Raw genomic sequence first — 112,561 nt, 5'->3', positions numbered from 1 at the left:
CGGGTCGAGGCAATCTGGGCCGCGATCGACCGCGACGACGACTGGTCGGTGCTTGAAACCGAGATCGAGCGGATCCGCGCGCATGGAGCGGCGCTCGGAACGATCTCGCCTGCAGGTCGTCCGCTGGCGTAGACTCCGACACATTTTGCGTTAAGCCGCGCGCTCTACTATGGCGCGCGACACCCAGGGGAATTGAGGACCGGATGAGCTCCGAAATCGTATCGTTCGAGCCCGCGACGGGCGAGGAATTGTGGCGCGGCCAGACCGGCGACGTCGAGGAGGCGGTCGCGACCGCGCGGCGCGCTTGGGCCGACTGGGCTTCCAAGCCGCTCGCCAACCGCATCGAGCTGATGCGCCGTTTCGCCAACGAGATGCGCAAGGCGGCCGACGATTTCGCCGAACTGATCGCGCGCGAGACCGGCAAGCCGCTGTGGGAAGCGCGCACCGAAGTCGATGCGGTGATCAACAAGGTCGAGATCTCGGTCCGCGCCTACGCCGAGCGCACCCCGCAGCGCACGCTCGACAACGCGTTGCAGGGCAAGGCCTCGGTCCGCCACAAGCCGCACGGCGTGATGGCGGTGCTCGGCCCGTACAATTTCCCCGCGCACCTTCCCAACGGCCACATCGTGCCCGCGCTGATCGCGGGCAATTGCGTGATCTTCAAGCCGAGCGAAAAGACCCCTGCGGTCGGCCAGGCGCTGGTCGCCGCGTTCCACGAGGCAGGCGTGCCCGCGGGCGTCGTCCAGCTGCTGATCGGCGCGCGCGACGAGGGCGAGGCGCTGGTCAAGCATCCGGGCGTCGACGGGGTGCTGTTCACCGGCAGCGCGCAGGCGGGGATCGCGATCAACCGCAAGCTCGCCGCCAATCCGGGCAAGATCGTCGCGCTCGAGATGGGCGGCAACAACCCGATCGTGCTGTGGGACACCCCGCTGCTCGACGATGCCGCCGCGCTGATCGCGCAGAGCGCCTACACCACCGCCGGCCAGCGCTGCACCGCCGCGCGCCGCCTCATCGTGCGCGACACGCAATACGATGCGATTCTAGACAAGCTGAAGACGCTGACCGGGCGGCTGATCGTCGACGAGCCCTTCGCCGATCCCGCCCCGTTCATGGGCCCGGTGATCGACAACCAGACCGCCGACGGGCTGATGGAGAGCTTCGTCTACCTCATCACCCACGGCGGCAAGGCGATCCGGCACCTGACCAAGAAGGTCGAGGGCAAGCCCTTCCTGACCCCCGCGATCGTCGACGTGACGGACATGGAACAGCGCCCCGACGTCGAACTGTTCGGCCCGATCCTGCAGGTGGTGAAGGTGTCGACCCTCGACGAGGCGATCGCCGAGGCCAACCGCACGCGGTTCGGCCTCTCGGCCTCGCTGATCGGCGGCAGCCCGGCGGACTACAACCGCTTCTGGGCCAATATCCGCGCCGGGATCGTCAACTGGAACCGGCCGACGAACGGCGCGAGTTCGAGCCAGCCCTTCGGCGGGATCGGCCTGTCGGGCAACCATCGCCCGGCCGCATTCTATGCCGCCGATTACTGCGCCTATCCGGTCGCCTCGACCGAAATGGACCAACCGCGCGCCAATATCGGCGTCGGGCTCGAGGAATAAACCCCCCGCCCGCGCGGCCGGGTCAGGACCCGGCGCGGGCCAGCAATTCGACCTTGGTGCGGCCGTCGGCCTGCCGCCCGACCGCGATGTAATAGGCCGCGTCGCCCTTGCGTCCGCCGATCACGGTCTCGCCGTCCTTCTCCATCAGGTCCGCCGAGAAGCCCGCATTGCGCGCGCGGGTGTGATAGAAGTTGACGACTTCCTGCTGCGGTACCGCGGTGGTGAAGGTCGTGACGCGCAGCGCGCAGCCTTCGTCGTCGTTCCCCGCCGCCTCGAGCACCGCGCCGCGCGGATAGACGGTGAAGGGTTCAGGCATGCGATCGGCCCAGGCGGCGGAATAGTCGGCGCCCTGCGAACAATCGACGCCGCTGTTCCCGCGCTGGATCGCCTGCGCCGCCGCGATCATCGTGCGGGTCAGCGCATCGCCCGGCGCGGGTGCCTGGTTGATCCGCCCGCCGACCAGCTGGCGCGCTTCCTCGCGTGCGCGGTTGACCTGTTCGCGGGTCTCGTCGTCCATCGGCACCGCCGAGGAGGCCGGGTCGCCGCCCGCCAGCGCGCCGTCGGCCCCCGACTGGTCGAGCCGGTCGGGATCGACCATGATGTCCTCGCCCAGCGCGCCGGCGGTGGCCGGATCCATCTCGGCGTTTTCATCGGTCGCGTCCTCGCCCCCGCTGCAGGCGGCGAGCGTCAGCAGGGGAGCGGCGAAAAGAAAGCGGGCGCGCATGGCATGATCCTCATCCAATGTTCTTTATGCCTCCACATACAGCGGCCATGCGCTGAGGCGAAGACCCGCCCGGCGCTTGTCCCGAAACGGGAAACGGCGCCCCCGGGAGGACCGGAGACGCCGTTTCTCATACGCCGGATCGTGGATCAGCGGCAGCGCACCGCGCGCTTCTCGATCTCGCGCCCGAGCAGCGCCCCGCCGACCGCGCCGAGGATCGTGCCCAGCGTGCGGTCGCCGTTCTTGGTCAGCTCGCGACCGAGCAACGCCCCCGCCGCGCCGCCGATCAGCAGGCCGGTGGTGCCGTCGCTGCGGCGGCAGTAATAGCGCCCGTCCTCGCCCTGCCACGCGCGGGTTTCATAGGTGGCGCGCTCTCCGTAGCCGCTGCGCGGAGTGTATTCGGGATAGCGATAGGCGGTGCGGTGCGGGTTGCCGCGCCCCTGGAAATGCCCGCGCGGGCGATGGCCGCGCTTGTGGTGTGCCAGCGTCATCGCGCCGTCCGCCTGGACGGTCGCATAGGCCGAGGCGCTTGCGCCGATGGTCGGCAGTTCGGCCGCCGAGACGGGGGTAGCAAGCGATGCCGCTGCCAGCAGCGCGCTCGCCGAAAGCGTGATCTTCTTCAACATAGATTCAGTCTCCATTCCTGTCGTTCCGCGAGTTCGGGGCGCGAAACCGCGGTTCAGGAATTAGCCGAAATCGATGAACGACGCGCAACGCGCCGCGATTATCGACGAGCCGAATACGTGCGTGCGATGGACCGTTGCGAACGGCGCCGTCAGCTCGCCTTGGCGTGCGGGGCGTCCTCGCCCAGATCCTCGTACCAAGCCTCGACCGGACCGTTGAGCTTGATCGTCAGCGGCTTGCCCTTGCGATCGAGGGTCTTGCCCGCCTGCACGCGCACCCAGCCTTCGGAAATGCAATATTCCTCGACATTGGTGCGGCGCGAGCCCTTGAAGGAAATCGCGACCCCGCGCTGGAGCTTCTCGACGTCGAAATATTCGCTGCCGGCCTCGACCGAGAGACGATCGGGGGGCACGTCCTGCGCGCCGGGGGTTTCGCTGCTGTCGGGGGCGGTGTCGGGAGTATCGGTCATGGCGCGCGCTGTTGGCGGCGGGCCCGCCGCTTGTCAATCGCCCGCAGCAATCACATGCTTGTCAATCGCGCCGCGCGGCGCTAGTGGGCCGCCTCTGTCGAGAGACGGGCGCGTAGCTCAGTGGTAGAGCACACCCTTCACACGGGTGGGGTCGCAAGTTCAATCCTTGCCGCGCCCACCATCTTTTCAATAGCTTAGAAGAGATGGTCTGCATTTCCATGAAAAAAACATGAAAAACGCGGTGTGGGAACGGCGCGAATTGCGCGTTGATTCCATCCTTCCTTTGTTGCGTTCGGTTGGATCAATCTGTGCAGGTGGAGCCGAGGCGCTATTCTGCACCATCGCCTTCCTCGACAACGCCCATCCCAGCCAAAAGCCCTCCTGCGTCGTTCTGCTTCCCCGGCTCCACCCGTTCTTCGGGTTTGGGTTCGGGAAGTTCGCTCGCACGGAAACAATCGCCTTTCTCGATCTCGTCGAGCACAGCTTTCAGGTCCGGCTCCATCTCAAGCGTAGCCTCGATGACCCAGAGTAGCTCAAGCAGCCCGTCGCTCATGGCAGGGGTCCACTTCTCAGGTCGGATGTCGTCAAGTGGACTAGATTTCTTGCCAGCCCGCTTCTTCATCCGATAGCCGAGCCATGACGAGACTATTTGCAGACCCGACACTTCGAAGTCCCAAACTTCCTGCGTCACTGGCCCGAAGACCCCATCGCCTACTCTCAGTTCGCGTTTCTCGGGGTCGTATTCATATTCGCTTGGGTAATCTTCAGGCTTGGACGAAATGCCCTTGAGGTTCGTTGCTTTCCCTTTCGGGACCTCATCGCCGCGGCCCTCGTCACAAAAGCGCTCTGCGTAAGTGTGGAGCCAGATGAGTTTCCGCCCAAGCTTGGCAGCTCTGGCGAACACCTCGCCATCCTTCGTCAGGGGAACGCGAGTTCCGGGGGTTTCGAGTTCGTTCCAGAAGCGGGAGGTGTAGGATTGCCCACCAAGCACTGCGTAGACATATGCTGCGAGGTCCTCGGGGGATGGTTTTTTTCCAAGAGCAAACTCGAGTAAGTCGAGAAGCCCTTCAGTGATATTCGCCTGCGAACACTCCGCATCGAGGTATAATGGGATAACGTCCTTCCCGCCAAACGATCCACGAAAATGATGCAGGTCGGGAACGGCGGAGGTGGCGATAATCCCCTGGCCTTCTGCAAGCGACTCAGTGGCGAGCGAAATCAAATACAATTGATGCTCGCCCTGGAGCCTCCAGAGCACTTCTCCCATCCTGTCGTTGAACCGAATATCCTCCATCGCGAACTGACGGTCGAAAGAGCGGAAGGCATATCGAGAGATTTTCGGGCAGTCTGAACCAACCTTCATGCTTGCGATGGTCGGTAGCTTATTCCGAGTCACATGGTCGCGGTATTGGCGCTCAATCTTACGATACTGATTGTTCTTGAAGAGTTTTTGCCGCTCTTTGCCGGTCTTCGCGAGTAGCGTCATCCAACGCTGTTCGATTAGCTCACGCGTTTCGGCAATGGGCCAAGACCGTCCGAACTTTGAGCCACTCCGTTGATAGGGGAAGATGTCGATAAGCTTGGGCCACTCGAAATAATCACCTTTTCCAACCGGCAGAAACGGCTTGTGCCAATCAACCGGGCAGTCGCTCCACGAGAGGGACTTAATGCCCTTCAGGCCGTCGAGAATTGTCAGTTTTCCTGACTGGCTCTCGCTCGTCACTTTGGCGTAGTGCACTTTCGCAGGCGTGCCGCGGTCAGGCTTTCCGTGAGTAACGCCTATGGCGATTGCAACGGGCGTCTGAATGTTGAAAACATTAGGTGTTTTTCGTGTCCCCAGATTGTCGCCGCCAAGGTCAACTATCCATAGCTCATCGAACGTCCGCCGCATCACTTCCCGAACGCCTACGAAGCCGGGGCCTGCGAGGTAGCTCGACGCAGTGATGAAGGTGACAATACCGCCGCCTTCCTGTTGCTCGAACAAGCGCCACAACGCCCATCGCCAGAAGTAGATGTAATCGTTGTAGATGTTCTTGAGGTGAAGTCCCTGACCTGCCTCGGTTGCCGGATCTACAAAGGCTTTCAGGATAGGGGGATCTTCGCCCTGTTCTTCCTGATCGGCTCCAACCACGTTGCCGAACCGGACCCAGCCTCCCTTGCGCTGGGTTATAGTATCGCCCTCCTCAATGGTCTGTCGGTCGTATGGAGGGTTTCCAAGGCAGACGAGGATGTCCCCCTTCTGCTTCACCTCGCGGGCTGCTTCGTGTTCCTGTGTCAGAACTCTGTGCGTCAGATCCAGCCCCCCGGGCGGGGCCTTGTCGGGGCTTGAGAGAGCGTCAGCGAGGTAAATTTTAAGGCGGGCGGCGAGCTTCTCGTCTTCCTCTTCTTCACCCTTAGCGCTGTTGATCGCGCCTTCTAGCGCCTGCGTCAGTCGCAGGTGTGCGACGGCGTAAGGCCCGACCAGTATCTCGAAGCCATACATATTCTCGGCCATCTGCCTTGCACGTGCAGCGACGGCTCCGGGTCCTGCTCGCTTCTCGACCTTCTCGATGCCACTTTTGATCGCTGCGACAGGATAGGTCCCGGTCCCCACGGCCGGATCGAGAAAAACGACACCATCATCCGCAAAGCCGAGCTTTTTGCCAAAGCGCTTTTCAAGCAGTTCGCTCGCCAGCCGCACCTGAAGCTCAACCACTTCTCGTGGAGTGTAGTAGACCCCATAGTCCTTTCGCAGCTTCGGGTCATAGGCAGCGAGGAAATCCTCGTAGAAGTAGAGCCAGAGGTCGGGCTTGGACTTGAGGAAGTCGTGCGGATCGAGTGCCTCAAGCGAGCGCTGGAGCATCTCGAAGCCGACCGATAGCTCCTTCCGAGCCTCCGCTTGACCAAGCAGCTTGAGAGACTGGGCCAGCAGACCGTTGTTCTTGTCGAGCGTCTTCGCCGCCTCCGCGGGGTCGAGAGTGCCCGCGCCGGAAAGCCGGGCCAAGAGCATCGCATACGTGACCGTCTGGGCGTAAGCGTCCGCGAACTTGTCGTTGTCGGCATCCGGGAAGAAGAACTGCCGCCATTCGTTCGCCAGGAGTGTCACTGCCGACCCATCGTCCTCCAAGGCGCTTTCGACTTCCGAGCGCAGGAACCGCGTGATTGGCGCGAGATAGGATGCCAGACCTGACGGGGTGTGAGGGACATTCGGCTTCCAACCGAAGAAGTCCCGAAGGAGACGTCCCAGCGCGGCAGCATCGTCAGCCTCGACAGCCGACTTCCCCGCTGTGGTGGGATCATCATGCAGACGGACTATCGGCTGGCCCTCGGGGCGCTCCCCCGAGCGATACAGCGCCCATTCGCGTCCATCGGTATAGAGGACATTGGGCAGACCCTTCAGCTTTGCCCATTGCTCCTTGTTATGCTTGCCCTTGAGCTTGGGAGCATCTGCCCCAAGGCCCGGGGCCTTCAACTCGATGTAGCCGCAAATCAGCTTGCCGACATAAACCGCGATGTCCGGGCGAACCTTATGCTCGGACAGGTGGGTTTCGGTCTTCGTCTCGACCTCCAGCCCATAGGCAGCGCCCGCCTTTGCCAGCAGCTCCGGGACGCCCGGCTTGAGCTGGTCTTCATCGGAGCTTGAGCCGGGGAGGGCGAATTTCTCGGTAAGTTTTTCCGCATAGTCTTGTAAATCTGCTAACTTCACGTGCCCGCTCCAGCTCTGAGAAGGGCACCTAACAATAAAACGCGCCCCGCTGAAAGCTTCTAGAAGCTTCCCCCACGATTGCGCAAAAACTCCCCAAACAGGGCTGCCATGCGTTCCGCATCATCGCCGCCGTCCCTCTCCTCTCCCAGCCCCCGGATCAATTCCGCCTGCCGTGCGGCTGGCACGGTGCCGTAGCTGGTGAATGTGGTGAGCACGCTCTCGTGCCCTATATTCTGCGACCAGGCCTTGAATTGCTCCGGCGTAGTGCAGATCCGCTCACCGAGCTGAACCAGAGTGTCGCGAAAGCAGTGCGGATTGAAGTAGGGTAAGCCCGCCGCCGAAAAAGCAGCCTTGTAGATCGCGCGGATCGGCCCAGTGCTGCTCCAATGGCCGCGCTCCAGTCCAACCGCCTCAAAACCGCCCTCCTTGCCCAGACCGATCGCCGTTTTCGGAAACAGCGGATCGTCTTCGCTCCACATCAGGACAGTGCGAAGGTGCTCGCACCAGTCAGTGACGATCGAACGCGCATCCCCGCCAACGGGGCAGAACCAAGTAGTGAAGGTCTTGCTGTTCTTGGTGTTCACGTCCCGCGCATCTTGAAAGATGCTACCTTGCTCAAGATCGAGATGCTTCAGCTTCAGGCTGGCCAGCGCCCCCGCCCGCGCCCCGGTCAGCACAGCCAACGCGATCAACGCGCGGTTGCGCTTTTCGATGTCCGTTTCGGCTGGCATCGAATTAATGACATGGTGGACCTGCTCCAGCGTCGGCACCGGCTTTTCGCGCTTGGCATTAGCCACCCGCACGTCCTTTTCGCTCAGGTTGAAATAATCCGCATCGGCATAGGCGATGCGGCTCTTGTAGCCAGGCTGGCCCGCCAGCCAGATGAAGAACGCGCGCAGGGCCGAAAGTGTTGAGTGGACCGTGGCACGCGCCAACGGCTTGCCGGTGCGGGTATTGGTTTCCTTATCCAGCCGATGCTTGAAGGCCTTTGCTTGCTCACGATGGAATTTCTTGAAATCCTTGTATCCCGTCGCCGCTTCGAAGCGCGATAGGGCCTTGGCGACCTGATCGATTGATGCTTCGTCCCGTCGCATCGCTTCCTTCAGGTAGTCGAAATATTCGCGCTTGATTCGCGTGTTTGCGGCGTTGTGCTTTGCCATGCCTTAGGCTCCTTAAGGATCGTCACAGTTTGAGGAGGGATGCGCCCGCGCAACTATGCGTGGAGGAGCCAGCGTGGCTTGAACCTCCAATCCGGGCATTTTGGTGGCAATGTCCGCCAGCCGTGTGCGCCGGTGCATCATCGTACCGCAGGTCTCGCAGAGCGCCTTGAGATTGCCGGTGGCCGCATTGATGGCGACGTAATCGACCATCCCCATCGCTGGTGCTTTCGGATCCCGGCACTTGAAGCAGTACATCTGCCCAGGCTGGCACGGGCGCTTTGCAGTTTTGCGCTGCCTCGCCCACCATTCCTGAAAATCGCTGCCTAGGATCAGTGTCGGCTTGGCCCCATCGATCGAGGGCAGCCCCTTCTTCAGCCAGCCGCGCACCGTGTGCTTGTGCACACCGAGCAAGTTGGCCAATTCGGTCACACTGAAAGACCGATGGAGCTTGGCGCGGCGGGGATCGATCCGCTTCATTGCGCTGGCCTATTGCTCTTCGGTGGCCAGCCGCTTGATGGAAGCGACCGTAACCAGCCGCCGCCGTCCCATTTTGCGGGTGTTCAGTTCGCCTGCGCGGATCAGCTCATAGACGGAAGTGCGACCGAGGCCGAGCGCCTTGGCGGCATCGGTAATCGAAACGAAGAGAGGTTCCATGTCGTGTTTCCCTGCAAAGTGCCAGCAAGCGCCAGCGGATGCAGGAGAACATCACGATCAAGAATTCGCTCGAATAGGAGTTCTCAAAACTTGGCGAATTGAATCGGCGTTACGATTTGCGTTTTGCCCCGGCGCTGTCGCGCCCATGCTGGCGTGCGAGGTCTGGCCAAACTCGTAGATTGAATCCGCGTACCGATAATCGACCAGAAAATTCCTTAAGTGCAGCATCTCTGAAGCTCTTCTTTGAGCGACGCATTTCAGGATCGGACGCAAATTCCTTCGCTAGCCAAGTTCGACATTCTTGTTCACCATTTGCGGTAGATTGCGTCGAGTTCTGGCCAGTTGGTTCGTCCCGACTGACTGGAGGCCATCGCTCCAAAATATCTCGACGCAGAAAGCGTATATCGTCAGCGCCATCTGGCCAGGTCATAGAAATCCAGCCCTCGTGCAGATTGAACACCAGTTCTGGAGTTGCAGGGGACAGCCCTCCGTTGAGATGGACCAGTTCCTCCCAAGCCACTGAGATGCATGTGCAGTGTTTGAATGAGGACAGGCCGAACTCTTTCACGGCACCGCATTCGCAGTACGCATACGATATTGTGGAGTGGAGCCAGCCTAGCGACTTTGTAGCAAAGCGCCATACACCATCCTCGGCGACAGGCTCCTCGTGCCCATTAGGTCTAGTAAAAAGAGGCATTCTCGCCATCGCGAGATAATCCCTAGTTGCTATCCAAGCCATAGCCCTCGGAAACGTCCAAATCGGGTCTTGTTTGGTTTCAGGTAGTGAAAGCTCGCTCACCGACCAATGAAGACTAAGGGCATTGTCGAGGACATCTAAACCCCGAAGCCGAAGTGAATCATACACTGCCGCCCAATCGTGTAGCTCACTCGCAAGCTCCTCCCATCCCTCAATCGCCTTCGCCCCTCTTTGAGATAAAAGGCTGTGCATTGCTCGAAACCAGATCGGTGTACCTACCGGGAAGTCATCAAGAAGCTCATGACTCGGAGGAAGGTTCTCGATGATGTAATTTAGGCCTTTGTCATCTCGATCGAATTGATCTGAAATGATCTGACAAATGCGCGCCATTGCGGGAGCGTATTCATACGGTTCGCATTGAAGGCGCAGCAATTCGAAAGCATCACCACCACTCATCCATTCCGGCTCAGGAAACCAATCGCGGCTGGGAACTGAAATGTCCTTTGGACGGATTGGTACAGGCCATGAATGGTCAGACTCGCTGGCGCTGTGGTCACGGAGTTCTTTGAGAATCCCCGTCACGTTGCTCAAGGCGGTCTTCTCCTCAGCAACTTCAAACGGGTTTGCACGCTTTTCGTCTTCGTTCAATCTGCCACCCTCGCAGCCACAAGAAACGATAATTGAAACACTAAGTGGGATCGATATACGATTGAGTTATGTGCAATCTGTAAGGAACTCGCAAATCTCTCAAATAGACCCGCGGTTCGGCAGACCTGTCAGATGTGCAACCTCTATAAAATGAGCCGTAACACGACAGAGATCGCCAATCTGCGATCTATGGCATCATGCGGCTAGTGTTTCGTTTAATCGGATAGCGGAAAGGATGCGCTTTCGGCCGAAGCCCTATTTATCCGCCCGTGCAATCTGTATGCGAAGAGGCGAATGCTGAACCATGCTTGCGAGCAGCGATGAAGCTAAACGTGAGCCCGCGTTCGTGCTTTCTCATCCTGTTCCAACCTCGTCTCTCATTGAACGGCTATCTCACAGCGTTTCAATCCTGATGACAGGTTTTAGGCCCTGGAGATTCGTCGCTCGCTAACCGAGAATGGGTGGGAAACGGACAATCAATCTGGGCATTGAGGTCCCCGCCCTCCACGTCGGCAAAATGGCGGAGTTGGGTCCAAAGACACAGTCTCAAGCTCTGCAAGAGGAACGACCTGTCCCGTAGCACTTATTAGTCCCAGCGATCTCTCCACATCAGCATAAGAATCTACGTCCGGTGAAGTAATGCGAAGCCAGCGTGAGTAATCTGCATTATCTTCGGTGGAGTAATAACAGGTCCAGCCTTCATCTCGGCTTTCGCACCAACGATGATAGGAGACGCAGCTGTTTCCAACGCACGCACGGCTCATACGCTGCGCATCGTATTCAGCGCGAAAGTTGTCGCCCGAAAGCTGGACCACGACTTCCGAGCCTTGAACACGAGCAGTTGCCCATCGTGACGTCGAGCTTGGGCTACTGACTTCTACGCTTTGCACGTCTGCAAGGCACAAAGTGGCAATGATTAGGAGGCAATCCATGCCACTAGCTTGCATGACAACTCAGTGTCCGCAAGCGGGTCGATGGCTGCCTGTTTGCTCTTGGCACATCGCTTGCTCAGCAAAACGGTCACGAACTGGGTGGATAGCTGCCATCGCCGTGGTATCTCCTCGCGATGTTCGACATTTCATCAGTCATCGTCGAAATCCTGCGACGGTATGCCGTGGATTGGGAGGGCCAAGCACCCACAGAGGCCGATATGCTCGCTTGGGCTGGTGGTTCAGGCCGGGCACAAGCTCTTCTTTACGATCAGATCGCGACACAGCTTGCGGTTGGTTATCATGAGAAGCGTTACTCATTCGAATTCTGCGATGAGATAGTGAATCACCTATATGGCATTATGATTGGGCAGCAGGCCGAAGCCTCACCACCACCGTGGCCGAAGCTATTTTTTCGGGTCTTCGAAGCATTTGATGCAGGGGAGCTTGCAAGCCCGCATTTGCCACCTCATGACCCAGTAAAAACCTACACCGACCCCGAGATTGCCGAAATCGTGCGCGAGCTTTAATAACTGTTTTCGGGTCGTTCACCGACGGTCAGTTCCCGGCAGATCGATCACTTGATGAAAGTGGCTGAGGATGAGTGGGAACGGAGCTAAAGCAAGCTTTCTATGGCGTAGGCTATTTCTCCTCGCCTCTGGTGAGAGGACGTATCACGAGTGGCGGCCCTTCGCCGAAGGCAATCTTTACGATCTTCCCTTCTTCCACCCAAAATGACGCGGTTCGCTCCTCCAATTTCAATTTCCCGTCGCTCTTAATAAAGCGCCCGCAATTCCATTTGACACCAACCGGTAGGCGACGTTCGCTTGTAGAAATTACGGAAATTTCATCTATCGAGCATTCGCGAATATAGGCAAACAAATGCGGCGCACTATTTTCCGATGACGCAATACGATTGACGATCTCCACCTGAGCCAAGTTCACCTCTGATTTCTCAGCCTCCCCTAGGAACGCCGCTACAACCGCAACTTCGTTGATGTGGTCATATCCCGGGTCCACAGCATGAGGTGCAGCACTCAGGGCCAGCAAATATAGAAGCATACTCTCTCCATATAGATGCGGCCCAATTACTGGTTTTTCCGAAGTCAGCAATCGGGTCGTTAGCCGACGGTCGGCTCCTGGCACATCTCTAGCTCGACAAAAGTGTCGCCAGATTGGGTGGTTAGCTGACACAAACGCATCCAGTCCGCCATCATGGGGAGCCAAATCCATAGCTCCAACTTAAGTGTGTGATCTTTGATTCTGAACTGACAACGCACAAAGTGCCCCGCCTCCAACTATCGTCGAACCACACCTCAATGTTTTGTGTTTTTGAATACTCGAAACCGTGACAAGATTGAGGTTTTGTCGATTCAACTCTATAGAAACCCGCCTTCGAAAAGGTCTTTTGGGCGGTCCATTGGACATCGCCGATGGTTACGCCGAATTTCGCGCCTGAATCAATCCGCCCGGTTGTGCTGATGATTCCAGCACGATTAAACGATGCGTGGGGTGACCATGCGAAAGCATATGCCGTCCCCAGCAACGCACTGACGAGAAGGAACGACAAAGCCATTCTGAACATCACCGCAAACTGGCAGCCTCGTCATATTCTGACAATGTCCGCAATCGGGTCGTTTCCGGCCCGTCCGCTCCTGGCACATCGCTAGCTCGGTAAAAGCGTCGCCAGATGGGGTGGAAAGCGGCCATTTCGTCAGCTACGCTAAGAGCGTGAAACAGGATCCTAGCTACCTGAAAAATCGAAGCCGTGCATTGCACAAGTCTTATCGCCGCAATCGACGCTTCCTAAACGTTTTCCTGGTTGTTTGGTCAGCGGTTTTCGCAGCACTGGCGTTGGCAGCGACTATTGATTGGATGGCTGCACTTGGTTGGGGCTTTTCACCCCGCGATGTTTGGGCGTTCTTAGGCTTCGCGGTCTTCGGCAGCGTGGTTTGGGTTTTCGCCACGCTAATCGCCAAGATGAACCTACGCTATATAAAACTCACCTATGGCCCTGATCCAAGCGAGAGCTCTGACAAAACCTAAGTAGCCAAAGTTCGCAATCGGGTCGTTAGCTGCCGGTCGGCTCATGGCACATTGCTAGCTTGGCATATCAGTCACGAACTGAGTGGAAAGCGGACGTCCCGATTTTGACTTGCCGGGCTTCAACTTCAAGCTCATGCTCATCGGATGAAGCATGCGATAGTGGGGACAGCGGCAACACTGTTATTGGGGTGCTCCGCGCCTGCGCGAGATCGCATTTACTTCTGCGACGAGACCGGAGCGGAGTTGGAGAACGTCTTTTTCAATACAGAAACCGGCGGGATGGTTTTTGACGATGTCGTCGGACAGCCGCTCCAATGTGATGGCTCCGATCTTTGCTTCGACGAGGGCAAGAAGACCTTTGTCCTTAGCTCTTCCGCTCAACCATCGGTTTCAAGGTCGACTGAATACGCATGGGGAACTGATACTTGGGTTCTCAACCGCCGGACATCCAAACTGAGCTATAAAACCGAGAATAGTGTCGTAACGAGCTGCTCGAAAGTGCCAGTAACCGGCACAAATTAGGCTGGTTCACCCCAACGCCCGCAATCGGGCCGTGAGCTGAAGGTCCGTTCCTGACTCGCGGCTAGGTCGGGGAGTTGTCGCGAACTGGGTGGGATGCGGACATTAGTGCTCGTCCAAACGCGGGTCCGGACCATAGCTGTTAGCTCCATCCGACCCCGGTAAGAGAAATAGGACTAAGACAGCGAGGGCGCAGAGAGACGCCGCGACACCCAGCGGACCAGTTTGCTGTGCAATGATTTCAGCAAAGTCGCCACGCATCTCCGTCAGCATGCGAGGGATATGCAGCAACACTAACAGCGGTAGGAGCAGTCCCCACCAGCCTGACTTGCCTTGGTCATGGAGTCGCCTGACGAAGAGGGCAAACATCGGGACCGTCAGCAGAAATTGAAAAACGTTTCCGAACAGCCAAGACGTCTCGAATGTCACGAACGTGCTGAGGGCGAAGTGGAGAACGACGCCGAAGAGGGCGCTGGCAATCCAGTAATAAACCAGTTCCGTTCGGCGCGAGCGGCCTGAGAAGTCGGTCACTCCGGTGACTGTCTTTCTAAGCAGTTGCGGGCTGTCCCCGATTGAATTGCTGTAAGCCATAGCGCCCCCGAAACCCACTCTGCCGACTCTCCCTAATGTCCGCAAGCGGGTCGTTATCGGCCCGTCCACTCCTGGCACATAGCCAGCTCGGTGAGAACTGCTTCAGATGGGTGGAAAGCGGCCATTCGGGTCTTTATCAGATCGTGCCATGCTGGACGCTCGACAATACAATATCCGTGATAAGGATGGTCGATACCTCTGCCCGTCCTGTGGCTTTCCCGGCTATTTCGAAGGCCAATCCTACGACGAACGCGGCGGAGTCATCGGAACTGGAATTTGCCCGTGCTGTGGGTGGGAACCGGGTTTCGATGACGATCCCGCCGCTAGCGGCGCGCGGCCCACGATCTTGGAGTCGCTTCGCCATTACCGCCGATGCCAGCCATCGCTAAATTCAAAGTGGCCGGGTAGGCCAGAAGATGTTCCGGCAGGCTGGGATGGCAGCGCGCAGATCGAACATCTTTTCGAGGTGGCTCCTCACGTCCGCTAGCGGGTCGTTAGCCGACGGTCAGGTCCTGGCAGCTACCTAGCTCGGTGAAGCTGTCACTAACTGGGTGGAATGCGGACCTTGACGCGGGTTCTTGCTCGGCCATTGTGGTGTGATGCTAAACTGGCTCAAACAATGCCGGTCTCGCCAGAAGACGCGCCGCGCAATTAGAACGGCGAGGGCTATGGCTGAAGACGGACAGCCGGTTGAGAGCATAATCCTTTATCTCAAGAATGAAGGCTTTTCGCAGGGTCTCACAAGCGTAACGCTCCAGACAATTGGTGTTGCCAACCCAAGTGACTGCAAACGAACGGTTATCGAAAGCGAACATTGGCGAGCATGCCGCAATGCTAATCGGTCTATCCAAAGCTCGCTGGAGAAATCCTTCGACTGATTGCGTCCGTCATCGGGTCGCTTATCGAGGTCGGCTTTTGGCAAGAGGTGCGATGAATAGATGCGACTTCAGTTGGGTGGAAAGCGGACAACGCGTTGATTGCTATCGACAGTTGCGTCGCGTCCCTGCGAGGCTCTACAGTCTCACAATGGCCAAACCTTGGATCATCGCACTTTGGATTGCGGTATTCGCAGCAGCCGGATGGCTCTGGATAAGTGGGCTACGATGGGAAGCAGTCGGCCTAGTGGCTTGCGGAGCTTTCTGGGAGGCAGTTCATTTTTTCGACCCCAGCAGAAAGGCCGATTGACTTGTTCCGGGTCGTTACCCGCCCGTCTGTTCTTGGCACCAGCCAAGCTCTGTAAAAACGTCGCCAGATGGGTGGAGAGGGGACACTGGGCTGTTTGCAACGCGACACCGCCGCCCGTCGAAGTCGCTTCAAGCTCTTACGAATGCGACAAGAGACATCACCGCCCAAAACCCGGAGATAATCATAACCCATGTTGCAACCGACTTTTTTTGAGAATCAGCTTCCGCTTTGCTTCGAACATACATCGCTGAAGCGACTAATCCCGACTGCGTGAAAGCAGTTAATGCGAGGGTGGTCGTCATACTGGCGCCAAATGACGATAGGACCGCGATAGTTAGGAGGAAGGTGAAAACGAATATACCGATGGCCTTCACAAAACCATTCATAGGGTTCGAAGCTTTCTTTTCCTGCAGCATGTTGCCGCACTAAATTACCCCCCGAACGTCCGCAACCGGGTCGTTAGCGGTCGGTCCGCTCGTGGCTCATTGCCACCTCGGCAGATCGGTCACGAACTGGGTGGGAAGCTGACGCCAGGATTGCATTCGAACAGATCACCCGATTAGGTTACGGGCAAGGGGATTGAAAGCCGTCCATATATTCCTCGAATGGCTCCAACCCCATCGATTGACGGAATTCTGGCATCCTAACCTTGTCTTCCAATTCCGATGCTACGCGCTCGCCCTCCTTACATTCGGTTTGGGTCGCGAAACGCTGTTTGCCCACTAGTTTCAACATCACCCGATCATAGAGGTAAGCATAATTGCGTTGCGACACCTCTCCCTTCTCGACCAGAGGCTCCATTAGGCGCAATACCTCAAGCTGCAGGACCGGGTCGTGATCCGCATGCTGCGCAAGGAGCCATGCCTGTTGTGACGCGCGCTCACCGACCATGGAGATTGTCGGCCACCCATGCTCCGCAATCACTTGCTTCAGCCATTCCGTGTTTTCTCGGTCGGTCCTGATTACCTCTCCTGCCAAAAGAGCAGAGAAGATCGGCTTCTGTTTGTCGTTCAGAACCGGTGTGCCCTTCTTGTAGTCTTGTTGCCAAACCCAGCTATACGCATGGCGATAGATCTGCTCGGCGGTCGTCCGATGGTTCAATTTATCTGCAAGCGACCTCGTCGTCGGACCCGCAATCTTCGTCGCTAGCTCTGTGGTGAACACCAGCGCATCGAAGACGGGCCTGGTAGTCGCAAGCATCTCGGCAAACTCATCGTAGCTCTCGTATGCATCGACGTCGGGCATAGCCGCCACTTCATCGCAAAGCGGGCGGGCGATGGGCAGATCGTCGAGACTTGGCTTGGGAACACCAAGCTCCTCGAGGCGGGCGAAGACTTCAAGCTTGGCATCCGTTGAACAAGCTTCAAGCCACCTCTGCACCGTTTGATAGTCGCGCTTCTGCCTTTCGCTGGCCCCCGGAAACGCGCCCTTCATCCAACCAAAATCGTCAGGCTCGAAATGTCCATCTTCGATATATGGAAGCAACGCGTCTGGTGCTTCCGGGGGTGCTGCTGCGAAAAGTGCAGCTGGCAAGGTAGCAAGCGCGATTGTCTTTATCATATTTCCTCTCATCGACCCGTTTGATTTAGTGGCCGGGCCAGCAAGCAGACGACTGCTGCATCAAGCTTTCGATGCCAATCCCTTTATCCATGACGTCGATGAACGTCGGCTATCGGCATAACGATCGCCGCATGAAAGCGACACGATGTGGGTGGAATGCGGTCATTCAAGAGGCAGGAGTATTCTTAGCCTTTTGGGGAATTCTTTGCCCAAGCGATATGGACTAGTCGTGCTCGATCCGGCGCATCATGACACCCGGCTTCAATCGTCTCTATTCGAAGTCCATCGTTCCCGCGAACGCGATAGAGAGACACGTCATCGCCAATAAATATCGCTCCGTTTGATGGAACTTCTTTCTCGTAGAATGCCTTCACCGCAGACGTGCTTTGACCGGTCGCGAAGGTAACTTGCATTCCTTCGCGATCTTCCTCCGCCAAGGCATCAAGAAATCCGTCGATTTAAGAAATGTCATACGTGAAAATAGGTGAGAAGGTCCCGCCACTGAAACCATGAGGGGGATTACCAAGGTTTTCGAACCGTTCGATGCATCGCCCTGCCGTCTCAGGCTCAACGTTGCCACAACCTGAGAGCGTAAGCCCCAGTAAGCCAATCAGCATTGGCCCCGAATTGCTAAACGACATTCACTCACCCTCCGATTTCTTAAGCCATTACAAACAGCTCGTTACAATGACTTATCGGTTTAACGGAACGCCAGCAACAAGGGCGTCACCTTGCGGTCTGCTATTGGCCCATCGGTAGCTCGAAGCGTTGTCAGCTGGGTCGATAATCGATACGCTCGATCTCTTCGGTGCCACATTGATGCGGGAAGTAGGAATACGTGAAGCAATGCCCGAAATGTGAAGAACGTCTACCGGTGAAGCTGATAACTCACCTTTTCGTTAGCGACACGCTCAAGTGCCCGAATTGCGGTTCGGAGCTACGCTTGGCAGGCTTCTTCAGCTTCATGATGTGGATCGGGTTGGCTCTCGTAAGTCTCATCGCCTATGGAGCGATCGAGAATCCGCTAGTTCAGATACTCGCTCTGCTCGCTTTGGGAGTGTTGGTTGCGGCCATTGAATTCCGCTATTCGAAATTGGAGGTTCTTCCCTGAGCTCTAGCGTCTAGTGGCAATGGGAGGATGTTCGCCAACGGGTCGTTAGCCGACGGTCGGCTCCTGGCACATCGCTGGCTCGGCAAAAGTGTCGCCAGATGGGTGGGAAGCGGACATCAGTCCGATGCTGACCGACGCCAGATAGTCTCGTAACCAGCGGGGGCGTATTCGTCTGGGCTGAGGCGATTGATGCAGGCGAAGCGGCGCTTCAGGTAGTTGATGACCGCCGTCTCAAGGCTCGGCGCGCTGACTTTAATCGCGCGACTGCTGTCAGCGAAAGGACCATAGATCGCCACCTTATCGACCTCATCGAGATACGCACGCGCCCACAGGTAGCCGTCATCGTTCTCAAACTCATAGACGACGTAATTGTAGCGCTCGACGAGCCTATCTCCCTCTCTGATTTCATCGACGTGATGCGAGATATTGACGGGCTGAATGTTATCGGCGTTATCGGCGTGAAGTTCGACGTCGACCACCGTTGAACCCTCCTGCAAAATCGTTCCAATGGTAAGAATTAGCGATAGCCGCACCCTCTTCGCGTCACGCTGCCCCGAACCGTTAATTTCCGCAATCGGGTCGCTTGCCGGCCGTCTGCCCTTGGCACCTTCCGGGCTCGTCGAGAGCATCGCAAAATGGGTGGTTAGCGGACACAAACGCACCGAGTCCGCCATCATGGGGAGCCAAATCCATAGCTCCAACTTAAGTGTGTGATCTTTGATTCTGAACTGACAACGCACAAAGTGCCACGCCTCCAGCTATCGTCGAACCACACCTCAATGTTTTGTGTTTTTGAATACTCGAAACCGTGACAAGATTGGGGCTTCGTCGATTCAACTCTATAGAATCCCGCCTTCCAAAAGGTCTTTTGGGCGGTCCATTGGACATCGCCGATGGTTACGCCGAATTTCGCGCCTGAATCGATCCGCCCGGTTGTGCCGATGATTCCAGCGCGATTATACGATGCGTGGGGTGACCATGCGAAAACATATGCCGTCCCAAGCAACGCACTGAGGAGAAGGAACGACAAAGCCTTTCTGAACATCACCGCAAACTGGCAGCCTCGTCGTATTCTGACAATGTCCGCAATCGGGTCGTTAGCGGCTGGTCTGCTTTCATCAGATTTTCCGGCAGAGCAGACATCCCACAGCCGATGGTCGGACAAGGACATTAGATTGCAAGCGTCGCTAGCGCCTCTTCAGCATCATCCCGCACTAGATGGCCATAGTGCCTCTCGATCATCGCAACACTCGTCCCTGATAGCTGCGCCACCGTCAGGATCGGCAAGCGAGCGCGTATCAGGTCCGTAATCACACTATGGCGCAGAGTGTAGGCTGATACGGCACCAGGCAGGCCCGTCGCCTTTACGGCCTCCTTGATCGGATACTTCCACGCATCCTTGTTCCACGGCTCGCCACCGGCGCGAGCAAAGATCGGCGCGGCTGGCAGCTTGGACTTCGTTTGCGCGTCGAAAAAGTCGGCAATCGCCTGCGGCATCGTCATCTGGCGCGGGTTACCATTCTTGTCCTTGCCGATGGTGAGCGTGCGGGTGCGCTTGTCAAAGTCACGCGCAGTAAGTGCGGCAAGTGCACCCGGACGGAGAGGCAAGTAGCTAAGCCCCTTCACAAAGGGTCGCACCTCGTCGCTAGTTGCATCAATCAACTTCCGCCGTTCATCCCGGTCTAGATACAAATCTCGCCGCTTGTCGGCACCCTTGAACGGTTTCAGCGCTTCTTGCCATGCAGCGTCGGTATTCGGAGCACCCGGTTTGAGCACCTGCGCAAGTGCGGCGCGTAACGGCACCATGTCGCGATTGACGGTCGATTTGGCTCGCTCTTTCCAGCGCCGCTCACCCTTTTTGCTTCGCGTAATCAAGGCCGGTGCCTGTTCCAGCCGCTTGCGCCACGCGCGCAGATGGTGTCGCCGTAATTTGTCGAGCTTCGCCTTAGCGATCGGGTCATTATAAACATGTCGCCGGAACACGCCTGCGGCAATCGAGCCCGGCTTTTGCTGTAAATAAGCTTCACAGGCGTCCTGAACAGTCACCATGTCGCGCGCACGCTCTCCGCCGCTCTCGACCAGTTCGGCCCAGCCTTCGGCTTCGACCTTCGCTTGCGTGAATACGTCATGGCCGGACAGCGCGCCAAAATCGCCTAAAGACTTGCGCCGATAGCCAGTCCCTTCGGGAACATATGCACGTGCGAACCACGTGCCACGATTGCCTTTCTTGGAAGGCCGGAAACCAACATAGCAGCCTTGACGCAATCGTTGCCAATGCGGCTCGTCACCCGCCTTCGGCTTCAGCTTCTCGCGTTCCTTGATGCGGCTCAGATCGGGCATTTATCGCAGCGCTCCAAAATCCATGAAAAAACCATGAAATACATAGGCGAACATCCCTAAACGCCTGCGATTGTTTTTACTGGATTTTAAGGTGCGTGTATAGCCGCGAATGTTCGTTTTCCCACCCTTCACACGGGTGGGGTCGCAAGTTCAATCCTTGCCGCGCCCACCATTCCCCGAACCAGATCGACCGCAACCTAAGACACGATTCGCGCGTGGCGCCGATCGCGCGCACGAAAAAGGCGGGCGCGACATGTCGCCGCACCCGCCTCTTCGCTATGGAACCGTGGTCAGGCCGAAACGGGTTCGCCCGTCTTGGCCTTGGTCGTGGAGACCGACTTGTCCTCGAGAGCCTTGGGCTTCGCGTCATCGGCCTGCTGCCGGTCGAAATACTTCTTCGCGAAATAGCCGCCCGCGCCCAATGCGATCATCGTGGGAAGGCTAATCCGGCGCAGCGCGCTGGCCGCAACCACGCCCAGCACGGCCCCGGTGGGCCCGCCGACTCCGCGTGCGTGTTCGGCAACCCTGCCGCCGACGAGTGCTCCGATCATCTTGCCAATCATAAATCAATTCTCCTTTGCCGCTCCAACGGTTGGAGGGTCGCCAGCGTTCCCCAATTCGTCGCGCCCTCGCACCCGCTTGAGGTGCGGCGCGAAAGGCTCCATAGCGCTGGCCATGCACGATATTCGCCTGATCCGGGACGATCCCGAAGGTTTCGACGCGGCGCTCGCACGGCGCGGACTCGAACCGGCCTCCGCCAAGATTCTCGCCCTCGATACCGAGGGCCGCGCGCTGACCACGCGCATCCAGGAAGCGCAGAGCCGCCGCAACGAGGCGTCGAAGGCGATCGGCCAGGCGATGGGCCAGGGCGACACCGACAAGGCCGAACAGCTCAAGGCCGAAGTCGCCGAATTGAAGCAGACCATGCCGCAGATGGAGGAGGACGGCCGCACGGTCGCCGCCAAGCTGACCGCCATGCTCGAAACGATCCCCAACCTCCCCGCCGACGACGTGCCGCAGGGCGAAGGCGAAGAGGACAATGTCGAGGTGTCGAACTGGGGCGAAAAGCGCGAGTTCGAGTTCGAGCCAAGGGAGCACGCCGATCTCGGGCCCGCGCTGGGCATGGATTTCGAGACCGGCGCGAAGATTTCCGGCGCGCGCTTCACCTTCCTGCGCGGCGGGATGGCGCGTCTCCACCGCGCGATCGCGCAATTCATGCTCGACCGGCAGATTAACCAGAACGGTTACACGGAATGTGCTCCGCCGGTGCTGGTCAACGACGCCGCCATGTACGGCACCGACAAGCTCCCGAAGTTCGCCGAAGACAGTTTCAAGACCACCGACGGTCGCTGGCTGATCCCTACCTCCGAGGTCAGCCTAACCAGTTCGGTTATGGGCGAGATCATCGACGACCTCGCCGAGCCGATCCGGCTGACCGCGCTCACCCCGTGCTTCCGCTCCGAAGCGGGTGCGGCGGGCAAGGACACGCGCGGCTTCATCCGCCAGCACCAGTTCGAGAAGGTCGAGCTGGTCTCGATCTGCCGCCCCGAGGATTCCGAGGCCGAGCACGAGCGGATGACCGAATGCGCCGAGGGCGTGCTGCAGGCGCTCGGCCTGCCCTATCGCAAGATGCTGCTGTGCACCGGCGACATGGGCTTCGGGGCGCGCAAGACCTACGACCTCGAGGTCTGGCTGCCCGGCCAGGGCGCCTATCGCGAGATCAGCTCGTGTTCGAACACCGGCGCCTTCCAGGCGCGCCGCATGAACGCGCGCTATCGTCCCGAAGACGGCGGCAAGAAGACCGATTTCGTCCACACGCTCAACGGTTCGGGCCTCGCGGTCGGGCGCACGCTGGTCGCGGTGCTCGAGAACTACCAGAACGAAGACGGCAGCGTGACCGTGCCCGAGGCGCTCAAGCCCTATATGGGCGGGATCGACAAGCTGGAGGCCGCGGCCTGATGCGCATCCTCGTGACCAATGACGACGGCATCAACGCGCCCGGCATCGCGGTGCTCGAAGAGATCGCGCGCGAATTCTCCGACGACGTGTGGGTGGTCGCCCCGGCCGAGGAGGCCTCGGGCGCGGGCCATTCGCTCACGCTCACCAGCCCGGTGCGGCTGCGCAAGCATGGCGAGCGGCGCTTCTCAGTCACCGGCACGCCGACCGACGCGGTCACGATGGGACTGAAGAAAGTGCTCCCGAGCCCGCCCGACGTGGTGTTGTCCGGGGTCAATCGCGGCGCGAACCTGGGCGACGACATCACCTATTCGGGCACCGTCTCGGCGGCGATGGAAGGAGCGCTCGCGGGGATTCGCTCGATCGCGCTGAGCCAGGTCTACTCGAAGGAGGGCATGGGGGACGACGTGCCGTTCGGGGCGGCGCGCGAATGGGGGCCGAAAGTGCTCGAGCCGCTGTTCGCCCTCCCGCGCCGCGAGCGCGGGCTGATCAATATCAACTTCCCCGCGATTCCCGCCAGCGAGGTCAAGGGCATCCGCGCGGTGCGCCAGGGTTTCCACGATTATGCCCGCGGCTCGGTGGTCGAGGGCCGCGACCCGCGCGGTTTCCGCTATTACTGGTTCGGCCTCCACGGGATCGAACACACGCCCGGTCACGCAACGGACTTGGAAGCGATCGAGGATGGCTTTATCGCGGTCACCCCGCTCCAGCTCGACCTGACCTGCGAGGCGGAATTGAGCGCGCTCGAGGAGACCTTCCCGCGGTGATCAATCGGTGAGCAGATCGTCGGCCAACAAGAAGGCGAGGCGCGAGCGCTTCCAGCCATTGAAGCGCGCGGTAAAGGTGCCGGTGTGGGCCGATATCGGCATCCGCACCTCTGCCGCGCTGTTCCTCGTCTTCATCGTCATCATGGTCCACTGGTGGGATCGCGGCGGCCTGGTCGACGCGGTCGACGGCGAGGTCAGCTTCCTCGACGTGATCTATTTCACCATGATCTCGATCACCACCACCGGGTTCGGCGACATCGCCCCGGTCAGCGACCGCGCGCGGCTGGTCGAGGCGCTGATCGTGACCCCGATCCGCGTGCTCGTGTTCGTCATTTTCGTCGGCACAGCCTACAACTTCGTCATCAAGCGCTCTTGGGAGAAATTCCGCATGCAACGTATCCAGGAACAGCTCGACGATCACATCGTCGTCCTCGGTTACGGGATCTCCGGCTCCGAGGCGGTCGGCGAGTTGATCGAACGCGGGATCGATCCGCATTGCATCGTCGTGGTCGACGGCAGCGAAGCTAGGCTCGAAGAGGCCGAGCGGCTCGGCTGCAACGTGCTGGTCGGCGATGCCACCCGCGACGAGACCCTGAAGGCAGTCCGGATCCAGCGCGCGCAGGCGGTGCTCGTCTCGGCCGGGCGCGACGATACCTCGATCCTGATCGTGCTGACCGTGCGCCACCTCGCGCCCAAGCTGCACATCTCGGTCGTCGTGCGCGCCGACGACAACGAACTGCTCGCGCGGCAGGCGGGCGCGAACAACGTCATCAACCCGGTGCGTTTCACCGGGCTGCTGCTCGCGGGATCGGCCAAAGGCGCGCATATCGCCGAGTACCTCGCCGACCTCGCCTCGGTCTCGGGCCGGGTCCAGCTGGTCGAGCGCGAAATCACCGCCGACGAATGCGGCAAGGCGATCTACGAGCTGACCACCGGCGGGCGCGGCCTGCGCGTCTATCGCGACGGCAAGGCGCTGGGCTTCTGGGAAGACGAGTGCCAGTCGCTGCGAAAGGGCGACGTGGTGGTCGAGATCATCCCGACCACCGACGGCGAGGAGCTGGGCGATGCGCCGGGTGTGGAGATCAACCCGCCCATGCCATCGGAGATCGAGGACTAGGCCCGCTCAGCCCAAGTAGGCGTGGACGAGCCCCATCGCGATATAGAACAGCAGCCAGTAGCCGGCATCGATGAAGAACAGCGCCTTGCTCTTCTGGCTGAACAGGTAGTTGGTCCCGATCGCGGGGACGATGAAGCCGAGCGCGACCCCGAAGGCCGTCAGCACCTTGACCGATATCGACAGGTCGGTCGCATAGGTCGCGAAAGTGTGCGCCAGCGTCCAGCTCGCCACCAGCGAGAAGGCGAAGGCGCCGCCGTAGATCAGGCCCATATTGCCGGACCTGACCTGCTCCTCGGTCAGCCCGACCGCGCCCATCCATTTCTTCCCCATCACGGGCCCGTACCAGATCCCGCCCACGACAAATCCCGCGAGCGCGGCCAGCACCACCGCCAGCCAATTCACGTCGAAGATGTTCATCCCGTTTTCTCCCCTCGGGCGACCCCAATCACCGTCTAGCGCAACCCGCGCGAAACGTGTAGTGGCGCGGCCCATCATGGCAACACGGATCGAAGACGCCCCGAAGGTGGGCATGGTCAGCCTTGGCTGTCCCAAAGCGCTGGTGGATTCCGAGCGCATCCTCACGCGGCTGCGCGCCGACGGCTACGCGATGAGCCCCGACTATGCCGGCGCCGACGTGGTGCTCGTCAACACCTGCGGCTTCCTCGATAGCGCCAAGGAGGAAAGCCTCCAGGCGATCGGCGAGGCGATCGCGGAGAACGGGCGCGTGATCGTGACCGGCTGCATGGGCGAGGATGCCGAGGCGATCCGCGCCGCGCACCCGCAAGTGCTCGCGGTGACCGGCGCACACCAGTACGAACAGGTGGTCGAGGCCGTGCACGAGGCCGCGCCGCCCGCGCGCGGACCTTTCGTTGACCTGATCCCGCAGCCCGACATCAAGCTCACCCCGCGCCACTACGGCTATCTCAAGATCTCCGAGGGCTGCAACCATAGCTGCGCCTTCTGCATCATCCCGCAATTGCGCGGGAAGCTCGCCAGCCGCCGCGTCGACGCGGTGCTGCGCGAGGCGGAGAAGCTGGTTGCGGCGGGGACCAAGGAATTGCTCGTCATCAGCCAGGATACCTCGGCCTACGGCGTCGATATCCGCCACGAGAGCCGCGACTGGAAGGGCAGCGATGTGCGCGCGCACATGACCGACCTCGCGCGCGAGCTCGGCGGCCTGCGGACGGCGGACGGCGTGCCGCCGTGGATCCGGCTGCACTACGTCTACCCCTACCCCCATGTCGACGCGGTGATCCCGCTGATGGCCGAAGGGCTGGTGACGCCCTATCTCGACATCCCGTTCCAGCACGCCGCGCGCTCCGTCCTGAAAGCGATGAAGCGCCCGGCGAACGAGGCCAAGGTGCTCGAAAGGTTGAAGGGCTGGCGCGAGATCTGCCCCGACCTCACCGTGCGTTCCAGCTTCGTGGTCGGCTTTCCCGGCGAGACCGAGGACGATTTCAAGTATCTGCTCGACTGGCTCGAGGAAGCGCAGCTCGACCGCGTCGGCGGCTTCCGCTTCGAACCGGTCGAGGGCGCGCAGGCGAACGACCTCCCCGATCCGGTGCCCGAAGCGGTCAAGGAAGAGCGCTATGCGCGGCTGATGGAAGTGACCGAGCGGATTTCCGCCGCCAAGCTGCAGGCGAAGGTCGGCAAGACGTTACCGGTGATCGTCGACGAGGTCGGCGAGCCCGACGAGGACGGCGATATCGGCGCGACCGCGCGCAGCCAGGCCGACGCCCCCGAGATCGACGGCGCGGTGTACCTGCGCAATGTCGCCGAGACGCTCGCGGCGGGCGATATCATCGAAGTCACCGTCGAGGACGCCGACGCGCACGACCTTTATGGCGTGCCGACCGCCTGAAGCATTACGCGCTCAGGCGCATTTGCGTTCGGGCACGGCGGACTCGCCGGCTTCCGGCGCCCGATCCTCGTCGAGGAAGAAATCGCGGATCCGCGCTGCGCCTTCGTCGCTCAGCCGGATGAAGTGGAAGCGGCTGCACCATTCGACCAGGCCGTCCGAGATCAGCTCCTTGGCAAGGTCCTCGACCACGCGCACGGTGGTTTCGATTTCCATCGCGACGTTGTGGGGAAGCGAACGCCGCCCCTGCACCCGGTTGCGATAGAGGATCATCAGCATGTCCCATCCGGCCTCGTTGAACATGCGGTTCGGGAACAGCTTGCGCCGCCGGGCGCGCTCGTCGAGCAGCCGTCCGGCCATCGCCGCGAGCAGCTGTTCGTGCTCATAGGCCAGCGCCGACGCGGTCGAGGGATCGGCGAGGTCGTTCTGGGCAACTTCCTCGCGGGCAAGGCTGTCGGCCATCCGCAGCAGCGACCAGGCATGCCGCGACATCTGTCGCGCCTGGTGCCGCAATTCGGCCACGTGCTGTGCTTTGCCCAATTTCCGTAACATGTATCACCAATGCGTAAAACGGCCGCGGAGACGACCAAGGGGCGGGATTTCAAGACCAGTCGAGTTCGAGGCGCGGCGTATCGTTATGCCGGCAATACGATTCGGGCTATGGCCCGGCGATGCCATTGAAAAGTCCCGCGATTTGGGGACAAGCGAGAGAAACGATTGAAAAAGAAACGATTTTTCTTTTCCAGCGTTCAATCCAACTCGTATTGCAAGAATTAAAGGGGCCAGATTGAAGATTCACTGAACGACGCCTTCAGAATTGGCCCATTGAGGACGAGTAATGATGCAGGACACCATCGCCGCCATCGCCCGATTGGATGATATCGCGCTGGTTTGCGACTACGTGTTGCGCGCGTGCCGAAAATTCGGCCCGCGGGCTGCGTCCTACCACCTCACGCCCCGCTTCGCGCGCCAGACCGCGCCCAATATACAATTGTGCAGCGAAGGCGCGCCCGAAGCCTGGAAACTGCTCTATCGCGATCCCGCATTCCGGTCGATGGACCCGATCCCCGATTACATCGTCGAGACGGGCCGCACGATGACACTCCGATCGGCGATCGCGGGGATACGCGAAAGCGGCGAGGCGACCGAGGAAAACGAGCGTTACTTCGCAGCGATGGCCGAACACGGGTTCGACCACGGCGTGGGAATCCCGCTTTACGGCCCGCATAATCGAAAGGGGTTTGCCGCATTCGCCTTCGACGAAGCGGTCGGGGTGAAGGACGACAGGGTCAGCGCGGTCGAGGCCTTGGCGAAAGCGGCCCATCATCGCATCTGCGAATTGCTCGAAACGTCCGAGCAGCACGCCGTCGGCCTCTCGAAGCGCGAACAGGAAGTGCTCGAACAGATCGCCGCGGGCTGCAGCAATATCGAGATCGCCGCGCGGCTCGGGATCTCGCCCGAGACGGTGGGGACCTACGTCAAGCGCCTGTTCGACAAGCTCGACACGCGCGACCGGATCGGGGCGACGGTCAAGGGGCTCAAGCTCGGCCTCATCTACGCCTGACGAAGAAAGAAGGCGCCCCGCGGGGGAAGAGACCGCGGGGCGCCAGGGCCCGCCCGCAATGGCGCCCCGCTTGGAGGGGGGTACGCGGGGCGCCGGAGGGGTAGGGTTGCCGAAACGGATCAGGGGGTTTCGGAACCCTCGGGGGCGGGACGGTCGGCGGGTTGCGAACGGGCCGTCGCTTCGCCCTGACCTTCGCCCGCGACCAATGCGTTGCCCGAGACGCTGAGCGCGTCGGAGCCGATCACCTGCGAGGTCTCGCCATTGCTGACGACCAGCTGGCGGACCTGGCCGCGACGGTCGGCGACCACTTCGCGCACCTCGCCGAGCGGAGCACCCGAGGGGGCGAAGACCGGCATGCCGGGGGCGACCGCGAAGGCGCCTTCGCCCGCCGCCGCACCGCTGCCGGCCGCGGCGAGCATCTGCTGGCCGAGGCCCAATGTGCCCGAACCGGCGCCCGAGCCGCTGCCGGTGGCGCTAGCCGACCCGGACGCCGCCCCGCCAGCGGCGCCCCGCGCCGCCTGTGCGGTACCCAGTGCCTGTGACGTTACACCCTGCGCCGCGCCGCGCGCGGTCGCGGTGGTCCGGCCGACCAGCGAACGCGCGCCGTCGGTGCCGATGAGCTGCGCGCTCGCGCTGCCTTCGCCCGAGGCGTTGCCGCTGCCCGAGGCCTCGCCGCCGACCGGACCGATCGGGGCGTTGAGCACGCCGGCAACCGCACCGGTCGCGCCGCCATTGGCACCGCCATCGGCATCGACCCGGCCGCTGCGACGATCGACGCGGGCATTGCTGCGCGCATCGCCGCGCGCCGAACCGCGACCGGTGAGCACGCTATCGACCGGGCCGAGCGGGCCGTTCGACAGCGTGCCGGTCACCGTGCCGGTCGCGCCGCCGAGGATACCGCCGCTGCCGCCGAGGACCTGCGCAGCTGCCGGGGTTGCGGGGACGAGGGCCACCGCTGCGATCGAGATGAGTAGCTTGTTCATGTCGTTTCCTTCCTGTGTTTCGCGCGGCGTCGCGGCCGCTACAGTGAGGAAACGGATGCCCGGCGCGGCTTAATCCACGCCGCTGCAAAATTTTTCGAAAATTACTTGCGACCGCCGCAGGAGCCGCACAGCAGGCCGCGCCCATAGGCGTCGTCGGGCCCCTTCTTGCCGAGGTCGCGCGCCTCGCGATCGAGCGCCGGACGGACCTTGCGCCCCGCGGCGATGGCGGCGGCGGCGCGCACCGCGACCAGCGGCGTGGCGAAGGATGTGCCGCGCATACGGCGACGCTTGCCCCGCGCATCCCAGGCATCCACTTCGCCCGGAGCCGCATAGTCGAGATGCAGTGCGCGTCCGGCTTCGATCAGCGCCCGGTCGCGCCGATCGACCCCGGTGACCGCGATCACGCCGTGATAGGACGCGGGGAAGGCGGGCGGCGCGGCCGGACCGTCATTGCCGACCGCCGCGACCAGGGTCACGCCCTTGCGCCGGGCCGAAGCGATCGCGCGGCCGAGCACGGCGTTGTTCGGGCCGACGAGGCTGATCGACACCACCTGTGCACCTTCCTCGACCAGCCAGCCGAGCGCGCGCGCCATGGCGAGCGCATTGCCGCCCGCCTTGTCGCTGCCATAGACGTCGGCGACGCTGATGCGGCGCGCGCCCTCGCCCACCAGCAAGCCCGCCACCGCGCTGCCATGGTCGCTTGCACGCGGGGCGCCGCTGGCGAAACCGCGGATATTGCCGATCCCGAGCCGCTTCGCCGGGGCACCGTCGATGACCCCGATATGGGTCGCGATCGTCGGCGGGGCCGGGGCGGGAGCCGCAGGAGCCGGCGCGCTTTCGTAACCGGCGGTGAAATAGAGATGGTCGGGCGAGATCTCGGCTCCCGGCGCGAGCCGCTGCACCAGCGCCTGCGCCTCGGCGAGACTCATCGTCCGGGGGACCCGGATGCTCACCAGCGACAGTTCGATCCCCGCGATATCCTCGCGCGCGCCGATCGCGAAGCCGCCGGTCGACAGCGCATCGAGCGTGGCGGCACTAGGATCGAGCAGCAGCAGCACGCCGCGCCGCGCGGGCGCGCCCTCGCGGTCGCGTTCGATCGCGTCGCGATTGCGGCGCACCAGCCGGTCGATCGAGCGCAGCCTTTCGCGCGCCAGGTCCTCGGCGGTCTCGAGCAGCGGGTCGGCGGTCTCGCGGACCGTCTCCGCCAGCCCGCCGACCACGCCGTCGACCGGCGGCAGGCGCGGCACCGCGACCTGCGCGGCGACGGCCTGCGCCGCCAGCGCGAACGCCACCGCAAGGATTATCGACAGTCGCTGCATGGGGACACCTTTGCCTTTTTCACATTTACCATGGATTAAACGGCCCGCGCGCTTCGTTTAATCCCTGAAAGGCGGAAAACTGGCCGACACGTTCGAACAGTCCATGCTCGAGATCCTGCCCCGGTTGCGACGGTTCGCGACCGGTCTTGCGGGGCATCCGAGCGACGGCGACGACTTGTGCCAGATGACCGTGGAACGCGCGCTCGCCAACCGTGCCAAGTGGCAGGAGGGCACGCGCCTCGACAGCTGGATGTACAGGATCATGCGCAATATCTGGATCGACGAAACCCGTTCCCGCGCCCGTCGCGGCCAGACCTTCGTCGATCCCGACGCGGGTGAACGCGTGGGCGGCGAAGGCGGCCAGGAAGCACGGGTCGAGCTGAACAATATCGACCGCGCGATGCAGAAACTGCCCGACGACCAGCGCGAAGCCGTGCTGCTCGTGATGGTCGAAGGCTATGCCTACAAGGAAGCGGCCGAGATCGTCGGCTGCCCGGTCGGCACGCTCAATTCGCGGCTGGTGCGCGGGCGCGACGCGCTGATGCAGATGATCGGAGACGCGGCATGACCCCGACCCCCGAACAGATCGCCGCCTTCGCCGACGACCAGCTCGACGGCGAAGAGCGCGACGCGGTCGCCACCGCGATCGCCGCCGATCCCGCGCTGCAACGCCAGGTCGAGGCACATCGTGCACTGTCGGCGAAGCTCTCGGCGCATTTTGCCCCGCTGATGGACCGCGAACTGCCCGAGACGCTCACCGCGCCGCTCGAGCCGGGCGAGGCCGAAGTGGTCGATTTCGCCGCCGCGCGCGAGCGCAAGGAAACGAGGCGCACGATCCCGCGCTGGGGCTGGATCGCCGGTCCCGCCCTCGCCGCATCGCTCGCGCTGGCGGTGGTGTTGCCGCGCGGCGGATCGGACGATGCTCCGGGCGCGCTTTCTGGCGAGCTCGCCAGCGCGCTCGACAGCCAGCTAAGCGCGACCCAGCACGCCGATGCCGACACGCGCATCCTGCTGAGTTTCGCCAATGCCGAAGGCGATTACTGCCGCGCCTTCACCGCGCCCGAGGTTTCGGGCATCGCCTGCCGCGAGGCCGATGGCTGGCAGCTCGAGCGGCTCGCCACGGGCAGCGAGGCCGGCGCGAGCGAGTATCGCCAGGCCGGCAGCGACGTGTCCGATATCCTCGCCGCGGCGCAGGAGATGGCAAGGGGCGGCGCGCTCGATGCCGAGGCAGAGGCGGCGGCCAGGGCCAAAGGCTGGCGCGACTAGTCCCCTTTCCGTTCGAAGCCGGACACAAAAAAGGCGGCCGTTGCGGGCCGCCTTTTTCATTGGGTCGCCCTGCCTCAGTAGGCGAGGCGGAAGCCCTGCTTGGCCATCGCCTCGATATAGGCGATCCGGCGCTTCTGCAGTTCGTTGGCATAGCGCTCCCACGAGCGGCGCTCGTCCTTGATGCTGTCGGCTTCGCGCAGCTTTTCGTTGAGCTTCTTCTGGGCCTTGATCACGTCGAGCCGGTAGTCGAACCACAGCTCGTTCTCGATTCCGGCGATCGGCACGTTGATGATCGCGCGTTCCTCAACGCGGGCATATTCTTCTTCGTAGGTCATCGGCGCCTCGGTCCCGGCGGCCACCGGGGTGGCGAGCGAAGCGAAGGCGGCGAAGGCGAGAATGGCGGTCTTTTTCATCGGTCTGTTTCCCTGGTTGCGGCCCGCCTGGCGGGGCCTTGCATGCCGGGACAACGGATCACGCAGCGGCGATAATCCATCGCGGGATAAATTTTTTGCCTCGCCGCCGAAGCTAGCTTACACCAGTGTCAGCAAGGAGAGACGCATGACCGATACCACCGTTCCCGATTTCGACGTCCTGATCGTCGGCGCAGGCATTTCGGGCATCGGCATGGCCGCGCATCTCGAGATGATGTGTCCCGACCGCACCTACGGGCTGCTCGAACGGCGCGAGAAGCTCGGCGGGACGTGGGACCTGTTCCGCTATCCCGGCATCCGCTCGGACAGCGACATGCACACGCTGGGCTTCGCGTTCGAGCCGTGGACGCACGAGAAATCGATCGCCGACGGGCCCGCGATCCTCGAATACCTCCATCGCATCGCCGACGAGCGCGGGATCCGCGACCATATCCGCTTCAACAGCAAGGTCGTATCGGCCGATTTCGACGTCGACAGTGCGCGCTGGACGGTGACGCTCGAAGGCGGCGACATCGTCACCGCGAACTGGCTCTATCTCGGTTCGGGCTATTACGATTACGACGAGCCGCACGATGCCGGGTTCGACACCAGCGGCTTCGGCGGCCAAGTGATCCACCCGCAATTCTGGCCCGAGGATCTCGACTATGCGGGCAAGAAGGTGGTGGTGATCGGATCGGGCGCGACCGCGGTGACGATCGTTCCCTCGATGGCGGACAAGGCCGCGCACGTCACCATGCTCCAGCGCACGCCGACCTATTACTTCTCGCGCCCGGCGAAGGACGGGCTCGCCAACTGGCTGCGCAAGGTGCTGCCGGCCGAGACCGCCTACAAGATCACGCGCTGGAAGAACGTCACGATGCAGGACATCGGCTTCAAGCGCGCGCGCAGCAAGCCGGAGAAGGTCAAGGACTTCCTGTTCAAGAAGATCCGCGCCGAGCTCGGCGACAAATTCGACGAACAGGCCTTCACCCCGCCCTACGATCCGTGGGACCAGCGGCTGTGCCTGGTGCCCGACGCCGACCTGTTCCGTGCGATGCGCGAGGGCCGCGCGAGCATCGCCACCGGCCATATCGAAAAGTTCGAGGAGCGCGGTATTCGCCTTAAATCGGGCGAGTTGGTCGAGGCCGACATCATCATCACCGCGACCGGGTTGAAGCTCGCCATGGCGGGCAAGATCGACGTTTCGATCGAGGGCGAGCCGGTGAAATTCGAGGAGCGCTTCTACTACAAGGGAGCGATGTTCTCGAACCTGCCCAACCTGTCGGCGGTGTTCGGCTATCTCAATGCCAGCTGGACGCTGCGCGCCGATCTCGTCTCCGAATATACCTGCCGCGTGCTCAACCGGATGGCCGAGAAAAGCGCCGATCTCGCCACCCCCGTGCTGCCCGACGACCATGGCCTGGAAGAGGACGACATCTTCGATTTCTCCTCGGGCTACATCCAGCGCTCGAAGCACATCATGCCCAAGAACGCGACCGCGATGCCGTGGCGGCTCAACCAGGAATATGTCCGCGACCGCAAGGACATGAAGACCGGCGCGGTCGAGGACGGGATCCTCGCCTTCGGCAAGGCGAAGGTTGCTCCCGACGCGAAAAGCGAAACGCTCGAGCCCGCCGAATAGCCCAAAGAGTAGCCAGCGCCGCATCGGCTCCCTAAATCCGCGCCATGTCCGATTCCCGCATCTACACCGCCGCGCTGATCGTGATCGGCGACGAGATCCTGTCCGGCCGCACCCACGACAAGAACATCGCCCAGATCGCCAGCTGGACGCAGGTGCAGGGCATCCGCCTGTCGGAGGTGCGCGTGGTACCCGACGTGCTCGAACGGATCGTCGAGGCGGTCAACGCGCTGCGCGAGGGCTACGACTATCTCTTCACCACCGGCGGGATCGGGCCGACGCATGACGATATCACCGTCGATGCGGTCGCCGCGGCGCTGGGCGTCGACGTGATCGTCCATCCCGAGGCGCGCGCGATCCTCGAGCAGTACTACGCCGACAAGCCCGGCGGGCTGACCGAGGCGCGGCTGAGGATGGCGCGCGTGCCAGAGGGCGGTGAGCTGATTCCCAACCGCATGTCGGGCGCGCCGGGCATCAAGCTGGGCAATATCCACCTGATGGCGGGCGTGCCGCACATCACCGCGGGGATGCTCGACGCGCTCACCGGCACCCTCGAAGGCGGCACCCCGCTGGTCGACGAGACGATCGGCTGCTGGACCGCCGAAAGCGAGGTCGCCGATATCCTCCGCCAGGTCGAAAAGGCGCACGAGAAATGCCAGATCGGCTCCTATCCCTTCTTCCGCGAGGGCAAGGTCGGCGCCAATTTCGTGATCCGCTCGACCGATCGCGACGAGCTCGGCAGTGCGGTCGATACGCTGTGCGATGCGCTCGCCACGGCCGGCTTCGATTTCACGCCCGGCGGTATCTGAGCACTCTACGGGAACTTTGCCGCCAGACTGACCCGTATTGGGACAATTCGGCGTTAATCTCGAGTTACCGCCAAATTCAACGGCTTAATTCCTTGCAACCGCTCGGTTAATCTCTACCACGCACCATGCTGCCGCGAACTTCTTCGGGGTAGCAGCCGCGGGTGTTCTTTTTTGGACCGAAGCGACGGGCGCGGAGGGGGCAGCAATGGTCCCCGGGCAAACGTTGCTTTGCGGACGGGAAACAGGGGACGCAAACGGCTTTCTGGTCCGTAATCAGGAAGAGGTTTACCAATATGAATTCGATGTACACGAAGCAGCTCGCAGCTGCGCTGCTGGCCGGCTGTGCCGGCTCGGCCATGCTTATCGCCACGCCTGCCGCCGCGCAGGAAGCGTGTCTTACCGACACCAACAACAACGGAATTCTCGATGCCGGTGACGGCGTCAACGGCGCAACAGCGGTCGGCGACGACGCGCTGGCTTGCGGTGAGAATTCGACTGCCAATGGCGAAGACAGCACGGCCGTCGGTTCGGAATCGTCCGCCAGCGGCGCGAGCGCGACTGCCGTCGGCACCGAGGCCAACGCTTCGGCGCTCCAGGCTACCGCGATCGGTCGCGGCACCAACGCGACGGGCCTCGGCGCGACCGCAGTCGGCGCCTTCGCCACCGCGCTCCAAGAAGGTGGCGTTGCCATCGGCTACACCGCGCGCGCTGTGAACAATGACGACGTGGCCGTCGGCCGCGATGCCGTCGCCAATGGCCGTCAGGCTGTCGCCATGGGTCGCAACGCCACCGCCACCGGCATCGGTGCGACGGCCATGGGCGGCTTCTCCTTCGCCACCGCCGATTTCGCCTATGCCAGCGGCTACAACGCCTTCGCTTCGGCCGAGCGTGCGATCGCGATCGGCTATCGTTCGCGTTCGTCGGCCGACGATGCGATCGCCCAGGGTACCGACGCCAACGCTTCGGGTCGCCAGGCCATCGCGCTCGGTCGCAACGCGACCGCTTCGGGCATCGGTTCGATCGCGCAGGGTGGCTTCACCTTCGCGACCGGCGATTTCTCCTATGCCAGCGGCTACAACGCGGTCGCCTCGGGCGAGCGTTCGGTCGCGATCGGTAACGAAGCGACCGCCGAAGGCACCGATGCGATCGCCATCGGCAGCGGCGACGGCACCGGCAATGGTCGCCTGACCCGTGCCAGCGGCCCGTCGACCACCGTCGTCGGCGGCCAGGCCTTCGCCATCGGCGCCGGCGCGACCGCCTATGGCTGGCGTTCGGAAGCCACCGCGCAGCGCGCGACGGCGATCGGCCACCTCGCGATCGCCAGCGGCGAGTTCTCGACCTCGCTCGGCGAAGCCGCCAACGCCTCGAACACCTACGCCACCGGCCTCGGCTACCTCGCCAACGCCACCGGCCGTTCGGGCACCGCCGTCGGCGCCTCGGCGCAGGCGCGCGGCGACTTCTCGACCGGTCTCGGCAATGCCGCCTTCGCCACCGGCACGCGCTCGACCGCGGTCGGCGTGCTCGCCAACGCTTCGGGCGCGAGCTCGTTCGCCGCGGGTGACTCGGCCAACGCCTCGGGCAGCGCCTCGGTCGCCATTGGCAACCTCGCGCGTGCAACCGGTGCAAACTCGGTCGCGATCGGTAACGGCGCGACCGCGACCAATGCCGGCCAGGTGGTGATCGCCGGCCTCGGCACGAGCACGTCGAGCCAGACCGGCACGATCTTCGCCGTGACGACCGACACCAATGGCACGCTGGGCCGCACCGCGCTGGCCACCTCGGCCTCCGTGGCGAGCAACACCGCCGCGATCGCGTCGAACACCGCGCTGATCGGGACCAACACTGCCGCGATCAGCGCGCTCGGTGCCCGGACCACGACGCTCGAAGCGCTGACCGCGCAGAACAGCATCGACATCAGCCGCGCCAACGAAGGCGTCGCGATGGGTCTCGCGATGGAAAGCCCGGCCCTGCCGGCAGGCACCAATTTCGGCCTGTCGGGCGGCGTCGGCTACTTCGCCGACCGTGGTGCCGGTACGGTGGCGCTGAGCGCCCGGGTCGGTGACAACGCCTCGATCTCGGCCGGTCTCGGTGTCGGCTTCGACAGCGGTGAAGTCGGCGCCCGCGGCGGCTTCCAGATCGCCTGGTAACTCAACCTGCGGACCAGGATGAGTGGGGCCGGGGTGCGCAAGCACCCCGGCCCTTCTCTTTTGCGCAATCCAAATGCTGGCCGCTGCAGCGCGCCGGCCGGCAGCGCGAACGTAACTGGCACCGTACGGCGCGTCAGCGCTCGCCGCGGTCGTATTCGTCCTGATCGAGTTCCTCGCGCAGTTCGCGCGCGCCGCGTTCGGCCTTGCGCACCGTGCTGTCGGGGGCCTGCTTGTTCCTGACATAGGCCCAGATGATGAATCCGATCAGCAGGATCGGACCGAGGATCGTGGCGAGGCTCCAGAGAGAGGACATGGTCTTTCCTTTCGGGCAATTGCTTGCAGCTTCACCCGATCAACGCCTGCCCATCTCCTTTTATCCAAAACAAAGGGCCGGAGGATTGCTCCCCCGGCCCCTGTAATCGGCATATCCGATGATATGGTGGCTTACGCGCCCTCGACTTCGGAGAGGTCGAGCTTGAGGCCCGGGCCCATCGACGAGGTCAGCGAGACCTTGCGGACGTACTTGCCCTTGGCGCCCGACGGCTTGGCCTTGACCACCGCTTCGGTCAGCGCCTTGAAGTTGGCCTTCAGCGCGGCATCGTCGAAGCTCATCTTGCCGATGCCCGAGTGGATGATGCCCATCTTCTCGACGCGGTATTCGACCTGGCCGCCCTTGGCGTCCTTGACGGCCTGCGCGACGTTGGGGGTCACGGTGCCGAGCTTCGGGTTCGGCATCAGGCCCTTGGGACCGAGCACCTTACCGAGACGGCCGACGACGCCCATCATGTCGGGCGAAGCGATCACGCGGTCGTAATCGAGGTTGCCGTTCTGCATGTCTTCCATGAGATCTTCGGCGCCCACGACGTCCGCACCGGCTTCCTTCGCCGCGTCGGCATTGTCACCGCGCGCGAACACCGCGACCTTGACGTCCTTGCCGGTGCCCGAGGGCAGCGACACGACACCGCGGACCATCTGGTCTGCGTGGCGCGGATCGACGCCGAGGTTCATCGCGACTTCGACGGTCTCGTCGAACTTCGTCATCTTCTCGAATTCGCGCAGCACTTCGAGCGCTTCGTCGAACGAGTAGAGCTTTTCGCTGTCGACCTTCTCGGCGACGAGCTTCTGCTTCTTGGTCATCGTGCCCATGATCAGCCCTCCACCACGTCGAGGCCCATCGAGCGCGCGGAGCCCTCGATGATCTTCATCGCCTGCATGATATCGTTGGCGTTCAGATCCTTCATCTTCGCTTCCGCGATTTCCTTGATCTGGCTCGCCTTGATCGTGCCGACCTTGGTCTTGTTCGGCTCGCCCGAACCCTTCTTCACCTTGGCGGCCTTCTTCAGCATGTAGCTGGCGGGCGGCGACTTGGTTTCGAAGGTGAAGCTGCGATCGGCATAGACCGTGATCTTGGTCGGGATCGGGGCGTTCTTTTCAAGGTCCTGCGTGGCGGCGTTGAAGGCCTTGCAGAATTCCATGATGTTGACGCCGCGCTGACCGAGCGCAGGGCCGATCGGCGGGGAGGGATTGGCGGTGCCGGCGGGCACCTGAAGGTTGATGTAACCTTCGATTTTCTTGGCCATGATGGCCTCCTTTTCGCACTGTCGCCCGGCGCGAAACCGGGCTCATGTTAAGCGGTCCAGACGGCGCCGTCGCCGGCGCCTCCCGCGTGGATTTCCCGATGCTGGTAGCTGGGAAGCCGCGCAGATAGCGATTTCGCCGGATTTTGCAAGCGATTCGCCCTGCGCGGCTCCCCTAGACGCGGTCAGAAACCGAAGGCGACGCCGACCTGCCCGCCGACCTTGTCGTCGCCGGTATTGCCCGCGACCCCGGCCGAGACATAGACGCTGTCCGAAACGCGCCCGGTCAGCATGCCCGAAAAGCCTTGCTCGCCGCCATAGGTCGCGGCGTTGAGCGAGACCGAGAGGTTCTTGTCGGGCACCACCATCGCACTGCCCAGCGCCATCGAGGCGGCGATCCCGCCCGAGAGGCCTTCGTCCATCCGGTCGAGCCGGAATTCGACCCCGTCGATGCGCCCGCCGAGCGCGAGCACATCGTTGCTGAGCGCGTTGAACTGGGCGTCCGAAACCGCGGCGAGATAGCCGACATTGGCGCGCACGGCGTCGACCGAGGCGGCGGTTGCCGCTTGCTGGCGCCCGAGCACCCCGTTGGCGTCGACCGTCACGACATCGACCGGCCCCTCCTGCGCGGCGGTCGAAGCGTCGAGATCGCCGATCTTCACCGAACTACCCGCGCCGCCGAGCACGACCTGGTCGTTGGCGGTGGTCACTGCGGCATAGCCGATCGCCGTGGCCCGCGCGTAGTCGGACGTCGCGTTATGGCCGATCGCGGTGGCGCTGGCGTTGCGGGCCATCGCGGTGCGGCCGAGCGCAGTCGCGTTCTCGTCGGTCGCCTGCGCGCCGTTGCCGACCGCGGTTGCCTGCAGCGCCGGGGCGAAGGAGGCGTAGCCGAGCGCCATTGCGTAATTGCCGCGTGCGGTGGCGAAGGACCCGAAGGCGAGCGTCCCGATCCCGTCGGCAGACGAGCCGGTGCCCGCAGCCGTGGTCTGAAGCCCGCTCGCATTGGCACCGTAGCCGAAGGCGGTGGTGCGCAAGCCCGAAGAGACCGCATCGGCCCCCACGGCGAGCGATTCATTGCCCGAGGCGATCGCCTCGCGACCGACCGACACCGCGCTGGCGCCCGAGGCCGAGGCCCCCAGAGAGTCCTCGTCGGTCCCGTCGCCGCCGATCGCGACCGAATATTCGCCGGTCGCCTGCGCGCGGGTGCCGCCGGCGAAGCTGCGCGTCCCCGAGGCGTTGGCCTGCAGCCCGACCGCGGCAGCATACTGCCCCGCCGCCGCCGAATAGGAGCCGATCGCCGAGGCGCCGGCCCCGGTCGCGTTCGCCTGGTGGCCCATCGCCGACGACCATTGGGCGTCGGCCGTGCTCTGCGAACCGAGCGCCGTCGCCTGGGACGAATTGGCTGCGCTGTTCGCGCCAACGACCGTACTATTTGCAGAAGAGGTGGTGGAATAGCTGCCGATGACGATCGAATCATACCCTCCGGCCGAAGCGATCGTTCCGATTGCGATCGACTGGCTCCCCGATGAAGAGGCGATCACGCCGAGCGCGATCCCGTTGACCGCGCTGCTGGTGCTGTCGGCACCCAGCGCAATCGCCGAATTCGCCGATGACGTCGCATTCGTGCCCACCGCGACGCCCGCAGACGATGCACCTGCGCCGAGGGCTACGCCGAAGCTGGCCGAGCTGCGCGAACCGATGGCGATCGTCTCGGATCCGGTGGAAGAGGAATTGGCGCCGAAGGCGATGGCAGCCACGCCCGTCGAGGACGAGTCCTGGCCGATAGCGATAGAATCCCTGAAGCTGGAAGCATTCGCCTTTGCACCGAGGGCAAGGGCACCGGTCCCGCTGGCATAACTGTCATACCCGATTGCAGCGGAATTTTGCCCGACGGCGTTTGCCCCAATGTCGCTAGGGTCGTCGCTGTCGCCGCCAATGGCGATTGAGTTCATAGCCGCATTCGAACGGGCACCGATCGCCACGCCTTCACTCGTGCTGCTCCTACCGATCGACACAGCATCAGCACCGTTGGCGGTGGCTAGGTGTCCGACGGCGACCGAACTAAGACCGTATGCGCGAGAAGCATAGCCGTAGGCGGAGGCGAAACCGTTGGTCGCGCTTGCCGAAGTACCTATGGCCACTGCCTGAGAGGTGTTCGCCATTGCGGCCTGACCGATGGCGATCGTGCTCGCTGAAGTTGCGGCAGCGCTCGAACCGATTGCAATCGCGTCGGTGCTGGGAGTGGAGCCGGAGGCAACCGTAGTCGCCGAACCCCCGATTGCGATCGAACTGTCATCCCCGGTCGCGCTCAAGGAGCCGAGCGCGATCGATTCGCTACCGCCGGAAGTGGAAGAATATCCAAGGGCGGTCGAATTCAATCCGGTCGCCGAGGCGTTGTAACCCATCGCTGTGGAGCGTGCTTGCGCAGCACTGGCACCGCTACCCACCGCCGTTGCATTCTCTTGCGCCGCGCTCGAGTTCACACCCACGGCCGTCGCACCATCACCCGCCGCCGTGGAATTATTGCCCACTGCGGTTGCATCCGCGCCCGAGGCGGTGGCATCGACCCCGCACTCGAGCCCGTCATCGGCGGTGCTCGCGGTGGCATCCGGCCCGTCATTGAGGTTGCATTCGGGCGTGTCGTCGGCGCGCGTCGAGGTGGTGAGCGCGACGAGCGAGGTGGCGGCGAGCAGCAGGCTCGCCGTCAGGCGACAGGTATTCATGGTTTGACCCTCCATCCGGGCGAAAACCGAATCGCCCTTCTTCCGGGTAGCAAGGTGTCGCCCCAGCCGGCCAAACGCAACCCGTGAGTACCATTGGGAAAACCGGTGCCAGATTTCGGTGCGGCCTGGCTTGCGCCGCACCGGCGCGCCCCTATGCGGCGCGGTTGCGCACTTCCAGGTCGCGGGCGCGAACCGCGTCGAGCAGCTGGCGCATCCGCAGCACGGTGTTGTGCGCGTTGACCCCGGCTAGCAGGCGGATGTCCTCGAGGTCGTCGCGCAGCGCGATGGTGAGGCTTTCGCTGTCGCCGACATGCCCCATCGACCAGTCGCCGAAGATCCGCTCGTCTGCGGGTTCGATCTCGAGCAGGGCGAGATTGCGGTGGCGCAGGTCGCAGCAGATCCGCTCGAAGGTCTCGGCGATCGCCTTGGGCGCGCCCTCGATGACCTGCAGGTAGGTCGCGTCGACCCGCAGCAGCACGCCGGTGATCCCGGCCTCGCGATTCCGCTTCTCGCAAGCCAGCGCCAGTTCGCGCGCGCCCAGCCGGGCGATCGCGCTGCTGGTGTAGAACAGACGCAGGAGCGGTGCGCCCGGTTGGTCGGTCAGGTCGAAGCGTTCGGTCATGCCGCGCGCTCCCGTCCCGCTGCTCTGCACAGATCGGAAAATTCGGCTTCAGACAATGGTCGGCTGATCAGGAAGCCCTGGAGGTTCTGGCACCCGTGGCTGGTGATGAATTCGCGCTGGGCGGCGGTTTCGATGCCCTCGGCGGTAATCTGCAGATCCATGCTCTTCCCCAGTTCGGCGATGGCGCGCACGATCGAGGCGCTGTTCGCATCGACCGGCGCCTGGTTGACGAAGCTCCCGTCGATCTTGATCCGGCTGATCGGGAAGCGGTGGAGGTAGCTGAGCGAGGAATAGCCGGTCCCGAAATCGTCGAGCGAGACATTGACCCCGAGCGCGACCAGCCGGTTGAGCGTACGCAGCGCGAGCTCGTCGTCGCCGAGCAGCGCGGTCTCGGTGATTTCGAGCTCGAGCCGCTGCGGCGGCAGGCCCGTCTCGTGGAGCACCGCGGCGACCCCCGAGACCAGGCGCGGATCGAGGATCTGGACCGGCGACAGGTTGACCGAGAGCTTGATCGAATCGGGCCAGCTCATCGCCTCGCGGCAGGCCTTGCGCAGCACCGTCATACCGATCCGCCCGATCAGCCCGAGCTCTTCGGCCATGGGGATGAACTCGGCGGGCGGAACGGCTCCGTGGGTGGCCGGGCTCCACCGCGCCAGGGCCTCCGCACCGACCAGCTCGTCGGTCGAAGAATCGACGATCGGCTGGTAGACGACGTCGAAGTCCTCGCGCACCGCGGCGCGGCGCAGCGCGGCTTCGAGCACCCGGCGGCGCTCGATCGCTTCGAGCAGCGTATCGTCGAAAACCTGCCAGCGGCCCTTGCCCCTGCGCTTCGAGGAATAGAGCGCATGGTCGGCGTGATTGACCAGGCGAGACGGATTGGTCGCGTGATGCGGCGCGAGGCTGATCCCGACGCAGGCCCCGATCTCGGCGATCTGCTCTCCGATCAGGAACGGGCGCCCGAGGATCTCGATCACGCGATCGGCCACGCTCCCCGCGGCGCTGGAATCGCGCACCCCGTCGAGGAGGATCGCGAATTCGTCACCGCCGACGCGGGCGACGAAATCTCCGGGCCGAGCGGCGCATTCGAGCCGGTGCGCGACACGCTTGAGCACCTCGTCGCCGGTGGCATGGCCCATGCCGTCATTGACCGGCTTGAAATTGTCGAGATCGACGACGAGCAGCGCGAAGGCGGCACCGGTGGCCTCGGCGGCGGCGCTGCGCTTGGCGAGCGCGCGACCGAAAGCCCTGCGATTGGGCAGGCCGGTCAGCGCATCGTGCATCGCCTGGTGCTGGAGCCGCAGGCGCGAGCGCAATTGCTGGCGGCGATCGGTCTGCGAGGTGGTCAGGCCCAGCCCCACGATCATAAGGCTGATGGTAGCGATCGCGCCGGCCAGCGCGTTCCCGCCGACCCCCGAATAGGTCGCGTCCGTCACCACCGTACCAGCCAGCGGTGCGATCGTCATCGATGCCATCCCGGTGAAATGAAGGGCTACGATCGCCGCCACCCACAGCGCGACCGACCCGATATCCACCTTGGTACCGTCGGACCCGGAGAGCCGGAAATTGGCCGCCGCGGCCAGCGCGGTGCCGAGCGCGATCGAGACGACGACGAGCCCGTAATCCCAGCGCACCTCGGCTCCCGCGAACACATAGCCGGACATGCCCGTATAGTGCATCGCCGCGATGGTCAGGCCGAACAGGAGCCCCGAAGTTGCCGAGGCCCAGAGCCGGCGCGACAAGGTGGCGACAGCCACCGCGGCGCAGCTCCCGACCACCGCGATATGCGCCGACAGCAGGGTCAGTACCCCGTCGAGCGACACCGGTACCGGGGAGCGATAGCCGAACATGGCGATGAAATGGGTCGCCCAGATCGTGCAGCCGGCGACGATCCCGGTGAGGAAGCACCAGTGCCAGCGCGCGGTCCCGCGTTCGCTCGCCGCGCGCTGCGACAGGCCGACGCCGACATAGCAGCCCGCCGCGCAGATCGCCGCAGCCAGCAGGATCAGCGCCAGATCGTGGTCGTGCAGGAGATGGTTGAAGAAATGCATTTATGTTCCTGGATCCGGTCCTGCGGGCGTCCCCGCGTTAACGGTCCCTAGGGGGCGGAAGTTAAGCGAAACCCAAGATTGTCCTGCCGAATTTCCCGTGCCTCGTTCACCATGCTTGCAATGCTCGCATCGGGGGGTTCGCACGACCCGCCAAACCCGTTATTGCGACGCTTTACCAAGAAGGATCACTCCATGCGCAAACTCGTCTTCGTGGCCGCCCTGAGCGGCTCTGCCCTCGCCCTGTCCGCCTGTGCCGATGCGGGCGAAGATCCCGACGAAGCGGCCGCCGCGGAAATGGCCGAAGCCGAAGCCGATGCCGACACGACCACCGCGGACACCGAGACTGCGGGCGTGCTCGATGCGAACACCGCGACCGCCGAGCAGCTTGCCGCCGCGGGCGCATCGGAAGAACTCGCCGCCTCGATCGTCGCCGGCCAGCCCTATGCCTCGACCACCGCCTTCAACGCGGTGCTGTTGGAAACGCTGGGCGAGGAAGATGCCGCCGCGATGCGCGCGAACGTGTTCGTCCCGGTCAACCTCAACACCGCCACCCGCGAGGACATCGCGCTGATCCCGGGCATGACCGAGCGCATGATCGGCGAATTCCTCGAATATCGTCCTTACGAGAATATCGAGGAATTCAACCGCGAGATCGGCAAGTATGTCGACGAGGCCGAAGTCGCGCGCTTCCGGCAGTACGTCACGCTGTAAGCCCTCCGCCTAGCGGCGCTGGAGCCACACCCGCACCGATTCGATCGCGGCCAGGATCCCGATATGGATGTAGGCCGTGGTCGGATCGAAGGCCGCCAGCGCCCAGTGCGCGAAGGTCAGCACCGCCGCCGGATAAACCAGCCGGTGGAGCCGCTTCCATGCCCGCTTGAGCGCGCGCACCGCGATATCGTTCGAGGTCGCGGCGAGCGGCACGAACAGCGCCAGCGCGAGCCAGCCGGTCAGCATGTCGGGCGATCCCGCCTCGGCGAGCACCGGGCCGAGCGCCGCCTTGTTAACGAGGTAGATCACGGTGTGCCCGGCGGCATATGCGAAGCTGGCCACCCCGAGATCGCGCCGATGCCGCATCAGCCAGATCGCCACCCGCGCCTTGCGGAACGCCAGACGGACCGGGGTCACCGCGAGCGTCACCAGCAGCAGCCATGCGGCCCAGTCGCCGCTGTCGCCGATCGCATGGCCATAGCCATATTCTTCTGGTGTCGCCGCCCAGCGATAAAGGATCCACGCGCCCGGCAGCGCGAGCACGAGCCACAGGAACGGGCGCGAGGCGGCGAGCGTCTTCACCAACCCACCGATGCCTGTTTCAGCCGCGAAGTCAAAGGCCGAACTGTTCATCGCCTCGAAAGAGGCCTATCGGCTTACCCGGATTGCGCGGCAATCCGGGGGTCGGAGAATTTAGAATGCGCCACATAATCGAATATGGCGACTACATGCCGCACGGCATGTGCCTGTTATGGCAACCGTGGCTGGTGATCCTGTGGGCCGGGTCGGACCTGCTCATCTTCCTGTCTTACATGGCGATCCCGCTCGCGCTGATAACGGTCCTGCGGCAGCGCAAGGACGTCCCGCATCCTGGGCTGGTCATGCTGTTCGCCAGCTTCATCCTGCTGTGCGGTTTCACTCACCTTGCCGGGATCGTCACGCTGTGGTGGCCGATCTATCCGTGGATCGGCGCGCTCAAGCTTGCCACCGGCATCGTTTCCGCAATCACCGCGGTGGTGCTTTTCCGGCTCGTCCCGACGCTCGTCGCACTACCTTCGCCCGGCCAGATGGGCGAAGCGAACAAGCAGCTGCAGGACGAAATCGCCGCGCACGAGGCGACGCTCGCCACGCTCGAGGACCAGGTCGAGAAACGGACCGAGGAACTGCAGAGCCTCAATGCCAACCTCGCGGTCCAGGCGCGCGAAGCGGTGCATCGTTCGGGCAACCTGCTGTCGGTGGTCAGCTCGCTCGCCAGCCAGAGCGCCAAGGATTCCGGCACCAAGGAGGAATTCGTCGCGACCCTGCTCGGCCGCCTGCGCGCGCTGGCCAAGGCCACGACCACGATCAAGCGGGCGGAGAACAATGCTTCAGAGCAGCTCGAAACGGTGGTGCGCGATCAGCTCGCACCGCTGATCCAGGTCTTCCCCGACCGCGTGGCGATCGAGGGACCTGCGATCGCCGTCGGATCAGAAGCGGCGCAGCAGATCGCGCTGGCATTGCACGAGCTGGCCACCAACGCGCAGAAATACAATCTTTCCGAAACCGAGGACACGCGGGTCTCGCTCTCCTGGAAGATCGTCACCTACGACGCGGACGAGGATCGCTTCGAGCTCGAGTGGCACGAGAGCCTGTCCGAAGATTCATCGGAACGGTTCGGCAGCGGTGAGCACGAAGGGTTCGGCACCAAGCTGCTGACCCGGATCGTCCCAGTCATGCTGCGCGGCAATGCGGTGCGCGAGTTCCGGGCGCGCGAGTTCTGCTATCGCCTCGACGCGCCGCTGACATCGGTCATCGCCAACATTGATCGCGGCCTCGAGGAAGCGCACGCGGCACGCCTGGTCGACGAGAGTTTCGGACTCGAAAGCTGACGCCTCGCGCCGGCGGCCTTACTTGACCAGTTCGACTTCCTCGAAGTCGAGCTCGACCGGGGTCGCGCGGCCGAAGATCGAGACCGAAACCTTGACCTTCTGCTTGTCGAAATCGAGCTCCTCGACGACGCCGTTGAAGCTCGCGAAGGGTCCGCCAAGCACCTTGACCTGGTCGCCGATCTCGTAATCGACGTTGATCTCGCGCTTGGGCGCGCTCTTGGCGTCTTCGACACCGCCGAAATAGCGCGCGGCCTCGCGTTCGGAAATCGCCTGCGGCTTGTTGTTGTTGCCGAGGAAGCCGGTCACCTTGGGGGTGTTCTTGACCAGGTGGTAGACATCGTCGGTCATGGTCAGCTTGGCGAGCACGTAACCCGGCATGAACTTGCGTTCGGTCTGGACCTTCTTGCCGCGCTTGATCTCGGTGATCGTCTCGGTCGGGACTTGCACTTCCTCGACCGCGTCGGACAAGCCGAGCCGTTCGGCTTCCGAAATGATCGTGTCGCGCACCTTGTTCTCGAAACCGGAATAGGCGTGGATGATGTACCAGCGGGCCATGTGTGTCAGTCGTCCGTTGCTTGTTTAGGGATCAGGCGAGCCGCAGCAGCCAGCCGACGATGGAAGAGAAGAGGCTGTCGATCCCGAAGAAGAACAGCGCGAGGATCAGCACCATGATGCCGACCATGATCGCGGTCTGGATCGTTTCCGCCTTGGTCGGCCAGACAACCTTGGACGCTTCGGCCCGCACCTGGCGGATGAATTCTCCGGGGGTGGTCTTCGCCATCGTTCAAAATCCCAAAAGTGAAACTCGTCTCTTCCGGGATGGGGTCCGCGCCGCCCCGGTTCAAGTCCGGGAGGGGCTGCTTTTCCATCGATGTCGGAATTGCCCCCGCCTCTAACCCCGGCGGCGCGCTTGTGCAAGTGTGCGATGACCGATCGCGACTGTTGGCAGGACGAAACACCGCGTTAGAGTGCCTGCGATGTCGCGAATCCTCTTCCCGCTCATGGCTTTGCTCGCCGTGCTGGTCCCGGCCGCCGTCGGGGCGCAGGAGGGAGACACGACCGCGTTGCCGTGGCCGATCGACGAGGCCCGGCTGAAGGGCGAATATCCGGAAGCCGTCGCCTATCTCGCCGAAGAGGAGCAGCGCTGCGAGAGCGAACGGCCGGGCTCGGGCGACTGCCTCCACCCGCTCTACCTCCAGCTCTATCTCGCCTGGGCGTGGGACAAGCCGCGCGATGCCGTCGCCGCGGCCGAGAAATGGCTCGAGCTTGCCGAACAACGCGACGAGCTGGGCGGCCACAACGAGCCCACGATCCGTTATTTCTACGCCAGCGCGATCAAGGGGCTGGTGAGCGACGGAATCGTCTGGGGCGGGGTGGGGTACCCCGCTGCAATCGAGCAGCTGACCCTCGCGCTCGAACGCTCGCGCGCGCTCGATCGCGATCCGAGCGAAGCCGCGATGCTGCTGTCCGCGCGCGGTGACATGCTCGCCCGGCGCGCCGCGGAGGAATGGTCCAACGAGGAACGGCGCCTCGCACTGTGGTCGCTCGCCGAGGCCGATTCCCGCGGCGCGATCGCAGCGGTGGAACGAAGCGAAAGCGCGGAGATCCGGACCGACACCGCCGACTACTTCGCCGACCTCGCCCGCGCGCTTTACGAACAGGGTCGCGACGAGGAAGCGGTGCTCGCGGCGGAAAGCGCGCTCGCGGGCTTCCGCACCCGGCTCGAGGATCCCGAGCGCGCGGCATCGGTGGTGCGCGCGCTGCGGCGGCTGGCGGTGCAGGCGCAGGAGGCCGGGTATCCGAAGGTCGCGCTGCGCTATTGGGACACGATGCTCGATCCGCTCGCCGACGGACTCGTCGAAACGCAGGTCAACGACCTGCTCATGCTCGGCAAGGCGCTCGCCGCGACGGGACGCGGCGAAGATGCAATCGCGGTGTTCGAGGAGGCGCTGGCCGACCCGGTGCTCGAAGCCAACCCGATGGCCGAAAGCTTCCTGCGCGGCGCGTTGATGGAAGCGCTCGCGAGCACCGGGGACCATGCGCGCACGATCGCGCTCGCGGCGGAGAACCTCGCTTTCGCCGACGCGCAGCTCGCGGCGGGGGCCTATGCCCCGCCATTCGAGGCGATGCGGATGAAGGCGCTGCTCGCCCGCGGCGAGGCGCTGCTCGAGACCCGGCGCTGGGACGAGGCCGAGCGCGACCTGTCCGAAGCGCGGAAGCTCCGGGAAACCCGTGCCTTCTACGATCCGTACGAAGATGCCAATATCGGCGCCGACCTCCGCCTCGCCAAGGCGGTGTCGCGGGGAAGTCGCGACTTTGCGCTCGCCCGGACGCTGCTCCAGCGCGGGATCGAGGGCGCGCTGGCGCATGTCGCGAGCGGCACCGGCTTCGACGCGGAAAATGCCGGCAAGCTGCGCTCCTACGCGCCACTGTTCCGCGAGCAGGTCCGCATCGCCTTCGCGCTGGCCAAGCCTGACCGCCCCTAGCCCCGTTCGCGGGCGTCCAGCGCCGCTCCGCTGTGTGCCTTCTCGCCACAAAGGCTGGCATTCGCGCGGTTCTGCCGTTAGCACCCCCGCCACAAAGGGAGTTCAAAGGGGAAATACCTGACATGGCCACTACCGAGCCTGCTTCGCTTGGCGACCGCATGATCCAGCCGGTCACCAACATATCCGACCTCATCTGGGGCGGCACATGGGAGGGGGTGGAAGTCATTCCCTTCCCGCCGCTGGCGCTGATCCTGCTGGGGGTCGGCCTGTATGTGATGGTTGGCCTGCGCTTCTATCCGATCACCAAGTTCTTCTCGGCGCTGAAGGGCCTGTTCTCGAGCCGCAAGGGTGCGGGCGCGGGCGAGATTTCGCCCTTCGCCGCGCTCTCGACCGCGCTTTCCGGCCAGGTCGGCACCGGCAACCTCGCCGGCGTCGCCACCGCGATCGCATTGGGCGGTCCGGGCGCGATCTTCTGGATGTGGATCACCGCCCTGTTCGGCATGGCGCTGGCCTTCGCCGAGGGCTCGCTGGCGATCCGTTATCGCGAAACGACCTCCGACGGGGTCAAGCGCGGCGGTCCGATGACCTACATCATGATGGGTCTCGGTCCGAAATGGACCTGGCTCGCGATCCTGTTCTGCATCGGCACGCTGTTCAGCGCGCTCGTCACCGGCAACTCGATCCAGGCCAATGCCGTGGCCGACGGCCTCAACGAGCTGTTCGGAATCGAGGAATGGCTCGGCGGGCTGATCGTCGCGGTGCTCGTCTTCATCGTCATCATCGGCGGGATCAAGTCGATCGGCCGCGTCGCGGAAAGCGTCGTGCCGTTCATGGCCGCCGCCTACATCGTGATGGCCGCGATCGCGCTGATCCTGAACTTCGGCGACCTCGGCGAGACCTTCGCGCTGATCTTCCACGGTGCCTTCAACCCGCAGAGTGCGGTCGGCGGCTTTACCGGTGCGGCGATCATCATGGCGATCCGCGCGGGTGTCGCCCGCGGCCTGTTCTCGAACGAGGCGGGCCAGGGTTCGACCCCGATCGCGCACGCCGTGGCGCAGACCGACGATCCCGAGCAGCAGGGCCGCATGGCGATGCTCGGCACCTTCATCGACACGATCGTGATCTGCACGATGACCGCGCTGGTGATCCTGACCGTGCGCGGCGAGTTCTCGAACGCCGGTGAGATCGTGCCGCATGTCTGGCAGTCGGACCGCGTCGGCTTCGAGATGACCTCGGGTGCCTTCGCCGCCGCCTTCCCGGCCGAGATCGCCGCGATCCCGATCGGGACGCTGGTCGCCTCGATCGCGCTGCTGCTGTTCGTGTTCACCACCCTGCTCACCTGGAGCTATTACGGCGAACGCGCGATCACCTTCATCTACGACCGGGTGAAGGGTTCGACCCGCAGCGGCGAGCGCAAGCTGCACATGGCTTGGCGCGTGCTGTGGTGCGTGGTGATCTTCATCGGCGCGGCGCAGCCCAGCGAGCTGGTCTGGCGCCTCGGCGACATTTCCAACGCCACGATGCTGCTGCCCAACATCCTCGCGATCGCGCTGCTTTCGGGCGTCGTCTTCGCGCTGTCGCGCGGCGATCGGACCGCGGGCAAGGACTACCACGAGGAAACGCCCGAAGAGCCCGAGGAATACTGATCCCCGGGGGCTTCCGGCTCCAATGAATAAGGGCGCGGTACCGGATCGGCACCGCGCCCTTTTCGTTTCGTCTACCTAGTCCGGAGCACCCGAGGCGCGCCGGTCGCACCGTCCTAGTGCGTGCCCAGGAGGCGAGCCCAGAATCCCGGCTGTTCCATCGGACGGATCGCACCGTGCTTCATGAAACGCGCCGAAGGATCGGAATGCGGACGCGGCGAAATCCATGAGTCCGGGCGCGAGCTGCGAAAGCTGACGCTAGCCATGTTGTTCTCCTCAATCTTCATTCCCGTCTTGGGGGGATAAACCTCCGGTCGCGGAAATCGGTTCCCGCCGCGACAGCGCGACCGCCGTCCGGCCCCGGCGTGACCGATTCGCCACAGTGGCCGGCGCGCTGTGGAAGGGCGGCGGCAAAGAGGTTGTCTTTCAGACCCCTGCTCAACACCATGCACGGCGGAAGGGGCGATGCATTTTCGCCCGAATGGAGGGTCAAACCATGAATACCTGTCGCCTGACGGCGAGCCTGCTGCTCGCCGCCACCTCGCTCGTCGCGCTCACCACCTCGGCCCGCGCCGACGACACGCCCGAATGCAATACGAATGACGGGCCCGACGCCACCGCGAGCACCGCCGATGACGGGCTCGAATGCGGGGCCGGTGCCACCGCCTCGGGCGCGGATGCGACGGCCGTCGGCAACGGATCGAGCGCAGCCGGAGCATGGTCCATTGCCGTGGGGATGGATGCGCAGAGCACCGACGATTACACCATCGCCGTCGGCAGGAACGCTTCGACTGAACCCGGAGCGAGCGCCGATTCACGTTTCGCCATTGCCGTCGGAAACAATGCCTCGGCCAGCGATCTTGCTGCTGTTGCGGTGGGTTCCGACGCAGTGTCCAGCGGCGAACGGGCAGTTGCAATTGGCGAATCCACCCAGGCCACCGAGGTCGCTTCGGTAGCGTTGGGTTACAATAGCGTCTCCTATGGATACGGCGGGGTCTCGCTTGGGGGCTGGAGTCGAACCTATGGCGCGCAATCGCTTGCTGCGGGGACCAATGCCTGGGCCATCGGGGACTATTCGATTGCGCTGGGCGCACATGCACGGACTCCGGTCGCGAGAGGGGTCGCCATCGGGACCGATTCGCAAGCTGGCATGGAAGGTGCCGTTGCGCTTGGCCACGGAGCAGTGGCGGGCGGAATTTCGATCGGTTCCTACTCATATTCGCTGGAAAATTCGGTTGCGATCGGTGGCGACGGAGACGACGGAGACTACATCGGCGCGAGCGCCAGAGGTAAGAACTCGATCGCAATCGGGACCGATGTCGCCACGACTGCCGATCGGGCAATCAGCCTCGGCATGACTTCTTTCGCAGGCCAGGATGCCACCGCCCTCGGAACGTCCGCCAACGCTGGCGGCCAGAACTCTATCGCCATCGGTACGAACTCCAGCGCCGCCGATGTCTTCGGGGTCGCCATCGGCGGCTCCGCTTCGACCGGTGGCGGTTCGGCAGTCGCCATCGGTCGCGAGACGACGGCCAGTGGAAGCGGTACCGCAATCGGTTCGTTCGCGACCAGCAACAATCAGGCCACCGCGGTCGGCCTGAATGCATCCGCGCTGGAATTCGGTTCCAACGCCTTCGGCACCTCGGCGCGGGCCGAGGCTTTCAATGCGACCGCATTGGGCAGCTCGGCGACCGCCTATGGACTGGCTGCGACGAGTGTCGGCGCTTCCGCCAACGCCACACAGCAGGCGACCGCGGTAGGGGACAATGCCGCGGCCAGCGGGCGGTGGTCGACAGGGCTTGGCCATCGGAGCAACGCGACCGGCGACGGCGGATCGGCACTCGGCGCCTACGCCGACGCCGCCGGCCAATATGCCGCCGCGGTCGGGCTGCAGGCGAACGCTTCGGGAGCGCGCAGCTTCGCCGGTGGCACCCGCGCGCAGGCGAGCGGCGAATACGCGGTCGCGATCGGCGGCGACGGGCTCGACGAGGATTCGCTCGGGGCAATTGCTTCGGGCGCAAGTGCGGTCTCGGTTGGGCGCGAGGCGATAGCGTCGGGCGATGAATCACTCGCGATGGGTGCCGACGCCGTATCCTCGGGCCGACGCACGACCGCATTCGGCTACGGCGCCAGCGCCAACGGTTTGCAGACGACTGCCGCCGGCGCGGGCTCGTCGGCTGACGGAATCGGCACGCTCGCCTTCGGGTCCTTCGCCACCGCACGCGGCAATTATGCCATGGCGCTCGGTTACGCCTCCTTCGCCCCGGCGCTGCAGGCGACCGCGGTCGGCAACGGCGCGCAGGCGACCGACGAGAACGCGACCGCGCTCGGCCGCACCGCGATGGCCCGCAACGCCAGCGCCACCGCGATCGGCCATAACGCGACCTCCGACTACGCGCGTGCCACGGCGATCGGCTATGCCGCGGTGACCACCGCCAACGACCAGGTCGTGCTCGGCGGCGCGGGCAGCTCGGTGAAGATCGGCGATCTCGACGCCTCGACCGCCGCGCAGGAGGGACCGATCGAATTCGTGACAGTCGACGCCAACGGGGTGCTCGGGCGCCAGCAGGCGGCAACCGCCGCCTCGGTCGATGCCGTGCGCGCCAATGTCGATTACATCGCGGCTATCTCGGACGCCCAGTTCGAGGCGCTCAGCAGCGACGTGCTCGCGCTGTCGGGCCGGCTCGACACGATGGAGTTCGCGCTCGAGGATCTCGACACGCGGATGCGCGGCGGGGTCGCCGCGGCGATGGCGATGGGCGGTACGATGGTGGTGCCCGACAGCACCGTCTCGATCAGCGTCAACGGCGCGACCCACCAGGGCGAGCAGGGCTATTCGGCGGCAGTGACCGCGCGGGTCGCCCCGCGGATCTACGTGTCGGGCGCGATTGCCGGCAATACCGGCGACGAGGGCGCGAGCGGCCGCGTCGGCATGGCGATCGGCTTCTGAACAACGGCGGGGTCGTTCGCCTCGCGGCGGCCCCGCTTCCCCGCCCGCAAAGCGGGACGGTCACTTCCGGATGTCGAAGTGATCGCGGATGTGTTCCAGCACCGACGGGTAGAGCGGGTTGTCGAACGCGATTCCGACATAGCCGTGATCGCACCACCGCACCGTCGCCCGGACCGGACCGATCGGCCCGATCTTGATCGTGATCTTGTCGCCCGGATTGAGCCCGCGATAGCGATCCGCGAAGCGGCAGCCGCTTTCCGAAAGGTCGAGCACGGTGACGTCACGCGGTCCCGAATTGGCGACGATCCGGGCCTGGATCGTCAGTTCGTGGCGGAGTTCGCTGCGATCGACCTGGTAGCGGGGTCGCGAGGCGGTGGAATGCGATTCGGGCGCGACCGGTGATGGCGGCAGCACCGACCGGTCCGGCGAGTTTGGGGGCAATGAAGCGGGTGCTGGCGGGTGGAGCGGTGGCGGTGACGGTTGGGGCGGCGGCGGGAATTCGTCCGGCGGTTCCGCTTCGGTGCGCGCCGCGCGCAGCCTGCGCTCTTCTACGAACCGCTCCATCGCGACACCGACTTCCGCCGAAGGACCGAGATCGACGCTGTCCGCATATTCGCCGCCGCGCACCCAGATGCGCCCGTCTCGCAGGAAAAAGCGGATGCTTTCGTTTCCCATGGCCCTCGCTTTGCGTCGCGATCCCCGGGGAACAATACGCGGCGCCCGGCGCGGTTGCAAACCGAACCGGCGAAAAGCGGACATGGTCGGACAATCGTCTGGCAGGGGTGACAGGATTCGAACCCGTGGCCCTCGGTTTTGGAGACCGATGCTCTACCAGCTGAGCTACACCCCTGCAGACGGATGCGCGCTCTAGGGCGGACGCGCCGAATTGGCAAGCGGCGATGCGGCCGCGGGGCGCCGCCGATGCCCGATGGGACTTCTTTTCCGTCCGTTCCCAATCGCTTGTCGGACCAGTGAAGCGCGCGTAAGGCAGCGCGACGCAAGGGGGGACAAGGGTGGCGTTCGAGCCTCCGAAACTGGTGTTGAACGGCTCCGGCGAAGGGCCACTGCCCGCGATCGGTCGAGTCGCGCGCGATCCGCTCGCCCATTGGCCCGACGACCTGCTCGACACCGGCGTGGTGCAGGCCAAGGCCGGAAGGCGGGCGCTGGCGTTCGTGTCCGACCCCATGGCGGTGTCGACCATCCTGATGAACCGCAGCGACAATTTTCCGCGGGCGCGCTTCCAGGACCGGATCCTTGGAGCAAGCTACGGTGAGAACCTTGTCCAGGCCGACCAGCAGGACTGGCGCGGGCAGCGTCGCACGATCGCGCAGCCGATCACGGCGGACCGCGCCGCCGGCCTCGTACCCCGGCTCGAGCTCGCCGGGGACGAGATGATGGACGAATGGGCCGCGCTCGGTCCGAAAAGAGCGGTCCCGCTGCTCCGCGACACCCGCCGACTTAGCCTGGACGCGCTGTATCGGGCGATATTCGCCAGCGATCGCGAAGCCCGCCACCGATCCCCGGGGATCGACGACACCGCCCGCACGATCGCGGCCATGTGCCCGATCGAGCTCAAGGAAGAGCTGGTGCACCTCCAGCCGCTGGCGGAACGGCTGGCGCGCGACTGGAAAGCGAGCCGCGACGGCGTGGCAGACCCGAAGGACCTGAACACGTTGACGCTCTTCCTTCATGCCGGTCACGACAACGTCGCGGTCGCGCTGGGTTGGATGCTGTGGCTGGTCGCCCACCGACCGGAGCTTCAGGACGCGATCCGCGACGAGGCTGCCAAACGGGCGGCGGGCGCATTTTCACTGCGCGATTTTCCCGCGGCCGGTGCAATCGTGCGCGAGACGCTGCGGCTTTTTCCTCCGATCCTGCAATTGATGCGCGAGATACGTGTTCCGCTCACCATCGGCGATGTTACGCTCGAGCCCGGATCGGTTGCGATCGTCGCGATCTACGCGATGCAGCGGCACCGACGCTTATGGGACCGGCCCGACGAATTCCTACCCGAACGCTTCCTCGACCCCCAAGGCGATACGCGCGAACGACGCGCCGCCTGGCTGCCATTCGGTTCGGGCCCGCGTGGCTGTATCGGATCGAGTCTCGCATTGGTCGAGCTCGCTCTATTTCTGGTGATGACCTGCCAGCGCTTTTCCCTCTCGCCGAACCCCGACAGCCCGTTACAGTGTCATGTCGAATGGACGCTGCGCCCGGTCGGCGACGCGCCGATCTTCCTGCACTCGCGTGATTAACCGGTACCCGCTGCACGGCCGATGATCTTTCACTCGCTCGACTATCTGCTGTTCCTGCCACTGGTCGCAGTGTTGTTCTTCTGCGTGCCGCATCGGTGGCGATGGGTGCTTCTGCTGGTCGCCAGCAACATCTTCTATGCCAGCTGGCGGATCGAATTCCTCGCCCTGCTGTGGTTCACGACACTGGTCGATTTCCACGCCGCGAAGGCGATGATGCACACCGAAAAGGGCAGCGTGCGACGACGCCTGCTGCTCGCTATCAGCATGGTGTGCAATCTGGGCCCGCTGGCATTCTTCAAATACAGCGCATTGCTTGCCGGGACGACGCTCTACGACCTGCGGATCGGCGATTTCACGATGGCCGACGTGATCCTACCGCTGGGGATTTCCTTCTACACCTTCCAGACATTGGGATATTCGATCGACGTCTATCGCGGAAAACGAGAGGCCGAGAATCACCTCGGTATTTTCGGGGTGTACGTGATGTACTTCCCGCAATTGCTCGCCGGCCCGATCGAGCGACCCTACAAGCTGCTGCCGCAATTGCGCGAGCGTCAGGTGTTCGAATTGCGCCGCGCCGCGATCGGCTGCGCGATGATCCTGGTCGGCTATTTCAAGAAACTCGTGATCGCCGATCGGCTGGGCCTGCTGGTCCCGCCGATCCTCGCCGCGCCCGAGGTACACACCTCGCTCACGGTGGCGCTGGCCACACTGGGCGCGCTTTACCGCTACTATGCCGACCTCTCGGGCTATGCCGATATCGCGATCGGATCGAGTCTGATCATGGGGATCGCGCTGTCGCGCAATTTCAACCGTCCGTTCGCAGCGGTCTCGATCGCCGAGTTCTGGCAGCGCTGGCACATCACGGTGACCCGCTGGTTCACCGATTACGTCTATATCCCGATCGCCCGCAGCACCCGGATCTGGTCGCGCTTCGTCGCCACCGTGCTGACCACTCTGCTCGTCGCGCTCTGGCACGGCGCCGCTTCTACCTGGGTCGCGGCGGGCCTGGTCGGGGGGCTGCTGATGATCGGCGAAGGCGCGATCCGGCGACAACGCGGCGGGCTGGCGCGAACGTCGCGCGCGCTGGGGCGGGTCGGCGTGGGTGCACGCGGCGCGCGCTTCCTCGGTCGCAGCGCCAATCGCTTCGTGCTGTGGTTCTTCCTCCTCTTCCTAGGGTCGATCGTCAACGCGCCGGGATGGGAGCAGACGCTGACGATCTGGGACAAGATAGGTGCCCTGCCGGGCGATGCCTTCGGTCTGTCCGTCGGTTTCGGCACGTTCCACCTCAGCGCACTGTTTCTGTTCGCCATAGCCGCACTCGAAATCTACCAATGGCTCGATAGCCGCCGCCCGGTGTTCGATCGCCTCGAAGCCGCAGGCGCGATCGTCGCCTGGCCGTTCTGGTGGGGGCTCGCGGCGATCATCCTGGTGTTCGGCGTGTTCACCGGCAGCGGCTTCCTGTATTTCGATTTCTGATGCGCTGGACCGTCCGCTCCGCCCTGCTCTTCCTCGCACTCGGTGCCATGGCGCTCGGCGCGCTCAACCTTGCCGGGAGGGTTCCGGTGGCGGGCCCCACCGCGCCGCAGGTCATGCAGGACCGCTTCGCTGCGATCGCCGGCAGCAAAGCTGTTTCGCTTGGCGGGTCGATCGGCACCGCGGTCGATTTCGACGCGATGTGCCTCGACGGGGCGGAATTCTACAACAATGGCCAGGACCCCTTCGAGATCGAAGCGCTGGTCGAACTGATCCTTGCCCGCCCCGCCCCGCCCGAACTTTTCTTCGTGGTTGTGACCCCGACCTCGCTGTCGCACGACAACGGCCTGCCCGCCCTCGCTGGCGCGAACCGTCGGCGCACCACCTATCGCTTCCTCCACGGCGAGGGGCGGTGGGATCCGATTGCGGGCGATTGGCGGCAGGCATTCCTGTCCGAAGCGATGCCCGCGATCGGCCACGATCTGCGCGACCCGTGGCATGAAGCGCTGCTTCGATTGTGGCAGGGCCGCCCGGTGCCCGATCGCGCGATCGACGCCGACACCCGGACAATCGACCCGCGCACCGCCGAGCGACTGGTCGACACCCAGCTGGCGCAGTGGCGCGAAGATGCACACAAGGTCGCCTATTACGCCCCGGATGTGCCCGACCGCGCCTCTGCCTCGCTCCTCCGCACCGTCATGCAGGTCGAGGCTTCGGGCAGCCGCGCCGTAATCGTCGTTCCGCCCTATCTCGAAGAGCTTCGCCGCGAAGTGTCGTCGCGCCGCTGGGGCCAGACCGAGCGGTTCGATCGCCTGCTCGATCGGCTTGCCGACCGGGGAGCGATCATCGCGGATTTCTGGAACACCGGAGAGTTCGCCACGCGCTTCGAGTATTTCCGCGACGCGACCCATCTCAATGCGCCCGGCGCGCACGAATTTTCGCGCATGCTAGCAGCGAAAATCCAGCGCGATGGACGCGTCCCATTATCGGATTGCGACTGATTCTTTCGGTTCCGCCGGGTCATTATTTGCGCTAGCTCGCTGTTTCGAAAGAGGAACAGGGTCGAAAGCAGCAATGCACGTCGGTAGGGAGCGCAAGCAACGGTTGGGTCAGGTGGCAGCAATGCTGCGCGCCGACCCACGGCTGCGCGAACGCTATACCCGCGCCAAGGCGATCGTCCGCGCCTTTCGCCGCCCGGCATTCTACGAGGTGGCGACCCGCTGCAACCTGTTCTGCGAAGGCTGCTACTATTTCGCCGACGATTTCGCGCCGCCGAGCCGCGAGGTGCAGGACCGCGCCGCGTGGGAGGAATTCTTCGCCGCCGAGGGCGAGCGCGGGGTCACGATGGCCTATTTCGTCGGCGCCGAGCCCGCGCTCGAACAGGAGCGGCTGATCGCGGCGGCCAGGCACTTCCCACACGGGAATATCGGCACCAACGGGACGATCAGGCTCGATCCCGCCATACCTTATCGCATCGGTGTATCGGTGTGGGGCGTGGACGAGGAGGTCGACACCAGCCTGCGCGGCGCCAACGCCTTCGCCAAGGCGATCCGCAACTATGCCGGCGATCCGCGTGCGATCATGCTCTACACGCTGACGAGGACCAATCTCGGCGACGTGCGGCGGCTGGCAGAAATCTGCCGCGACCACGACCTGCCGCTGACCTTCAACATGTATTCGCCGACGCAGAGCTATGCCCGCAAGATCGCCGAGCGGATGGGCCCAGACGGCAAGTATTTCCGCATCTCGTCCGAAGAGGACAATCTGCGCTGGACCGACGATAGCCTCGCCGCGGCGCGCCGGGTGATGGACGAGGTGATCGAGGACTTCCCCGACACCGTGGTCTATTCGCACGCCTACAACCGCTGGGCGACGCAATCCGGCCCGCTCTACGATATCGACCCGGAGACCGGCATCGCGCGCGACTGCCATTCGCGGATGGTCGAGCCGATGCGCTACTTCAAGACCGACCTCGAACACGCCGCGCTCGAGAAATGCGGGACATCGGACACGATCTGCTCCGAATGCAGGATGTATTCGGGCGGCTGGTCGTCAAAGTTCGAACCGCGCGATGCCGATGTTCGCGATGCCGCCGCCTTCGGCGAATGGCTCGACATGATCGATACGCTCGGTCGCATCTTCCTGATCGAGAGGAACGAAGCCGTGCCTGACGTAAGGACGGGGCGCGTGTTCGACTTCGACGATCCCACCGCAACGCATGGCAAGAGGATGGAACTGACCAAATGAGGATCGCGCAGCTCAACAATGGCGTCGAGGTTTCCGACATCGACCTCTCCGACGACGAGGCCTGCCGCGAGCTCGGCCGGCTGGTGGCGCATGAATGCGTCGTGCTCTTACGGCAGAAGGTAAGCGAGCGGCGTCTCTACGAGATCCAGATGCTGTGGGGCCAGCCCTGCATGCCGATCATCAATCGCTACGTGATGGAGCGTCGGCTGGCGGGCAAGCACTGGCGCGAGGCTTTCCTCGCGATGGGCGCGGTCTCGAGCGGGCTGAAGGAATCGGGCGAATTGCGGGGCATGGCGCGGGTCAGTTTCGAGAAGAACGAACGCGGGCGGCCGACCGGCCTGTTCCCAAATGGCGAACTCGATTGGCATGCCGACCAGCAGGCCTATCACGACAACCAGCGGATCGTCGGCCTCATGAGCCTGTGGGGATCGGAAAGCAGCCGAACATCCTTTCTCTGCACCGCGCCCGTCTATGACGCGCTCAACCACGAGGATCGTTCGATGGTCGACGAGCTTCGGTGCGTTTGGGCCTGGGATGGCGGTGACATGTGCCCCGATATCGATGGCTGGCACCTCGAGATCATCCGATACAACATGATCCCGTTCGACGGAATGGAAACCGCGCTGGTCGACCGTACCGTGACGGGGCGCGTCGGCATGCGCTTCCCGAGCCACTGCTTCAGTCATTTCAAGGGTATGACCAAGGCCGAAAGTGAAAGGTACAAGGCGCATCTCTGGTCACTGGTGAACCGCGAGGAATATATCTTCGATCACGATTGGCACGACGGCGAGATCGTGTTCATGGACCAGAACATCACGCTGCACGCGCGCCCGACCAATATCGTCGATTCCCACACGCGCACGATGACGCGCATGATCTCCTATCTCGACCGGCTCTACCCGGGGAACGGACCGGCCGACCATGTGCTGTACGATGGTACGAAACTCGGGCACGAGGAATTCGCGGCGATGGTCGATGCGCAGCGGCGCAAGGAATACGAGGAACTCGTCCCCGTGGCGTGACCGGTTTCGGCGTCGGCCTGGTTCAATTCCCGAAGCGGGCGGTCTGCCGCTCGCGGAGCCTCTCGCGCATCGCGTACATTTCCTCGCTCACGAAGGCGCCGATCTTCAGGCCATCGGACTGCATCCCGTAGCTCGCTGCATGCACCCCGACGACGAGGCGACGGCTGTGATTGCCGTTGGTGACGAAGATCGGCGATCCCGACGATCCCCTCCATGACCGGCAGCGATGCAGCAGCATGCCCTCGCGCAGCTCGGCGCGGCAGCCCCAGTCCATCGTGATGTAGGCCCCCCGATTGAGATCCGCCGAATACCCCGCCACCGCGATCCGCGCGGGGTCCGAGCGGGTATCCTCGCGCGGCGTGAAATATGCGGTCCAGCGATCGGGCGGCAGCATGCCCAGCCACCCGACTTTCTGCTGCTCGGTCATGGTCACGAACGCCCAGTCGAGGCGCCGGTCTGCATTGTGGTTCCCGGGCGGGAAATAGACTCCGTCGACGACATAGGTGACATTTCCGGTCCGCAGCCCGTCATCCATGTAGAGGTATTCGTGCCGCACCGCGATTCCCTGTTTGAGGCGGAACTGGTCGTCGACCACGCAATGCTTGTTGGTCAGCACGAGGCCGGGACCGACATAGGCTCCCGAACAAGATCCACCGCGCGAGACGACCCGGGTGATCTGGTTGAAGGGCAATTCGTTGTTGTACATGCCGTAGGCCGGCAGGAACTTGCGTTGGCCGTAGCTCTCCTCCCACAGTTCGAGCCGGGGCAGGACGACGCGGAACCCGTCGTCGCTCATGCCCGCGGGGACGGCGAAATCCTCGATCCGCATTTCGCTTTGGCTGATCCTTTGGGTCGAGCGGACGAAGTCGCGTTCGATCTGGTCGATCTGGCGCATCCCGACATCGCTGATCGCCTTCGGGCTTGCGCCGAGCAGCGCCGCGGCGATCCCGCCCAGCAACGCGCCCGTCTGCCGGTCTTCCATCCGCTTCAGCGCCGCGGCGCGCTTGGCATTGATCCCGGCGCGCGCCGCCTTCTCGTAATCGCGATAAACGGCGGGAATCGACTGGTTCGCCTTGCGCAGGGTTTCCGCGGCGAGCTTCCAGTTCTGGCCGCGGTCGTAGCGGGGAGCGAGGTAGGACAGCCCTTCGAGCATGCGGCTGCGCACGCCGTTGAACGCGTAGGGATTGAGGTAGTAGCTGCAGCTCTCGCACGACCCGCCGCGGATGGCGTAATTGTAGCCGAACTGGCGCGACGCGAGCGAGGCGTGACAGGAGCGGGCGAGCTGCGAGAGCGCGTAAAGGTAGCGGGTTAGCTCGTTGTCCTTCCGCAAGCGATCGTACACCGCCGTCAGGCTGTCAAACGTTTCGCGCCCTCCGGCCCGGCAATATCTGGCGACCCTCCGGGCCGCGCAGGCGTCGTACAGTTTCCGGTTCTCCGGTATGAAGCGCTTGTAATAGCCGTCGGCATAGCCTTTCTTGTGGTGCTCCTGGATCCCGGCGGGATAGGGTACCTTGAAGCTCTGTGTATGGCATTCTCCTTCGAGGATCGCGTCGGTGTAGGGCTCGGGTTCGGGAAGCGGCACGGTCTGGCTGTGCTGCCAGGCTTCGTCCCAGCTAAGCTGAACCGGGGCGCCGTCCTCTGCGGGAGTTTCCGCGGGCGGTTCATCGGCAGGCGCGCCCGCCTCGACCGCCTGCGTCGATGCGGTGTCCTGTTGCGAAACGTCCTGTGCAATGAGGGCGAAGGAAAGCGTAGCCAGCGACCATGTCGAAAGCCCCGTCCTCAAGACTTTTTCCGCAACCAGCGAACCGAATGACAAGACCATTGCCTTCCCCCACGCGCTAAGGACCTCGCGACCGCTGGACGGGACTATCGAACCGGCTTGGCATTATTGTCAATTGGACTCGCTCAACGTCATACAACATGCTGTAAATTATACCTGTTCGAGCAAACATGATGCTCGATGCAACTTTACTTTCGATTGCTTGTCGATTGGCGGGCAGGCCCGGATCGGCTAATCTCGCCGATGATGCACGCCCCCTCGCCCACCCCGCCGGTTCCGGCCGACATCCTGCTCGCGGCCTATCGCGCGGGGATTTTTCCGATGGCCGACGGACGCGAGGATCCCGAAATGTTCTGGGTCGAACCGCGCGAGCGGGCGGTGTTCCCGATCGACGGGTTCCGCGCCTCGACGAGCCTGCGCAAGCTGCTGCGGCAGGAGAAATTCGAGGTCACCTGCAACGCCGATTTCGCCGGCGTGATCGCCGCCTGCGCCGAGCCGCGCCGAGAGCGCCCGGACGAGGAAAGCGGGACGTGGATCAGCCATGCGATCGAGGCGAGCTACAACGCACTGCACCGCGCGGGCCACGCGCATTCGGTCGAGGTCTGGCAGGACGGCGCGCTGGTCGGCGGGCTCTACGGGGTCGACCTGCCGGGGACTTTCTGCGGTGAAAGCATGTTCAGCCGCGCCGACAATGCGTCCAAGGTCGCGCTCGCCTGGCTGGTCGCGGCGATGCGCGCGGCGGGCAAGACCCTGCTCGATTGCCAGTTCATCACCCCGCACCTCAGGACGCTGGGCGCGGTGACCATGTCACAGGCGGATTATCTCGTATTGCTCGACAAGGCGCTGAAGACCAACGCCGCTCCATTGCCCGAAGGCTTCGCGGCGCTCGCGCAGAAGGCTCAGCTTTCGGGCGTTTCGCCGGGGAAGCTCATCGCGCAGTCCTTTACCCAGACGTCGTAGACCGGGTGCTCGACCACGTTGAGGCTGGGCGAATTCTTGAACAGCCAGCCGCTAAACACCTTGCGCCAAGCACGCTCGCCGCCATCGGGGCCGCGCTCGTTGACGAACACCTGCGCGAAGGCGCCGGTCTCGGCCGGGCGTTCCCACGGCGGGGTCCGTTCGCAGGTGGCGAGCCGGACGATGACGTTGTCGACGCGCTTCGATTCGCCCGGGGCGATCTCGATGTCCTGGGTCAGATTGTTGCGCTTGTTGAGCAGGCCGAGCGTCGCGACGCGCTCCTCGCGCGGGGTCGCGCCCTCGATCTCGTCGGCCGCCTCGACCGGCGGTGCTTCGGCACGCTCGATCTCGTCGGGGATTTCGGTTTGCTCGGCCTCGGGCTCGGGCGCGCCCTGATTGCACGCGGCGAGCGCGAGCAGCAGCGGCAGCGACCACGCAGCACGCATCACGCGTCCGGCGACCACGCTTCGTAATCGCCGGTGGCGCGGGCGCGGTGGCCGCCCTTCTCCAGCGCGCCCTGCGGCAGGTAGCGGGTGTCGGTGCCGGTGGCATTGGGGGTGTAGTCGGTTTCCCAGATCCTGGCCGGGGGGAGGAAGCTCTCGGGCACGTCTTCGCCCAGCCCGTGGAGCCAGCCGTGCCATTCGCTCGGCACGCGGCTCGCATCGTTGCTGCCCTCGTAGATCACCCAGCGGCGTTCGCGGCCGTCTCCGGTCTTTTTCTTCGAGCGGTAATACTTGTTGCCCTGCGCGTCGGTGCCGACGTGCTCGAACCCGCGCCACGCCGCCAGCATCGTGCCGATCGTCGCGCCATTCCACCAGGTGAAGATCTTGGAGAGGAAATTCATGATGCCGCGCCGGTTAGCCGATCCGGGAGAGTCGCACAATCGCTTGTTCGGTCCTTACCACGCGACCGCGTCGCCCGGCTCGATCCCGAGTTCCGCCGCGCGTCCGCCGGCGATCTCGAACACCGCGATCACCGCACCTTCGGACGGAATCGGATCGAGTGAATAGGGCTCGGCCATGGCGGCGATATTCGCGATCCGCCGATCGGGGCCGATGAAGATCAGGTCGAGCGGCAGCGGGGTGTTCTTCATCCAGAAGCTGCGCGCGCGTGGTTCCTCGGTCGGAAAGATCATCCCCTCGTCGGGGCCGAGCTCGGTGCGGAACATCAACCCGCGCTGCTGTTCTTCCGCGGTGGCCGCGACCTCGGTCTTGAAGAGATGCTTTGCCTCGCCGGTGTCGACGGTGACGTCGATGATCTCGAGTCCGGAAACCGGGTGGGTTGCCGCCTGCTGGTCCTGCGCCGGCGCCTCGTCGCTCGCCGCGGTCGAGCAGGCCGCCAGCGGCAGCGCGAGCAATCCCAGCGCCATTCCCGTCAATCGTAGCAATCCGCGACCCATTCTTCCGCCTCTTTCTCGTTCCTCGCCTCGACCAATGCGCGCGCATGCTGCGGCGCGTGTCCGGCGCGCATCATCGCCGCGACTTGCTTCTCGCGCAATGCCTGATCGAGCGCGTCGCGCGAAAACGGGCCGAACCGTCGCCGCCGCGCCAACGCCAACGCCGCCATCCGCCGGTCCTGCTCGCCGGGTGCCTGTTCGTCGCGGATCGTTTCGGAAACGCCCGCATGGTGGAGCGCCTGCGCAATTCGCCGCGCACCGTAGCCCCGGCGCAGGAGCGCATCGGCCTTCGACGAGGCATAGGCCTCGTCGTCGACGAAACGCTGGTCGACGCATTTGGCGACGATCTCGGCGACCGGCGGCTCGCCTTCGCCACCCCAGCCGCGCTCGCGCAATTTGCGCCGCAAATAGTCCTCGAGTTTCTTCGCCGTCGTCATGTAGCGCCCGGCATAATGCAGCGCGAGGTCGGCCAACTGTGCTCGTTCGAGCGGGGGACGAGACTTGCGCGGGCGGCTCATTGCCCTATTCATGCCACACTTGGCCCTAAACAGGGACCCCCAAGGTCGGCGTCGCATATGTTAAGGCCGTGCAGGCGACGCGAATATGCCATTCAATACGCAAAAAGCGTAATAAAAATAAAGACTTGGGAAGAGAGCGGGACACTCCAACCTATGACAGATTCGACCGGCACAGCCGTGCCGACCCCCAACGAAGACGCGCTCGAACGCCGATTTGCCGATTTCGGCACGTTCGGCGAGGCGCTCGATTACGCTGCGCGGGGCAAGCGCGGCCTCAATTTCCACGATCCGCGCGGTACGCTCGAACGCGTCTATCCCTTCGCCGAATTGCGCGAGGATGCGCTGGCAATGGCGCGCCGCCTGGTTGCCGCCGGGATCGCGCCGGGTGACCGGGTCGCGCTGATCGCCGAGACCAATCCGCAATTCGCCGCGCTGTTCTGCGGTTGCATCTATGCCGGGGCCTGGCCGGTTCCGCTGCCGCTGCCGACCACCTTCGGCGGCGCGGGCGGTTATACCAGCCAGCTCACCGTGCAATTGAGCAGCTGCGACCCCAAGGTCCTGTTCTATCCCGAAGAGATCGCCAGGCTGGTGCACGATGCAGCCGAGGCGCGCAGCGTCGAAGCGATCGCATGGGAGGACTTCGCCACCCGCGACGCACCCGATTGCGCGCTGCCCGAATTGGCGCCCGACGATATTTGCTACCTGCAATATTCTAGCGGCTCGACGCGCTTTCCGCACGGGGTCGCGGTGACCCACGCCTCGCTGCTCAACAATTTGCGCGGCCACGGGCTCGGCATGAAGCTCGAAGCGCAGGATCGCTGCGTCTCGTGGCTGCCTTGGTACCACGACATGGGACTGGTCGGCTGCCTCCTTTCGGTGATCGCCAACCAGGTTTCGACCGACTACCTCAAGACCGAACATTTCGCGCGCCGCCCGCTCGCCTGGCTCGACATGATCAGCCGCAACCCGGGCACCACGCTCAGCTATTCGCCGACCTTCGGCTACGATATCTGTGCGCGCCGCATCTCGAGCCAGAGCAGCGTCAGCGAACGCTTCGACCTGTCGCGCTGGCGCGTCGCCGGCAACGGCGCCGACATGATCCGGCCCGACGTGATGCAGAATTTCGTCAACGCCTTCACCGAGGCCGGCTTCCGCGCGAGCGCCTTCACCCCGAGCTACGGGCTCGCCGAGGCAACGCTCGCCGTAACCATCATGCCGCCGGGCGAAGGCATCCGCGTCGAGCTGGTCGAGGAAGAGCGCCTGTCGGGTTCGGCACGCGACCTGTCGCGCCCGGCGCGCTACCGCGCGATCGTCAATTGCGGCAAGCCCGTGATCGACATGGAAGTCGAGATCCGCGGCGAGGACGGCACCGTGCGGGCCGACCACCAGATCGGCAAAGTCTGGTGCCGCGGCCCGAGCGTGATGCATTCCTATTTCCGCGACCCCGAGGCGACCGACGCCTGCATGGTCGCCAAGGAAAATGGGGACGTCTGGCTCGACACCGGCGACATGGGCTACATGGCCGATGGCTACCTGTTCATCGTCGGCCGTGCGAAGGACATGATCATCATCAACGGCAAGAACCACTGGCCGCAGGACATCGAGTGGGCGGTGGAGCAATTGCCGGGCTTCAACCACGGCGACATCGCGGCCTTCGCGATCGAGACCGAGGACGGGGCCGAGGCGCCCGCGGTGTTGGTCCATTGCCGCGTTTCCGATCCCGACGAGCGCCGCAAGCTGCACAACCAGATCCGCGACAAGGTCCAGTCGGTCACCGGCACGCCCTGCGTGGTCGAACTGGTCCCGCCGCGCACGCTGCCGCGCACCAGCTCGGGCAAGCTCAGCCGCGCAAAGGCAAAGAAGCTGTATCTCGCCGGCGAAATCGCGCCGTTCGACCTCGCGGCCTGAGGCGCGATCCCGCCCCGCCCGCGAGCGCGCCCGGCGAGGATGCGGAAAACGACTTGCGATTGAGCGATTTGCACGGGCCTTTCGTAGAACGCGGCGCTAGGATGCTTGAACTGCGTGTCCTGCACTCCTAATACAGTGGGCGGAGGAAATATGGCGACTGAAACGAAGACTGCGACCGATACCGAACTCGAACTGACCGCGCCCGATCCGGTGCCGACGGTCGCGCCAGACAAGGCGGCCGGGCTGGTCCCGGTCTCCGAGGAAAAGAAATCCAAGTTGGCCGAAAAGGTCGAGGGTTTCGTCACCGAGCTGGTGTCGATCGACGCCAATTCGCCAGAATTCGGCAAGAAGGTCGACCAGATCACCAATATGGGCCGGCGCGAGATCGCCGCCGCCTCGCAGATGTCGAACCGTTTCCTCGATCGCCCGGTCCGCGCGATGGACCAGGACGAAGGCGTCGGCGCCAACCTTTCCGAATTGCGCAGCGTGGTCGAGGAGCTCGATCCCTCGAAGCGCGGCAAGCTGACCACCGGGCGCAAGCTGCTGGGCATCATCCCGTTCGGCAACAAGGTGAAGAAGTACTTCCAGAGCTACCAGAGCGCGCAGACCCACATCCAGTCGATCCTCGGCAAGCTGTCCAACGGCAAGGACGAGCTGCTGATGGACAACGCCGCGATCGACGTCGAGCGGCAGAAGCTGTGGGAAGCGATGGGCAATCTCGAGCAGATGATCCACATCTCGCGCGAACTCGATGCCAAGCTCGAGGAAAAGGCCGACGAGCTGCAGGCGACTGATCCCGAGAAAGCGAAGGCGATCAAGGAAACCGCGCTGTTCTACGTCCGCCAGCGGACGCAGGACCTGCTCACGCAGATGGCGGTCAGCGTACAGGGCTACCTCGCCCTCGACCTCGTCAAGAAGAACAATGTCGAACTGGTGAAGGGCGTCGATCGCGCCAGCACCACCACGGTCGGCGCGCTGCGCACGGCGGTCACCGTGGCCGAGGCGATGACCAACCAGCGCCTGGTGCTCGGCCAGATCACCGCGCTCAACGACACCACCGCCGGGATCATCGACGGCACCAGCACGATGCTGCGCGAGCAGACCGGCAAGATCCACGAACAGGCCGCCGCGTCGACGATCCCGCTCGAAACGCTCCAGCGCGCCTTTCAGAACATCTACGACACAATGGACGAGGTCGACGAATTCAAGGTCCGCGCGCTCGATTCGATGAAGCAGACGGTCGAGGCGCTGTCGGGCGAGGTCGAGAAGTCGAAGGGCTATATCGCGCGCGCCGAAGGGCAGTCGCAGGCGTCCAAGCAGGTCCAGGACAGCGGCCTGCTGAGTCTCGAGGGCTGAGCGGGCGATGGGCGACCTAACCAAGGACAGCGACCGCCTCCTCGGCGAGGGTCGTGCGCTCGTGCGCGACAATCGCGAGGGCGGACGCCATCGGCGGATGCCGCCGATCGGCGTGCATTCTGCCGAGATGCGACGCGACCATTTCGTCAAGAAACTGCGTAACATCGCCCTCGGCACCGCGGCGATCTTCGCGTTCTCGGTCCTGGCGGGCCTGATCATCGACGGCATCGGCTTTGCCGGGATCATGATCACTTTGTTCGCGCTGATCGCGATGGCGGTGATCCTGGGCAAATACCCCAAGATGAAAGTGCCCAAGCGGGCCGACCTTTCGCGCACGCAGGATGCCCGGCGCCTGGTTTCGCAAACCGAATTGTGGCTCGAGCACCAGGTCCCGGCCCTCCCCGCTCCGGCGGCGAAGATCGTCAACGACATGGGCGTCCAGCTCGATGCGCTCGGCCTCCAACTCGAAGGGATCGAAGCGACGCATCCGGCCGCGCAGCAGGTCCGCAAGCTGATCGGAGAGCATCTGCCCGAGACGATCGATTCCTATCGCCGGATTCCCGCGCACCTGCGCGGCGAGGAACGCGCCGGGGCGACCCCCGACGCGCAGATCACCGACAGCCTCGGCAAGATCAGCAAGGAAATCGACCACGTCACCCGGCAGCTCGCCGACGGGCATCTCGATGATCTCGCGATCAAGACGCGCTATCTCGACTACGCCTACGGCGACAAGGAAGCGCTCGAGGACCACAGCGAGCCGAAAGACCGCTGATGCGCGTCGCGATTCCCCACGACCTCGAGCGCGAGGAAGTCCGCCGCCGGATGGGCAATTCGACCGACGAATTGCGCAATTTCATTCCCGGCGGGATGGCCGACGTGCAGACCTCGTGGCCGAGCGATGACCGGATGCAGCTGACCGTCGGGATGATGGGTCAGGAGGTCACCGGCCATGTCGATATCGAGGACAGCCAGGTGGTCTTCATCGTCGACCTGCCGCCCGCGCTGTCCTTTGTCGAGCCGATCGTCGAGAAAGCGATCCGCAAGCGCGGCCAGACCATGCTCGAGGACAAGCGCCAAAGCTGACAAATCCCGCTTCGGGAACGAAATGTTGCGACGGACATTTGATGCGCAACTGCGCATTGCGCGATGTTCAACGGTCGGGTCGCACCCGCCGCGACGGGGATCGAAGTTTATGCCCGAAACGGGCCCAGCCAGAATCCAGACCTTGCGCGAATTCCTGCGCGAAAACACCGCCGAGGCGCACGACCGGCTCGACGGCCGCGTGAGCGCGCTCGACCTGTCCGAGGCGGACGATTACGCCGCTTTCCTGCGCTTCCAGTATGCCGCCCGTGCGCCGATCGAGGCCTGGCTGGCGCAGCGCGCACCGGATCTCGACCTTCCGCCGATGGCCTCGCTGGTAGAGCAGGACCTCGCCGCGATGGACGAGCCGCTGCCCGAGCTCGCTACCTTCCGCTGTCCGGCGGCGCGCGGTGCGATCGGCATCGCCTGGGCTCTCGCCGGATCGCATCTGGGCAACCGCGCCCTGCTCGTTCGCCTGCGCAAAAGCGGAGCGAAAGATCGGCCGGTCGCCTTTCTCGCCGACGAATCCATGCGCTTGGCGTGGGAGGAATTGCTGCCGCAACTCGAAGCGCCCGCGGACCGGCTCGAATGTGCACAGGCTGTCACCGCAGCCCATTCGGTCTTCGACCATTTCGCCCACGCTCTTGACCGGACGCTTGTTTGCCCCGAACGCGTCGCCGCATGACGGATGTCCGTGTCGACCTGACGAATTGCGATCGCGAACCGATCCACCTGCCCGAACAGATCCAGCCCTTCGGTGCCCTGATCGCAATCGGCACCGACTGGCTGGTCAGGCGCTGGTCGGCCAATGCGGAGGAATTCCTCGACCTCGATCGCCAGCTCGAGGCGGGTTCCCCCTTGCGCGAGATCCTTGCGCGCAAGGCGGTCGAGGAACTGCGCGATGCGATGGGGCTGCTCGACGAAACCGACGCGGTCGAGCGGATCTTCGGGCTCGACCTGCTCGGCGACGGCACCTGTTACGACATCGCGCTGCACCAGAGCGGCCGCCAGTACGTGTTCGAGATCGAGCACCACGACGCAGCGCGCCAGATGCAGTCGCTCAACAACCTTCGCCCGCTGACCCGGCAGTTGGAAACGACCGCGAACGAGGCAGAGCTAAACACGCGCACCTGCGACATCCTGCGGGAGATCCTCGGCATGGACCGGGTGATGCTCTACAAGTTCCACCACGACGATACCGGCGAGGTCATCGCCGAGAGCCGGAGCGAGGACACCGAGAGTTTCTTCGGCCTGCGCTATCCGGCGAGCGACATTCCCAAGCAGGCGCGCGCGCTTTACGTGCGCAACGTCCTGCGCATCATCGCCGATGTGAACGGCGAGACCGTTCCGGTGATGCCGCGGGACAGTTCCAGCGGCCCGCTCGACCTCTCGCTTAGCACGCTGCGCGCAGTCAGCCCGATCCACGTCGAATATCTCAAGAACATGGGCGTCGCGGCCTCGCTGTCGATCTCGGTGATCGTGCGCGGCAAGCTTTGGGGCCTGTTCGCGTGTCATCATTCCGAGCCGGTCAAGCTTCCCTTCTCGGTCCGCACCGCGGCCGAGCTGCTGGCCCAGATGTTCGCGCTGACGCTCGACCAGCGGATTTCGGACGCGGCGCAGCGGACGGCGGAGCGAGGGCGCGAGATCCACGACCGCGTGATGATCCGCCTCGCCGACGAGGACAACGTCGCCGACAACCTGCCGATGATCATCGACTCGCTGAAGGGCCAGATCCCGCATGACGGCGCGAGCGCCTATATCGAGGGCAAGTATGTCGCGCGAGGACAGGCCCCGACCGAAGAGGAATTCCTCGCCATCGTTCCCAAGCTCCAGGCCGAACTCGCCGGAGACGTCCTCGCGGTCGAATCGCTCGCCGGCAAGATCCCGGCGGCGGAAGCTTTCGCCGATCGGGTGGTCGGTGCGCTGGCCATTCCCGTATCCCGTACTCCGCGCGACTACCTCGTGTTGTGGCGCAAGGAGTTGCGCAAGACCGTGACCTGGGCCGGCAACCCGGACAAGCCGGTGACCACCGGCCCGCACGGCGAGCGGCTGACGCCGCGCGAAAGCTTTGCCGCGTGGGAGCAGGAAGTCGAAGGCTACAGCGCGGAATGGAGCGAGGCCGAGGTCCGGCTCGCGCAGATGATGCGCGTGACGCTGCTCGAAGTGCTGCTCCGGATCGCCGCCACCACGATGCGCGAGCGCGAGGAATCGCGCCAGAAGCAGGACCTGCTGATCGCCGAGCTCAACCACCGGGTGCGGAACATCCTGACGCTGATCCGCGGGCTGATTGGGCAAAGCCGCCACGAAGCCGAGGACATTGCGAGTTTCGCCGAAATCGTCGGCGGGCGTATCCGCGCGCTGGCGAATGCGCACGACGCGCTGACCGCGGAAAACTGGTCGCCGGCCTCGCTCAAGCGCCTGATCGAGATCGAGGCGGAAGCCTATGTCTCGGGCAAGGCCGATCGCGTCGTGATCGAAGGCGAGGATGCGCTGCTCAATCCGACCGCCTATTCGACGCTCGCGCTGGTGATCCACGAGATGATGACCAATGCGGCCAAATACGGCGCGCTGTGCGATCGCACCGGCAACGTCACGGTGACCCTGTCGCGCGATGCCGACAACGACCTCAGGATCGCATGGCGCGAAACCGGTGGCCCGGCGGTGCAGGCGCCGGAACGGCGGGGGTTCGGCTCGACCATCATCGAACGCTCGATTCCGTTCGAACTGAAAGGCGACGCCAAGATCCGCTATAGGCTGGGCGGGGTCGAAGCCGATTTCTGCGTTCCCGCCAGCTGTGTCGCGCGCGGCAGGGGCAGGTCGGCCTCGCTATCGGACAAGGCAATCAAGGAGGGCCAACAGGTGGAACCATTGCAGCACGTCTTGCTGGTGGAAGACAATATGATCATCGCGATGGATACCGAGGAGACCCTGCGCGAGCTCGGTGTCGCGAAGGTCGACATGGCGTCATCGGTCAAGGAAGCGCGGCGGCTCGTCGAGAACGGCGCGCCCGAACTCGCCGTGCTCGACTACAATCTCGGCGACGAGACCAGCGAACCGCTGGCGCGCGAACTGATCGCACAGGGCGTGCCGGTGGCGATGGCGACCGGTTACGGCGAAGCGATTCGCGATCTCGACGATCTCGACGTGATCGGCATTCTCGCCAAGCCCTACGACCGCGACGATCTGCTAGGCCTGTTCGGCCGCGTGCGCGGTTCCGATCAGCAGGGCTGAGCGAGCAGCGCGAGACCTGCGGGCGCGAAGCCGACCGCGGACAGGCCCGGCGCCAGCACGCAACCGCCGGGAGCGACGGTTTCGCCGTTCACCGTAACCTCGGCATCGAGCGGGATCACCAGTAGCGGCGCATTGCCGAACGCGGCGGCACCGGCAGGTTTACCTTCGCTCCTGAGCAGGCGGAAATGCGGTCCGTCGACCAGCCATTCCTCGCCCTGCGGCGGGACCTTGCGGCGATGCGCGGTGCCGTATGGCTCGCCCTTCGCGACCTCCATCCCGCTTTCGAGATGCAGTTCGCGCGGGCGGCCGTAATCGTAGAGCCGGTAGGTGATGTCGCAGTTCTGCTGGACTTCGATCAGGCTGACGCCCGGGCCGATCGCGTGGACCGTGCCCGCCGGGATGTAGAAGAAATCGCCCGCCTCGACCTCGTGCCAGGTCATCAGCCCTTCGATACTTCCGTTGCGCGCCGCAGCACGCATCTCGTCGGCCGAGAGTTCGCGATCGAACCCGATCCCCAGCGTCGCGCCCGGCTCGGCATCGATCACCAGCCAGCATTCCTCCTTGCCGCGCTCGCCGTCGCCGAGCGCCTGCGCCTGGGCATCGTCGGGATGGACCTGGACAGAGAGTTTTTCGCTCGTGAACAGGTATTTGACCAGCAGCTCGTCGAGCTGCGCGGGCGGTTCGAACCAGATCTCGCCGATCCGCTTGCCCGCGGGCGCCTCGAACGGCGGCGGCAGCGTCTCGCGGCCCCACACCTTCTCGACCGTGCGGATCGGCAATGCGGCGCTCATTGGTTCGCGGCTCCCTGCAGCTTGCCGACCTTCTGTGCGCCATCGGCGGTGGTGACAAGCACCTCGTCGCCATCGACCACGATGATGACGTCCGACAGGCCGATCGCCGACACGCGCGGGCCGTCGCTGTCGACCATGACGTTGGTGCAATCGACCAGTTCGGCCTCACCGCGCACGACATTGCCGTCGTCCCCGGTGGCGAGAACATCGCGCAGGGCGGGCCAGTTGCCGATGTCGGACCAGCCCATGTCGGCCGGCACCATCGCCGCGCGCCCGGTGTTCTCCATCACCGCATAGTCGACCGAATCCCCCTCGATCGAGGCGAAGGCGGTGCCGTCGGGATGGAAGCATCGACCATCCTCGCTTCCCTTTTCGACCGCCGCGCGCACCCGGCCAAGCATGTCGGGGCGGTGCCGTTCGAGCTCGGCGAGGAAGGCGCCGGCGCGGAACGCGAAAATGCCGCCATTCCAGGCGAAGCCGCCATCGGCGAGGAATTGTTTCGCGCGCTCGAGATCGGGTTTTTCGACGAAGCGCGCGGTGCGGAACGCGCGCTCGCCGATCGGTTCGCCGCGCTCGATATAGCCGTAGCCGGTTTCGGGCGCGGTCGCCGCGATCCCGAAGCTGACCATCCAGTCGTCGCGCGCGAGTTCGGCGGCGCGCATCGCGGCTTCGGCGAAGGCCCCACCGTCGGCGATATGGTGGTCGCTCGGGCACACCAGCATCACCGCGTCTTCGGGTAGCCGCAGCGCCGCCAACGCGATCGCCGGTGCAGTGTTCTTACCCTCGGGCTCGACGATGATGCGTGCGTCCGGTGCATCACCCAGTTGCGCCTGCACATGGGGGACGTGCGCCGCCCCGGTCACCACCACTGGCGCGGCGAAGCGCGCGGTATCGCCGCAGCGTGCGACGGTCTGTTCGAACAGGGTCGTCTCGCCGACCAGCGGGATGAAGGGCTTGGGCTTGGACTTGCGGCTCTTCGGCCACAGGCGCGTGCCGCTGCCGCCGCACAGGATTACCGGAGTGATGGGGGTCATTGTACCTCTATTCGAACCAGCGCTGATACCAGCGGAACGTCGATACGACAGGATTGCCGTCCGGGTCCATGGCGGGTTTGAACCGGAATCGCCGCATCGCGAGATCGCAGGTGATCCGGTCGGCTTGCGGATCGGGACTGGGCCGCACGACGCGGCAGCCGGTCGGCATGCCGTCGACCCCGACGCGGATATCGATCGCGACCGACTGGCCGTTGCGCAGGTCGCGGGTCTCGCGCGGGTAATCGCGCGCCGAGGTGATGTCGCCCGCGATCTTGACCGGCTTGGTGACGAAATAGCCGCCCCTGCCGTCGCCCCCGCGGCCGCTGCCGGTGCCAGCGCCGGAGCCCCCGGCGCCGGTGCCGCTGCCGGTCTCGGCGCCGCCCGATCTCGTGGCGGTGCCGGTGGACGAGGCGCGCGGTGCCGGAGGGGCCTCGCGGCGGACCTTCGGTTCGGGCGCGGTCACTTCGCGCGGGGTGGCGCGGACGCCCTGCTCGCCCGAGGCGCCCTCGTCGGGCACAGGCGTCGCCTCGACCGGCGGCGGGGTGGGCTGCTCGGCCGGGACCTCGAACGCGACCGCGCTCAACGTGTCCTCGACGATCTCGGGCAGGATCCCGGGAGAGAAGGCGCGCGCGAGAAACAGCACCGCGAGTACGTGGAGCAGCGCCACGGCGACGGCGATGAGTGCTTTGCGCAAACGGGGTGAAAGACTGATGGCCGGCATGGAATTCCAACGCGCGGGAGCGCCCGTGCGATCCTTAAGCTCCTATCCGATCGACTTAGGGATGAACACCTAAAGACCTTTCGGAGCGTCGTTAATTGCACTTCAACTATCACTGATTGCCCACCGGGAGGTCCAGATGGCCTATATCCTTGCTGCCGACGACGACGAGATGCTCGGCGAAGTCATTCGCCGCCGCCTGAGCGAAAGCGGGCATTACGTCACGATGTGCGGCGACGGTGCCGAATTGCTCGCGCGGCTTTCCGAAGGACTGCCCGACCTCATCCTGCTCGACCAGGTGATGCCCAAGCGCTCGGGTATGGAAGTGCTGATCACGCTCAAGCGCGATCCGCTGCTGGTCTCGATCCCGGTGGTCATGCTGACCGCCTGCAAGGCGCCGGCCGACGTGCTCGCCGCGCTGCGTGCGGGCGCGGCGGATTACATCACCAAGCCCTTCATTCCCGACGAGCTCGCGCTGCGGGTTGATGGCCTGCTGCTGCGTCGGCAGGCTGACCTGCTGCCGGGCGAGGAACTACGCCGCCGACCTGCGAGCGTCGCGATCCACTGATGGAAGTACCCGCTGCCGAAGCGCGTCCGTCCGACGAGGGAATTGCGCGAGTCTCGGGCATTATCCCGATGCTCATCCTGTTGGTATGCGCGGCGGTGTTTTTCGGCTTCTTCGCCTGGCTCGGTATCACGCTGACGCGGGGCGACGGGCGCATCGCGGCGGTGTGGATCCCCAACGCCATCGCGCTGGTCGCTTTGCTCAGCGCGCGCCGCAATCAGCGCGTCCCGCTGCTCGGCGCTATGGTTGCCGGTTTCATCGTGGCCAATATCGCCGTCGGCGACAGCCCGTTGCGCGCGCTCAGCCTATCCACGAGCAACGCGATCGAGGTTGGAGTCGCGCTGTGGCTGATCGAACGTTTGTGCCCGCTGCGGCCCGACATGCGGCAGCTGCGCGACCTCGGTATTTACGTCCTTGCCGCCGGTCTGGCCGGTCCGGCGGTCGCCGCCACTTTCGCAACGCTTGCGCTCGGCTCGTTCAGCGGGTTCTCGCTGACGACCTGGGCCGAATGGGCGCTCACCGATGCGCTCGGCATGATCCTCGTCGGCCCCGCGCTGCTGATCATCGTCGAGGCGCTGCGGCGCCCGCGCTGGCCGACCCGCCGCGAGGCGATCGAATGGGCGGCGCTCACAATCGGCGGCACCGCGCTGACGATCGCGGTGTTCGCGCAATCTTCTTATCCGTTCCTGTTCATGGTCGCGCCGGTGGTGCTCGCGCATGCCTTCCGCCTCGGCGCGCTCGGCACCGCGGTGTCGATGATCAAGGTCGGGGTCATCGCGACCTGGTTCACCTTCCTCGGCACGGGCCCGATTTCGCTGGTCGACGGGACCATGGCCGAAACGCTGATCGTGCTGCAGGTCTTCCTCGCCTCGATCTTCGTGACCGGATTGCCCGTCGCCGCCGCGCTGCACGGCCAGGCGCGGATGGTACGCGAACTGGCGGACAAGCAATCGCAGCTCAGGCTGCTGACCGAAAACGTGACCGACGCGGTCCTGGTCTACGACAGCACCGGGGTGTGTCGCTATGCCTCGCCCTCGGTCGCCGACGTGCTCGGCCGCGACCCGGCCGAGATCGTCGGCAAAAGGCCGAGCCAGCGCGCCCATTCGGATGCCGCAGAGCGCATCGCCGAGGCCGAGCGCAAGCTGGTCGCGGGCGAGATCGAGCAGGATCGCTTCACCTATCGCCGCCTGTTCGACGACGAGGAGGGCAACGCCGTATTCATCGAGGCCGATTGCGCGCTGGTCCGCAAGCCGGACGGCGAACCGGACGGAATCATCGTCTCCGCGCGCGATGTCACCGAGCGCGTTTCGCTCGAGACACAGCTCGTCGGCGCCCGGCGCGTGGCCGAGAACGCGGCCGCCGCCAAGAGCCAGTTCCTCGCCAATATGAGCCACGAGATCCGCACCCCGATGAACGGCGTGCTCGGCTTCGCGCAATTGCTCCAGCAGGGCGATCTCGACCTCGAACAACGCCGCCATGTCGACCTGATCGTCGAAAGCGGCGAGGTGATGATGCACCTGCTCAACGACATCCTCGACATCTCGAAGATCGAGGCCGGTCAGATGGCGGTGGTAGAGGAACCGGTGCGGGTCCACGAACTGCTCGAAGGGTGCCGCAAGCTTCACTCGGCCAATGCGGAGCGCAACGGCATCGCATTGGTGCTCGCAATCGACGACGACGTCCCGGCCTGCCTGCTGGGCGATGCGATGCGATTCCGGCAGATCGTGCTCAACCTGGTCGGCAATGCGGTCAAGTTCACCCATGTCGGCGAGGTCAGGATCCACGCCGGCTGCGCGGGCGACACGTTCGAAGTGTCGGTCGAGGACAGCGGGGTGGGGATCGCGCCCGAGCGGATCGAAGCCATCTTCAAGCCGTTCGAGCAGGCCGATGGCGCAACCTCGCGTCGCTTCGGCGGCTCGGGGCTCGGGCTGACCATCAGCCGCCAGCTGGCCGACCTCACGGGCGGCGAACTGACCGCCGACAGCGAAGTCGGGCAGGGATCGCGCTTCGTGCTGCGACTGCCCCTCCGACCCGTAGAACAGGAGTGGGTCGCACGCGAGGATGAGGTCGATGGATCGCCCCCGATGCTGCCCAGCGCGCGGATCCTGCTGGCCGAGGATCACGACATCAACCGCATGCTCGTCACCGCAATGCTCGAGCGCTGCGGCCAGCAGGTGGAAGTCGCCGAGGACGGCGACAAGGCGGTGCGCATGGTCGAGGCCGCCGCGCAGGAAAGGCGCGGCTACGATCTCGTGCTGATGGATGTCCAGATGCCGCAGTGCGACGGCTACGAGGCGACGCGGCGGATCCGCGCGGCCGGGTTCGGCGCCGCTTCGCTGCCGATCGTCGCGCTCACCGCGAACGCCTATGAGGACGACGTCCGCGAGGCAACCGAAGCGGGCATGCAGGCGCACCTCGCCAAGCCGCTCGCCTTCGGCGATCTCGTCGCGGCCCTGCACCGCTGGCTGCCGCGCGGCAACGGCGACAACCAGGCAGGAGCAGATGCCCGCCCCGAAGCGCCGGCACGCGCCGAGCAAGCATCATCGGACGATTATCCAGCCGATTTGCAGCAGCGCTGGCAGGAACGCCGGGCCGAAGCGCTTGCCGCGGTCGCACGCATCCTGGAAAAGGACGGTCCGAATCCCGACGAACTCGAGGAGATCGGTGGGCTCATGCACATGCTCGCCGGGACAGCCGCGATGTTCGACGATGCCGCGCTGGGCGAAGCCGCGCGCGCACTCGAGAACTCGCTCCGCTCGAACCCCGATCCGCTGGCACTGCGCGAGACCGCGCAACGCCTCCTCCGCGCCGCCTAGGCAGCGCGAACAAGCCACCCGTCCCGCGTGCGCCCCGTCGGCGAAAATGTGAAGAAGGTGGTGAAGGAGGCAGTCCATCGCTAACCGCTCTCCCTGCAAATTCTCTTTTTTACAGGGAATTTACAGGGAAAGTCGCGTTTCCAGGGCTGCTGAACCTCTTTTCACAGCACTGAAACCGGCGGAAATCCGCCCTTCCCTGCATCAAATTCCCTGCGCCGATAACAGGGAATTCCGCTCCAGCTTTCAGCGAAATCGTCCGGCGGAACAGCGAAGCGGTTGGGCCCTAGCAGCGAAGCACTTCCTTGGGTCGAAGCTCCCCCACCTTAACTGGGAAATGTTCTTCCTTCGTTCTCGACATTTCGAGATCTTATTGCTATGGCGCAATCTCCATCGCTGGATAGCTGAAGGGAAACAGAATGAATCATACCACTTCGAACGTGGTCGATCGCGAGATTACGGCGCTTCGACCCTACGCGCACAACGCGCGGACTCACTCCAAGAAACAGATCAAGCAGATCGCAGCCTCGATCGAGCGGTTCGGGTTCACCAACCCCGTGTTGGTGTCCGATGAGGGCGAGATTATTGCCGGTCATGGCAGAGTTGAAGCAGCAAAGCTGCTGCAGTGGAAACGTGTACCGACGCTGGCGCTGTCGCATCTGAGTGAAGAGGAGCGCCGCGCTTACGTGCTCGCAGACAACAAGCTGGCGCTCAATGCAGGCTGGGACAAGGAAATCCTGGCGATAGAGCTACAAGCGCTCGTGGACTGTGACTTCGACATCGAGGTTACAGGGTTCAGCCTTGCCGAGGTGGACTTCGCGCTCATCGATGCGCGTGAGGCCGATCCTGAGAATAAAGATGCACCGGAAGACGCCATCCCTGAGCTGCGGAGCGAACCGGTGACCAAGGCCGGCGACGTCTGGCAATTGGGACGTCACCGTCTTCTGTGCGGCGACACCCGCCAAACCCAGAGCCTGGACGCACTCATGGATGGGGAGAGCGCCGATCTCGTGTTCACCGATCCACCCTACAACGTCGCGATCGACGGAAACGTTTGCGGCCTCGGATCGGTCAAGCACCGCGAGTTCGCATTCGCCAGTGGAGAGATGAGTGAAAGCGAATTCACCCTCTTTCTCGCCGAGACGCTCGGAAACATGAGCCGGGTCATGCGCGACGGAGCGATTGCATTCGTCTGCATGGACTGGCGTCACATGGGTGAACTGCTTGGCGCGGGCAGCCAGGCATTTACCGAGCTCAAAAACCTTGTGGTTTGGAACAAGACAAACGGCGGCATGGGCGTCTTCTATCGTTGCAAGCATGAGCTGATCTTCGTCTTCAAGCAAGGAAACGCACAGCACACGAACAGCTTCGGTCTCGGCGAGACAGGGCGCTACCGCACCAATGTCTGGGACTATGCCGGGATCAGTTCGATCGGCGCTTCCCGATCGGCGGAGCTCGCCATGCATCCGACGGTCAAGCCGGTCGCGCTCATCGCTGATGCAATCATGGATTGCTCCAAGCGCGGTGAAATCGTGCTCGACGGGTTCGGGGGCTCGGGAAGCACGCTTATCGCGGCAGAAAAGACAGGGCGGGCAGCACGGCTCATCGAATACGATCCGCTATACTGTGACACAATAATTCGCCGTTGGGAGGCCTATACCGGCAAGCGGGCGAGCTTGACCGGCACTGGAGCTTATTTTGAGGATGTGTCCGAGGCGCGGCGCGGCGTCGATCTGGAGGCTGCGAAATGAGCGGCTCCCAAAAGAAGCAACCTTGTGACCTGCCCCAGTCCTATCGCGTAGGCTATAAGCGCCCTCCTGCCGAACACCGGTTTCGCAAGGGCCAGTCGGGCAATCCTTCGGGCCGACCCAAGGGCGCGACCAACAAACCCAAGGTCGATACCTCATTCGGGATGAAAGCGGCCGATGAGTTTCTTCGCCAGGAAGCTTACCGACCGGTCACGATCCGCGAGGGCGAAAAGCTAGTCGAGCTGCCAGCAATCCAAGCGGTATTCCGCGCGATGGGTGTCTCCGCAATGAAGGGCAACCGGTTCGCACAGAAGACCATGGCGGAGCTGGTCACCAACCTCGAACAGCGCGAACACGATCAGCGCTTCGAGCTATTCGGCAACGCTATCGACTACAAGCGCGACTGGACTGAGCGGATCAAGCATTGCGAAGAGAATGGCCTCCCGATTCCCGATCCCATTCCACATCCCGATGACATCATAGTCGATCCTCGCAATGGCGGTGTTCGGATTGAGGGGCCGCAGACCGAGGAGCAGAAAGCCCACTACGAAAAGGCCTATGCCCGCCGCGTTGAAGCACAGGAGAGCGTCTCCTATTTTGCCGACAGGTATCGTCGATCTCGAAGCGCCGAACGGAAGGCGCAGTATCTCGAGGAGTGGCATTGGGAGCAGCGGATCTTCGATATCATCAACGACTCAATGCGCGGACGACACAAGAGGAAGCTCAAGGACCGCTCGTACCGTGACGGCGCCTCGCGAGAGGGTGAGACGCTAATGGCCTATATCGAGGATCGCAAGAAGCGCCCGCCCGAGCGGAAATGGGGAGATATCGTGGGAGATTGAGTTCGGCCGTCCGGAGAACCGACTGCGCGTGCGAAAGCGGAATCTGTAGTTCCCCAAGGTGGCTGGTTCGCCAATTGCGTGCTTCGCTCGCATCTGGCCCGAAAGCCGACATTCCGTGCGTACCTATTTCGACGCGTTTGCGTTCCCACTCCGGCCAATCATTGGCCGAGGAGAAATGCTATGGGATACTCGCAATATGATCCTGCAATGCAGGATCGAGCACCTTGGAACGCAGGGAAGAAGGTCAAAACAAAACGCTCTTTGCCCCAAAAGAAAATCTGGGCAGCGCGCTTTTTTCTCGAACGCGAGAGATGTGTCAGAGATCATGCGCTGTTTGTCTCGGCGCGCAGGATGATGTGCGGGTGGCTGTCGGAATGCACTAGGCATGGCGCTCCATCGTGAGCGAGCCAGCCCTTGGGCGGGCGACCGTCGAAGCGGCGCGGCGATCGGCGTCGAACCATCGCCACCGATTGCCACGTCCCGCGGCCAGTAGGAAAGCGCGAATTCAGCGCGGCGGAGAAACCGCCATATCGGAGCAATCTGCCACCACCGCGCCTGATCACTCCAATCGCGGTGGCGGATGGCGTTCCCCGACCGGTATTCCCATGGGGCGGGGCGCCTCGTCGAAATCCGGTAGCGGGACCGCCCGCACGAAATAGGTTCGCATCGCTGAATAGGCCGAATCCGACAGACGCACCCAGGTGCGGCGCTCGTCGTTCCCATCGGGTTCGCGGATGACCAGTCCACGTTCCGACAGCAATTTCAGGTGGCGAAGCGCGGTTGTCGGAGGGGCACGTGCCGCGAGGCAGGCGCTCGACACAGAGGTGTCCTCGCCCCGCACCTGATAGCGGAAGAGATCCAGCAATATGTACCATGCCGGGTCGCGGAAGATATCCGCTCCAAAGAAGCGATCGCGGAGATCTGCTGCTCGGTTGATGAGTTTGACTTGCTCGTTGAACCACTGGGCCGAGCGCCGTCTCCCGGTGGGGCTATAGTCTTCGACGTCGCCGCCGACCCATCGCGGAGAGGCTGCCATGCATTCGTCTTTTTGCAGCTCGGACACGAGGAGTTGGGTTAGCCGCTTGATGCGGCGATTGCGCTGGTTCATCGCGCCGCCTCCGCGATCAGAGTGTGTCCGAAACTCCTCTCGCCCTGCGCGTCCGGTTCGCCAAGAGGCATGCGATGATCAGCACACCCAGCTGGGGATAGAAAGGTGCGCGCGAAAGCACCGGGTAAACGATGTTGAGCATCTCGGTGTCGATCGCGCGGAGCGCGTGCGACATCGTGGCGATGACCTGCAGGGCTGCCAGCCACATCGGCCATTTCCGGTTCGCGCTGAGAGCAAGGGCGATGATGCCTGCGAGCATCGCGCCATCGAGTAGTAAATGCCATACATCCACCTCGTGATAGATGCTGCCGCGCAGGAGGGCGTGGAACAGCCGATCGGCGAGAAGCGCTCCAACCATGATCGCGACCCCCGTGCGTTCGGGTTGCCCTCCGCGCCACAGCGAAAGAAGCACCGCCAGCACGAGCAGGCCGTATTGGATTTCCATCCTCATGCCGTCGCGCTGACAGGCTGGTTACGTTGGGTCAATCATGCCTTCTGGAGTTCATCGTCCGACGCGGCCAGATCCGTGGCGCGCCCCGACGCCACGCCGGTCGCGGGCCAGGGACAGTCTTCCTCGTCCGGCGCGAGCCCGCGCGTTTGGCCGATCTGCCTCGCCTTGCTGTGCGCATGCCGGAGCTCACCTTGCGCCTTGATGAGATGAGTTATCGAATTTCCCAGGGCAAGGATGCCTCGTTGTCCTTCGCCCGCCGGGAGCTGGAGGACGACGCGCGACCTTGCACATTCGGCGAGCAAGGTCGCCGTATCCGCGAGCGCCGTATCGGCGGATGCCTCGGCTTTCCGTAGAAGGCTTCCGACTTTTGTTGCGATAACGTTTTGTTCGATCATCATCAGCTCCCGTTTCCTGTTCCTGAACCGGGATCTGCAACCCTATCGCTGGAAGGCGCTTTCCAACCCTGCCGCCACGCCCAGCAAGATCACCAGGAGCAGGGATATTTTTAGCGCCAGGTTGAAGATGATCTTCAACCGATCGCGGGTCCCCAGCTGGTGAGCTTCAAATCCCGGTGCCGGGTCGAAGAATTCGAGGCTTCGAGTCCAGAAGGTCTCCTCCCTCAACGGCCTTGCAGCTTGCGCCGCCCGGCCGAAATCCGCGTCCGGCACCACCGGTGTTGCGGCATTGCCAGGCGATCGGGGAACTGGGATCGGCTTGCATGGTGAATTTTCACAGGCTCTCGATAGCCATCGCGCCGCTTCAGTTCGGCGCACGCCACCCAGTTTCCGCCTCGCGGCGTCGATCCGCTGATCGACGGCACTCGGGCTGATGTTAAGGATCCGGGCTATCTCTTTCGAGGAAAGGTTGTCGGCCACCAGCAGAAGCGCTTCGCGTTCTTTCTCCGTTAGGTAATCCAACCCCTCCATCCGCGGAGCGATACCCTCTGCGGCTCAACTTGGGAACAGGATCGAAGAAAAAGTCCGAATTCGATATTTTTCTGCTTCAAGGGGATTATTCGGCGGGCGGCGTATCCGCGCTGCGAGGGCAATCTTTTCGAACTGCGTCTCCGTCATCCCAATCCCGGCGATAGATTGCATTGCCGGTGGCGAGCTGGTGGCACGACAGATTTACGCCGTTTGCGTAAATCACTCCCAGCGTATGGCCATAACAATCGATAACGACGCGCCGGATCGACAACGCACCGCGCATCGCAGCGCGCAGGCTTTCGGTCGATTCCACCGGGTCGCTAGGCGCGCATTGTCGCCCCGGGCGGCAGCGCCCGGCGTTCTCGGGAGCATCGATACCCACGATCCGCGTATTGTCCGCAATCGGGTCGTTAGCCGACAGGCGGCTTTTGACGAGATTCGTCCGAAACTTGGCGTTCCCCGGCCCCCGCCGCCTGACTATCTTCGCCCGGACATTGCAGCCATTGCTCGCCTCGCGCGCAAATCCCTCCATAAGAAAAAGCGGGAACGGTCCCTGCCGTCCCCGCCCCATTTCTTTGAAGTCGCTCCGACGCTAAAACTGCAGGTTGATGTCGATCATCGCGCGATCATTGCGACTCGCGACATCACCGGTTGTGATCTCGTAGCCCGCACCGATGCTGAGGCGGCCATTGTCGAGGCGGAACCCGCCGCGCACTTCGCCCCATTCGGTCGCCCCACCTGCCAGCGGCAGCACGAAACCGTATTCGGGTGCGGCGGCGAAGCGAACTTCTATTCCGCTGGTGCTGTCGCTCAGCAGCTGGACGTAATCGGCCGAGACATGCGGCACGAAGGTCCAGCCCTCGCCGGCATTGCGCGTGCCGCCGAAGGCGAACCCGGTGCGTGCTTCGAACTTTTCGATCACAAGACCTTCGATCGCCAGCGCGGCCTCGCCGCCCTTCTCCTCGAACCCGCTGATCGCCATACGATCGTAGCCTACGCGGATGCGCGGGGTGACCGCGAGACCATTGCCGAGGCCCAATTGCTGGCCGATCTCGGCGGTCGCCGAGAGGCGGTTGGTGCGGGTAGTCCCGCCGAGCGCCAGCAGTTGACGACCGTCGCTGGTCCCGCGGATCGTGTCCGCGCGACCGTTTTCGGCCGAACCGATTACCCCGACATAGGCACCGTCGCCGGCACTGTAGACCGTATATACCGAGGCTTGCATCAGCTCGGTATCGGCGCGATCCATGCCCGGCATGCTCGAGGCCTCGCTAAAGGCTGCCGCGGTGCCAAGTGTGATCCCTCCGGCGACCTGCATCTCCACACCCGAAGCAAACCAGCTGCCGCCCTGCGAGGCATTCAGCCGATCGCTGGCCCCGTAAACGTTGGTGCTCGACATGCGCCCGCTGGACACGAAGCCGCTTACCCCCTCGCCCATCGCGAGCGGGGCGTTGTCCATCGGTGCGAGGTCGGAGAAGCCGTGAACGAAAGCGTTGTCGCCCTGGCGGACCAACATCCGGGCATCGCCAGTAACGCTCAGGCCCTGGGCCTGGCCGGTGCCGATCAGCGCCATGCGTTCAAACAGGTTGGCCCCCAATATGCGGCTCTGATTGTCGAGCAGCGAACGGGTTTCGCCCATCACCCGCGGGGTTAGCGCATCGAGCGTCTGGGCCAGCTGCGTCGAGCCCATCAGGTCGATATTGCCGTAGAGGTTGTAAAGATTGGCGTAGGATCCCGCCCGCAGCTGGTCGAGCGCCGTGGCGAATGCCGCCGCCTGTGCCGAGGAGGTGCCGATGTGGGTTTTGAGGCTACCCGCGCGCAATTCGGCGTTGACGGTGTAGTCGCCATAGGTCAGCTCGGGACGCAGCACGCCCTGGAAGCTGTAGATCTTGTTCGGATCGAAAGTGCCGAGAACCCCGCCGGTGGTGCTGATGATGTCGAACTTGTCGCCATGCCGCGGGGCCGCGCTGTCGGTCAGCTTGTTGAATACCAGCGCCGCGTTGGAGATCGACAGGATCCCGGAATTGAACTCGTCGCCGACGATCTTGAGCTGGTCGGCGGCGCCGCGCCGGGCATCGATGAACAGCGCCGAACCCGATGCGAGGATCATGTCGCCCTGGATCGTGAGTGTGCCGATCCGGTCGCCGCCGCCCGGCGCGACGATGCCCTGCACCAGGGTGAGGAAGGTCGGGTCGAAGGTCCCGCTGCCGGTCAGCAGGCCCGAAACGATCAGCGCCTCGTCGGTGGTGAGGCGCCCGTCGACATTAAGCCAGCCCGAGCCCTGCGTGAAATCGGTCCACACCTTCAGCGCGCCGCTGGCGGCGATGTCGAGCTGGGCCTTGCCGTCGATCACGAGGCGATCGATCGTCGCGGCTTGCGACAGCGTCGTCCTGCCGGCCTCGCGCAGCGTGACGTCGTAATAGCGCGCGTTTCTGTGCTTGGTCACATCGGCCGAGTTCACCGGCTCGACATTGTCGGGCACGAAATTGGTCGAACCGGGGCCGGAGAGGGTCACGTAGCTGTCGGAGCCGTCGCCATCGGCGGTCGGCGTGCCCGTCAGCGTGGTGCAGTTCTGGTTGAGATAGCACACCGTGCCGAATCGGTCGGTGCCCCCGTCGGCGCCGACCTGCGCATGGTTCGGCAGCGCGTTGAGGAGCTTTCCGTCTGGGCCGATGATCGCATAGTTCGGGTCCATATCCTGCACCCAGTGCAGCGGATCGAACCAATTGCCATTGCCCGCCTTGGCCGAAGCGTAGACATAGGGGTTGTTCTGGACGATCTGCTCCCAAAACGCGAACAGCGGCGGGTAGACGTTCATCTGCCCGTAGGTCGAAATCCCGCCATTGTAGCTGATCGACCCGGTCAGCACGCCGACCACGACCGGCTTATCGAAGCGCTGGTCAGCGATCAGCGGGCCGCCGGAATCGCCGCCCGCGGTCGAGCCTTCGCGCGGCAGCGCCTTGCCCCCGGGCCCGCCGAGCACGTTGAAGTCGTAATAGCCGTTATTGCGGCCCGAACCCGCAGTGTTGCGGAAGAAGTTTGCCGGCAGGTTGGCCGCATCGAAATCGGGATCGTCGAAATCGGTCCAGTAGATCGCGTGCTGCATCGCCAGGCGGGTGGTCGAGTTCGGGCCGGCGATCGCGGGCGTGGTGTTCTGATCGTTCCAGCTCATCAGCGCGTCGATCATGTTCTCGGCCGAGCGGCGGCGATAGTCGATCCCCGCGAGGTTACCGATGCCGGACAGCCCGACGCCCGCGCCGCCATAGCCGGTGATGACCGCGTGGGTCGGCCCGTCGAGCGGCGAGAATAGCAGCGTCCAGGTCGGCACGCCCTTGACGTGCATGTCGAGCGTGACGAGTGCGATGTCGGCATTGGCGAACTCGCCCAGTCCGCCCAGCGCGACCGGCTGCGCGCCCGTCAGGTAGAACACCTGGTTGCCGTTGTAGATATTGTGCGCCGCCTGGCTGCGGAAGCCGCTGTCGCGCCATTTCTCGTAGGCACCCTGCCCCACCGCGCAGCCGTTCACCGTCACGCCGAGGCAGCGGTTGGTCGAGTTGAAGCCAAAGCTGATCGGGACGCCGGTCGTCTGGCCGTAGACCTGCGCGATGGTGCCGTAGGTCGGCGCGCCCTCGCCCGTCTGGCTACCATAGGCTGTGGCGGCGGTGTTGTGGACGCAGTGCGCCGCGGTGATCACGGTGCGCGGGTTGATCAACGTGCCGGTGCAGACGCCGAGGCTCGCCCCGGTCGAGCTGGTCTGCGAGAACACGATCATTTGGCCGACGCCGTTGACGCCCGGCTCGTCGAGCACCTCGGCCGAGTTCGCGTAGTTCGCCCCGGTCGAGGCGCTGCCCGGCCCCGGCGGCACGGTGTGGTTGGTGACGATATGCTCGTCGCTGCCGTCATCGTCGACGATCTGCTGGGCATGGGCGGAGTTCGCTGCGAAGGCGGGCAGCGAGCAAACGAGCAACAGCGATTGGCGGAGCGATAGGCGCATCGAAGATCCCCTCAGGCGGAGCAGCGGACCCCTCGCCCGCATCCACTCCCGATGCGCGTGAAATAGCGTATCGCGTTCATTCAGGGGTAACAAAAAAACACATATAGTAAAAATATCGCAGCATAAGTTCCGTGAAACCGCAGAATTGCGTCAACTCATTTCGCACTTTTTGAATTATGCTTCAGGTCGTTCTAGGCCAAAGACAACGCGAATACTATGATCTAAGTTAACGGCAAGACGTTACCTTTAGTTCAATCCGCTACAGCGGCTGCGGCGAATCAGCCACACACCGTCCGTCGAGGCCATGAAAGCATCCTCGCGGCAGCGTTCAGGCATGCGATCGCACGCCGGTGCTTATGAGGTGGAGCCAAGGCGGGGCTGATGCCCGCCACCCGGCAGCGCCCGCCATGCTGGCGTTCGACCCACAACGCCATCGCCTACAGCTCCTGATCGCGCGTGATCGTCACTGTATGAACCAAGCCGGTGCGACGCCCAAAGACGCTCACTGAATCAACAGCACCAAGAAAAACGTAAAGGAGAATGTCACCGGAACGATGCGGCATCCACCTCTGTCGATCGCATCAGTAGCCGGATCCTAAATCTATTTGTGTCGCGCGTGGCTTAATTCTATTTGGCTACCACCCGGTTAGATCCGGTCGACATTGACGCGCTTTCGGGCGTTTCGTGTCCTTCATAGGTTAACGTCTATGTTAGATGCGATTGCGCCGCTCGCGGCAGACCTGCTTCCCTTCATCCTGGTTGGATTTGCCGCGCAGATCATCGATGGGGCGCTGGGCATGGCCTTCGGGGTCATTACCCAGACCACGCTCGTCAGCCTGATGGGCCTCCCACCGGCAACCGCATCTGCAAGCGTGCATCTCGTCGAGGTGTTTACGACGGGCACCTCCGGAGCAAGCCACCTCTGGCGAAAAAATATCGATTGGCCACTCTTCTGGCGTTTGGTGCCTGCCGGCGTGACCGCTGGCGTGCTTGGCGCGTATGTCCTGTCGAGCGTCGATGCTTCTGCAGCGAAGCCGTTCGTCATGATCTATCTCGCTGCCATCGGTCTCTTCCTGTTCTACAAGGCGATCTTTTTCGGTCGCTGGCCACGCTTCAAGGATCCGCGGTTCACGCGGCCGCTCGCGTTCATCGGTGGTTTCCTCGACAGTGCGGGCGGGGGCGGATGGGGCCCGGTTGTCACCTCTAACCTGCTGGTCCAGGGCGGTGACCCCCGCACGATGATCGGGACCGTCAACACCGCGGAATTCCTACTGACCTTGGCGGTGTCGGTTACGTTCCTCATTACGCTCGGTGCTTCGGCTTTCAGCGAAGCCGTGATCGGTTTGATTATCGGCGGCGTCGTTGCGGCGCCGATCGGGGCGATCCTTGCCAGCCGTATTAATGCCCGCGCGCTGTTGTTCATGGTCGCCACGGTCCTGACGGCGACCAGCCTTTTCGCCGTAGTCAGACACTGGCTCATCTAAGCGGCGACACTCTTGAAAAGGGCGGAAAGGCCTATCATTCATGGACACCAATTTGGCGGCAGTGCTTTGTCTCGCCTTCATAATTAATGCTATCGGCGCGCTGGCCTATGCCGCGCGTATCGCGGGCGTACGAACCGGTCGGATCGCGATGAGCTTCGCGCTCTTCAACGTGCTGCTACTGGTTTCGCGCCTGTCGAACGGTTTCCTCGCGCCGCTGGTGGCGAAGCGCGTCGAAAATGGACTGGCCGCACAGGCCACCGTGCACTTGGAGACGGATTTCCGGCTGATTCTGCTGGCGGCCTTTCTCGGTGTGCTGTTCGGCCTCGTGCTCGTCCCGACGGCGCAGCGCCTTTTCGCGCGGGCGATCGCCGCGGTGCAGCCAAGGCAGTCCCTGGCCAAAACGTTGCTGCGCGGCATTTCACCCGGCGGGTTGCGGATGCTGCGAACTTCGATTTCGATCCCGGCACGCGCATCGATTGGCAAGGCAAAGCCGCATGAGCTGACGTGGAGCATGCTAACCGCGAACTGCGTGGCACAAGCATTGCTCGTGGTCGGCGTGTTTGCCTCGCTCTATGCCGGGCATCTGGACCCCGACTACCGCGTCACCGCATCACAATTGTCAGCGGTCGTGAACGGCTTCGCCACGATCTTGTTGTTCCTTTTCATCGACCCACACCTATCGGTTCTCACCGATGACGTGGTGGATGGAAACCTTTCCGAACCGAACTTCCGGCGCGTGATCGCCTGGATCTCGCTCAGTAGGCTAGCAGGGACGCTTCTGGCGCAGGTCCTATTCCTGCCCGCCGCCATCGCGATCGCGTGGCTCGCAAATTTGATCTGAAAATACTGGTCACGTTCCGCGAACCAGACCTTACGCTCGCGGCACCGCGCCGTTTCGCCCCTCGCCCTCCCATTGGATTCCGCACCTGCTTCGGTCCATCAGATCACACAGGGCGCAATGAGGCCTTCCTCAACCGCATAAAAATCGCGTGGATGTCTCGGTTGGCGGTTTGGGCTACATGCCGAACTTGAATTTCGAGGATTTTGGGATTGCGAATGAACGATCAGATTATGCGACGTGCAGCGTTCGATTTGCTCATTTTCCTGGCGGCTGTGGGTGGCACCTACGCGGCGCAGCAGGCTGATCGTCCCATCACGGCGGTCCTGATCTTTCTCACTGGCGTTATCTTGATCGCCTTTCGGTCCGGCCTGACGAGTGCACTGATCGCAGCTGTCACCGCTTCTTGTGTATACAATTTCTTCCTCAGTGAACCTGCATACCGGTTTGGAATTACAACGGTAGATGAGGCGGTGCCTCTGTTGGCTTTCAACACCGCTGCGATCCTGGCCGGTGCACTGGTCGGGCGGTTAAGAGACTCCGCTCTGAAAGCCTATAACGCCCAATCCGAGACAGCATTCCTGCTCACGATAAGCGATCGCTTGCAGTCAGCGGTAAGGCTGCGTGAGGTCGAAGAGGCGATCCGAGGGATAATTCCGCGCCAAGGGGTCAATTCGGTCGAGATATTCCTCGCGAAGGGTAACAGCTACGTTCGTCCATCGAACGATGAAATCGAACTCGATAAACTCGATCCCTTCCTCGAAGAAGCGGAGCCGAACCACAAGGCGAGTAAGCCAGTGTTCCTTGAATTGACGGGCGCGCGCGGAGCACTCGGATTGGTGAAGTTTCGACTGGCCGATGGAGCAGCCGACCGCAGCCTGATGTCAAATCTCAAATCAATCACGGCTTTGCTGGCGCTCGCGATCGAACGCTGCCTCCTGCTGGACGAAGCAGCAGAGGCCAAAGCGGCTAGAAGAAGCGAGTTGCTCAAGGATGCTCTGCTATCGTCTGTCTCACACGATCTTCGCACGCCGTTGACCGTTATTCAGGCAGCCGCGGGGGCACTTCAATCAGGCGAATTGCATCTTGGCGAAGATGATCGCCGAAAATTCCTTGGCAATATCTTGGACCAGTGCGCGCGGCTTGATCGCTATACGTCCGAACTGCTCGATGTGGGACAGATTCAATCGGGAATTGCCGAGGATCAGCTCGAGATCGTTGATTTCAATGAAATCGTCCGCCTAGCGATGAAGCATGCGAAGTCCGTGCATCCCGAGCTGTCCTTCAAACGAATAATGCCATCGGCCCCTACGCTCGTGCGCGCAAACGGTGCGATGCTGGAGCAGGCGATTTATAATGTCATCGACAACGCCCAGAAATTTGGTGGTCAAAACGGACCGGTGATGATTGACTTATCGTGCAGTGAGGATCGAGTTATACTATCGGTCACCGATGACGGGCCGGGAATCTGCGAGCATGAACGGCCTCATGTGTTCACACGCTTCTTCAAAGGAGGAGAGGACAGTTCGAAGAGCGGGATGGGGCTCGGGTTGTTTATCGCCAAAGGCTTTATCGAGGCTTTCTCGGGCACGGTGGCGATCGAGTCCCCGATCGACTGCGGAAAGGGCGCTCGGCTGATCATTAAGCTGCCTCTCGTGCAGTCAGCCGACCTGGCGGCGGCATAGTGAACATCCTGATCATCGATGATGAGCCGTCGATTATTGAGACGCTTCGACCGGTCCTCGCATCAATTGGGCATGAGGTAATCGCCGCCAATGATGGCGCACAAGCCCTGAGGGCAATCGAGAGCGCGGCCTTAGATCTGGTCTTACTCGACCTGGGTCTGCCTGACACTGATGGCTGCGATCTCATTGCGCCCATCAAAATGACGGCCAAGTCGAGCCTCATCGTCATTTCCGCCCGACATCTCGAAAAGGACAAGGTGAGAGCGCTCGACCTGGGCGCAGACGACTATGTCGATAAGCCGTTCGGGCTGGGCGAATTGCTTGCGCGCATAAGGGGCATCGAGCGACGCAGAGCGGAAATCACCGGCTCACAGGTCAAACGATACGCCTCGGATGAGCTGGTGGTCGATCTCGCAACCCGCGAAGTGATCTTGATGGACGAACCGATCCACCTCTCACCAAAGGAATTTGCACTGTTCGAATTGCTCGTGCGCAATTCAGGGCAGGTTGTCACCCAGCGCCAAATGATGATTGCAGGCTGGGCCAGCCCGATCGTCGATGGGCAATACCTCCGCAGCTACATGGCCATGTTGCGGGAGAAGTTGGAAGCAGACCCGTCAGACCCCGAATTGATCCTTACGGAGCCAGGCGTCGGGTATCGTCTTGCTCGAGTTTTGGAGCCGGAAGCTTAACGACTTGTAGTCGGCAAGCTGCCCCAGGGGGGGATGCTATGGAAGCAGGCAGGCCTGCCGACTACTACTCGTTGTCGAGGAGCTAGGAGGGTCGATCGCTCCAGACACCTTTCTTCTAACAAGAGAAATCGGACCCGGTTAGTATGGGCTTTTTATGCGCCGTGTGAAAATCTCATACTAACACAGCGGAGGCTCCGCGCTCTAGGTCGGTCATCACATAATAGAGAGATTGACCGAATTGGAGTTTCCTGCCGATGTCACGTTCGTCCACAACGCTTCTCCTAATGACCGCAGCCTTGGCTGTCTCGGCCTGCTCAAAGAAGCCTCCCGAGGCTCTTCCCCCAGTTCCCGGCCCCACGCAGGAGCAGCTAGGATCCGAGGCTCGAAGTGGGTCGATCATTCCAGGAAGTCAGGCCGATTTCATCCAGCAGATGGCTGGACAGGATGCGATCTACTTCGACACCGACCGTTTTAACATCGACACCGTCGACGCCCAGGCACTTCAAAGCCAAGCCCAATGGCTGATGCGTTATCCGAACAAGCGCGTCACGATCGAAGGCCATGCCGACGAGCGCGGAACGCGCGAATACAATCTCGCTCTCGGCGAGCGACGCGCCAACGCTGCTAAGAATTACCTCGTTTCGCTCGGGATCGACGCATCGCGATTGAGAACGGTTAGCTACGGCAAGGAGCGGCCCAAGGCGATCGGGAGCAATGAGGCATCCTGGGCGCAAAACCGAAGAGCCGTGACTGTGACCATCGACTGAGAAGCTAGCGAGCGAAATTGGGTTTGAAGCAGGGGCTCTGAAAGGAAGTGTATGAGACGAACTGCCTCAGAACCCCGCCCCGACACAGACGAATTTATTCGTCGACAAGACCGCTTCCTACGCGTGTCGCTCGCCTTTTTGGCTTTAGCATTCTTCACGAGCGTTTTGGTCGGGTTCAGTGTCGCGGCTTCGTCTCGTGCAGCGAGCCCGCTCGAAATGTCAAATTGAGGCGGGGAAGTTAGCTCATGCCATTCAAGGTTACTTTCGAGCCCCGCTTTTGGCCCAATCTAAGAAACCGATCGAACCTACTTGTAGTTTCGGTGATCACAGTCTTACTCGCTGGCTGCACAAATGTCGCTTCCTTCAAATCTGTCGGCGCTGGGGGTGTCACTCTCGTGTCACTACCATCTGAGCGTGATCTCCCATCGGAGCCTTCATTGCTTAGGCAGCTTCAAGAGCGGACGTTCAAAAATCCGAAAGCCATTATATTCGGAAGCGTGATCAATACACTCGCAGATCTGGGTTTTCGTGTTACCGTAGCAGACAAGCAATCGGGCTTCATAACCGCGGCGGGCGGTGGACAAGACCACATTGTCGTAGGATTTCGAGGTTTATCGCGCGAGAGCGATGTTCCAGCGGTGTCGATATTCATGGAGGAGCGGGGCACCGAAATAACGGTCGTAAGGGCAATTTTCGCGCAATCCACACTGTCGCCCGCTGGAGGTCGAACGGGCGAGCAGATCATTAAAGAACCCGCTGCCTACGACAGTTTCTTCGATCGGCTTGTGCGTGAAATCAACCTCGCTTCTCACCTCAGCTCCTTAGAAGAAAACGCAGTTTTTGTCGCTTCCGACCTAGGGTCAGATGCGACACATTCACACATGCTGGAGCATGCTGAAGGCTCGCTCCACAATTGACCGACCTCCCAACCGACTATTCCCAAGAAATCACCCCATCAGCCGGTCGCCAAGTCGCAGGTCTGATTAGGTGGTCGTGGGAAATTTGAACGGACTTGATCTCGGCTTCGATTTGTCGCCGCGGTTGCGCGATTTTTGGGGGGCTTACTAGCCACTTTTAGACACGGCTCGCTTGCACGACGTCAGCATAAGCATCAGGCGTGGGCGATCGTCAGCAACCGGGTCGTCAGCCGACCTACTGCTTTTGCACGTTTCAGGCGCTTTCCCGCCATTCCGCTTACGACCCGGTTGCTGCCATCGGCTGCTTGCGCGATGGTGCCCCGGTGAAAGCAGTTTTCTACGCTATTGCGCTGGTCACGGGCGCAGCATGTTCGCAGGAGCAAGCCTCTGAACAAGAGCTAATCATGCGCGCAATCGAGTCGGCGGTGCAACTTCCCGCCGCTGCCGAGCCACTAGAAGAATACTCCCGCAACTATGCCTTGCGACCCGACGGCAAGGTGATTGGCGTTTATGTCCTTCCAAGTCCGGCAGAGGCGCGAGTGGGCGACGTTGGCTGCGAAGTCATGCTCGAAAACTTCGAGTCGCGGCCATGCACGGACGCCGAAGAGGAAGAAATCGCTGGCCGAGAAAAAGCTACTGCGGACCTGTTTGGTCAGGCTAATCAGTCGCGCTGGTTTGACAATCACCGCGACTTGCCAATGATGGACGACGGCGGGTGCAATCTGATTGTGATTATCTTCGATCCGCAGTCGCAGCTTATTCAAAGCACAAAGTGCAACGGTGAAGCCTGACGGCAGCTAACCACCCAGTTCGTGACAGCATCACCACGCGTATGGCGTGCCAAGGAGCCGACGGTCGGCTAACGACCCATTCCGGACATGCCTCACGCCCTTGGGAAAACATACCAACCGTCCAATCGAACATAGCGCCACCTAGGCCATTCGGAACAATAATCATTGCGCTGGTGTTCTTGATGCTATCGGCTCAGGCAATCTGGCCCTAGCCGAATAAGAGCATGGAGAGACCACATGGTTCGTTGGGCAATTATTTTGGCTGTCATCGCGCTCATTGCTGCGTTGCTTGGCTTTGGCGGTATTGCTGGCCTTACTGCGGACATCGCTGTAATTCTGCTTATTGTAGCCGCAGTGCTCTTCGTCGTCGGATTCTTCCTCGGTCGACGACCAAAGGTCTAAGCAGAGAAGCCTTTCCGCGAAACGATTGCTGCAAACATCTGTGACGACAGAAACGTCTCGCGTCTAACGACGCGTTGACAATTCTTCTCTGCACCGCGCGGGGAAGGAACAAAACCAGACCAGCCGCTAACGACCCATTACCGCCGTCAGCCCGACCGGCGGCGGTTCGCCGCCGCGGTCAACGGCTTTGAACAGGCGGGCAAAGTTCGGCCAGCATGGCGCGGTGGTCGGAGCCGTTGTCCGGCAGGATCTCGAATGACTGCAGCCGCAGTCGGCCCTTGAGCATCAGCTGGTCCAGCGGCCAGCCAAGAAGGAGCAGGTCGGCTGGGAAAGTAGGGTAGGTCCCGCGCCCAATCCGCGGATCGTGCCAGTCGCCGGTTTCGCGAAACTTCGTCGTTGTGCGCGACCATGGCACGTCGTTGAAATCGCCCATCACGAAGGCGTCGGGAAGCCGATCCGGGGTTTGAGTTCCGGCGTTTACGATATTCTCGTCGCGTCGCTCGGTGTTCCAGCCGGGCAGGGGTGGCTTTGGATGAAGCCCGATGAACTCGATCGGCGGCCAGCCCTCGGGTTGCACCGTCGCGTAGAGCGTCGGCGTGTCGCGATAGGTGTTCTCGACGACGTTCGACCTGAGGACGGGCAGGCGCGTAGCGAAGACCAGGCCGAATGCTTCGGGCTGCGGGTGCTTCTGCACGTTGCCATAGCGGGCGAGCACCGGTTCGAGTTCGGACATCCAGCGCTGGTCGGTCTCCATCAGGAACAGCAGGTCGGGATCGTAGCGCCGCAGCTGGGCGGCGAGCATGTCATACTGCTCGTTCTTCACCTTCACATTGACCGACATGGCCGTAAAGCAGGGGGGATCGCCGGGCGCAGCCGAGGCCTGCGCAAGATCGAGCTCGGTCTCTGCAAGTGCCGAATAGGGCCAGACTCGCCACACATTGATTGCAATCACCGCGCCCAGCATGGCGACCGTGACCCAGCGCCAGCGCGACCCGATCAACAACGCGGCGAAAAAGAGCAGCGCCGCGAGATAGGCGATAGGCTCGCGGACCAGGTCGATCGTCCGGATGAACCACGCATCGCTGGGTATCAGCGACGCCAGGACGCCAACGAACAGCAGGGCTGCAAACCCGGAGAGGACGGCGGCGATGGTTTTCATGGCATCCCTTTCTCGATGGAGCACCGGACGACACATCACGCGTGCTGCCAACGTCGAGCCATTGAATTAGACGGATAGGGATGGCGCCCGGTTCCTGTAACGAGTGTGCCTGCGTGGCTGATCGCGACGCGAGTTGCGCCAAATGTTCTGACGACGGACGATATGCGGCTTCAACGCACAATCCCGAAAGCGATATGTCGATTGTAGCCATCTGGCCGCCAGAAGCGGAAAGTCGCAAAACGACCCGGTTGCGGACGTTGCTGGTGGCGCTAGACTGGAACCATGCGGAGTGGAAATCTCGTTGTCGTCGGAGCGTTCATGCTCTCGGCATGTAGCAGTCCCGAGGCGGACACATTAGTCACCGACTTCGAGTCAAGCGCGTCGGGCGATCTGCTGGCGACCTGCATTAGCCAGAATTATGAGGCTGCATTCCCTCGCTTCTTCCCTGACGAAGAAGGCACTTCACAGCGCGTGTTTAAGACCTACGACGGCATCACAGTGGCAATCGTAGATGGAGCCGAAAGGCGGCGGATCACAGTTTCATCGCCGCAGGCTCTCACATCAAATCAGGCAGACTATATTCGCAGCTGCATCGCCATGTCTGAAGCCGCCTAACGTCCGTTTTCCACCCAGTTCGTGACAGCGTCACCAAGCGTATCGCGTGCCAGGAGCCGACCGTCGGCTAACGACCCGATTGCAGACATTGCCAGCCACATTCGCGGAGCCATTTGTTTTGCTCGTCGCGCAATTGTGGCAAGATACCCCTGTAAGATAGCGTCTGGTGACTTAGCAGACTTCTGTGGTTAGCTTAGCTCCATGATGCTCTCTGCCTTTGCGGTATCGCTAGCAGCGATGACCCCCATAGAAACAACGAAGTCACCAAATGACGTGGCTCCGCGAACTAACTGCGCGGAAGAGATGGCCACCTTGGCCGCCGCCCTGAAAGCGGTATCTGCCTCACATACACTAGAACAGAGAGGTCAACTGGACGAGGCGGAGTTAGTCCTGAGATCGGGCCTTGAATGCCACGGACAGGACTTCGAACGCGACTTAGCTGCTGCCGAATTATTGCACGATCGATTGTTCAACTTATTGATCGAGCGCGCGAAATATGAAGACGCGCGCCTCCTAGCCGAAGCCTGGCAGAGACGAGCGGAGGAACTGGCGAGGCAAGAAAAAGGCAACTGGAAGGCGGTTCGAAATGCAGGCGCGCGGCTCGGCGTCGCACATCTTATGAAAGGCGAATATCGACAGGCCGACCGGGAGTTCCCAAGCATACAAAGTCTCTACCGGCTTGACGATCCCCGATACCACTATTTTGAGCTTTTCCGGAAGCTTGCAAAGCGAGGTGTCCGAGATGGTCAGGGATTTTATTGGGATGAGCAGGCGTTTGCCAATCGGGTCGTGAACTTTACAGCCAATCAGCATGCGTCACATAAAGAGTACGTCAACTACTCTATAAAACTTCTACACTTGCTGCATGACATCGAGGATTATGATAACGTAATCCGTCTTTCCGATGTTCTCTTGTCTCAATACGCTCAAAGCAGTCTCCCGCTCGACGTACAATACTTTCAAATAGTTGCGGAAAAAGCCGGTGCGCTTGCTGCGCTGTCGCGGCCCGAAGAAGCGCTTGTCCTACTCGACCAAGCAAATTCGAACCTCGCGAACATGCTTCCCGCCAATAGTCCAGCTCGCGCGCGAGCAGCCTTATTGGATGGGAAAACATACTTGCTACAAGGCAATACACCTGCGGCCGAGGAAAGCCTTCTTCAATCCTACCGCCTGGCCTCCGTGATCTATGGTCCGACGCATCCACGCGTCGGCACGCCGGTTTCAATAATCGCCCAGATTTACCTCGCTCAGCGAAAGTTGGAAGTCGTGGAAACCTATGTCGATGCGGCTGAAAAGGCTTTCGCAACCAGACCACCAGGCCCGATCTCTGGGTATGACAATTTTCTTTTCACAAACATTGTACTTCGTTTCTTGCAGTCGGACTACGACAAAGTTAAAACCTATAGCCTTACATACGGCAAAAATAGATCTCCCGGCAACTTGGGGCTTAAACGAATTGAATTTATAAACGCACTATCAGAGATCGCCTCAACGATTTTAAGGACATCCTCTCTCTATAATACAGAAAACTTAGCGCATTCTAGTTTTCGGCAATATCGATATCGCTACGATTTTGATAGAGATGCCATCGCCCGCTGGTGGGCCTTGCTTCTCGAATGGGCTGGAGATCGGTGGCAGGAGAGAGAAACTGAAGATAGAAGGGTCTTCACCGTCACGCGCCGAAATGCCTATCGCATCTACGGTGATGCCTATCGCTTGCTTGAAGAGATGGAGCGACCGGGCTCACCGGACCGACTTCGACTGTCGCTCAAAATGTCCGAACTTCTCGCCCAAGTTGGTTATGATAACGTTGGTCCTCTTCCTTACACCCTAGCGAAGCAGTTGGTCGAAGGCGGTGTCGACGCGATCAACTTTACCGATAGCTACGACGAAGAAGACCTTGAGCGTACAGCGCTTAGTCGGCCCGTGTTCACCGCGGCGGTTCGCAATCTCTACGCGATGTCGTCCGTCGACGGCGACTAGACCTCGATCCGCTTAGCATCGAGCATTCCCCTACCTCCGCCAAGTTTCGCTACAGAGTATTGCGAAGGTTCTAACGGCAGGTTTCCACCCATTTTGCGACGCGGACACCGAGCTAGCGATGTGCCAGGAGCGGACCGACCGAAAACGACCCGATTGCGGACTGTCCGGTTTGGGCTGAATTTCCCTAGAAATTGCTATGCTGCCAATGGCTCGACATCGCGCTTACCGGTTCCGAATCCGATAAGCGCCATCGCTATTTCTGAGGTCAACGCGTGGGGGAAGCGTTTAAAGGACCCAGATCTTCTGATGCGCCGACGTTGAGTTCCATTCCCCAAAGGATAGCCCATGCCGGATTTGGCCCTGTTTTACGACCATGCGGAATGGCTCATACCTTTGCAGCGAGTGCTCGATGCGAGGGGTGTTGAGTATGTCGATATCGATGTCGCGGGTCATTGCTTTGATCCTGCCCACATAGCTCCGCCGGCGCCGATCATTTTCAATCGCATCTCGATGTCGAGTTTCAAGCGAACGGCGGACCATCCCATTTTCTATGCCGACGCATTGCTTGGAGCGTGGGAGCGAGCGGGAGCGAGGATCATCAATGGTGGCGAAGCTTTCGCGATCGATCATAACAAAGCGCGGCAGCTCGAAATTATCGCAAGCCTAGGCCTGAAGGCCCCGGATACCCGCGTCGTCCGCCGCCGCGAGGACATCGCCGCCGCTGCGCAGACAATCGGCTTCCCGCTACTCGTCAAGGGTAATATCGGCGGCGCAGGGGCGGGCATCGTTCGCTTCGACAGCGCTTCGGAACTCAAGGAAACTGCCCTGCCCGACAGCATCGACAAGGTCTGGCTCGTCCAAGGCTACCATACGCCGCAAAATGGCCACATCATTCGCTTCGAATTCATTGGCGAGACGTTTGTCTATGCCATCGCAGTGGACGGCGGCGGACAATTCGACCTTTGTCCTGCCGATGCCTGTGTCAGCACGCCTGGGAAGCCGGTCGTGACGATGACAAAGTTCGAGCCTTCGGAAGAGCAGATCGAAGCCGCCCGGTCGCTATTGCGCGCCGCTGGCATCGATGTAGGGGGCTGCGAGGCTCTGATTGACCAGGCAACCGGCGAGCTCATTTTCTATGACATCAACGCGTTTTCGAACTTCGCGGCCAACGCGGTCGAACTGCTGGGGTTCGATCCTCATGAACAGTTGGCGGATATGCTCGAGGCCGAGATCACCGTGCTGAAGGAGACCGCGTAGTGCGCTATGGATATTGGATGCCGGTTTTCGGAGGCTGGCTGCGCAACGTCGAAGACGAAGGGATGGAAGCGAGCTTCGATTATGTGAAGCGCCTCGCCATCAATGCAGAACGCATCGGCTTCGATCTGACACTGATTGCCGAGCTCTACCTCAACGACATCAAGGGGGTGGATGCGCCTGCACTTGATGCCTGGTCGACTGCTGCAGCTCTCGCCGCGCTCACCGAACGACAGGAGCTGATGGTGGCAGTGCGGCCCAATTTTCATCAGCCGGGCCCCTTCGCCAAGACCTCTGCCAATATCGACCGCATTGCCAATGGGCGACTGTCGCTCAACGTTGTGTCCAGCTGGTGGGCGCGCGAGGCAGAAATGTTCGGACTGGACTTCGACCAGCACGACGACCGCTATGCGCGCACGTCGGAATGGATCGATGTCGTGGAGGGGCTATGGAGCGGGGAACCCTTTTCCTACGACGGTGACATCTATTCGACGAACGAAGCCCGGGTCGTTCCTTCGCCCGTGCGCAAGCCGCCGCTCTATGCGGGCGGAGAGAGCGAGGCAGCCAAGTCGCTCATCGCCGAAAAGTGCGACGCTTACGTCATGCATGGGGATGACCCGGACGTAGTCGCATCAAAGATCGCCGACATGACGGAGCGGCGCGTAACGGCTGAGCGCGAACCGCTATCCTTCGGAATGGCGGGTTTCGTCATCGTTCGAGACAGCGAAGCGGAAGCGCAGGCTGAGCTCGATCGGATACTCGAAATGAAAGATGTCCCGCCCGGCTACGACAATTTCGATCAATGGCTGGCTGGGACCGAGCTCGAGCGCGAGTTGAAAATCCGGGAATACGCGGTGTCCAATCGCGGCCTGCGTCCAAACCTTATCGGCACTCCCGAGCAGGTGCGCCAACGCATCGCGGATTTCGAAGGTGCCGGCGTAGATCTTCTATTGCTGCAATTTAGTCCGCAATTTGAGGAGATGGAGCGCTTCTCTGCCCAAGTGATGCGGCACACTTAATGATAGCCTGCTGATCGCACAAACTGGCCTGCAGCGATTCTGGATAGTGGCATTCTATGCCCTCCCCTGTTGGGACCAATTCAGCCTGGCCCTAAGGCGACATTTCTTTTCGCATTCGCAGGTCCGCTTTCCACCCAATTGCGGGCATTCAGGTGCAATGTGAGCCCCAGAGTGCGGACAGTCTAAAATGTGTCAAAAAACGGACGTTCTGCATTTTAAGCAGGCTTAAACAATCCGGACCAAATGGCCTTGATCGCCAGCATCCTCGAAATACGTGCTACGCCCTGTGAACAATCCAATGATCTCCGCGGCGGTCCTGGTGTGCTGACTGATCTTCACGCTGGTGAAGCTCCCGCCGCCGGCGATCGCCATCGGCAACAGTAACTGGTCCTGTAGGTAGGGACCGGCGAACGCGCCTGATGCCTGATAGCCGGCCATGCGCTTACCCGCCGTCTGGCCGATCCGTTCGGCCGACAGCCCCAGTTTGCCGAAGCCACTTACGACTTCTGTTACGTGTTCGTAAGCGGCCTCGAGCGTAAGCGCGACACCCGGCCCCTGATCAGCCGGCAAGTCGCGGATTGCGATCATGTCCTCGTCCCATTCGGGTAGAGCTTTGAGCGCAGCCTTGCGGATCCGGGTTGGGATCTTGTTCGCGCCGAGCGACGCGAACACGACCATCCCCGCCTTAGTCTCGAGCTTTCCGCGTGCGATGCATTCGATCCGGCGCAGTGGTGAAGGATCGATGTCGATCTCGATCCGCCCACCACCGCGGGGGAAGAAGCCGTGCCGCTTTATCCGCGCAGAAACGTTCGGCCCCATCCGCGCAAGCACGGGCAGGAAGCATTTCTGGATGAAGTCGAAGGACGGTGCCATGCTAGCGTGCGTGCCGCCCTCGATCACCAGCTTCGACGGCGTGTCCGCCAGCGCCAGCGGCACGAGCACGGTCTGCAGGACGAGCGCGGTCGAGCCCGCCGTGCCGACCGCGAAGCTGTAATCGCCTGGGGACACACTGCCGGGTTTGAACACGATCCGGTTCGAGCCGAGTTCGAGCCCTTCGCAATCCGCCCCCCCGATGGCGCAAGCAGCTTCGATTGCGGTCAGGTGCTGCCGCATCAGTCCGGGTTGGTCCCGCTTCGCGCGGATCTTGTCGATTGTGAAAGGCTCTCCCGTCACGAGCGACAGCGCGCACGCATTACGCAGCACCTGCCCGCCGCCCTCGCCTTCGGAGCCATCAATTGTAATCATGTCTCGTTCCTAGAGAATTCGGTGGCGGCGTGAAGGGGTTAGCCCTTCACGCACACCACTTGCTTAAGCGTATGGACGATCTCGACGAGGTCGGCCTGCGCGGCCATGACCTTTTCGATCGGCTTGTACGCTTTGGGCGTCTCGTCGATCACGCCTTCGTCCTTTCGGCACTCGACCCCGGCCGTGTCGGCGATGTGCTCTTCGAGCGACACCTCCTTCTTCGCCTGGGTCCGGCTCATGATCCGGCCGGCCCCGTGAGAGCAGCTATCGAAGCTATCCGCGTTGCCAAGGCCGCGCACGATGAAGCTCTTCGCGCCCATCGATCCGGGAATGATGCCGAGCGTGCCCTTCGCGGCGCGCACCGCCCCCTTGCGGGTAACAAGCACGTTTTCCCCGAAGTGGTTTTCCCGCGTAACGTAGTTGTGATGGCAGTTCACCGCTTCGCATTCGGCCGTAAAAGGCTTGGGGATCTGTCCCCGCAACGCCGCGATCGTGTGGAACATCATCACCTGCCGGTTGAGCCGTGCGAAATCCTGCGCCCATTCGACCGCTTCGACGTAATCATCGAAATGATCGGTCCCCTCGGGGAAATAGGCGAGGTCCTCGTCGGGCAGGTTGATGTGCCATTTGCGCATGTCTTCCTTGGCCAGTTCGATGAAGAACCGCCCGATCGCGTTGCCCACGCCTCGGCTGCCCGAATGGAGCATCACCCACACCCGCTGCTCCTCGTCGAGGCACAGTTCGATGAAGTGGTTGCCCGTCCCGAGCGTCCCGAGATGGACGAGATGGTTCGACCGTTCGAGCTTCGGATACTTCGCCACGATCCGATCGAAACGGTGGACTAGCGTGGCCCAGGCTTCGATCGTTTCGGGCGGGGGATCGCCCCACGCACCCTTGTCGCGCCCACCCCGGCCCGAAGACCGGCCATGGGGCACGGCCCTCTCGATCGCGGAACGGATGCCTTCGAGGTTATCGGGCAGGTCGCTCGCATGGAGCGAGGTCCGCGCGGCCATCATGCCGCAGCCAATATCGACCCCGACCGCCGCCGGGATTACCGCGCCCTTCGTGGGAATGACCGAACCAACCGTCGCGCCGATCCCGACATGGACGTCGGGCATCGCGGCGACATGCTTGAAGATAAACGGCATCCGCGCCGCCTTGGCTAGTTGCTCGCGCGCCTTGTCATCGACGGGAACGCCCCGCGTCCACATCTTGATCGGCGATCCGCCATCCACCTGCTGAAATTCGTAGCCCGTCTGGGTCATCGTCATAATCCTTTGCGATAGCCTTAGGGGTGGCTGGCCCATTCCAGCCACCCCGGCCTCGTCATCACCGGGCGTTCGACCGACCCGGCACCATCATATTTGCAGCGAGTGTGCCAGAAATGACGATTGCCTGAAAATGACAACTATCTATCTGATAGGACTATCTTATTTGATCAGGGCGCAAATTCCGTCCATTCCTGCCAATGGTGATAATTCTATCGCTTCTTATCGCAATCTATATTACTGGATAAGAATGAAGCGGACAACGGTCATCGGATTTCTCGGCTCGACGCTCGATGCGAGCAAGCAGGATGCTGCGCGCTGGAACAAGTGGCGTCCGACCGTGGGCCTATGCATGCAGCCCGACCTGCGGGTCGACCGGCTCGTGCTGCTTCACGGGCGGCAGCATGAAGGCCTCGCAAAGTTCGTCACGCAGGATATCGCCTCGGTCTCTCCGGAAACCGCGGTCGAGCCGCACACGATCAATTTCGACGATGCTTGGGATTTCGAGGAAGTCTACACCGAACTACTCGACTTCGCTGAGCGCTTCGAATTCGAGCCAGAGACCGAGGATTACCTCGTCCACATTACCACGGGCACCCACGTCGCGCAGATCTGCCTGTTCCTGCTGACCGAGGCACGTTTCATACCTGGCAAACTGTTGCAGACGCAGCCGAAGCGCGGCAAGCCGGACGCCGGCGGGGTCTGGACCGTGATCGACCTCGACTTGTCGCGCTATGACAGCATCGCCAAGCGGTTCGCCGAAGGTAGCCGCACCAGCACCTCTTTTCTCAAGGGCGGGATTGAAACGCGCAATGCTGCCTTCAACGCCATGATCGACGAGATCGAACAGGTCGCAACGCGCTCTTCCGCACCACTCCTGCTAATGGGCCCGACCGGCGCGGGTAAGAGTCTGCTTGCGAGACGGATCTACGAATTGAAGGCCGAGCAGCATCGGTTATCGGGCGCATTCGTCGAGGTGAACTGCGCGACCCTGAAAGGCGACAATGCGATGTCGGCGCTTTTCGGTCACCGAAAGGGCGCATTCACCGGTGCCGTGGCCGAACGCGCCGGGCTGCTCCGCAGTGCAGACAAGGGTATGCTGTTTCTCGATGAAATTGGCGAACTGGGGCTCGACGAGCAGGCGATGATTCTGCGCGCGGTGGAAGACAAGCGCTTCCTCCCTGTAGGTTCGGACAAGGAAGTCGAAAGTGATTTCCAGTTGATTGCGGGCACCAATCGCGACTTGGTTCGCGCCGTGGCGGGCGGAAGTTTCCGCGAGGACCTTTTCGCGCGCCTCAACTTGTGGACCTTCAATCTCCCCGGGCTGGCCGAGCGGCGCGAGGATATCGAACCCAATCTCGATTTCGAGCTCAAGCGCTTTGCAGCAGCCGAAGATACGAGGGTGACGTTCAACAAGGAGGCTCGCGCGCGTTACCTTTCTTTTGCGACCAGTGCTGAGGCGCGTTGGGACGGAAATTTCCGCGACCTTTCGGCAAGCATCACCCGCATGGCGACATTAAGCCCCGATGGAAGGATCGATCGTCCGGCGGTCGAGGCGGAAATCGTTCGTCTCGGCAATCTGTGGGCGGTGGAGCCGGAACAAGGCACCGACGCGCTGGCGGAGGTGCTCAATGCCGATGCCATAGCGCGGATCGATCCGTTCGATCGCAAGCAGCTGTCCGAGGTCATTGTCGCGTGCCGCCGCAACCCCTCGCTGTCGGCCACCGGGCGCGAATTGTTCTCCGTGTCCCGGCAGCAGCGGACGTCCACCAACGATGCCGACCGACTGAGGAAATATCTCGCCAGGTTCGATCTAACCTGGTCCGATGTCAGCTAGTGGGCCGATTGCTGACGTTCAACTCACCCCAGATACTACCACGCCTAACAACGCCACTAGTGCTTCGAGCAATACCCAAATCGCGGCAATTACACCGTATATTGCACCCAGGGCCCAGCGGGTTGTTGCTGCCGCGTAACCGGCAGCTACGCCCGCACCTATTGCGCAAAGCCACAAAATGGTGGTTCCAGCCCCCCACATTAAGCCTAGGAGAATATAGGTCAGCGCAATCGCACCAAACGACGCCAAGGCAGCTGCGACTGCCCTCGTCTGGGGTGTAGGCGAGTTGGCAAAACTCGTGACTTTTGCATATCGCTTTCGGAGCCGGCCCATCACCGCTTTTGAGCAGTTTTGAGCGGGCTGCACAACGCCGGCTATCACCCAGTTCGTGACCGATTTGCCGAGCCAGCGATGTGCCAAGAGCAGACCGTCGGCTAACGACCCGATTGCGGACATTCGATTGAAGGCTAGAACAGTCGCATCATGAGAACCGTCACAGGATCGCTTATCGTTTCGCTACTTCTCGCCGGCTGTTCGCCCGAGCCAACTTACGAAGTGACGCTCGAAACAACGGATGGACCCGACCCGGCGCTGGTTACTCAGATCGAAGAGCAATTGTCTCGCGACCCTTGCCTGAGCGACATTGCTACGATGCGCCGAGAATATCGTTATGGTATGCGCGATGGAGAAGAGGACAGAGGCCTGATCGACATCAAAGTCCAAGAAGCTGATTTTGATGGTTTACCGGCGGGCATATTCATCAAAGGCCAGTCGAACTTCGGGATGTTCGATGACAGGTCTTACTTCGTAGCCTTCGCAACCTACCACTTGGGCAGGGGCGAGCTAGACATTTGGGCTTGCGGCGACAACGCAAATAGCGCCCAATCTATGCGCCACAAGCCTCGAATTTGAAGCGTATCTGACGTCCGCTTTCCACCCAAATTCGGACATCGGCGATGCTTATAACCGGAGGAAAGCTGACGGTCCGCTTGTAAGCATCATTGGGGAGAGGCCGAACGTCCGAATTAGGGCGCAAAGCGGTCGTACCTTCATCGCAGAAACCATTCGACTTCATTGCCAATGCGAGCATTGGTGTCTCCGAGAGATGGAGCTCGAGAAAGAGCGGACATAGCCCTGGCGCACGAATGACGCGGGGCCCTGGCTGGTAGGGGCGGCAAGATGTCGCTCCGATCCAGGAGACCACGCATGACTACTCCCGCGAAGCCTCAAAAAACGACTGCTGGCCGAGAAGGCCTGACCAAGACCGACAAGGTCATCGCACTGATGCGCCGAAAAAATGGCGCCAGCCTGGACGACATGATCAAAGCGACTGGCTGGCTTCCCCATACGACCCACGCTGCGCTCAGCGGGCTGCGCAAGAAGGGGCTCGCGATCACCCGCACAAAGGAAAGCGGGATCTCGCGATATACGATTGTGAAGCAGACTGCATGAGCCTCGCGGACAGGATTGCCTCGATCGAGGCAATGACCGCTGCGGAGAGGAAAGCCGAGTGGAGGCGACTTATGAAGTCGTCACCACCCCCAGCATTTGGTGCTGGATTGCTCGCTCGCGCGCTTGCCCACCACGAGCAGGAGAAAGCGCTAGGCCGCTTGTCCGCCGCTGATCTCAAGCGCCTGCGACGATCTGCATCGATTTCGAAAGAAGGGACTCTGGGCTCACCCGGAGCTGTTCGACCAGGTTCGAGGCTTTCTCGTACTTGGCAGGGCGAGGTCCACCAAGTGGTCGTGCTCGACGATGGCGTCGACTATCGTGGCAGGCGATTTTCTTCACTCAGCGCCGTCGCACGCGAGATTACAGGCGCGCGCTGGTCGGGGCCGCGCTTCTTCGGGCTTTACTCGCCGCGCTTGGGCAAGATGAGAGCGGGCCAAAATGGCTGAAAATGGAAAGCAGCTGCGGTGCGCGATCTACACACGCAAGTCGACCGAGGAAGGCTTGGAGAAAGAATTCAACAGTCTCGATGCCCAGCATGAAGCATGCGCGGCCTATATCCTGAGCCAAGCTCACGAAGGATGGACGCGTCTTGCCGATCGCTATGACGATGGCGGTTGCTCGGGCGGCAATATGGAGCGCCCCGCACTGAAACGGCTCCTTGCCGACGTTGCCGCCGGCCAAGTTGATGTCGTCGTAGTTTACAAGATTGACCGGCTCACGCGCAGCCTCGCCGACTTCGCGAAGATCGTCGATACATTTGATGCCGCAGACTGTTCCTTCGTGAGCGTGACCCAGTCGTTTAATACGACGAGTTCAATGGGACGGCTTACCCTCAACGTGCTGCTGTCCTTCGCGCAGTTCGAACGTGAAGTCGCTGCCGAGCGCATCCGCGACAAGATCGCTGCTTCGAAGAAGCGTGGGATGTGGATGGGGGGGCCGGTTCCTCTGGGTTACGAGGTCCAGAATCGGAAGCTTCGTGTGGTCGAGAAGGAAGCCGAGACGGTTCGCGACATTATGCGCCGCTATCTCAAGTCCGATGGCGTACCGTCATTGGTCGATGAACTGGAGCGGGTCGGCATCGTCAGCAAGCGCCGGAAGATGCGTGATGGATCGATCAAAGGCGGCACACCATTCCGTCGCGGAGCGCTGGCCCATCTCCTCTCGAACCGCATCTATCTCGGGCAAATCACGCACAAAGGTCATGCATACGACGGTGAGCATGCTGCGATCGTCAATGAGGGACTATTCGAACAGGTCCAGAAGCGTCTTGCCGAACATAGGTCTGGGCAGCACCGGAAGGCGCAGAAGGCCGAGCTCAGTATCCTGGTCGGCCGGATTTTCGACGAGCATTGCCGACCGATGAGCCCTTGCCATACCAGCAACCATGGAAAGCGATACCGCTACTACGCGTCGGTCCCGAGAGATGGGTCAAGTGAAAAAGCGATCCGATTTCGCGCTGGAGATATCGAAAATGCAGTGGTGTCAGCCCTGGTCCATCACCTGAACAATCCGACCGAGCTGATGTCAGCCCTGACGCACCTCGACGATAAGTCGAAACAGGATGTGATCATACGCGCTTCTACATATTCAGACCGACTCCGGAAGGGTGATGCCCGGCAGAAGCGGGAGATGATCAGTTCGCTCGACTTACGCGTTTTGGTCGGACCGCAGAATATCCAGGCCTCAATCGATACCAATCCGTTTCTCGACGTAGCCGACGCTTCGCGGTCGGAAATCCAGCGATCCCATTTCGAGATCGCCACTTTGCCAGCGACGAACACTCATGGGAGTTGTCTGAAACTTGATCCGCCGTCGGGATCGCGGACCACAAAGAACGATGCGCTTCTTGATCTGCTCGCGCGAGCATTCGATGCTCGTGACCGTCTGGCGTCGATGAATGAAGAGGATGTAAAAGCTCTACCGATCCGAAAGCGTCGCCACATGGAGCGCACTGCACGTCTGAGCTACCTCGCTCCAGACATCGTCGTGGCCATTATGGACGGGGAACAGCCAGCTCACCTATCGGCGCGCAAATTGGTCCGGGCTGCGTCGCTGCCACTTGATTGGGCTGCCCAACGGCGAATGCTCCTTCAAGACTGAAAACCCTGCGAAATCAAAAGTAGGACACTTTTTCGGGCCGAGAGACTTCTCGGCCTAATTCTCTGGTTTTTCCGATAGCGGAGACGGTTTCTAGTGCGGGCCCGAAATTCGGGGGTCGCAATGTCGCGGAAATACGGGAGAAAATCTGGGGGTCCCGCGCAGACAAGCATGCCGCCGAAAAACTAGGACTGGGTGGTGAGCCGTGCTGGGTTCGAACCAGCGACCTACTGATTAAAAGTCAGTTGCTCTACCGACTGAGCTAACGGCCCGACCACGCTGCGCGCACTAGGCATGGCGCGCGGCCCGGTCAAGCCGGACGATGCGCGCGATTTGCCAGCTGGCGCAGCGTACGCCCGGTGACCGGATCGCGCCAGCGCGGGGCGATCGCGGCGGCGGGCCCGAGCACGAAGTCCCGTTCGCGGAACAGCGGATGGGGAATTTGCAGGTCGGGCTCGGCATAGGCCCCGCCGCTCCACAGCACGATGTCGAGATCGAGCGTGCGGTCGCGCCAGCGCTGGCCCGAGCGCCGACGGCCGAATTCGCGCTCGAGGCGTTTCAGCCCGGCGAGCAGGCTGGACGGATCGAACGCGCTGTCGAGCAGCACGGCGGCGTTGGCGAAGCGGCGCTGCGCGGGGCCGACCGGATCGCTCGCGACGATCGGGCTGCGCGCGGTGACCGTGCCCAGCGCGGCGAGTTCCTCCATCGCCGCGCGCACGACGTGGCGCGGGTCGCCGAAGGGGCGCAGCCGCCGGTTCGACCCCAGCGCGACGAGGTAGAGGTTGCTCAGATATCCTCGCAGATGCGGCCGTAAAGCTGCGGCCGGCGGTCACGGAAGAAGCCCATGCCCGCGCGGTGCTTCGCGGCGCGCGCGGTATCGATCGTCGCCACCAGCACGCCCGATTCCTCGGCGCCGTATTCGGCGAGATAGTCGCCCCATTCGTCGCAGATGAAGCTGTGGCCGTAGAAGCGATTGCCCGCCTCCTGAGTGCCCTCGTGACCGATGCGGTTGCTCGCAATCACCGGCATGCAGTTCGACACCGCGTGGCCGATCATCGCGCGGCGCCACATGCGGCTGGTGTCGAGATCGGCGTCGTAGGGTTCGGAGCCGATCGCGGTGGGGTAGAACAGCAGCTCGGCGCCCTTCAGCGCCATCACCCGCGCGGCCTCGGGATACCACTGATCCCAGCACACGCCGACGCCGATCGTGGTGCCGAACACGTCCCACACCTTGAAGCCGTCGTTCCCGGGGCGGAAATAGAACTTTTCCTCGTAGCCCGGCCCGTCGGGGATATGGCTCTTGCGATAGGTCCCCATCAGCTCACCGTCGGGGCCGATCATCGCGAGCGTGTTGTAATAGTGGTGACCGTCGCGCTCGAAGAAGCTGGTCGGGATCGCCACGCCAAGCGACTGGGCGAGCTTGCGCATCGCGATCACCGAAGGGTGCTCAAGCGTCGGGCGCGCGAGCGCAAACAGCGCCTCGTCTTCCTCGCGGCAGAAATAGGGGCCCGAGAACAGCTCGGGCGGGAGGACGATCTGCGCGCCCTCGCCCGCGGCCTGTTCGACCAGCGCGGCGACGGCCTCGATATTGCCCTGCTCGTCGTCCTCGGCAAAGGGCAGCTGCAGCGCGGCGACGGTGATCTCGGTCATGCCCACGCGCTTATTTCGCCGCGGGCCCGAAGTCCACTGTCGCCGCCTGCGTCTGGCTCAGCGCTTGCGGAACAGCAAGGTCATCCGGTCGCTTTCGCCGAGCTCCTTCGTGGCGGGGTTCTTGGTGCCCCAGACCGGCGGCATTTCCCACACGCCGCGTTGCCAGTCGGCGGTGTCCTTCGGATTGGCGTTGACCTCGCTCGTGCCGACCAGTTCGAAACCATGCGCCTCGACCAGGCCGATCACGTCCTGCTGGCGCATATAGCCGCGCGACCCGTCGACCATATCGCCCGCCTGCCACTGCTTGGCGCGGTGCTGGACGATGCCGAGCATGCCGTCGTCCTTGAGCAGGTCGCGCAGCCGCGTCAGCTCGGTGTGCATCAACCCGTTGCGGTGGATATTGTGCATTTCGCGGAAGATCAGCACGCGGTCGACCGTGCCGTGCATGTCCTCCTCGATCTCGTTCGAGTAATAGACCGCATGGGGCGCGCCTTCGAGCGACCAGCCGTCGACCTGCGCCGCGAAGTTCGCACCCAACTTGCTGGCGTAGTCGCGGAAACCAGGATTGGGGGAGATTGCGGGATCGGGATTGATGCCGATATAATTGCCCTCGGCCCCGAGATAGGGAACCAGCACGCGCGTGTACCAGCCGCCCGCGGGCATGTAGTCGACCACCGTCATGCCCGGCTTCACACCGAAAAATGCAAGCGTTTCTGCGGGGTTACGGTACTGGTCGCGCGCGCGATCGTCGTCGCGGCGATCGTCGGCGAGCGCCGTGGCCATCGCTTCGGTCGCGGCGTGGTGGTTGGCGACGGCCGGGACGGCCACGGCGATGGTGGCGGCGCCGAGCGCGGCGAGGACGGACTTACGCATCGTGAATTCTCCCTGTTTGCTGTGGCGGGTTTCCTACGCCAAGCATGGAACGATGACAAAGCCCAAAGCGCTCCCTATCTGCGCAGGCAAAGGAGTTAGGCAGATATGAGCGCAACCCAGACAGCGATCGTCGCCGGCGGATGTTTCTGGTGCACCGAGGCGGTCTTCAACGACGTCGTCGGGGTGACCAGCGTCGAGAGCGGCTATATCGGCGGCGACGTCGAGAACCCGACCTACAAGCAGGTCTGCTCGGGCGACACCGGCCATGCCGAGGCGGTGCGGGTCGAGTTCGATCCCGCGACGATTTCCTATGCCGAAATCCTCGACGTCTTCATGGGCACGCACGACCCGACCCAATTGAACCGTCAGGGCAACGATGTCGGCACGCAATACCGCTCGGCGATCTTCCCGCTCGACGACACGCAGCGCGAGGAAGCCGAGGCGGCGATCGAGCGCGCGGATGCCGATCACGCCAGCGACGTCGTGACCACGATCGAGGGCCCGGCGACATGGTATCCGGCCGAAGGATACCACCAGGAATACTGGGAGGGCGAAGGCCAGCGCAATCCCTATTGCCAGGCGACCATCCCGCCCAAGCTGATGAAATTGCGCAAGAGCTTCCAGAACAAGGTGAAATCGTGAAACGCGCAACCGAGCGCCCGAAGGAGTTTAAGAAACCCGCGCGCTGGAGCGACAAGCCCGCGCCCGAGCCCGAAAAGGGCGAGGTCGACGAGGAATTGAGCCCGACGCGCTACGGCGACTGGGTCAAGGACGGCATCGCGATAGATTTCTAGCGCCGCTCAGAGCGGCTTGAACGTCACCGGCAGGCCGTCGCGCGGCTTGGGGATCGGCCAGGCCTGCCAGTCCTCGCCCACGCCCTCGTCGATCTCGATCCGGTAGCGCTGGAGGATCTGCGCCATCAGCACCTTCACCTGCATGTAGGCGAAGTGCAGGCCGAGGCACATATGCGCGCCGCCGCCGAACGGCACCCAGGCGTATTTGTGCCGCTCCTTGACCTTGTCGGGCATGAAGCGGAGCGGATCGAACGTTTCGGGGTCGTCCCAGTACTTTTCATCGTGGTGGACGAAATGCGGGCTCACCCCGACCGGGGTCCCGGCGGGAATCTCATAGCCGCCGAATTCGAAGCTCTCGAGTGCGCGGCGCGGGATCGAAGGCACCGGCGGAACGATCCGCAGCGCCTCCTTGAATGCCATTTCGACCATGTCGAGCTGGCCGAGCTCGTCGTATTTCACATCGCGCGCCCGCCCCTGCCCGTCGGGCCCGCCCGTGACAGAGATCACCTCG

106 protein-coding genes and 4 tRNA genes (2 of these 110 cut by a window edge) are annotated in these 112,561 nt (G+C 62.8%); 57 read left to right on the top strand and 53 right to left on the bottom strand.

Annotated elements, in window-relative coordinates; all coding sequences use genetic code 11:
- Both T8S45_RS01575 and astD read left to right on the top strand, forming a co-directional pair.
- Positions 1-132, top strand: partial view of a protein adenylyltransferase SelO family protein gene (locus T8S45_RS01575; RefSeq protein WP_322294435.1) — the 3' end only. Its footprint begins 1,266 nt before the window's first position; the window shows 132 of its 1,398 coding nt (coding positions 1,267-1,398); its start codon lies beyond the left edge, outside the window; it ends in the stop codon at positions 130-132.
- A gap of 71 nt (positions 133-203) precedes the next feature.
- Positions 204-1,613: a succinylglutamate-semialdehyde dehydrogenase gene (gene astD, locus T8S45_RS01570; protein ID WP_322294434.1), complete on the top strand. Its 1,410-nt coding sequence runs from the start codon at positions 204-206 to the stop codon at positions 1,611-1,613.
- A 22-nt stretch (positions 1,614-1,635) separates the two neighbouring features.
- On the opposite strand, the gene T8S45_RS01565 is transcribed toward astD, so the two are convergent.
- The 3 genes from T8S45_RS01565 to T8S45_RS01555 form a co-directional block, all read right to left on the bottom strand.
- Complete coding sequence (locus tag T8S45_RS01565) at positions 1,636-2,337, bottom strand: hypothetical protein (protein ID WP_322294433.1); 702 nt, start codon at positions 2,335-2,337, stop codon at positions 1,636-1,638.
- Between the two features lie 146 nt (positions 2,338-2,483).
- Positions 2,484-2,975 (bottom strand): glycine zipper 2TM domain-containing protein, encoded by a 492-nt coding sequence (locus T8S45_RS01560; RefSeq protein ID WP_322294432.1) that lies wholly within the window; start codon positions 2,973-2,975, stop codon positions 2,484-2,486.
- Between the two features lie 134 nt (positions 2,976-3,109).
- Positions 3,110-3,427, bottom strand: a complete 318-nt coding sequence (locus tag T8S45_RS01555) for a DUF3297 family protein (RefSeq protein ID WP_322294431.1) — start codon at positions 3,425-3,427, stop codon at positions 3,110-3,112.
- Between the two features lie 106 nt (positions 3,428-3,533).
- Here T8S45_RS01555 and T8S45_RS01550 point away from each other — a divergent pair.
- Positions 3,534-3,608, top strand: a tRNA-Val gene (locus T8S45_RS01550).
- 147 nt (positions 3,609-3,755) lie between these two features.
- Here the strand turns inward: T8S45_RS01550 and T8S45_RS01545 are convergent.
- The 5 genes from T8S45_RS01545 to T8S45_RS01525 all read right to left on the bottom strand — a co-directional run bounded on the left by T8S45_RS01545 (position 3,756) and on the right by T8S45_RS01525 (position 10,271).
- A complete protein-coding gene (locus T8S45_RS01545) occupies positions 3,756-7,112 on the bottom strand; it encodes a type ISP restriction/modification enzyme (protein WP_322294430.1) in 3,357 nt (1,118 codons plus the stop codon).
- 59 nt (positions 7,113-7,171) lie between these two features.
- Complete coding sequence (locus T8S45_RS01540; RefSeq protein WP_322294429.1) at positions 7,172-8,272, bottom strand: tyrosine-type recombinase/integrase; 1,101 nt, start codon at positions 8,270-8,272, stop codon at positions 7,172-7,174.
- A 12-nt stretch (positions 8,273-8,284) separates the two neighbouring features.
- A complete protein-coding gene (locus tag T8S45_RS01535) occupies positions 8,285-8,749 on the bottom strand; it encodes a helix-turn-helix domain-containing protein (protein ID WP_322294428.1) in 465 nt (154 codons plus the stop codon).
- Positions 8,750-8,758: 9 nt separating this feature from the next.
- On the bottom strand, positions 8,759-8,926 hold the full coding sequence (locus tag T8S45_RS01530; protein WP_322294427.1) for a helix-turn-helix domain-containing protein: 168 nt from the start codon (positions 8,924-8,926) through the stop codon (positions 8,759-8,761).
- Between the two features lie 109 nt (positions 8,927-9,035).
- The gene (locus T8S45_RS01525) at positions 9,036-10,271 is read right to left on the bottom strand and encodes a hypothetical protein (RefSeq protein ID WP_322294426.1); all 1,236 of its coding nucleotides are present in this window, start codon (positions 10,269-10,271) and stop codon (positions 9,036-9,038) included.
- A 1,066-nt stretch (positions 10,272-11,337) separates the two neighbouring features.
- Here T8S45_RS01525 and T8S45_RS01520 point away from each other — a divergent pair.
- Positions 11,338-11,730: a hypothetical protein gene (locus tag T8S45_RS01520; RefSeq protein ID WP_322294425.1), complete on the top strand. Its 393-nt coding sequence runs from the start codon at positions 11,338-11,340 to the stop codon at positions 11,728-11,730.
- 112 nt (positions 11,731-11,842) lie between these two features.
- Here the strand turns inward: T8S45_RS01520 and T8S45_RS01515 are convergent, their stop codons facing one another.
- Positions 11,843-12,262: a hypothetical protein gene (locus T8S45_RS01515; protein WP_322294424.1), complete on the bottom strand. Its 420-nt coding sequence runs from the start codon at positions 12,260-12,262 to the stop codon at positions 11,843-11,845.
- 669 nt (positions 12,263-12,931) lie between these two features.
- Here T8S45_RS01515 and T8S45_RS01510 point away from each other — a divergent pair.
- Entirely contained in the window at positions 12,932-13,246 is a 315-nt protein-coding gene (locus T8S45_RS01510; protein WP_322294423.1) for a hypothetical protein, read from the top strand.
- Positions 13,247-13,870: 624 nt separating this feature from the next.
- On the opposite strand, the gene T8S45_RS01505 is transcribed toward T8S45_RS01510, so the two are convergent.
- From T8S45_RS01505 to T8S45_RS01495, 3 genes are all read right to left on the bottom strand, one after another.
- Positions 13,871-14,356, bottom strand: coding sequence for a DUF805 domain-containing protein (locus T8S45_RS01505; RefSeq protein ID WP_322294422.1), 486 nt, complete (start codon positions 14,354-14,356; stop codon positions 13,871-13,873).
- Between the two features lie 1,313 nt (positions 14,357-15,669).
- Positions 15,670-15,957 (bottom strand): hypothetical protein, encoded by a 288-nt coding sequence (locus T8S45_RS01500; protein WP_322294421.1) that lies wholly within the window; start codon positions 15,955-15,957, stop codon positions 15,670-15,672.
- Positions 15,958-16,105: 148 nt separating this feature from the next.
- A complete protein-coding gene (locus T8S45_RS01495) occupies positions 16,106-17,101 on the bottom strand; it encodes a DUF6624 domain-containing protein (protein ID WP_322294420.1) in 996 nt (331 codons plus the stop codon).
- A gap of 943 nt (positions 17,102-18,044) precedes the next feature.
- On the opposite strand from T8S45_RS01495, the gene T8S45_RS01490 reads away from it, so the two are divergent.
- Positions 18,045-18,212, top strand: a complete 168-nt coding sequence (locus T8S45_RS01490; protein ID WP_322294419.1) for a hypothetical protein — start codon at positions 18,045-18,047, stop codon at positions 18,210-18,212.
- Positions 18,213-18,328: 116 nt separating this feature from the next.
- On the opposite strand, the gene T8S45_RS01485 is transcribed toward T8S45_RS01490, so the two are convergent.
- Both T8S45_RS01485 and T8S45_RS01480 read right to left on the bottom strand, forming a co-directional pair.
- A complete protein-coding gene (locus T8S45_RS01485) occupies positions 18,329-18,889 on the bottom strand; it encodes a hypothetical protein (RefSeq protein ID WP_322294418.1) in 561 nt (186 codons plus the stop codon).
- A 493-nt stretch (positions 18,890-19,382) separates the two neighbouring features.
- Entirely contained in the window at positions 19,383-20,552 is a 1,170-nt protein-coding gene (locus tag T8S45_RS01480; RefSeq protein WP_322294417.1) for a tyrosine-type recombinase/integrase, read from the bottom strand.
- A gap of 91 nt (positions 20,553-20,643) precedes the next feature.
- Here T8S45_RS01480 and T8S45_RS01475 point away from each other — a divergent pair.
- Positions 20,644-20,724, top strand: a tRNA-Leu gene (locus T8S45_RS01475).
- A 118-nt stretch (positions 20,725-20,842) separates the two neighbouring features.
- On the opposite strand, the gene T8S45_RS01470 is transcribed toward T8S45_RS01475, so the two are convergent.
- On the bottom strand, positions 20,843-21,115 hold the full coding sequence (locus T8S45_RS01470) for a hypothetical protein (protein ID WP_322294416.1): 273 nt from the start codon (positions 21,113-21,115) through the stop codon (positions 20,843-20,845).
- 112 nt (positions 21,116-21,227) lie between these two features.
- Between T8S45_RS01470 and serS the strand changes: the two genes are divergently transcribed.
- From serS to T8S45_RS01455, 3 genes are read left to right on the top strand one after another with little or no spacing between them, the layout of a single operon-like run.
- Positions 21,228-22,511, top strand: a complete 1,284-nt coding sequence (serS, locus tag T8S45_RS01465) for a serine--tRNA ligase (protein WP_322294415.1) — start codon at positions 21,228-21,230, stop codon at positions 22,509-22,511.
- Entirely contained in the window at positions 22,511-23,275 is a 765-nt protein-coding gene (gene surE / locus T8S45_RS01460) for a 5'/3'-nucleotidase SurE (protein ID WP_322294414.1), read from the top strand. Before serS ends, surE begins: the two co-directional genes overlap by 1 nt.
- Positions 23,276-23,282: 7 nt before the next feature.
- On the top strand, positions 23,283-24,392 hold the full coding sequence (locus tag T8S45_RS01455; RefSeq protein ID WP_322294413.1) for a potassium channel family protein: 1,110 nt from the start codon (positions 23,283-23,285) through the stop codon (positions 24,390-24,392).
- 6 nt (positions 24,393-24,398) lie between these two features.
- Here T8S45_RS01455 and T8S45_RS01450 read toward each other — a convergent pair whose 3' ends face one another.
- Entirely contained in the window at positions 24,399-24,809 is a 411-nt protein-coding gene (locus tag T8S45_RS01450; protein ID WP_322294412.1) for a DUF1761 domain-containing protein, read from the bottom strand.
- Positions 24,810-24,885: 76 nt separating this feature from the next.
- Here T8S45_RS01450 and rimO point away from each other — a divergent pair, with 76 nt between their 5' ends.
- Positions 24,886-26,253: a 30S ribosomal protein S12 methylthiotransferase RimO gene (gene rimO, locus T8S45_RS01445; RefSeq protein WP_322294411.1), complete on the top strand. Its 1,368-nt coding sequence runs from the start codon at positions 24,886-24,888 to the stop codon at positions 26,251-26,253.
- Between the two features lie 12 nt (positions 26,254-26,265).
- Here the strand turns inward: rimO and T8S45_RS01440 are convergent, their stop codons facing one another.
- Positions 26,266-26,802, bottom strand: a complete 537-nt coding sequence (locus T8S45_RS01440; protein ID WP_322294410.1) for a hypothetical protein — start codon at positions 26,800-26,802, stop codon at positions 26,266-26,268.
- Between the two features lie 286 nt (positions 26,803-27,088).
- Between T8S45_RS01440 and T8S45_RS01435 the strand changes: the two genes are divergently transcribed.
- A complete protein-coding gene (locus tag T8S45_RS01435; RefSeq protein ID WP_322294409.1) occupies positions 27,089-27,814 on the top strand; it encodes a helix-turn-helix transcriptional regulator in 726 nt (241 codons plus the stop codon).
- 119 nt (positions 27,815-27,933) lie between these two features.
- On the opposite strand, the gene T8S45_RS01430 is transcribed toward T8S45_RS01435, so the two are convergent.
- The gene (locus tag T8S45_RS01430) at positions 27,934-28,797 is read right to left on the bottom strand and encodes a hypothetical protein (protein WP_322294408.1); all 864 of its coding nucleotides are present in this window, start codon (positions 28,795-28,797) and stop codon (positions 27,934-27,936) included.
- Between the two features lie 101 nt (positions 28,798-28,898).
- Entirely contained in the window at positions 28,899-30,116 is a 1,218-nt protein-coding gene (locus tag T8S45_RS01425) for a S8 family serine peptidase (RefSeq protein ID WP_322294407.1), read from the bottom strand.
- 103 nt (positions 30,117-30,219) lie between these two features.
- On the opposite strand from T8S45_RS01425, the gene T8S45_RS01420 reads away from it, so the two are divergent.
- Positions 30,220-30,684: a sigma-70 family RNA polymerase sigma factor gene (locus tag T8S45_RS01420; RefSeq protein WP_188641304.1), complete on the top strand. Its 465-nt coding sequence runs from the start codon at positions 30,220-30,222 to the stop codon at positions 30,682-30,684.
- The gene (locus tag T8S45_RS01415) at positions 30,681-31,382 is read left to right on the top strand and encodes an anti-sigma factor family protein (protein ID WP_322294406.1); all 702 of its coding nucleotides are present in this window, start codon (positions 30,681-30,683) and stop codon (positions 31,380-31,382) included. Before T8S45_RS01420 ends, T8S45_RS01415 begins: the two co-directional genes overlap by 4 nt.
- Positions 31,383-31,456: 74 nt before the next feature.
- Here the strand turns inward: T8S45_RS01415 and T8S45_RS01410 are convergent, their stop codons facing one another.
- Positions 31,457-31,795, bottom strand: coding sequence for a hypothetical protein (locus T8S45_RS01410; RefSeq protein WP_322294405.1), 339 nt, complete (start codon positions 31,793-31,795; stop codon positions 31,457-31,459).
- A 145-nt stretch (positions 31,796-31,940) separates the two neighbouring features.
- Between T8S45_RS01410 and T8S45_RS01405 the strand changes: the two genes are divergently transcribed.
- The 3 genes from T8S45_RS01405 (at position 31,941) to T8S45_RS01395 (ending at position 36,387) form a co-directional block, all read left to right on the top strand.
- A complete protein-coding gene (locus T8S45_RS01405) occupies positions 31,941-33,434 on the top strand; it encodes a flavin-containing monooxygenase (RefSeq protein ID WP_322294404.1) in 1,494 nt (497 codons plus the stop codon).
- Between the two features lie 44 nt (positions 33,435-33,478).
- Positions 33,479-34,240: a competence/damage-inducible protein A gene (locus tag T8S45_RS01400; RefSeq protein WP_188641300.1), complete on the top strand. Its 762-nt coding sequence runs from the start codon at positions 33,479-33,481 to the stop codon at positions 34,238-34,240.
- 302 nt (positions 34,241-34,542) lie between these two features.
- On the top strand, positions 34,543-36,387 hold the full coding sequence (locus T8S45_RS01395; protein WP_322294403.1) for a YadA-like family protein: 1,845 nt from the start codon (positions 34,543-34,545) through the stop codon (positions 36,385-36,387).
- Between the two features lie 133 nt (positions 36,388-36,520).
- On the opposite strand, the gene T8S45_RS01390 is transcribed toward T8S45_RS01395, so the two are convergent.
- From T8S45_RS01390 to T8S45_RS01365, 6 genes are all read right to left on the bottom strand, one after another.
- Complete coding sequence (locus T8S45_RS01390) at positions 36,521-36,700, bottom strand: hypothetical protein (RefSeq protein WP_322294402.1); 180 nt, start codon at positions 36,698-36,700, stop codon at positions 36,521-36,523.
- Between the two features lie 131 nt (positions 36,701-36,831).
- Entirely contained in the window at positions 36,832-37,533 is a 702-nt protein-coding gene (rplA, locus tag T8S45_RS01385) for a 50S ribosomal protein L1 (RefSeq protein ID WP_322294401.1), read from the bottom strand.
- 2 nt (positions 37,534-37,535) lie between these two features.
- Entirely contained in the window at positions 37,536-37,967 is a 432-nt protein-coding gene (gene rplK / locus T8S45_RS01380) for a 50S ribosomal protein L11 (protein ID WP_188641296.1), read from the bottom strand.
- A gap of 182 nt (positions 37,968-38,149) precedes the next feature.
- Entirely contained in the window at positions 38,150-40,687 is a 2,538-nt protein-coding gene (locus tag T8S45_RS01375; protein WP_322294400.1) for a hypothetical protein, read from the bottom strand.
- A 151-nt stretch (positions 40,688-40,838) separates the two neighbouring features.
- Complete coding sequence (locus T8S45_RS01370; protein WP_322294399.1) at positions 40,839-41,309, bottom strand: BLUF domain-containing protein; 471 nt, start codon at positions 41,307-41,309, stop codon at positions 40,839-40,841.
- Positions 41,306-43,357, bottom strand: a complete 2,052-nt coding sequence (locus T8S45_RS01365) for a putative bifunctional diguanylate cyclase/phosphodiesterase (protein ID WP_322294398.1) — start codon at positions 43,355-43,357, stop codon at positions 41,306-41,308. The genes T8S45_RS01370 and T8S45_RS01365 overlap by 4 nt, the downstream gene beginning before the upstream one ends.
- Before the next feature lie 192 nt (positions 43,358-43,549).
- Between T8S45_RS01365 and T8S45_RS01360 the strand changes: the two genes are divergently transcribed.
- Positions 43,550-44,068: a hypothetical protein gene (locus T8S45_RS01360; RefSeq protein ID WP_322294397.1), complete on the top strand. Its 519-nt coding sequence runs from the start codon at positions 43,550-43,552 to the stop codon at positions 44,066-44,068.
- 9 nt (positions 44,069-44,077) lie between these two features.
- On the opposite strand, the gene T8S45_RS01355 is transcribed toward T8S45_RS01360, so the two are convergent.
- Complete coding sequence (locus T8S45_RS01355; RefSeq protein ID WP_322294396.1) at positions 44,078-44,650, bottom strand: protein-methionine-sulfoxide reductase heme-binding subunit MsrQ; 573 nt, start codon at positions 44,648-44,650, stop codon at positions 44,078-44,080.
- 116 nt (positions 44,651-44,766) lie between these two features.
- Here T8S45_RS01355 and T8S45_RS01350 point away from each other — a divergent pair, with 116 nt between their 5' ends.
- A complete protein-coding gene (locus T8S45_RS01350) occupies positions 44,767-45,936 on the top strand; it encodes a sensor histidine kinase (protein WP_322294395.1) in 1,170 nt (389 codons plus the stop codon).
- An 18-nt stretch (positions 45,937-45,954) separates the two neighbouring features.
- Here the strand turns inward: T8S45_RS01350 and nusG are convergent, their stop codons facing one another.
- Both nusG and secE read right to left on the bottom strand, forming a co-directional pair.
- A complete protein-coding gene (gene nusG, locus T8S45_RS01345) occupies positions 45,955-46,491 on the bottom strand; it encodes a transcription termination/antitermination protein NusG (protein WP_188641290.1) in 537 nt (178 codons plus the stop codon).
- Between the two features lie 31 nt (positions 46,492-46,522).
- Positions 46,523-46,717, bottom strand: coding sequence for a preprotein translocase subunit SecE (secE, locus tag T8S45_RS01340; RefSeq protein ID WP_188641289.1), 195 nt, complete (start codon positions 46,715-46,717; stop codon positions 46,523-46,525).
- A gap of 196 nt (positions 46,718-46,913) precedes the next feature.
- On the opposite strand from secE, the gene T8S45_RS01335 reads away from it, so the two are divergent.
- The 3 genes from T8S45_RS01335 (at position 46,914) to T8S45_RS01325 (ending at position 53,015) form a co-directional block, all read left to right on the top strand.
- Positions 46,914-48,422: a tetratricopeptide repeat protein gene (locus T8S45_RS01335; protein ID WP_322294394.1), complete on the top strand. Its 1,509-nt coding sequence runs from the start codon at positions 46,914-46,916 to the stop codon at positions 48,420-48,422.
- Positions 48,423-48,544: 122 nt separating this feature from the next.
- Positions 48,545-50,068 (top strand): alanine/glycine:cation symporter family protein, encoded by a 1,524-nt coding sequence (locus tag T8S45_RS01330; protein WP_322294393.1) that lies wholly within the window; start codon positions 48,545-48,547, stop codon positions 50,066-50,068.
- Between the two features lie 493 nt (positions 50,069-50,561).
- On the top strand, positions 50,562-53,015 hold the full coding sequence (locus T8S45_RS01325) for a hypothetical protein (protein WP_322294392.1): 2,454 nt from the start codon (positions 50,562-50,564) through the stop codon (positions 53,013-53,015).
- 60 nt (positions 53,016-53,075) lie between these two features.
- On the opposite strand, the gene T8S45_RS01320 is transcribed toward T8S45_RS01325, so the two are convergent.
- Both T8S45_RS01320 and T8S45_RS01315 read right to left on the bottom strand, forming a co-directional pair.
- On the bottom strand, positions 53,076-53,690 hold the full coding sequence (locus T8S45_RS01320; protein ID WP_322294391.1) for a PilZ domain-containing protein: 615 nt from the start codon (positions 53,688-53,690) through the stop codon (positions 53,076-53,078).
- A 99-nt stretch (positions 53,691-53,789) separates the two neighbouring features.
- Positions 53,790-53,865: transfer RNA gene (locus tag T8S45_RS01315), tRNA-Trp, on the bottom strand.
- Positions 53,866-54,028: 163 nt separating this feature from the next.
- Here T8S45_RS01315 and T8S45_RS01310 point away from each other — a divergent pair.
- From T8S45_RS01310 to T8S45_RS01290, 5 genes are all read left to right on the top strand, one after another.
- Positions 54,029-55,270, top strand: coding sequence for a cytochrome P450 (locus tag T8S45_RS01310; protein ID WP_322294390.1), 1,242 nt, complete (start codon positions 54,029-54,031; stop codon positions 55,268-55,270).
- 21 nt (positions 55,271-55,291) lie between these two features.
- Positions 55,292-56,749, top strand: coding sequence for an MBOAT family O-acyltransferase (locus tag T8S45_RS01305; protein WP_322294389.1), 1,458 nt, complete (start codon positions 55,292-55,294; stop codon positions 56,747-56,749).
- Positions 56,749-57,747, top strand: a complete 999-nt coding sequence (locus T8S45_RS01300) for an alginate O-acetyltransferase AlgX-related protein (protein ID WP_322294388.1) — start codon at positions 56,749-56,751, stop codon at positions 57,745-57,747. Before T8S45_RS01305 ends, T8S45_RS01300 begins: the two co-directional genes overlap by 1 nt.
- A 121-nt stretch (positions 57,748-57,868) precedes the next feature.
- The gene (locus T8S45_RS01295; protein WP_322294387.1) at positions 57,869-58,993 is read left to right on the top strand and encodes a radical SAM protein; all 1,125 of its coding nucleotides are present in this window, start codon (positions 57,869-57,871) and stop codon (positions 58,991-58,993) included.
- Positions 58,990-60,015 carry a TauD/TfdA dioxygenase family protein gene (locus T8S45_RS01290; RefSeq protein ID WP_322294386.1) on the top strand — a complete coding sequence of 342 codons (1,026 nt, stop codon included), beginning with the start codon at positions 58,990-58,992 and terminating at the stop codon, positions 60,013-60,015. Before T8S45_RS01295 ends, T8S45_RS01290 begins: the two co-directional genes overlap by 4 nt.
- A 22-nt stretch (positions 60,016-60,037) precedes the next feature.
- Here the strand turns inward: T8S45_RS01290 and T8S45_RS01285 are convergent, their stop codons facing one another.
- Positions 60,038-61,831, bottom strand: coding sequence for a trypsin-like serine peptidase (locus tag T8S45_RS01285; protein ID WP_322294385.1), 1,794 nt, complete (start codon positions 61,829-61,831; stop codon positions 60,038-60,040).
- A 210-nt stretch (positions 61,832-62,041) separates the two neighbouring features.
- On the opposite strand from T8S45_RS01285, the gene aat reads away from it, so the two are divergent.
- Positions 62,042-62,755 (top strand): leucyl/phenylalanyl-tRNA--protein transferase, encoded by a 714-nt coding sequence (aat, locus tag T8S45_RS01280; protein ID WP_322295177.1) that lies wholly within the window; start codon positions 62,042-62,044, stop codon positions 62,753-62,755.
- On the opposite strand, the gene T8S45_RS01275 is transcribed toward aat, so the two are convergent.
- The 4 genes from T8S45_RS01275 to T8S45_RS01260 are packed head-to-tail and all read right to left on the bottom strand — an operon-like array spanning position 62,695 to position 64,666.
- Positions 62,695-63,198 carry a DUF2155 domain-containing protein gene (locus tag T8S45_RS01275; protein WP_322294384.1) on the bottom strand — a complete coding sequence of 168 codons (504 nt, stop codon included), beginning with the start codon at positions 63,196-63,198 and terminating at the stop codon, positions 62,695-62,697. The genes aat and T8S45_RS01275 overlap by 61 nt on opposite strands.
- Positions 63,198-63,596, bottom strand: coding sequence for an NADH:ubiquinone oxidoreductase subunit NDUFA12 (locus tag T8S45_RS01270; protein WP_188641278.1), 399 nt, complete (start codon positions 63,594-63,596; stop codon positions 63,198-63,200). The genes T8S45_RS01275 and T8S45_RS01270 overlap by 1 nt, the downstream gene beginning before the upstream one ends.
- 54 nt (positions 63,597-63,650) lie before the next feature.
- A complete protein-coding gene (locus tag T8S45_RS01265) occupies positions 63,651-64,121 on the bottom strand; it encodes a DUF192 domain-containing protein (protein ID WP_322294383.1) in 471 nt (156 codons plus the stop codon).
- A 5-nt stretch (positions 64,122-64,126) separates the two neighbouring features.
- Entirely contained in the window at positions 64,127-64,666 is a 540-nt protein-coding gene (locus T8S45_RS01260; RefSeq protein ID WP_188643065.1) for a regulatory protein RecX, read from the bottom strand.
- Between the two features lie 153 nt (positions 64,667-64,819).
- Here T8S45_RS01260 and T8S45_RS01255 point away from each other — a divergent pair, with 153 nt between their 5' ends.
- From T8S45_RS01255 to T8S45_RS01230, 6 genes are all read left to right on the top strand, one after another.
- Complete coding sequence (locus T8S45_RS01255; RefSeq protein ID WP_322294382.1) at positions 64,820-66,574, top strand: fatty acyl-AMP ligase; 1,755 nt, start codon at positions 64,820-64,822, stop codon at positions 66,572-66,574.
- Between the two features lie 150 nt (positions 66,575-66,724).
- Positions 66,725-67,930 carry a toxic anion resistance protein gene (locus tag T8S45_RS01250; RefSeq protein ID WP_188641275.1) on the top strand — a complete coding sequence of 402 codons (1,206 nt, stop codon included), beginning with the start codon at positions 66,725-66,727 and terminating at the stop codon, positions 67,928-67,930.
- 7 nt (positions 67,931-67,937) lie between these two features.
- On the top strand, positions 67,938-68,702 hold the full coding sequence (locus T8S45_RS01245) for a hypothetical protein (protein WP_322294381.1): 765 nt from the start codon (positions 67,938-67,940) through the stop codon (positions 68,700-68,702).
- Positions 68,702-69,013 carry a polyhydroxyalkanoic acid system family protein gene (locus tag T8S45_RS01240; RefSeq protein WP_322294380.1) on the top strand — a complete coding sequence of 104 codons (312 nt, stop codon included), beginning with the start codon at positions 68,702-68,704 and terminating at the stop codon, positions 69,011-69,013. Before T8S45_RS01245 ends, T8S45_RS01240 begins: the two co-directional genes overlap by 1 nt.
- A gap of 109 nt (positions 69,014-69,122) precedes the next feature.
- On the top strand, positions 69,123-69,695 hold the full coding sequence (locus T8S45_RS01235) for a biliverdin-producing heme oxygenase (protein ID WP_322294379.1): 573 nt from the start codon (positions 69,123-69,125) through the stop codon (positions 69,693-69,695).
- Entirely contained in the window at positions 69,692-72,241 is a 2,550-nt protein-coding gene (locus T8S45_RS01230) for an HWE histidine kinase domain-containing protein (protein WP_322294378.1), read from the top strand. The genes T8S45_RS01235 and T8S45_RS01230 overlap by 4 nt, the downstream gene beginning before the upstream one ends.
- Here the strand turns inward: T8S45_RS01230 and T8S45_RS01225 are convergent.
- From T8S45_RS01225 to T8S45_RS01215, 3 genes are read right to left on the bottom strand one after another with little or no spacing between them, the layout of a single operon-like run.
- Complete coding sequence (locus tag T8S45_RS01225) at positions 72,229-73,032, bottom strand: class I mannose-6-phosphate isomerase (RefSeq protein WP_322294377.1); 804 nt, start codon at positions 73,030-73,032, stop codon at positions 72,229-72,231. The two genes, T8S45_RS01230 and T8S45_RS01225, sit on opposite strands and share 13 nt — an antisense overlap.
- On the bottom strand, positions 73,029-74,066 hold the full coding sequence (locus T8S45_RS01220; RefSeq protein ID WP_322294376.1) for a mannose-1-phosphate guanylyltransferase: 1,038 nt from the start codon (positions 74,064-74,066) through the stop codon (positions 73,029-73,031). The genes T8S45_RS01225 and T8S45_RS01220 overlap by 4 nt, the downstream gene beginning before the upstream one ends.
- Before the next feature lie 7 nt (positions 74,067-74,073).
- On the bottom strand, positions 74,074-74,760 hold the full coding sequence (locus T8S45_RS01215; RefSeq protein ID WP_322294375.1) for a TonB family protein: 687 nt from the start codon (positions 74,758-74,760) through the stop codon (positions 74,074-74,076).
- 163 nt (positions 74,761-74,923) lie between these two features.
- On the opposite strand from T8S45_RS01215, the gene T8S45_RS01210 reads away from it, so the two are divergent.
- The 4 genes from T8S45_RS01210 (at position 74,924) to T8S45_RS01195 (ending at position 80,752) form a co-directional block, all read left to right on the top strand.
- Positions 74,924-75,352, top strand: coding sequence for a response regulator transcription factor (locus T8S45_RS01210; RefSeq protein WP_322294374.1), 429 nt, complete (start codon positions 74,924-74,926; stop codon positions 75,350-75,352).
- On the top strand, positions 75,352-78,165 hold the full coding sequence (locus tag T8S45_RS01205) for an MASE1 domain-containing protein (RefSeq protein ID WP_322294373.1): 2,814 nt from the start codon (positions 75,352-75,354) through the stop codon (positions 78,163-78,165). The genes T8S45_RS01210 and T8S45_RS01205 overlap by 1 nt, the downstream gene beginning before the upstream one ends.
- Before the next feature lie 416 nt (positions 78,166-78,581).
- A complete protein-coding gene (locus T8S45_RS01200; RefSeq protein WP_322294372.1) occupies positions 78,582-79,913 on the top strand; it encodes a site-specific DNA-methyltransferase in 1,332 nt (443 codons plus the stop codon).
- Complete coding sequence (locus T8S45_RS01195; protein WP_322294371.1) at positions 79,910-80,752, top strand: DUF5681 domain-containing protein; 843 nt, start codon at positions 79,910-79,912, stop codon at positions 80,750-80,752. The genes T8S45_RS01200 and T8S45_RS01195 overlap by 4 nt, the downstream gene beginning before the upstream one ends.
- Positions 80,753-81,311: 559 nt before the next feature.
- Here the strand turns inward: T8S45_RS01195 and T8S45_RS01190 are convergent.
- The 6 genes from T8S45_RS01190 to T8S45_RS01165 all read right to left on the bottom strand — a co-directional run bounded on the left by T8S45_RS01190 (position 81,312) and on the right by T8S45_RS01165 (position 87,228).
- Positions 81,312-81,860, bottom strand: a complete 549-nt coding sequence (locus T8S45_RS01190) for a MarR family transcriptional regulator (RefSeq protein ID WP_322294370.1) — start codon at positions 81,858-81,860, stop codon at positions 81,312-81,314.
- Positions 81,861-81,876: 16 nt separating this feature from the next.
- A complete protein-coding gene (locus tag T8S45_RS01185) occupies positions 81,877-82,311 on the bottom strand; it encodes a hypothetical protein (protein WP_322294369.1) in 435 nt (144 codons plus the stop codon).
- Positions 82,312-82,346: 35 nt separating this feature from the next.
- Positions 82,347-82,709 (bottom strand): hypothetical protein, encoded by a 363-nt coding sequence (locus T8S45_RS01180; protein WP_322294368.1) that lies wholly within the window; start codon positions 82,707-82,709, stop codon positions 82,347-82,349.
- 39 nt (positions 82,710-82,748) lie between these two features.
- Positions 82,749-83,237, bottom strand: coding sequence for a response regulator transcription factor (locus T8S45_RS01175; protein WP_322294367.1), 489 nt, complete (start codon positions 83,235-83,237; stop codon positions 82,749-82,751).
- 85 nt (positions 83,238-83,322) lie between these two features.
- Positions 83,323-83,550 (bottom strand): hypothetical protein, encoded by a 228-nt coding sequence (locus T8S45_RS01170; protein ID WP_322294366.1) that lies wholly within the window; start codon positions 83,548-83,550, stop codon positions 83,323-83,325.
- Between the two features lie 279 nt (positions 83,551-83,829).
- Entirely contained in the window at positions 83,830-87,228 is a 3,399-nt protein-coding gene (locus tag T8S45_RS01165; protein WP_322294365.1) for an autotransporter family protein, read from the bottom strand.
- A 707-nt stretch (positions 87,229-87,935) separates the two neighbouring features.
- Here T8S45_RS01165 and T8S45_RS01160 point away from each other — a divergent pair.
- The 8 genes from T8S45_RS01160 to T8S45_RS01125 all read left to right on the top strand — a co-directional run bounded on the left by T8S45_RS01160 (position 87,936) and on the right by T8S45_RS01125 (position 94,804).
- A complete protein-coding gene (locus tag T8S45_RS01160; RefSeq protein ID WP_322294364.1) occupies positions 87,936-88,712 on the top strand; it encodes a sulfite exporter TauE/SafE family protein in 777 nt (258 codons plus the stop codon).
- Positions 88,713-88,752: 40 nt separating this feature from the next.
- Positions 88,753-89,553, top strand: a complete 801-nt coding sequence (locus T8S45_RS01155; protein WP_322294363.1) for a lipid II flippase Amj family protein — start codon at positions 88,753-88,755, stop codon at positions 89,551-89,553.
- Between the two features lie 215 nt (positions 89,554-89,768).
- Complete coding sequence (locus T8S45_RS01150) at positions 89,769-91,235, top strand: sensor histidine kinase (RefSeq protein WP_322294362.1); 1,467 nt, start codon at positions 89,769-89,771, stop codon at positions 91,233-91,235.
- Positions 91,235-91,927, top strand: a complete 693-nt coding sequence (locus T8S45_RS01145; RefSeq protein ID WP_322294361.1) for a response regulator — start codon at positions 91,235-91,237, stop codon at positions 91,925-91,927. The genes T8S45_RS01150 and T8S45_RS01145 overlap by 1 nt, the downstream gene beginning before the upstream one ends.
- 284 nt (positions 91,928-92,211) lie before the next feature.
- Positions 92,212-92,694 carry a peptidoglycan-associated lipoprotein Pal gene (pal, locus tag T8S45_RS01140; RefSeq protein WP_322294360.1) on the top strand — a complete coding sequence of 161 codons (483 nt, stop codon included), beginning with the start codon at positions 92,212-92,214 and terminating at the stop codon, positions 92,692-92,694.
- A 497-nt stretch (positions 92,695-93,191) separates the two neighbouring features.
- Complete coding sequence (locus T8S45_RS01135) at positions 93,192-93,611, top strand: hypothetical protein (protein ID WP_322294359.1); 420 nt, start codon at positions 93,192-93,194, stop codon at positions 93,609-93,611.
- A gap of 200 nt (positions 93,612-93,811) precedes the next feature.
- Positions 93,812-94,402 (top strand): hypothetical protein, encoded by a 591-nt coding sequence (locus tag T8S45_RS01130; RefSeq protein ID WP_322294358.1) that lies wholly within the window; start codon positions 93,812-93,814, stop codon positions 94,400-94,402.
- 237 nt (positions 94,403-94,639) lie between these two features.
- Positions 94,640-94,804, top strand: coding sequence for a DUF1328 domain-containing protein (locus tag T8S45_RS01125; RefSeq protein ID WP_322294357.1), 165 nt, complete (start codon positions 94,640-94,642; stop codon positions 94,802-94,804).
- A gap of 178 nt (positions 94,805-94,982) precedes the next feature.
- On the opposite strand, the gene T8S45_RS01120 is transcribed toward T8S45_RS01125, so the two are convergent.
- A complete protein-coding gene (locus T8S45_RS01120; RefSeq protein WP_322294356.1) occupies positions 94,983-95,963 on the bottom strand; it encodes an endonuclease/exonuclease/phosphatase family protein in 981 nt (326 codons plus the stop codon).
- Between the two features lie 282 nt (positions 95,964-96,245).
- Between T8S45_RS01120 and T8S45_RS01115 the strand changes: the two genes are divergently transcribed.
- From T8S45_RS01115 to T8S45_RS01100, 4 genes are all read left to right on the top strand, one after another.
- Positions 96,246-96,578, top strand: coding sequence for a hypothetical protein (locus T8S45_RS01115; RefSeq protein WP_322294355.1), 333 nt, complete (start codon positions 96,246-96,248; stop codon positions 96,576-96,578).
- Between the two features lie 201 nt (positions 96,579-96,779).
- Positions 96,780-98,561, top strand: a complete 1,782-nt coding sequence (locus T8S45_RS01110) for a hypothetical protein (RefSeq protein WP_322294354.1) — start codon at positions 96,780-96,782, stop codon at positions 98,559-98,561.
- A gap of 345 nt (positions 98,562-98,906) precedes the next feature.
- Entirely contained in the window at positions 98,907-99,818 is a 912-nt protein-coding gene (locus tag T8S45_RS01105) for an ATP-grasp domain-containing protein (protein WP_322294353.1), read from the top strand.
- Positions 99,818-100,834 (top strand): LLM class flavin-dependent oxidoreductase, encoded by a 1,017-nt coding sequence (locus T8S45_RS01100; protein WP_322294352.1) that lies wholly within the window; start codon positions 99,818-99,820, stop codon positions 100,832-100,834. The genes T8S45_RS01105 and T8S45_RS01100 overlap by 1 nt, the downstream gene beginning before the upstream one ends.
- Positions 100,835-101,059: 225 nt before the next feature.
- On the opposite strand, the gene rtcA is transcribed toward T8S45_RS01100, so the two are convergent.
- The gene (gene rtcA / locus T8S45_RS01095; RefSeq protein WP_322294351.1) at positions 101,060-102,079 is read right to left on the bottom strand and encodes an RNA 3'-terminal phosphate cyclase; all 1,020 of its coding nucleotides are present in this window, start codon (positions 102,077-102,079) and stop codon (positions 101,060-101,062) included.
- Positions 102,080-102,117: 38 nt separating this feature from the next.
- Positions 102,118-103,344 (bottom strand): RtcB family protein, encoded by a 1,227-nt coding sequence (locus T8S45_RS01090; RefSeq protein WP_322294350.1) that lies wholly within the window; start codon positions 103,342-103,344, stop codon positions 102,118-102,120.
- A gap of 253 nt (positions 103,345-103,597) precedes the next feature.
- Here T8S45_RS01090 and rtcR point away from each other — a divergent pair, with 253 nt between their 5' ends.
- The 5 genes from rtcR to T8S45_RS01065 all read left to right on the top strand — a co-directional run bounded on the left by rtcR (position 103,598) and on the right by T8S45_RS01065 (position 108,736).
- Positions 103,598-105,184 carry an RNA repair transcriptional activator RtcR gene (gene rtcR / locus T8S45_RS01085; RefSeq protein ID WP_322294349.1) on the top strand — a complete coding sequence of 529 codons (1,587 nt, stop codon included), beginning with the start codon at positions 103,598-103,600 and terminating at the stop codon, positions 105,182-105,184.
- A gap of 483 nt (positions 105,185-105,667) precedes the next feature.
- Positions 105,668-106,096 (top strand): hypothetical protein, encoded by a 429-nt coding sequence (locus T8S45_RS01080; RefSeq protein WP_322294348.1) that lies wholly within the window; start codon positions 105,668-105,670, stop codon positions 106,094-106,096.
- A gap of 294 nt (positions 106,097-106,390) precedes the next feature.
- Positions 106,391-106,636 carry a DUF3489 domain-containing protein gene (locus tag T8S45_RS01075; protein ID WP_322294347.1) on the top strand — a complete coding sequence of 82 codons (246 nt, stop codon included), beginning with the start codon at positions 106,391-106,393 and terminating at the stop codon, positions 106,634-106,636.
- The gene (locus T8S45_RS01070; protein WP_322294346.1) at positions 106,633-107,082 is read left to right on the top strand and encodes a DUF2924 domain-containing protein; all 450 of its coding nucleotides are present in this window, start codon (positions 106,633-106,635) and stop codon (positions 107,080-107,082) included. The genes T8S45_RS01075 and T8S45_RS01070 overlap by 4 nt, the downstream gene beginning before the upstream one ends.
- Positions 107,075-108,736: a recombinase family protein gene (locus tag T8S45_RS01065; protein ID WP_322294345.1), complete on the top strand. Its 1,662-nt coding sequence runs from the start codon at positions 107,075-107,077 to the stop codon at positions 108,734-108,736. Before T8S45_RS01070 ends, T8S45_RS01065 begins: the two co-directional genes overlap by 8 nt.
- A 193-nt stretch (positions 108,737-108,929) precedes the next feature.
- Here the strand turns inward: T8S45_RS01065 and T8S45_RS01060 are convergent.
- The 4 genes from T8S45_RS01060 to T8S45_RS01045 all read right to left on the bottom strand — a co-directional run bounded on the left by T8S45_RS01060 (position 108,930) and on the right by T8S45_RS01045 (position 111,256).
- Positions 108,930-109,005, bottom strand: a tRNA-Lys gene (locus tag T8S45_RS01060).
- 38 nt (positions 109,006-109,043) lie between these two features.
- Entirely contained in the window at positions 109,044-109,535 is a 492-nt protein-coding gene (gene folK / locus T8S45_RS01055; RefSeq protein ID WP_322295176.1) for a 2-amino-4-hydroxy-6-hydroxymethyldihydropteridine diphosphokinase, read from the bottom strand.
- Positions 109,520-110,383: an N-carbamoylputrescine amidase gene (gene aguB, locus T8S45_RS01050; protein WP_322294344.1), complete on the bottom strand. Its 864-nt coding sequence runs from the start codon at positions 110,381-110,383 to the stop codon at positions 109,520-109,522. Before aguB ends, folK begins: the two co-directional genes overlap by 16 nt.
- A gap of 57 nt (positions 110,384-110,440) precedes the next feature.
- Positions 110,441-111,256 (bottom strand): class I SAM-dependent methyltransferase, encoded by an 816-nt coding sequence (locus T8S45_RS01045; protein ID WP_322294343.1) that lies wholly within the window; start codon positions 111,254-111,256, stop codon positions 110,441-110,443.
- A gap of 105 nt (positions 111,257-111,361) precedes the next feature.
- Here T8S45_RS01045 and msrA point away from each other — a divergent pair, with 105 nt between their 5' ends.
- A complete protein-coding gene (msrA, locus tag T8S45_RS01040) occupies positions 111,362-111,898 on the top strand; it encodes a peptide-methionine (S)-S-oxide reductase MsrA (RefSeq protein WP_188641263.1) in 537 nt (178 codons plus the stop codon).
- Positions 111,892-112,050 (top strand): DUF1674 domain-containing protein, encoded by a 159-nt coding sequence (locus T8S45_RS01035; protein ID WP_322295175.1) that lies wholly within the window; start codon positions 111,892-111,894, stop codon positions 112,048-112,050. Before msrA ends, T8S45_RS01035 begins: the two co-directional genes overlap by 7 nt.
- Positions 112,051-112,056: 6 nt before the next feature.
- Here T8S45_RS01035 and T8S45_RS01030 read toward each other — a convergent pair whose 3' ends face one another.
- On the bottom strand, positions 112,057-112,561 hold the final stretch of the coding sequence (locus tag T8S45_RS01030; RefSeq protein ID WP_322294342.1) for a cytochrome P450. Its footprint extends 899 nt past the window's final position; 505 of the gene's 1,404 nt are visible here — the last part of the coding sequence; the start codon falls outside the window, past its right edge; it ends in the stop codon at positions 112,057-112,059.

It is taken from the genome of Pseudoblastomonas marina, from assembly GCF_034374265.1.
In the GTDB taxonomy this organism is placed as follows: Bacteria; Pseudomonadota; Alphaproteobacteria; order Sphingomonadales; family Sphingomonadaceae; genus Alteriqipengyuania_A; species Alteriqipengyuania_A marina.
The sequence above is the reverse complement of the archived record's forward strand: the minus strand, read 5'-3'. Positions and strand labels throughout refer to the sequence as shown.

What these genes read in the sequence shown, in the direction of transcription:
- astD (WP_322294434.1), top strand. Translation starts at nt 204, where the DNA reads ATGAGCTCCGAAATCGTATCGTTCGAGCCCGCGACGGGCGAGGAATTG.
- T8S45_RS01565 (WP_322294433.1), bottom strand. Translation starts at nt 2,337, where the DNA reads ATGCGCGCCCGCTTTCTTTTCGCCGCTCCCCTGCTGACGCTCGCCGCC.
- T8S45_RS01560 (WP_322294432.1), bottom strand. Translation starts at nt 2,975, where the DNA reads ATGGAGACTGAATCTATGTTGAAGAAGATCACGCTTTCGGCGAGCGCG.
- T8S45_RS01555 (WP_322294431.1), bottom strand. Translation starts at nt 3,427, where the DNA reads ATGACCGATACTCCCGACACCGCCCCCGACAGCAGCGAAACCCCCGGC.
- T8S45_RS01540 (WP_322294429.1), bottom strand. Translation starts at nt 8,272, where the DNA reads ATGGCAAAGCACAACGCCGCAAACACGCGAATCAAGCGCGAATATTTC.
- T8S45_RS01535 (WP_322294428.1), bottom strand. Translation starts at nt 8,749, where the DNA reads ATGAAGCGGATCGATCCCCGCCGCGCCAAGCTCCATCGGTCTTTCAGT.
- T8S45_RS01530 (WP_322294427.1), bottom strand. Translation starts at nt 8,926, where the DNA reads ATGGAACCTCTCTTCGTTTCGATTACCGATGCCGCCAAGGCGCTCGGC.
- T8S45_RS01520 (WP_322294425.1), top strand. Translation starts at nt 11,338, where the DNA reads ATGTTCGACATTTCATCAGTCATCGTCGAAATCCTGCGACGGTATGCC.
- T8S45_RS01515 (WP_322294424.1), bottom strand. Translation starts at nt 12,262, where the DNA reads ATGCTTCTATATTTGCTGGCCCTGAGTGCTGCACCTCATGCTGTGGAC.
- T8S45_RS01505 (WP_322294422.1), bottom strand. Translation starts at nt 14,356, where the DNA reads ATGGCTTACAGCAATTCAATCGGGGACAGCCCGCAACTGCTTAGAAAG.
- T8S45_RS01500 (WP_322294421.1), bottom strand. Translation starts at nt 15,957, where the DNA reads ATGCTGCAGGAAAAGAAAGCTTCGAACCCTATGAATGGTTTTGTGAAG.
- T8S45_RS01495 (WP_322294420.1), bottom strand. Translation starts at nt 17,101, where the DNA reads ATGATAAAGACAATCGCGCTTGCTACCTTGCCAGCTGCACTTTTCGCA.
- T8S45_RS01485 (WP_322294418.1), bottom strand. Translation starts at nt 18,889, where the DNA reads ATGATGGCGGACTCGGTGCGTTTGTGTCCGCTAACCACCCATTTTGCG.
- T8S45_RS01480 (WP_322294417.1), bottom strand. Translation starts at nt 20,552, where the DNA reads ATGCCCGATCTGAGCCGCATCAAGGAACGCGAGAAGCTGAAGCCGAAG.
- T8S45_RS01470 (WP_322294416.1), bottom strand. Translation starts at nt 21,115, where the DNA reads ATGATTGGCAAGATGATCGGAGCACTCGTCGGCGGCAGGGTTGCCGAA.
- serS (WP_322294415.1), top strand. Translation starts at nt 21,228, where the DNA reads ATGCACGATATTCGCCTGATCCGGGACGATCCCGAAGGTTTCGACGCG.
- surE (WP_322294414.1), top strand. Translation starts at nt 22,511, where the DNA reads ATGCGCATCCTCGTGACCAATGACGACGGCATCAACGCGCCCGGCATC.
- T8S45_RS01450 (WP_322294412.1), bottom strand. Translation starts at nt 24,809, where the DNA reads ATGAACATCTTCGACGTGAATTGGCTGGCGGTGGTGCTGGCCGCGCTC.
- rimO (WP_322294411.1), top strand. Translation starts at nt 24,886, where the DNA reads ATGGCAACACGGATCGAAGACGCCCCGAAGGTGGGCATGGTCAGCCTT.
- T8S45_RS01440 (WP_322294410.1), bottom strand. Translation starts at nt 26,802, where the DNA reads ATGTTACGGAAATTGGGCAAAGCACAGCACGTGGCCGAATTGCGGCAC.
- T8S45_RS01435 (WP_322294409.1), top strand. Translation starts at nt 27,089, where the DNA reads ATGATGCAGGACACCATCGCCGCCATCGCCCGATTGGATGATATCGCG.
- T8S45_RS01430 (WP_322294408.1), bottom strand. Translation starts at nt 28,797, where the DNA reads ATGAACAAGCTACTCATCTCGATCGCAGCGGTGGCCCTCGTCCCCGCA.
- T8S45_RS01425 (WP_322294407.1), bottom strand. Translation starts at nt 30,116, where the DNA reads ATGCAGCGACTGTCGATAATCCTTGCGGTGGCGTTCGCGCTGGCGGCG.
- T8S45_RS01420 (WP_188641304.1), top strand. Translation starts at nt 30,220, where the DNA reads ATGCTCGAGATCCTGCCCCGGTTGCGACGGTTCGCGACCGGTCTTGCG.
- T8S45_RS01415 (WP_322294406.1), top strand. Translation starts at nt 30,681, where the DNA reads ATGACCCCGACCCCCGAACAGATCGCCGCCTTCGCCGACGACCAGCTC.
- T8S45_RS01410 (WP_322294405.1), bottom strand. Translation starts at nt 31,795, where the DNA reads ATGAAAAAGACCGCCATTCTCGCCTTCGCCGCCTTCGCTTCGCTCGCC.
- T8S45_RS01405 (WP_322294404.1), top strand. Translation starts at nt 31,941, where the DNA reads ATGACCGATACCACCGTTCCCGATTTCGACGTCCTGATCGTCGGCGCA.
- T8S45_RS01400 (WP_188641300.1), top strand. Translation starts at nt 33,479, where the DNA reads ATGTCCGATTCCCGCATCTACACCGCCGCGCTGATCGTGATCGGCGAC.
- T8S45_RS01395 (WP_322294403.1), top strand. Translation starts at nt 34,543, where the DNA reads ATGTACACGAAGCAGCTCGCAGCTGCGCTGCTGGCCGGCTGTGCCGGC.
- T8S45_RS01390 (WP_322294402.1), bottom strand. Translation starts at nt 36,700, where the DNA reads ATGTCCTCTCTCTGGAGCCTCGCCACGATCCTCGGTCCGATCCTGCTG.
- rplA (WP_322294401.1), bottom strand. Translation starts at nt 37,533, where the DNA reads ATGGGCACGATGACCAAGAAGCAGAAGCTCGTCGCCGAGAAGGTCGAC.
- rplK (WP_188641296.1), bottom strand. Translation starts at nt 37,967, where the DNA reads ATGGCCAAGAAAATCGAAGGTTACATCAACCTTCAGGTGCCCGCCGGC.
- T8S45_RS01375 (WP_322294400.1), bottom strand. Translation starts at nt 40,687, where the DNA reads ATGAATACCTGTCGCCTGACGGCGAGCCTGCTGCTCGCCGCCACCTCG.
- T8S45_RS01370 (WP_322294399.1), bottom strand. Translation starts at nt 41,309, where the DNA reads ATGACCGAACGCTTCGACCTGACCGACCAACCGGGCGCACCGCTCCTG.
- T8S45_RS01365 (WP_322294398.1), bottom strand. Translation starts at nt 43,357, where the DNA reads ATGCATTTCTTCAACCATCTCCTGCACGACCACGATCTGGCGCTGATC.
- T8S45_RS01360 (WP_322294397.1), top strand. Translation starts at nt 43,550, where the DNA reads ATGCGCAAACTCGTCTTCGTGGCCGCCCTGAGCGGCTCTGCCCTCGCC.
- T8S45_RS01350 (WP_322294395.1), top strand. Translation starts at nt 44,767, where the DNA reads ATGCGCCACATAATCGAATATGGCGACTACATGCCGCACGGCATGTGC.
- nusG (WP_188641290.1), bottom strand. Translation starts at nt 46,491, where the DNA reads ATGGCCCGCTGGTACATCATCCACGCCTATTCCGGTTTCGAGAACAAG.
- secE (WP_188641289.1), bottom strand. Translation starts at nt 46,717, where the DNA reads ATGGCGAAGACCACCCCCGGAGAATTCATCCGCCAGGTGCGGGCCGAA.
- T8S45_RS01335 (WP_322294394.1), top strand. Translation starts at nt 46,914, where the DNA reads ATGTCGCGAATCCTCTTCCCGCTCATGGCTTTGCTCGCCGTGCTGGTC.
- T8S45_RS01330 (WP_322294393.1), top strand. Translation starts at nt 48,545, where the DNA reads ATGGCCACTACCGAGCCTGCTTCGCTTGGCGACCGCATGATCCAGCCG.
- T8S45_RS01325 (WP_322294392.1), top strand. Translation starts at nt 50,562, where the DNA reads ATGAATACCTGTCGCCTGACGGCGAGCCTGCTGCTCGCCGCCACCTCG.
- T8S45_RS01320 (WP_322294391.1), bottom strand. Translation starts at nt 53,690, where the DNA reads ATGGGAAACGAAAGCATCCGCTTTTTCCTGCGAGACGGGCGCATCTGG.
- T8S45_RS01305 (WP_322294389.1), top strand. Translation starts at nt 55,292, where the DNA reads ATGATCTTTCACTCGCTCGACTATCTGCTGTTCCTGCCACTGGTCGCA.
- T8S45_RS01300 (WP_322294388.1), top strand. Translation starts at nt 56,749, where the DNA reads ATGCGCTGGACCGTCCGCTCCGCCCTGCTCTTCCTCGCACTCGGTGCC.
- T8S45_RS01295 (WP_322294387.1), top strand. Translation starts at nt 57,869, where the DNA reads ATGCTGCGCGCCGACCCACGGCTGCGCGAACGCTATACCCGCGCCAAG.
- T8S45_RS01290 (WP_322294386.1), top strand. Translation starts at nt 58,990, where the DNA reads ATGAGGATCGCGCAGCTCAACAATGGCGTCGAGGTTTCCGACATCGAC.
- aat (WP_322295177.1), top strand. Translation starts at nt 62,042, where the DNA reads ATGCACGCCCCCTCGCCCACCCCGCCGGTTCCGGCCGACATCCTGCTC.
- T8S45_RS01275 (WP_322294384.1), bottom strand. Translation starts at nt 63,198, where the DNA reads ATGCGTGCTGCGTGGTCGCTGCCGCTGCTGCTCGCGCTCGCCGCGTGC.
- T8S45_RS01270 (WP_188641278.1), bottom strand. Translation starts at nt 63,596, where the DNA reads ATGAATTTCCTCTCCAAGATCTTCACCTGGTGGAATGGCGCGACGATC.
- T8S45_RS01265 (WP_322294383.1), bottom strand. Translation starts at nt 64,121, where the DNA reads ATGGCGCTGGGATTGCTCGCGCTGCCGCTGGCGGCCTGCTCGACCGCG.
- T8S45_RS01260 (WP_188643065.1), bottom strand. Translation starts at nt 64,666, where the DNA reads ATGAGCCGCCCGCGCAAGTCTCGTCCCCCGCTCGAACGAGCACAGTTG.
- T8S45_RS01255 (WP_322294382.1), top strand. Translation starts at nt 64,820, where the DNA reads ATGACAGATTCGACCGGCACAGCCGTGCCGACCCCCAACGAAGACGCG.
- T8S45_RS01250 (WP_188641275.1), top strand. Translation starts at nt 66,725, where the DNA reads ATGGCGACTGAAACGAAGACTGCGACCGATACCGAACTCGAACTGACC.
- T8S45_RS01245 (WP_322294381.1), top strand. Translation starts at nt 67,938, where the DNA reads ATGGGCGACCTAACCAAGGACAGCGACCGCCTCCTCGGCGAGGGTCGT.
- T8S45_RS01240 (WP_322294380.1), top strand. Translation starts at nt 68,702, where the DNA reads ATGCGCGTCGCGATTCCCCACGACCTCGAGCGCGAGGAAGTCCGCCGC.
- T8S45_RS01235 (WP_322294379.1), top strand. Translation starts at nt 69,123, where the DNA reads ATGCCCGAAACGGGCCCAGCCAGAATCCAGACCTTGCGCGAATTCCTG.
- T8S45_RS01230 (WP_322294378.1), top strand. Translation starts at nt 69,692, where the DNA reads ATGACGGATGTCCGTGTCGACCTGACGAATTGCGATCGCGAACCGATC.
- T8S45_RS01225 (WP_322294377.1), bottom strand. Translation starts at nt 73,032, where the DNA reads ATGAGCGCCGCATTGCCGATCCGCACGGTCGAGAAGGTGTGGGGCCGC.
- T8S45_RS01220 (WP_322294376.1), bottom strand. Translation starts at nt 74,066, where the DNA reads ATGACCCCCATCACTCCGGTAATCCTGTGCGGCGGCAGCGGCACGCGC.
- T8S45_RS01210 (WP_322294374.1), top strand. Translation starts at nt 74,924, where the DNA reads ATGGCCTATATCCTTGCTGCCGACGACGACGAGATGCTCGGCGAAGTC.
- T8S45_RS01205 (WP_322294373.1), top strand. Translation starts at nt 75,352, where the DNA reads ATGGAAGTACCCGCTGCCGAAGCGCGTCCGTCCGACGAGGGAATTGCG.
- T8S45_RS01200 (WP_322294372.1), top strand. Translation starts at nt 78,582, where the DNA reads ATGAATCATACCACTTCGAACGTGGTCGATCGCGAGATTACGGCGCTT.
- T8S45_RS01195 (WP_322294371.1), top strand. Translation starts at nt 79,910, where the DNA reads ATGAGCGGCTCCCAAAAGAAGCAACCTTGTGACCTGCCCCAGTCCTAT.
- T8S45_RS01190 (WP_322294370.1), bottom strand. Translation starts at nt 81,860, where the DNA reads ATGAACCAGCGCAATCGCCGCATCAAGCGGCTAACCCAACTCCTCGTG.
- T8S45_RS01185 (WP_322294369.1), bottom strand. Translation starts at nt 82,311, where the DNA reads ATGAGGATGGAAATCCAATACGGCCTGCTCGTGCTGGCGGTGCTTCTT.
- T8S45_RS01180 (WP_322294368.1), bottom strand. Translation starts at nt 82,709, where the DNA reads ATGATGATCGAACAAAACGTTATCGCAACAAAAGTCGGAAGCCTTCTA.
- T8S45_RS01175 (WP_322294367.1), bottom strand. Translation starts at nt 83,237, where the DNA reads ATGGAGGGGTTGGATTACCTAACGGAGAAAGAACGCGAAGCGCTTCTG.
- T8S45_RS01165 (WP_322294365.1), bottom strand. Translation starts at nt 87,228, where the DNA reads ATGCGCCTATCGCTCCGCCAATCGCTGTTGCTCGTTTGCTCGCTGCCC.
- T8S45_RS01160 (WP_322294364.1), top strand. Translation starts at nt 87,936, where the DNA reads ATGTTAGATGCGATTGCGCCGCTCGCGGCAGACCTGCTTCCCTTCATC.
- T8S45_RS01155 (WP_322294363.1), top strand. Translation starts at nt 88,753, where the DNA reads ATGGACACCAATTTGGCGGCAGTGCTTTGTCTCGCCTTCATAATTAAT.
- T8S45_RS01150 (WP_322294362.1), top strand. Translation starts at nt 89,769, where the DNA reads ATGAACGATCAGATTATGCGACGTGCAGCGTTCGATTTGCTCATTTTC.
- pal (WP_322294360.1), top strand. Translation starts at nt 92,212, where the DNA reads ATGACCGCAGCCTTGGCTGTCTCGGCCTGCTCAAAGAAGCCTCCCGAG.
- T8S45_RS01125 (WP_322294357.1), top strand. Translation starts at nt 94,640, where the DNA reads ATGGTTCGTTGGGCAATTATTTTGGCTGTCATCGCGCTCATTGCTGCG.
- T8S45_RS01120 (WP_322294356.1), bottom strand. Translation starts at nt 95,963, where the DNA reads ATGAAAACCATCGCCGCCGTCCTCTCCGGGTTTGCAGCCCTGCTGTTC.
- T8S45_RS01115 (WP_322294355.1), top strand. Translation starts at nt 96,246, where the DNA reads ATGCGGAGTGGAAATCTCGTTGTCGTCGGAGCGTTCATGCTCTCGGCA.
- T8S45_RS01110 (WP_322294354.1), top strand. Translation starts at nt 96,780, where the DNA reads ATGATGCTCTCTGCCTTTGCGGTATCGCTAGCAGCGATGACCCCCATA.
- T8S45_RS01105 (WP_322294353.1), top strand. Translation starts at nt 98,907, where the DNA reads ATGCCGGATTTGGCCCTGTTTTACGACCATGCGGAATGGCTCATACCT.
- rtcA (WP_322294351.1), bottom strand. Translation starts at nt 102,079, where the DNA reads ATGATTACAATTGATGGCTCCGAAGGCGAGGGCGGCGGGCAGGTGCTG.
- T8S45_RS01090 (WP_322294350.1), bottom strand. Translation starts at nt 103,344, where the DNA reads ATGACCCAGACGGGCTACGAATTTCAGCAGGTGGATGGCGGATCGCCG.
- rtcR (WP_322294349.1), top strand. Translation starts at nt 103,598, where the DNA reads ATGAAGCGGACAACGGTCATCGGATTTCTCGGCTCGACGCTCGATGCG.
- T8S45_RS01080 (WP_322294348.1), top strand. Translation starts at nt 105,668, where the DNA reads ATGAGAACCGTCACAGGATCGCTTATCGTTTCGCTACTTCTCGCCGGC.
- T8S45_RS01075 (WP_322294347.1), top strand. Translation starts at nt 106,391, where the DNA reads ATGACTACTCCCGCGAAGCCTCAAAAAACGACTGCTGGCCGAGAAGGC.
- T8S45_RS01070 (WP_322294346.1), top strand. Translation starts at nt 106,633, where the DNA reads ATGAGCCTCGCGGACAGGATTGCCTCGATCGAGGCAATGACCGCTGCG.
- T8S45_RS01065 (WP_322294345.1), top strand. Translation starts at nt 107,075, where the DNA reads ATGGCTGAAAATGGAAAGCAGCTGCGGTGCGCGATCTACACACGCAAG.
- aguB (WP_322294344.1), bottom strand. Translation starts at nt 110,383, where the DNA reads ATGACCGAGATCACCGTCGCCGCGCTGCAGCTGCCCTTTGCCGAGGAC.
- T8S45_RS01045 (WP_322294343.1), bottom strand. Translation starts at nt 111,256, where the DNA reads ATGCGTAAGTCCGTCCTCGCCGCGCTCGGCGCCGCCACCATCGCCGTG.
- msrA (WP_188641263.1), top strand. Translation starts at nt 111,362, where the DNA reads ATGAGCGCAACCCAGACAGCGATCGTCGCCGGCGGATGTTTCTGGTGC.